Consider the following 107626-nt stretch of genomic DNA (forward strand, 5'->3'; position numbering starts at 1 on the left):
AGCTGATCGACATCCGTATGGTCACGCGTGACGGCACGCTGCGCTACGTCCCCGATCGTGGCCAGACGAACCGGACCAATGTCGCAGACCGCGACTACTTCCAGGCCCAGTTCAACGAGAAGACCCGCGGCCTCTACGTGGCCCAACCCGTGATCAGCCGCGTCACCGGCAAGCTGGGCATTCCCATCTCCATCCCGGTGACCCAAGCCGGTGGCGATATCGCTGTCCTCTTCGCCGCCATCGAACTCGACCGCATCGCCGGCACCTTCGAGGCCGAGCGCATCCAGCCCCAGGGCACCATCGCCATCATCCGGAACGACGGCCTCTTTCTCTTCCGCAGCCCCATGGACGACAAGATCATCGGCTCCAACGTCGCGCAGTCCCCCATGTGGCAGCGGAACATGGGCGTGCTGCACCGGGGTTACTACGAGTCCGACCGCAGCCCGATTGATGGCCGGTCCCGCGCGGTGGCCTTTACCCGCGTGCAGGACTACCCCCTGGTGGTGGCCGTCACCGCCTCGCTCGACGACCTGCTGCGCGCCTGGCGCATGCACACCCTGATCCTGGTGTCGATCGCGCTCCTCATCTCGATCGCCTGCGTGCTGCTCGCCACCACCCTGCTGCGCAGCATGCGCGGCGAGGCGGCCGTGCGCCGCACGCTGGAACACCTGATGCTGACCGACCCGCTGACCGGGGTCGGCAATCGCCGCATGCTGGATCTGCGACTGGACGAAGAAATCCTGCGGGCCCAGCGCTACCGCCGCACCCTCACGGCCGTCTACTTCGATCTGGACCATTTCAAGCTGGTCAACGACAACTACGGTCACGACGTCGGTGATACGGTGCTGCGCCAGGTGGCCGACAGCCTGGTGGCCAATGTGCGCCAGAGCGACCACGTCGCGCGCCTGGGCGGCGAGGAATTCGTGGTGCTGCTGACCGAAACCGACATCAACGCTGCCGTGACGCTGGTGGAGCGCATGCGCGCGGCCGTGGCGGCTCTGCATACCCCGGGACTGCCCAGACACATCACCATCAGCGCGGGCCTGGCCCAATGGCGCGAGGGCGAGAACGCCGAATCGCTGCTGCGCCGGGCCGACCGGGCCCTCTACCGCGCCAAGGCATCGGGCCGCAACAGCGCCTTCACCGACCTGGAAGACTGAGTCCGCGCCCGATAATGCGGCATCCACCCGTCGGAGACCGCATGAACCGCTACCCCCATCCCGAACTCAAGGACCTGCCCGAGGACATCCGTGCGCGGATCCTGGAGGTGCAGGAGAAATCCGGCTTCATCCCCAACGTCTTCCTGGCACTGGCGCGCCGCCCGGCCGAATGGCGCGCCTTCTTCGCCTACCACGACGCGCTCATGCTCAAGGAGGACTCGGGCCTGAGCAAGGGCGAGCGCGAGATGATCGTCACCACCACCAGCGCGGCCAACCAGTGCCTGTACTGCGTGGTGGCGCACGGTGCGATTTTGCGCATCTACGAGAAAAAGCCCCTGGTGGCCGACCAGGTGGCGGTCAACTACCGCAAGGCCGACATCACGCCGCGCCAGCGCGCCATGCTGGACTTCGCCATGAAGGTCTGCCTGCGCTCGGATGAAATCGGCGAGGACGACTTCGCCGCCCTGCAAGCGCACGGCTTCAGCGACGAAGACGCCTGGGACATCGCCGCCATCACGGCCTTCTTCGGCCTCTCCAACCGCATGGCCTCGTTCAGCAACATGATGCCCAACCCCGAGTTCTATCTGCTGGGCCGTGTCCCGAGGGAAAAGAAGTAGGCCCCGCCACGGGTGGGACCGTCCGACGGGCCGCCTGAACGGCCCCCTCAGAAGCGCAGTGCGCCGTCGAGCGACACCACGCCCGTGTTCACGTAGACAGAACCATCACGACTCTTGGGTGAGAAGTTGATTTCGTAACCGCCCAGGTCGAGCTTGCGGATGTCTTCGAGCACATCCACCAGTTTTTCGGGGGTCAGGTTGTTGCCGGCACGGCGCAAGCCCTCGACCAGCACCTTGGCCGACACATGGGCCTCCAGCGTGGTGTAGTTGGGTGTGGCCTCGGGTGCGTACTCCTTGAGCAACTGGTAATGCTCCTTGACCAGCTTGAACTGCGTGCGGCTCGGGTTCGGCAGCACCTCGCTGAGGATCAGGCCTGGCGCCTTGTCCTTGAGTTCCTCGATCACCTTGATGCCGGCAAACGAACTGGTGACGAACTGCCCGCCATAGCCTTTGGCACGCAGGCCCTGGATGATCTTCACCAGCGGCACGCTGTTGGTGATGAACACCACGACCGCGGGATTGGCCTTGTGCAGCTTGTCGATGGCGGCATTGAAATCCAAGGCATTCCGGTTCACGGGCGTCTCGATCAGGGCGCTCAGGTTGTGGAGCTTGAGCGCATCGTGCATCGCCTTCGCATTGCCTGGCCCCACGTCATCCAGATACACCAGGCCAAAGCTCCTGAGCCCCATCGTGGCCATGTTGCCGATGACCTTTTTCATCTCGGCGTCATAGCCCGCACGGGTATGGAAGAGGTTCCTGTGCAGGCTGGCCCGGATGCCCATATTGCCCGTCATGGGCGACAGCATGGGCACCTTGATCTTGTCGAGATAGTCGAGTGACTCCTCCACGCCAGCGCCGCTGGTGTAGCCGATCAACGCCAGCACACGATCGGTCTCGACCAGTTTCTTCGTATTGGCCAGCACATTGGATTTTTTGCCGCCGTCATCCTCGACGAGCAGCTTGATCGGCCGGCCATTGATGCCGCCGTTCTTGTTGACATGGCTGAAATAGGCTTCCAGCCCTTTGCGCACATCCGCGCTGTAGGCCGACTGGCCGCCGCTCAGGCCCGCGCTCTGGCCGATCAGGATCGGTTCGCCCCCCTTTTGCGCCAGGGCGGGCACCCCGGTGGCCGACAACAGCAGGCCCAAAGCCGCATTCAAAAAAATCCGCATGAAAACTCCCATCTCTTTTTGGTTTGAGGATGGGCGCAAGGTTATGGAACCGTCGTCGGATTGACCAGAACTTCAGGGCCAATTAATAGGTCGACATATGAATTTGTGCACATAAGCCGGGTTGTTACATATACCCATACCCGTAGCAGCTTGCTCAGACTTGTCGTCCCGCGGACAAGTCTGAGCGAACAGGGTCCAGCCAGCACAGGCATCTGCTGGAAATACCCGGTCCAATGGCGCGCAGCACGGCAGGCGCGTCACGTCACCTGGGCCATCTGGAACGGATGAAAGCTACTTGAGCGTGCGCGGCCGCCGCTCGGGTTTCGCGCCGGCGGCCTGGGTGGCCTTGCGGTAGTCCTGCAGCGTCTTCTGGGCGCGGCCCAGCACCGTGTCGGCCGGGTAGCCGGCGGGGCCGAGTTCGCCAAAGCGCTGGCCGCAGAGCAGTTCCATGCCCTCGCCGGCGCTGTCGGCCGTCCAGATCTGGAAGCGCCCCTGCGCCACCGCCTCCACCACACGGTGCTCCAGCATGAGGTGGCGGCGGTTGCGCCGCGGGATCAGCACGCCCTGGCGGCCCGTGAGGCCCATCAGCTCGCAGCTGCGGAAATAGCCTTCGATCTTCTCGTTGATGCCGCCCACCGGCAGCATCTCGCCGTGCTGGTTCACCGCGCCCGTCACGGCAATGCCCTGGCGTAGCGGCAGGCCTGAGAGCGAGGACAGCAAGGCGTAGAACTCGGCACAGGAGGCCGAGTCACCCTCCACCCCGCTGTACTCCTGCTCGAACACCACCGCGGCATTGAGTGCCAGCGGTGCGATGTGCGCGAACAGCGCGGCCAGGTAGCTGTTGAGGATGAGCACGCCCTTGTCGTGGATGGGGCCCGAGAGCTCCACCTCGCGCTCGATGTTGAGCAGCCCCTCGTCGCCCGCGTGCGTGCGCGCCGTGACGCGCACGGGGAAACCGAAGCGGTAGTCGCCCAGGTCCACCACCGTCAGGCCGTTGACCTGCGCCACCTTCTCGCCGTCCACGTCCAGCAGGCGCTCGCCATCGGTGATGGTCTCCTGCAGGCGCTGCTCGGGGTAGTCGTGGCGGTGGATGCGCGCCTGCCGTGCGGCCAGCACGTCGATGGCCTCCACCAGCGCCGCGCCGCGTGCGCGCGCCATGGCTGCGGCCTCCATCACCAGCGCCTCGCTGTGCGCGAAGATGGCGCTCTGGCGCGCCTGGTCCTCGGCCTCGCGGTGGGCCTCCTCCAGCAGCGCGGCCACGGCCGGCGCGCTGAAGTGCGGCAGGCCCAGCTTGCGGCAGGTATGGGCCACGAAGATGGCGGTGGCCTGGCGGGTCTGGGCACTGGCCGTGAAGCTCTCGGCAAAGTCCACCTTGCAGCGAAAACGCCGCGCAAACTCCGGGTCACCTTCCTGCACGGCGTAGTACTCCTCCACCGAAGCCACCAGGATGATCTTCACGTCCACGTCCACCGGCTCGGGTTGCAGGGAGACCGCGGCGATGGGCGCATAGAGCATGCCCGGCTCCTCGATCTGCAGGCGACCGCTGCGCAGGAAACGGCGCAGTTTCTCCCACACCGGCTCGTCGGCCAGCAGGTCGCGCAGGTGCAGCATGATGAAGCCGCCGTGCGCGCGCAGCAGGCTGCCGGCGCGGATGCGTGAGTAGTCCGTCACCAGCACGTCGTTCTCGTTCTGGTACTCGACGCTGCCGAACAGGGTGCGGAACAGGGGGTTGTCCTCGACGATCACCGGCGCGCCGGCGTGGCCCTGGTTGTCCACCACCAGGTTCACGCTGTAGCGCGTCAGCACGCTGGCCAGCGCTTCGGCGCGCACGCCATCCTCGTCGCCGTCGCCGGGCTGGAACAGCTCCAGGTTCTCCAGCACGTCGTGCGCCACCTGGTCCAGGTAACCGCCCAGCTTGACGGTGTCCTTGATCTGCTTGCGCAGCTCGTTGCGGATCTCCTGCAACTCGTGCTCCAGCAGGGGCTTGATGACCTGGCGGCGCAGCGCGGCCAGGCCCTCGTTCATCACACGCTCCAGGGCCCGCGACTTCTCCAGGTAGCGTGTGATCTCGCCGCGCAACTCTTCCTCCAGCCGGTCGGTCTCGGTACGTTTTTCCTTCGGCAGCGCCAGCAGCTTGCCCTCGGTCATGGGCTCGCCCTTCTCGTCGCGCAGGGTCAGCACCAGGTGGCCCTCGTCGCGGATCAGGGCGAAATGGCGCGCCTCGGCATAGGCGTCCAGTTCGGCGTAGACGCGCTGGTCCTCGGCCTTGTAGGCCTTCAGCAGATGGGCGCTCTCGGCCCGGAAGTCCTCGCCGTCCAGGCGCTTGGCGATTTCGGCCTGCAGGGTCTTGACCAGCTGCTGCATCAGGCTGCGCAGCTGGCGGCCCTGGCCGGGCGGCATGCGCAAGGCGCGCGGGCGTTCGGGCGCGTCGAAGTTGTGCAGGTAGCACAGGTCGGGCGGCACCGGCCGCGTGGCCGCCACCTCGCGCATCATCTGCGCCAGCAGCGTGGTGCGGCCACTGCCCACCTCGCCCAGCACAAAGAGGTTGTAGTCCGGCGCATCCATCTGCAGGCCGAAACGCGCCGCCTGCTCGGCCCGCTCCTGGCCGATCCAGGGCAGCGGCTGACCCAGCAGCTCGGAGGTGTCGGCAAAACCCAGCGTCCTGGCGTCGACGGCCAGGCGCAACTCGGCGGGCGGGACTTGGGCGATGGGCATGCGACTATTGTGCGCCGCCGAGCGGGGCCTGGCTTGACGAGGATCAAGAAACGCCGGGCCGCGCCCTGGCCGTCAGCCCGGCCGCCTGGCCCAGGGCTGCTGCGCCTGCCACTGGCTGAGCCAGCGTGGCACGTCCGCCGCCGGCATGGGACGCGCGATGCCATAACCCTGGCCCAGCAAGCACCCCAGGGAGAGCAGCATGCGGCCGTGCTCCACGGTTTCCACGCCCTCGGCGATCACCTTGCGGTTGAAAGCCTTGGACAGGCCGATCACGCCCTCGACGATGGCCAGGTCGTCCCGGTCTTCCAGCATGTCGCGCACGAAGCTCTGGTCGATCTTCAGCAATTGGGCGGGCAGCTTCTTCAGGTAGGTCAGGGACGAGTAGCCGGTGCCGAAGTCGTCCAGCGCAAAGCGCACGCCCAGCCCGGCGCAGGCATGCATGAGGCTGGAGACCTGGGGGATGTCCTGCAGCGCGCTGGTCTCGACGATCTCCAGCTCCAGCCGCTCGGGCGCGACGGAAGGGTGAGCCGCCAGCAGCGCCTGCAGCTTCTGCACGAAATCCTCCTGCTGCAGCTGCCGGGAGAACACGTTCACGCTCACGGGCAGATGCAGGCCCATGCCCTGCCACTGTTCCATCTGCACCAGTGCCATGTCCAGCACCATCTCGCCGATGGCGATGGCCACCTCCTGGTCCTCGATCACCGGCAGGAAAATGCCCGGCCCCAGCAGGCCGCGCTGCGGATGCAACCAGCGTATCAGCGCCTCCATGCCGACCACCTCGCCGGATTGCATGTTGACCTGCGGCTGGTAGAACAGCACGAACTCCCGCCGCCGGTAGGCGGCCTTGATCTGCTCCAGGCTCTCGCGCTTGGTCCGGATGGCGGCATCGTTCACCACGTCGAAGACGTGGTAGCGGTTCTTGCCGGCCTGCTTGGCCAGGTACATGGCCTGGTCGGCATGCCGCACCAGCTGCTCGGAGCTTGAGCTGTCCGTCGGGTAGAGGGTGACGCCGATGCTGGCCGACACCTGGAGCGGGTGGCCGTCGATCTGCACCGGCTCGGCCGCCACCTGCAGCAGCCGGCGCAGCAGGGGCTCGCAGTCCTGCTCGTTCGCCAGGTCCGTCATGACGGCGACGAACTCGTCGCCCCCGATGCGGGCCAGCGTGTCGCCGTCGCGCAGCACGGACTTGAGCCGCCTGGCTATGGCCACCAGGAAGTCGTCACCCGTCGCATGCCCGTGCCGGTCGTTGATGTCCTTGAAGCCGTCCAGGTCCAGGAAGGCGATGCCCACGGACTTGTCCCGCCGCGCGGATTGCGCCATGGCCTGCTGCAGGCGGTCCGACAGCAGCACCCGGTTGGGCAGATGGGTCAGCATGTCGAAGTGGGCGACTTCGGCCAGCTGCTCGTTGACGCGGCGCATTTCGGTATTGGCGGCTTCCAGCTCGGCCTGGCTGCGCAGGCGCTCGGTCATGTCGCGCAGGATCATGCTGCTGTACTGGCCGCCCTGGCTGTCCTGGTAGAGGCTGGAGCTGATCTCCACCGTGAACCGGCTGCCGTCGCCGCGGATCATCGTCAGCAGGCCGCCCGCCCGTCCCGTCGCCGATCGCTTCGCCAGCAGTTCATGGAGCCGGGGATCGGCGGCGTCCGTCAGGCCGGCCCGCCCCTTCGCGATGAGCTGCGCCTCGCTCAGCCCGAAGAGCTGGCACGCCGCGCGGTTGGCGGCCAGCACCCGGCCATCGGGCACGGTCAGCAGCACGGCGTCCATGCTGTTCTCGAACAGGGCCTTGAACTTCAACTCGCGGTCCTGCAGTTCCGAGGTCAGCTGGCGCCGCATGGTGATGTCGACAAAGGTCACGACGATCTGGTCCAGCTGACCGGCTGCGCTTATCCAGGGATCGGCACGGCACAGCACCCAGCTGATGTCGGCGCCCTCCGATTTCACGATGCCGGCCACGAGGTCCTTGACGGGCTGCCGGGTCGTCAGCACGCGCGAGGCCGGGTAGTCGGTCACCGCCATGGTGCTGCCGTCCTCGTTCAGGAAACGCCAGGCCGGGTCGATCAGATGCTTGCCCGTCATCTGCTCGAAGCTCAGGCCCAGGAGTTTGCTGGCCTCGTTATTGCAGCGCAGGACGGCGCCTGCCGCGTCATGGACGACGACGCCCGTCATCAGGTTGTCGATCAGGAAACGCTGCTCCGCCTCGCTCGCGCGCAGTGCCGCATCGGCGGCCATTCTTTCGGCTTCGCTCCTGCGTGCCTGCTCGACCAGTTTCCAGGAAACCAGCCTGATCGACACCAGCAGCAGGATCAGCATGACCAGCGGGGTCCCGATGCCCGCAAACCACAGGTAGACGATCTGGTGCTCGGGCTGGGCGACGAAGGCCGTCACCGGGAAGCTCTCCAGCCGGTAGAAGACGTTCACGTAGTCATCCCCGCCGGAGAGCGAGGTGGGGCCCGTCACCCGCCCGTACCAGGGGAAGTCATGCTGCTTCAGATAGCTGTAGAGCGCCCCCGTGCGGGGGGTGCCGAACACATCTTCCTTGCGGACCGTCGGGGGCAGGGGGTAGCGCGACAGCAGGTAGCCGTCGTCCCGCATGATGCCCACCAGGAGCCGTTCGACCATGGGCGCCTCTTTCCACACCGACACCATGAAATCCGTGGGAAAGACATCCGTCAGCACGGCAATGCCCTTGCCCGTGCGATCACGCAGCACATAACGCAGCGAGAAAGACCATTGCCCCGTCAGCATCCCCACCTGGGGCCGCCCCAGGTAGACGCCACGCGTGTTGTCGTACTCGGACTGGAAGACCTTGAAGGAGGGCTGGTCGCCGATGCTCGGGAGCTGGCGCAGCTCCCGCGTATGGGACGAGGCCAGAAACTGCCCGCGCATGTCCGTGACGAAAGCCAGGCTGATGTCCTGCCGGTGCTTCTTGTAATCCTCCAGCAGGTGCTGCATCCCGGCCCGGTTGCCCGGGCCGCCGGGCAGCTTGTCGATCGCCTCGGCCAGGGTCAGCATGCCGGCCTGCTTGGAGAGGAAATAGGTGTCCAGCGTCCTGGCCATGAGCACCAGGATGGACTCCATGTGCTGGTCTTCCCGGGCCTTGACCTTCCGCCAGGAATCGAGGGCGTAGAAAACAAACAGCAGCAGAACCAGGGCGATGACCACATTGGTCACCCGGTTCAGGGTATGCGAGGCGTCACCGCCCTGTCGTGGCTGGCTCATGCGAGCGATACGCGGGGCCTCAGACCGCGAAGCCGTCGTCGGCCTGGATCACCGCGCCATTGATGAAATGGCTCTCGTTGGAACACAGCATCACCAGCACTGCGTCCAGGTCGGCCGGCTGGCCCACGCGCTTGCGCGGCAGCATGGCGATGAGCTTCTGGCCCTGCTCGGTCTGCCAGTGGTGGTGGTTGATCTCGGTGTCGATGTAACCCGGGCACAGCGCGTTGACGTTGATGCCGAACTTGCCCCACTCCATGGCCATGGCCCGCGTCATGTGCACCACGGCGGCCTTGCTCATGCAGTACACGCCGATCTGCGGCAGCACCTTGAGCCCGGCCATGGACGCGATGTTCACGATACGCCCGCCAGTGAACGTGCCCGGCGCCGCCCCCTTGGCGCGCGCCAGCATGCGCTTGCCCACTTCCTGCGCCACGAAGAAGGCGCCCTTGGTGTTGGTGTCCAGCACGAAGTCGTAGTCTTCCTCCGTCACGTCCACGATGCGCTGGGTCGTGGAGACGCCCGAATTGTTGATGAGGATGTCGATGGAACCCACCTCGGTCTCGGCGTGCGCCACGGCCGACTTGATGGAGCCGATGTCCGTCACGTCGAGCTCCACCACGTGGGCGTCGCCACCCTCGCCCTCGATCTGCGCGCGCAGCTCCTTGAGCTTCTCGATGCGCCGCGCCGCCAGCACCACGGCCGCGCCGGCACGCGACAGGGTGCGCGCAAACTGGGCACCCAGGCCGCCCGAGGCGCCGGTGATGAAGGCCACGCGGCCGGAAAGATCGATGCTGTAAGCCATGACAGGCCCTTTCTGAGTCAGACCAAACAAAATAGAACGACCGTTCTATTTTTATCTTAAACCGGCATAAAATCAGTCGCAAATCCGACAGGCCGGGTGAGCGTTTACCCCTAACATCCGACCCCACGACAGCCCCATTATCAAGCGACTTCATACGAAAGCAGCCGCCATGACGAACGAAGAAATCCTTGCCCAGTTCGGCCCCCGCGAGGCCATGGAATACGACGTGGTCGTCGTCGGCGGCGGCCCCGGCGGCCTGTCCACGGCCATCCGCCTCAAGCAGCTGGCCGCTGAAAAAGGCCAGGACGTCTCGGTCGTCGTGCTGGAAAAAGGCGGCGAACCCGGCGCCCACATCCTCTCCGGCGCGGTGATGGACCCCATCGCCCTCAACGAACTCTTCCCCAACTGGAAAGAGATGGGCGCCCCCCTGCACCAAGCCGTGACCGGCGACGACGTGCTCTTCCTCAGCGAAACCGGGGCCAAGCGCACCCCCAACTTCCTGGTGCCCGACTGCTTCCACAACGACGGCAACTACGTCATCAGCCTGGGTGTGCTCACCAAATGGCTGGGCGAGCAGGCCGAAGCCCTGGGTGTGGAAATCTTCCCCGGCTTCACCGCCGCCGAGGTGCTCTACAACGAGGACGGCTCCGTCAAGGGCGTGGCCACCGGCAACCTGGGCATCGGCAAGGACGGCCAGCCGCATGACGGCTTCCAGCTCGGCATGGAACTGCACGCCAAGTACACCGTGTTCGCCGAAGGCGCGCGCGGCCACCTGGGCAAGCAGATCATCGCCAGGTTCAAGCTCGACGAAGGACGGGACCCGCAGAGCTACGCCCTGGGCATCAAGGAACTGTGGGAAGTGCCGGCCGCCCAGGCTCAGCCCGGCCGCGTGGTGCACACCGCCGGCTGGCCCATGGACAACAGCACCTATGGCGGCGGCTTCCTCTACCACCTGGAAGGCAACAAGGTCACCCTGGGTTTCGTCACCGGCCTGGACTACCAGAACCCCTGGCTCAGCCCCTTCGAGGAAATGCAGCGCTGGAAGACCCACCCCGCCATCCGCAAGCACATCGAAGGCGGCAAGCGCATCGGCTACGGCGCGCGCGCCATCACCGCCGGCGGCCTGCTGAGCCTGCCCAAGGTGGTCTTCCCCGGCGGCGCCCTGGTGGGCTGCGACGCGGGTTACCTCAACGCCAGCCGCATCAAGGGCAGCCACGCCGCCATCAAGAGCGGCATGCTGGCCGCCGAGGCGCTGTACGGTGCGCTGACCAGCGGCCGCCAGCATGACGAAGTGACCGCCTACCCGGTCAACTTCGCGCAGAGCTGGCTCTACGACGAACTGCACAAGTCGCGCAACTTCAAGCAGTGGTTCAAGAAGGGCAACCTCATCGGCGCCATCATGACCGGCATCGAAAACTGGTTCCTGCCCAAAATCGGCATCAAGAGCCCGCCCTGGACCATTCACCGCGAGGAAGCCGACCACACCCGCCTCAAGCCCGCGGCCGAGTGCGCGCAGATCGCGTATCCGAAGCCGGACGGTAAGCTCACCTTCGACCGCCTGAGCAGCGTCTTCATCAGCAACACCAACCACGCCGAAGACCAGCCCGCGCACCTGACGCTGAAAGACGCCAGCGTGCCCGTGAGCATCAACCTGGCCAGGTACGCCGGCCCCGAAAGCCGCTACTGCCCGGCTGGCGTCTACGAGTTCGTGAAGAACGCCGACAACAGCGACCGCCTGCAGATCAACGCGCAGAACTGCGTGCACTGCAAGACCTGCGACATCAAGGACCCCACGCAGAACATCGTGTGGGTCACGCCGGAAGGCGGCGGGGGGCCGAATTACAGCGGGATGTGATGTTCATGAGGCATCAAAGAGAGCGGGGCCGAAAGGCCCCGTTCTCTTTGATACCCGCTTCCGACCCGTCACGGCCAGTCGGCAAGATCAAGTTAATGACGGCATTGCAGCGATTGCTGCCGGTTGCTACGGAATCCTGAGAGGCTTGTTGCGGCTACATAGCGGTCGCATAGCGCCCGAAAGATCAGACCCTCAACGTGGAAGTGACCGGTGACCAAGGAACTCGTAGCGCCGAAGGCGCGGACTTCCTTGGGCGTCTGTGTTGACTGCCTTGTTAGACCGCGACGGACCAAACGCGCCTGAAGTCATCTTTCATTTTCCGAAGGACAGGTATGAACAGGTTAGGCTCGAAAGCGTACAAACCTTTCCAGTCTTTCCCGGTCTTCTTGTCTACAGGATAGCGGAAAAGGATACTGTGGTGAGCGTCTCGCATCTTCTGGAATTCAGCCTTCTGCGCTGGTGTGATTCCTGCAGAATATACCGTCTTGAACGGGATATCCCACTGATACTCCGGCTCAGGAAAGCTCAGGCAGTACCCCTCCCACGCGCTTTCAAGGTCGTGCCCCAGATCCCAAACAAGTTCTTCTGGGACGCGTTTAAGCAACATTGCCTTCAGAAAGAGCTCTGTGGCATGCGAGGACATCATCAAGACCACAGCTCCGTCAGGCCACGAATACGCAGATGACTGCGCAAGCTCATCGCAGAGTGCGAGCGCACCCCGCGCGTACGACGTCGCATAAGCGAACATCTTTTCGGGCACCGGGAGGTTCCGAATCTCTGTATCCGTAACCAGTCGCCATGCCATTGCGGTCTAACGTGGAGATAACCGGCCTGCGCGGCTCTTCGCGCAGGTCCGGTGGAATGATGGGTTAGCCCTATGGATAGAGGCGCTTGAGATAGGAAACAATTTGACTCTCCCTAGCTTGGCGCCGCGAGGCGTCTGTTGTTTGGCTGGCATCAGCATCAACTACGAAGAACTGGACATTTGCGACGGGCGACAAGTAGTTGCGGATATCCTGAATTCTGAGTTCGGCGTGGAAATCCCATTTGTATTTCAGTAACAGGAGGTGGATTTCGTCGAAGCCTGAGAATGGCTTGCCTTGGAGAATGCGCCGCGAATCGTTGTCGTCCTCTCGGGTCGGGCAGAACGCACAAAAGATATCTTTCTCCACCGGTGGCGATTGAGCGATTCGATCCTTCACGGCCTCGACGAAACGGTCTTCACCGAAATCGTCGTTCGAGTGCGACTCTACGGTGAATTGTCCGTTCACTCCTGGGATGGAATAGGTGCTCCCCATGTAAAAGCGAGAGCGCCCGAACATGCTGTAGATGTGAGTTGTCTTGCCCCAGTTGTTGAAGCCAGTGATCAGGATTGCTCTCTTCATGGTGGTGAATGCTCCTCTTGATAGGGCTAACGTGATGTAGATCGCAAAACTTGCGAAATAAAACGGAGCCTGCGTGATAAACCGTCCATTGGATCCACCCTAAAGGCTTGTCACTATTGAAGAAATCTCAATTCTTGTGGCTGTTTGTACAGGTATAAATGAAACCGTCAAACCACGCAGCGTTCTGGACAGATTCTAGGAAGCCGATGCACAGGGCGATATCCCCCAAAAGGGTCATAGAGCGACAGTTTCTGGCCCCAATCTTGGTCGACCGCTATCGGCACTAGCGGTCATCAGTCCGCGAAATTTGACCGGCAGCAACCAGCCTAGACCGGACCTACACTCGCCCGAGCCAAGCGCTTGCTCTTGGCCGCAACAAGTCCTCGACGACGGCACACCAAGGCCGGAACCACACGCATCCATGAACAACGGGGCCCACGGCCCCGTTGCAATTCCAGCACAGAGCGATCGCCCTGCAGTCGCCCGCTCAGCGGTACTTCCTCAGATACATGCCTTCGAACCAGCGTTTGGCCCAGTGGAACAGGCGGCTGGGTGGCAGGATGATGTTGCGCGTGGGGGTGCGCCACACCAGCGTGCCTTGGCTCAGGGCATCGATGATGCACATCAGTTCCACCTTGAAGGTGGCCGTGGGTGTCTGGCCGCGCAGGCCGGCCAGCAGGTTCTGCGCGGCGGCGGCGGCTTGCAGGTCGGCCATGTGCGCCTGCTTGGGCATCCAGTCGGGGCCGGGGAAGCTGCCCGAGTCGCCCACCACGTAGACCTGCTCGGCGCCTTGTACGCGGCACTGCGCGTCAGCCTGCAGCAGGCCGCCGGGGGAGCGCGCCAGCGCCGTCTGGTCGAACCAAGCATTGCCCGTCATGCCGGGCATGAAGAGGATGAGGTCGGCTTTGAGTTCGCCGCCTTCGGTGACGACCTTGTCCGCCTCGAAGCGCAGCATCTTGTGGCCCAGGTGGGTGCGGATCTTGCGCCGCGCCATCTCGTCCAGCAGATGCTGCACAGCCTTGGGGCCCAGGCGATTGCCGGGCTCCTTGCTCGGGTTGAAGAAAACCAGCTCGAACTGGTCACGCCGGCCCTCGCGCTTGAGCTGTTCGTCGATGCCGAAGAGGAACTCGAACATGGGCCCGCCGCGCACCGCGCTGGGCTCGTTCGGATTGCCGGCGAAACCCACGGCAATGGTGCCGCCTTTCATCGCGCTCAGGCGGTCGCGGATCTGCTCGGCCGCAGCGATGCCCTCGCAGGGCGTGATGGCGTGTTCGATGCCCGGCAGCTTCTTGATGAAGCGCCCGCCGCTGGCGATCACCAGCGCATCGTTGTGCACCTCGCCGGCCGTGGTGTCCACCAGGCGGCCGCCTTCGCGCAGGCCGGTCACCTCGGCGGCGACGTGCGTCACCTGCATGCGGGCGAAGAAATTGGCCAGCGGCAGCACCAGCTGCTCGCGCGTGCGCAGGCCGCTGGGGATCCAGATGATGCCGGGCAGGTAGTGCAGCTCGGCGCGCGGCGAGACCAGCGTGATCTGCACGGCCGGGTCGCGCCGCCGGATCTCGCGCACGCTGGACAGGGCGCCGAAGCCGGCGCCAATGACGGTGATACGGTGGGGTGTGCTCATGCGGGTCTTCTTCTTTCCTGTGGAATGCTGGGGCTTGGTCCGGGAGTGTAATCACCTCTGCACACCGCACGACAGCGGGGTGCCAGGCGCCGGATCGTCGGTACAGGCGGGCCCGGCTGCCAAAATCCGCGCAGTGCCACCCCGTCGCTGCTACCATTCGCCGCCTATCACTCGTCTTGGGTCATCACATGTTCTTTGGAATCAGCCATCTGGTCGTGCCGGTCAAGGATCTGGAACGCGCCGCCCGCTTGTGGCGCGATGTCATGGGTTTTGCCGAGTCGCGCCGCGGCGAGGGCTACCTGGACATCGACACCGGCAACGTGGCCATCCGCCTGCTGCAGGTGCCCGCCATCGAGTCCAGGGTCTCGCTGCGCCTGACGGTCGGCAATGTGCAGGAGGCCTATCAGGCCCTGCTGGCCGCCGGCGCCGCGGCCCGCTACGAGCCCATGCGCACGCCGGAGCTGGAGGAGATGGCCTGCGTCAGCGACGCCGACGGCCACTCCATCGTGCTGTGGCGCGCGCTGACCGAAGACGAGTGGGGCTTCGTGCCCGAGCTGCCCAAGCAGGGCCAGTGGTATCCCGACGCCGAGCAGCTGCTGCAGCGCCTGCTGGCCCATGTGCCGGCCCTGTTCCGCATGCTGGCGCGACGCAAGACCACCCGCGTCATCGAACTGCTGGCCAGCGAAATGCACAGCCCGGTGACGCGCGAGATCGTCATCAAGGGCTACATCACCGCCTCCGCCAAGGTCACGCGTTATCGCCTGGTGGAGCCGCTGCGCGCGGAGGGGATCAATCCCGATGATTACCGCGAGGATTTTGACTACGAGTGAGCTGGAGCGCGAGCGCCAAGGAGAACGGGGCCGAAAGGCCCCGTTTTGTTCTGAATGTCTCTTGCCAACCCGTTGCGGACGGTTGCAATCAGTGAAGCAGTCGCTCTACGTTCGAGCCAAGCGAACCGCGCTGGCATGGCGCCTGAGCCGCGAGGCGGATGATGACACTGGCCGCCTGCGCCACCGAAACGCCGCGCCCGGTGACCAATCAGGGATTGCCCAGATAGTCCCGCTTGCCGATCTCCACGCCGTTGTGCCGCAGGATGGCGTAGGTGGTGGTGACGTGGAAGTAGAAGTTGGGCACGGCGTGGCCCAGCATGAACTGCATGCCGGTGTAGCGGGTTTCCTTGTCGCCGCGCTTGATGACGATTTCCTTGTCTTCCGTGCCGTCGATCTGCGCGGGCTTGAAGCTCTGCAGGTAGGCGATGGTCTTGGCGATGCGGGCCTGCAGTTCGGCCATGGTCTTCTCCGTGTCTTCGTAGACCGGGATCTCCACGCCGGCCAGGCGCGCGGCCAGGCCCTTGGCGGTGTCGGTGACGATCATGACCTGGCGGGCCATGGGCAGCATGTCGGGGTAGAGGCGAAAACCGGTGAGCGCGGTCTCGTCCAGCTTCTTCGCCAGCACATGGGCCTGCGCCTTGTCCAGGATGGCGCTGAGGTTGCCGAGGATGTTGATGAAACGCGGCACGCTGGCCTGGTACATGGAAATGCTCATGGAAGTCTCCGGGGTGATGGCAATGAAACAGCGCGCATTGTGGTGCCGCCGGCCAGCACCTGCTGGCGCAAGGGCTTTGCCGCGGGGCGTTTCAGGGCCGGGCGGCGCGCAGGGCCAGGTTGAGCTGGTCGGTCACTTCGGCCCAGTCGGCATCGTCCACCAGCTGCTCGCGCAGCAGCGCAGCCTGGGCCGGCGTCCAGAAGGGCGCGTCTTCCAGCCGGGTGGCGGGGGGCAGCGGCGAATGGCTCTGGATGAAGGCGGCGATGCTGGGCACATCGGCGGGCAGGCCCAGCTGGGCGAACAGTTCACAGAACCGGTGGTAGTGGGGCGACATGACAGGTTTCCTTTCTGGCCGTGCCCGGCAGTGCCGGGGGCACAGGCTGTATTGAACCCGCATCTGGCGCGGCGCACAATGGTGGCGGTGGAATGACCCACCGCAGCACGGGAGCATCACCATGTCCCTCAGCACCCCCCCTCCCCCCGCGCCCACACGCACCGAGCACGACAGCTTCGGCCCCATCGAGGTACCCACCGGGCGGCTCTGGGGCGCGCAGACGCAGCGCTCGCTGGCCTGCTTCGACATCTCCACCGAGCGCATGCCGGTGGAGATCGTCCAGGCGCTGGCCATGGTCAAGCTGGCCAGCGCCCGCGTGAACCTGGAGCTGGCCCTGCTGGCGCCCGACAAGGCCATGGCCATCGCCAGCGCGGCGGAAGAAGTGCTGGACGGCGAGCACTACGCCGAGTTCCCGCTCTCGGTCTGGCAGACCGGCTCGGGCACGCAGAGCCACATGAACATGAACGAGGTGCTGGCCAACCGGGCTTCCGAGCTGCTGGGCGGCCCGCGCGGCGCCGCCCGGCTGGTGCACCCGAATGACGACGTGAACCTGGGCCAGTCGTCCAACGACGTGTTCCCCACGGCCATGCACCTGGCGGCGGCGCACAGCATCTCCGTGTCGCTGCTGCCGGCGCTGGCCCGGCTGCGTAAGACGCTGACGGCCAAGGCGGCGGACTTCGGCGACATCGTGAAGATCGGCCGCACCCACCTGCAGGACGCGACGCCGCTGACGCTGGGCGACGAATTCTCGGGGTATGCGGCGCAGCTGGAGCATGCGCAAACGCTGATCCACGCCACGCTGGCCTCGCTCTACCCGCTGGCCATCGGCGGCACGGCGGTGGGCACGGGCCTGAACACGCACCCCGAGTTCGGCACGCGGGTCGCGGCCGAACTGGCGCGCGGCGCGCAGCTGCCCTTCACCAGCGCGCCCAACAAGTTCGCCGCACTGGCCGCGCACGACGGCGCGGTGGCCGTGCACGGCGCGCTCAAGACGCTGGCGGTGGCGCTGATGAAGATCGCCAACGACGTGCGCTGGCTGGCCTCGGGCCCGCGCTCGGGCCTGGGCGAGATCACCATCCCCGAGAACGAGCCGGGCAGTTCCATCATGCCGGGCAAGGTGAACCCCACGCAGTGCGAAGCGCTCACCATGCTCTGCTGCCAGGTCATGGGCAATGATGTGGCCATCACCCTGGGCGGGGCCTCGGGGAATTTCGAGCTCAACGTCTACAAGCCGCTGATCGCCCACAACCTGCTGCAGAGCATCCGCCTGCTGGCCGACGGCATGGCCAGCTTCGACGCGTTTTGCGCGCAAGGCATCGAACCCCGGCGCGAGCGCATCCAGGAACTGCTGGACCGCTCGCTGATGCTGGTGACGGCGCTGACCCCGCACATCGGCTACGACCGCGCCGCCGAGATCGCCAAGCGCGCGCACCACGATGGTTGCACCCTGCGCGAGGCGGCGCTGGCGCTGGGCCATGTGAGCGCGGCGGACTTCGACCGCTGGGTGAACCCGGCCCACATGGTGCGGCCTGCGACACCCCCCGGGCCGGCCTGAAGGCCCACGATTTCCCTGCGCGCTCCAGGGGCATCCGCCCCAAATGGCTGAAGCTTGCGCCAGATCAACTTGAAGATATGCACAAAGTATTTCTTCAAATTCATAATGGCTGCACCTCATACAGACATGGAGTATTGTGATGAACGCCCGACTGGAAACCACCGCCCCCGACACCCTGAGCGCCGACCAGGCCATCGGCCAGATCGCCGTGCAGCTGCCCGGTGCCACCGCCGTGTTCCGCCGCCTGAAGCTGGACTTCTGCTGCGGCGGCCAGGTCAGCCTGCGCGACGCCGCGGCCGACAAGGGCCTGGACCTCCCCGCCCTGATGGAAGAGCTGGGCGCCCTGCAGCGCCCCAGCACGATGCCGGCCGCCAGCGAGCCTGGCGCGCTGATCGACCACATCCTGGCCCGTTACCACGAGGTGCACCGCGCGCAGCTGCCCGAGCTGATCCGCATGGCGCGCCGGGTGGAGGCCGTGCACCGCGATAACCCGGACGTGCCCGCCGGGCTGGCCGACTTCCTGGAGCACATGGAGCAGGAGCTGCTCTCGCACATGATGAAGGAGGAGCAGATCCTGTTCCCCATGCTCAAGGCCGGCGGCAACGCCTTCGTGGTGCAGCCCATCGGCATGATGCGGCACGAGCACGTGGACCACGGCGAGGCCCTGGAACGCCTGGCCGCCCTCACCCACGACGCCACGCCGCCCCAAGGCGCCTGCAACACCTGGCGCGCGCTGTACGCCGGCATCGCCCAGCTCAACGAGGATCTGATCAACCACATCCACCTGGAGAACAACGTGCTGTTCCCGCAGTTCGAGACGCCGCAGCCGGCGCAGGGCTGCGGCTCGGGTTCGGCTTGCGGTTGCGGCTGAAGCGGCACGAGCGCCCGGTCGGCCTGCGGGCCGGCCGGGCTTTTTTTTGCCCGGCTCAGCGCGGCACCAGGAAGGTGGACTTCACCCGCGTGGTCTTCTCCTCGCCCTCCTGCACCGTGGTGACCGTGAACACGATGGGCCTGGCCTGGCCCGGGTGGGCCTGGGCGGTTTCAGGCGGCAAGGTCAGGCGCAGCGGCAGGGTGCCGATGTCCAGCGCGTCGACCGCCAGTTCGGTGGGCGTGACGATGGCCAGCCCCTCCAGCCCGGCCACGCCGATGCGGTAGTGCTGCGGGTGTTCGCTGCCATTGGTGATCTGCATGCGGTAGACGTTCTCCACCACGCCCTGCCCCACCACACGCGCCATGGCGCCGCGGTCCTTGATGACGTCGACCACGAAACCCTGGCGCAGCGAGAGGCTGACCACGAAGGCCAGGCTCATGGCCAGAAGCAAGGCGCCATAGATCAGCACCCGCGGGCGCCAGACACGGCGCAGCATCTGCGCGGGCGACCAGGACTTGACGATGGCGTTGCCCGATGAATAGCGGATCAAGCCCTGGGCGTAGCCCATCTTGTCCATGACGTCGTCGCAGACGTCGATGCAGGCGGCGCAGGCGATGCATTCGTTCTGCAGGCCCTGGCGGATGTCGATGCCCGTGGGGCAGACCTGAACGCACAGGGTGCAGTCGATGCAGTCACCCAGGCCCAGGGCCTTGGGATCGGCCTGGCGCGAACGCGAGCCGCGCGCCTCGCCACGCTGGCTGTCGTAGGCGATGACCAGCGAATCCATGTCGATCAGCGCGCTCTGGAAACGGGCGTAGGGGCACATGTACTTGCAGACCTGCTCGCGCAGGTAGCCGGCGTTGCCGTAGGTGGCCAAACCGTAGAACAGCACCCAGAACCATTCCCAGGGCGAGAAGGACAGCGCGGCCGCCTCTGCCGCCAGGGTGTGGATGGGCGTGAAATAACCGACGAAGGTGAAGCCGGTGTACAGGCCGATGGCCAGCCACATGATCTGCTTGCTGCCCTTGCGGGCGATCTTCTGCGCGCTCCAGGGAGCGGCGTCCAGGCGCATGCGCGCGCTGCGGTCGCCTTCGGTGTGGCGCTCTACCCAGAGGAACATCTCGGTGTAGACCGTCTGCGGGCAGGCGTAGCCGCACCACAGGCGCCCGGCCACCGCCGTGAAGAAGAACAGGGCCATGGCCGAGATCACCAGCAGCGCCGCGAGGTAGATGAAGTCCTGCGGGTGCAGCACCAGGCCCAGCACGTAGAAGCGTCGTTCGTTCAGGTCGAACAGCACGGCCTGGCGTTCGTTCCACTGCAGCCAGGGCAGGCCGTAGAACACGAGCTGGGTGAGCCAGACCATGGTCCAGCGCCAGCGGGCGAACCAGCCGCTGACGGCGCGGGGGTAGATCTTCTTCTGCTTCTCGTAGAGCGAGACCATGAGCTCCGGGTCCGGAGCCTGGGGCTGGATGGGGATGATGCGGGCGGGGGTGGGGTCGGTCATGGGCGGCAAGGCGCAGGCCCTATAGATGTATCTGTTGTGAATCTTATAGGGTTTGCCTTGATGCGGGTCATATACACCTGCCCCACGCAGGGTTTAGCCGGGCGGGTTGCCCGCATCGGTCCTGTCAGCCGGATGCGTTAACCTTGAGACCAGTCAAGACATTCCATGTCCACCCAGTTCCTGATCATCGGCCAGCACCTGGCGCGCAGCACGCGCGGGCGGCCCTGCGCGCCGCCTTGGCGCCGCTGTTGACACAACAACGGCGGGGCCTGCGTGCCCGCGCATTGATCATTTTTTCTGGAGACCTCTCATGGCTGATCTGTTCGACAATCCCATGGGCCTGTGCGGCTTCGAGTTCGTTGAATTCGCCTCGCCCGCGCCCAACACCCTGGAGCCCCTGTTCGAGAAGATGGGCTTCTCCCTGGTAGCACGCCACCGCAGCAAGGACGTGCTGCTCTACCGCCAGGGCCACATCAACTTCATCGTCAACCGCGAACCGCGCAGCCTGGCCGGCTACTTTGCCGCCGAGCATGGCCCCAGCGCCTGCGCCATGGCCTTTCGTGTGCGCGATTCACACCAGGCCTATGCCCGTGCGCTGGAGCTGGGCGCGCAGCCGGTGGACGTTCCCACCGGGCCCATGGAGCTGCGCCTGCCGGCGATCAAGGGCATCGGCGGCGCGTCGCTCTATCTGATCGACCGCTTCGAGGACGGCAAGAGCATCTACGACATCGACTTCGAATTCATCGAGGGCGTGGACCGCCACCCGCGCGGCCATGGCTTCCAGGTGATCGACCATCTGACGCACAACGTCTACCGCGGCCGCATGGCCTTCTGGGGCGCCTTCTACGAACGCATCTTCAACTTCCGCGAGATCCGCTACTTCGACATCAAAGGCGAGTACACCGGCTTGACCAGCCGCGCCATGATGGCGCCCGACGGGCTGATCCGCATCCCGCTGAATGAGGAATCGGGCCGCGGCACGGGCCAGATCGAGGAGTACCTGATGAAGTTCAGCGGCGAGGGCATCCAGCACATCGCCCTGCTGACGGACAACCTGATCGAGAGCGTGGATGCACTGCAGCTTGCCGGCATTCCGCTGATGACAGCGCCCAACGACATCTATTACGACATGCTGGCCGAGCGCCTGCCCGGCCACGGCGAGCCCGTGCCCGAACTGCAGGCGCGCGGCATTTTGCTCGACGGCTCCACCAAGGACGGACGGCCACGCCTGCTGCTGCAGATCTTCTCCGAGACGCTGCTGGGCCCGGTGTTCTTCGAGTTCATCCAGCGCAAGGCCGACGAGGGTTTTGGCGAGGGCAACTTCAAGGCCCTGTTCGAAAGCCTGGAGCGCGACCAGATCCGCCGCGGCGCGCTGAAAGTGGGCAACTGAGGCGCCCGGCGCGTCAGCCGACTTCCGTCAGTGCGCGAGCACGAAGTCGATGAAGCCGCGCTCCACCGAGGTGGAAACCAGCTTCACGCGCAGCGCCTGCCCCACCCGCAGTTCGGGTAGATCGCCCGTGAGGCGGCCCTCGGCCGGCGGCTCGAAGATGCGCACCCAGGTGCCGCTGGGGCTGATGCCGGTGACCAGGGCGTCAAAACGCTGGCCAATGCGGTCATGCAGCAGGAGTGCCGCCTCGGACTTGCGTACCTGCCGCTCCACCTTCTGCGCGGCGTCTTCCTGCGCGGTGCAGTGCGCCGCCAGCTCGGCCAGCTCCTCGTTGGAGTATGGCGGCCGCTCGCCGGCCAGTGCCGCCTTGAGCAGGCGCTGGGTGATGAGGTCCGGGTAACGGCGGTTGGGCGCCGTGGAGTGCATGTAGTCCTGCACGGCCAGGCCGAAATGGCCGATGGGCGGGCCCTGCGGGCGCTCCACCACGTATTCACCCGAACCCATGAGCTTGACGATGACGAGTGACAGGTCCGGAAAGCGCAGCGGGTCCAGCCGGTGCTGCCGGGCCAGGAAGGCCTCCAGCGCCCTGGCGTCGGGCTCGTGCGGCAGCGCCGTGCCGTAGCCCTGCGCCACTTCGACGATGCGCAACCAGCGCTCGGGCGAGCGCACCACACGCCGCAGCGAGGCCGCGCCCTGCGCCGCCAGGTAGCGTGCGGTGCAGCCGTTGGTGGCGATCATGAATTCCTCGATCAGCTGGCGCGCACGGTTCTGCGGCTGCAGGCGGATGTCGGTGATGCGCTCGCCGTCGAACAGCGCGCGCGGCTGGAAGGTCTCGAATTCCAGCGAGCCTTCGGCGCGGCGCAGCACGCGCAGCTTCTGCGCCAGCGCGTCCTGCAGATGCAGCTGCGCGTCCAGGCCGGCGATGCGACGGGCGACGGCGGGCAGCTCGCCCTGGTCCTCCAGCCAGTCGGACACGGTGTCGTAGGCCAGCTGCGCCTGGTTGCGCACGCGGGCACGGTAGATGACGGAGGCGGTCATGATGCCGTCGTCGCTGAACTCCATTTCGCAGACCACGGCCAGGCGATCTTCATCGGGGTTGAGCGAGGTGAGGTCGTGGCTCAGGCGCTCGGGCAGCATGGGAAAAACGCGCGCCGAGGTGTAGACCGAGGTGGTGTTGATGCGCGCATGCTCGTCGACGGGAGAGCCTTTTTTCACCAGCGCGTCCACGTCGGCCACGGCGACGAAGAGACGCATGCGGCCGTGCGGCAGCACCTCGCCCGCGGTGAGCTGGTCCAGATCGCGCGAGTCATCGTTGTCGATGGAGCACCAGGGCAGCGCGCTGAGGTCGCGGATGCGGCTGTCCTGCTCCTGCGCCGGGCCCTTGAGCCGGGCCAGTTGCTGCTGCACCGCCGGCGGGAACTCGGGCTGCAGGCCGCGGCTGAACATGGCCCAGCTGGCAATCGTCGACAGATCGGTGCGGTGATGGATCAAGGCGTGGCGCATCAGAACCCCTGGGCTGGTAGGCGGCCTGATTGTGCGCCCTTGCCGGGGCCTGCCCCGCGATGAAACGTCGCGGTCGTCGACGCGGCGCTCTTCAGTAGTACGGCACCTGGCGGCCCGGGCGTTCGGCCTGCGCGCACAGGGCCTGCCACTGGCGCAGGCCCCAGGCGGCCAGGGCACGGCCGGCCTGGCGCAAGGGAGCCATCAGGGAAACGGGCTGGCTGGCAAGGGCGGGAATGTGGTGCATGGCGATCTCCGGTGGTGATGGCCTCATTGCACCGCCACCGGGCTGATCTGCACAGATGACGGGCGTCCCGGCGCCGACCCGGGACACCCGTCCCGCCACGCGCAGCTTCAGCGCGGCAGGGCTTTGAGGCCGTAGCCCGCCATGCGCGCCTTGACGATGGCCTGGGCGCGGGTTTCCACCTGCAGCTTGTCGAAGACGGCACTGACCTTGTTGCGCACGGTCTTCTCGGCCAGGCCCAGGTGGGCGGCGATCTGCAGGTTGTCCAGGCCATGGGCCAGCAGCTCCAGCAGTTCGTGTTCGCGCGGCGTCAGGTCCAGCCGGGGCGCCGCCTGGTCCTGGCCGTGGCGCGCCATGAAATCGCGGATCTGCTCCATGCATTGCGCGAAGGCCGGCTCGTCTTGCAGCAGCACGTGGTTGCGGCCTTCCAGCGGCACGAACTGCGCGCCGGGTATGGCGCCGGCCACCCGCCGGCCCTCCTCGAAAGGCACGCGGGCATCGCCGCGCGCGTGCAGGACCAGCGTGGGGCACTGCACCTGGCGCGCCTGATCGCTCACGTCCAGATCGCTGAGCGCGCGCAGCGTGCGCAGGGCATTGGCCGGGGTGGTCGAGCGGCGTTCGAGCTCGTTGAACCATTCCATCTGCTCCAGCGTGCCGCCCGGGATGAAGAGCGATGTATAGACCTGCCGGAAAGCCGGGTTCTCGCGGCCCCAGCCCAGCTCCACCAGATCGAGCATGAGCCTGGCCTCGCGCAACTGCTCGGGCGCCAGCTCGCGCCGTGCGATCCCGCGCAGATAACCGCCGAACAGCACGAGCGCGCTGACACGCTCCGGGTGGCGTACGGCGTAGGCGATGGAAATGGCGCAACCCTGCGAACAGCCCAGCAGGGTGAAGCGCTCCAGCCCGGCCGCATCCACCACGGCCTCCAGGTCGGCCACCCAGTCGTCCAGCGTGGGCTCGGTGGCGCTGCTGTCGGACAGGCCGCAATTGCGGCCGTCGTAGCGCACCAGCTGGTGGCCACGGTTGAGCTCCTGCAGCCAGGGGCGCCAGACCGGGGTTTCGATGTCGAATTCGAGGTGGGTCAGGAAGTGCGCGGCCCGCACCAGCGGCAGACCCTGGCCTTCGACGGCATAGGCCAGGCGCACGCCGTCGCGCGCCTGGCAGAAACGGATGGTTTGAGAAGGCATGGCCCATGGTCGCCCGGCGGGCCCCCGGGTGTCAAGGCATGGCGCGCAGGCGGTCGGGACAAAGTGCCCGACAGCACCCCGCCTGGCGCCTCAGCCCTGCTGCGCCAGCCAATCCTGCAGCGGCAGCGGCCGCGCGTAAAGGTAACCCTGCAGGCTGGGACAGCCACTTTTGCGCAGGTAGTCGGCCTGGGCCTGGGTCTCCACGCCCTCGGCCACCACGTGCAGCGAGAAGTTGCGCGCAATGGACAGCACGGTTTCCACGATGCCGCGCGCATGCAGGTCATCGGGCAGGCCCTGCACGAAGCTGCGGTCGATCTTGAGTTCGTACAGCGGCATGCGATTCAGGTAGGCCAGGCTGGAGTAGCCGGTGCCGAAGTCGTCGATGGAAAAGCGGATGCCCAGGGCCGCCAGTTCATGCATGCGCGCCAGGATCTTGTCCACGTCTTCCACAAGGTGGCCCTCGGTCACCTCGAAGATGAGCCGGTCCGCCGGGGCGCCAGTGTCGGCCAGCACGCGACGCACCTGCGCCACGAAATCGTGCTCGCGCAGCTGGCGCGGGCTGATGTTGATGGACAGGGGCATCGTGTATCCGGCCTGCGCCAGCGTGACCAGCATCTGGCAGCCCTGCGCCAGCACCCAGTGACCCAGCTCCAGGATGAGGCCGGTGGATTCGGCCAGGGGGATGAACTGCGCCGGCGACACGAAACCGCGCACGGGGTGCTTCCAGCGCAGCAGCAGTTCGGCGCCGCAGGGCCGCCCGGCCGCATCGACCTGGGTCTGCAGGTGCATGGCAAGCTGCTCCAGGGCGATGGCGTGCTTGAGGTCGAATTCCAGCGCCAGCCGCTGCTGCACCTCGGCGTGCATGGCCGGCTCGTAGAAGGCGATGGCATTGCGGCCCGAGGCCTTGGCGCGGTACATGGCGGTATCGGCCTCGCGCAGCAGGTCGTCCACCGAACGGCTTTGCGGCGTGAGCAGGGTCACGCCGATGCTGCAGCCCGAGGCATAGACCTGGTGCTCCAGCTCCACCGGCTGCTGCAGCGCCTTGCGGATCTTCTCGGCCACGCCCAGCGCGACCAGGCTGGCCTCGTGCTTGTCGCTGCCCACCTGGGGCAGCAGGATGACGAACTCGTCGCCGCCGATGCGCGCCACCGTGTCCTGCTCGCGCAGCAGGCTGCGCAGGCGTTCGGCCACCCGCTGCAGCAGGGCATCGCCCACGGCATGGCCGCTGGCGTCGTTGACGTTCTTGAAGTGGTCCAGGTCCAGGAACAGCACGGCGGTGCAGTCGTCCGAGCGCTGCGCGGTGTGCAGGGCCACGGCCAGCCGGTCCATCAGCAGGCGTCGGTTGGGCAGGTCCGTCATGGGGTCGTAGAAGGCCAGGCGATGGATGCGCGCCTCGTTCTCGCGCCGCTCGGTGATGTCGACGAAGCTCACGCGCAGCTGCCGGTGCTGATGCGTAGGCATCTGCAGCAGGTTCATCTCGCACAGCACGTCACGACCTTCAGCAACAGGACGCACCCGGCACTCCTGCACCACGTGCTGCCCGGGCGGCAGGCTGGCCAGCGTCTGGTCGAGGAAACGCCCGATCGACAGCCCGGCAGGCTGGGCCGGGTCCGGTGCAAAAAAACGCCGCAGGTCGGAGCGCATGATCTCCTCGCGCGGGCAGGCGAAGAGCCGTTCCGCGTTGCGGTTGGCCTCCACGCACCGCTGCGTCTGCAAGTCGTAGACGACGATGGCTTCGGGTGCATGCTCCACCAGCATCTTGACGCTGGCCTCGCTCATCCGCGCCTCGCGTTCGGCAACGAGACGCCGCCGGTTCTGCAGGGTCAGCGCCACCACCATGCCCGACAGCACGAACAGCGCCGCGCCGGTGGTCAGCACCACATTGCGGTGCTCCTCGTACAGGCTGGGCGGGCGATGGATGATGACGCTGTCAGGTGGCAGGACCGAGGTGTCGGCGCCCCAGCGCTGCAGCTGGGCCCAGTCGAACATGGGCACGCTGCGGCTGGGCAGCGGGGTGACCGCCTCCTGAAGCTGCAGCCGGCCCAACACGATGTCATGGCCCAGACGCGCGGCGCGCTCGCCCTCGGCGCCGATCGCATACATCATGCCGCCCACGCTGGACTCGACACCGAACCGGGTGTCGAACATATAGAAGGTGGGCACGCTGGTGACGCGCGAGAACTCCACGCCGACATCGGCCGAGCTGAAGGTCTTGCCGGCGGCGTCCCGGTTGAAGGTGGTGCGCAGAACGATGGTGCCGGCCTGCAGCCGGGCCAGGCGCTGCAGGATCTGCTCGTGGCTGAGCTCGTTGGTGTAATCGAACTGCAGCCGCCCCTGCCAGCGCGGCGCCAGGGCTTCGAGCTCGCGCCGCGCTGCCAGGTCCGGCACGCCGGTGCCACCCAGCACCAGCACCTTGCGGGTGGCGGGAAAGAGCTTGAGGGCGATGTCCAGGGTGCCGGCATAGTCGAAGCTGACGTCCTGGCGCAGGAAGCGCCGCCCGCTCCGGCTGGACTGTTCGGCACTGATGGACGCGTTGGAGGCGATCACCGGCGCCGTCGGGCTCAGGGTCGGCAGTTCTTCGAGCAGGAAATTGAGCGGCGTCTGCTGGAAGGTGACGATCAGGTCCAGCGAGCGGTTCGCGTATTTGTGCAGCAGCAGTTCGCGGCTGAGCTTGCGGTAGGCCGGGTCCGGGTTGCGCGCCAGGTCCAGGTACTCCACGTAGACCTTCTCGACCGGCATGCCCAGCTGCCGCCAGGTGGCCACGAAGCTTGCGACGTAGGCATCCACGCCGGGCCGGCCATAACCGGGCTGCAGCAACAGGAGCACCTGCTTGCCCGCGTCCGGCGTGGCCGTGACGGCCGGGGTCGTGCGCCCCGAAAGTGTCTGGGCCGGCACGAGACCACTGGCAAGCACCAGCCCCCAGACCAGCAGCAGACAACTGCGCACGGCAGAACGGGCAAACCAGCGGACGGGAAAGGTGCAACCCATGCCGGCAATGGTACATGGGGCTATCGCGCACGGTCCCCTCGGAGACGACACCGGCTGGCAGCGACCGGGCCGTGGTCTCAGGCCGCTGTCATGACGCGGTTGCGCCCCTGGTGCTTGGCGAGGTAGAGGGCCACGTCGGACTCTTTGAGCAGGGCCTCGGCCTGTTCGGCGCGCTGCACGCGCACCGAGGCCACCCCGATGCTGATGGTGACGACGCCGGCCACCGGCGAATGTTCGTGCGGCATGGCCCGGCCCTCCACGGCGGCGCGGATGCGCTCGGCCACGTTGCGGGCCTCGGCCGCGGTGGCGCCGGGCAGCACGAGCACGAACTCCTCGCCGCCGTAGCGCGCCACCAGCTCGCCGGAACGGCGCGCCTCGGCCGCCAGGAGCGACGCCACCTGGCGCAGGCAGGCATCGCCGGCCTGGTGGCCGTAGTGGTCGTTGTAGGCCTTGAAGTAGTCCACGTCGATCAGGGCCAGGGCCAGCGGCAGGCCCATGCGCGCGGCGCGCTGCCATTCGGACTCCCACACTTCGTCAAAACGACGCCGGTTGGCCAGGCCGGTCAGCGCATCGGTGCTGCTGAGCGCGGCGAGCTGGTGGTTGGCGGCCTCCAGCTCGGCCGTGCGCTCGCGCACGCTTTGCTCCAGCTGCTCGTTGGCCGTGACGATCTCCTGCTGCAGCCGCGCCTGCTCGGCCACTTCGCTGCGCAGGCGGCGCGAGAACATCCAGCCCACCCAGACCAGCAGGCCCAGTGCCGCCAGGCGCAGGCCGTAGGCCAGCTGGCGCATCTGCTCCAGCTGGCGGGCGCGCTCGGCCAGCTCGTCGCTCAGCGCGCTGATGACGGATTCGGTGGTGATCTCGTAGATCTTCTTGGCCAGCACGTAGTCGTCCTCGAAGAGCACGGCGCGCGCCCGGCCCCAGTTGCCCGCGCGCATGTGGCGCAGGGAGCGCGCCTCGGTGACGCGCAGGCCTTTCTGCAGATCGAGCAGCACGGAGATATCACCCGAGAGTTCCAGCTCGCGGCTGAGTTCGGCCACGGTACCGACCGTGGCGGTGAGGTGTTCGTCGACGCTGTCGTAGCGGCTCACGCGCAGCAGCTTTTCCTCGAGCACGGCGCCGCTGAGCAGGCTGGTGAGCTCCTGCTCCAGACGCACGATGCGCTCCAGGCGCGTGCTGATGCCCAGATGGCGCACGTGCATGTCCTCGTTGCGCACGTCCACATAGAGCCCCAGCACAAAGGTCAGGACCAGGATGGCCACGGCGATGTAAGTACTGCCCAGGTATCTCATGTTCGAGTTGTTGGCGAGCCCAGGGGGCCTCCCGAAAGGCGGAATGGCCATTTTGCCGACCCTCCAGGCGGCCACAAAAGATTTATAGGCACAATTCCACAATACCGCGTACAATCGCCACGTTGCTGCAACTTGCTTACCTTTGCAGCAGCTGTTGTCTGACTTGGTTCGCGGCACCTACAAGCCGCCCGCCTCACCATCTGGCCGTTCTCACCGGCCCCCGGTCGTCAAACTCCCCTTCTCTGCGGCGAGCCCTATCCCCGGTCTGTATTTCCTTCCCTGGACCGAAACCCAAAGCGGCTTGTGCCGCAACGTCCAGCCCCAGGGCTGACGGTTTTTCCTGTTTCTTGCGACGCGTACTGATACGCGCGCCTTTAGTTTTGATGATTACCACCCTAGAAAATGCATTCTCGGTGGGCAAGTACCTTGTCTCACCCCTCACCCGAACGACCGATTCGGGCCAGTACACGGCTTCCGTGTCCATCCGTAGCGGCAGCGGCCGCGGCACGTCTGACCGTGTTTACCGCTTCGTGCCCGAATTCGCCACCCGCGAAGGCGCCCTGCAGTACGCGGTGGCCGAAGGCCACAGCTGGCTGCAACAGCGCCAATGCGCGGCCTGAGCGCCCTTACACTGTCACACCCCACGAGGAATATCCCATGGCCAAGGAAGAATTGATCGAGATGGAAGGCAAGGTCGAGGAAGTGCTCCCCGATTCCCGCTTTCGCGTGACACTGGACAACGGGCACAGCCTGATCGCCTATACCGGCGGCAAGATGCGCAAGCATCACATCCGCATCCTGGCTGGCGACAAGGTGTCGCTCGAGCTCTCGCCCTATGACCTGGGCAAGGGCCGCATCACCTTCCGCCACCTCCCTCCCCGCACCGGCGGCGCACCCGCGCCGGCCCGGCGCACGTTCCGTTGACCGTCCAGCCGGACGGTCATTCCCCCTGCGTCACAAGTTGCATTGCGACCCACGGCGCTTTTTTTGAAAGGCTCACTCATGAGCAGCAAACTTTATGTCGGTAACCTCTCCTACTCGGTGCGGGACGACGATCTGCAACAGAAATTCGGCGAATTCGGCTCCGTCCAGTCCGCCAAGGTCATGATGGACCGCGACAGCGGCCGTTCCAAGGGCTTCGGCTTCGTGGAAATGTCCAGCCCGGCGGAAGCCGAAGCTGCGATCCGCGGCATGAACGGCCAGAACGTTGACGGCCGCGACATGGTCGTGAACGTCGCCCGTCCGATGGAACCCCGCACCGGTGGTGGCGGCGGCGGCTTCGGCGGCGGCGGCGGTGGCCGTCGTGAAGGCGGTGGCGGCGGTTACGGTGGTGGCGCCGGCGGCGGCCGTCCCCGTTACTGAAGTCTCGGCTTCCTCTGAAAAACCGGCCCTTGGGCCGGTTTTTTTATGCCAGCGCCCGATGCAGGCCAGGCAGGTAAGATCACGCTCCTTTATAGCGGAGTATTGGCAATGATCAGGTTCAGCGACGAACACGTGTGGGTGCGGGTGGAAGGCGATACGGGCGTGGTGGGCATCACCGTGCACGCGCAGGACACGCTGGGCGACATCGTGTTCGTGGAACTGCCGGCCGTGGGCAAGACCCTGGCCGCCAAGGACGTGGCCGGCGTGGTGGAGTCCGTCAAGGCTGCGGCCGACGTCTACGCCCCGGTCAGCGGCACGGTCACCGAAGTCAACGAGGCGCTGCGTGCCGACCCCGCCCTGGCCAACAGCGAACCGCTGGGCGCGGGCTGGTTCTACAAGCTCAAGCTGTCCCAGCCCGCCGAGCTCGACGCGCTGATGGACGAAACGGCCTACGCCAAGTTCAGCGCCTGAGCCGGGCACCGCCCCGGCGACGTGCTGTTCTGCCACGGCACTGTCTTCATACTGTCACGGTCACGCCTTAAAAACACGGGGGTGCCGGTCACACGACCGGTAAACACAACCCTCATCAAGGCAGGATCATGGCCAAAGACTACGCTTCCATGGAGGACAGCAACCGCTCCTCCAACCCCAGCATCCACGACATTTCCGACCCGACCCGGCGCACGCTGCTGCGCGGCGGCCTGGGCGCCACGCTCAGCGGCCTGCTCGCGCCGCTGGGTGGCGCAGCCGCCCTGACGGCCTGCGCCAGCACCGGCAGCGCAGGCAGCCCCCTGCTGGGTTTCAAGAGCGTGCCCATCTCGACCACCGACACCATCGTGGTGCCCGAGGGTTACACGGCGCAGGTGATCGCCCCCTGGGGCGACCCGGTGGGTCTGTCCGGCGAGAACCACGCCTTCAAGGAAGATGGCAGCAACAGTGCTGCCCAGCAGGAGACGCAGCTGGGCATGCACCATGACGGCATTCACTACTACGCGCTCAACGGCGCACAAAGCGGCATGCTCGTGATGAACCATGAGTACACCGACGAGGGCCTGCTCTTCTCCGACGGCATGAAGACCTGGACGCCCGAGAAGGTGCGCAAGGCGCAGGCCGCGCACGGCGTGAGCATCATCGAGGTGGAGCAGCGCAACGGCCAGTGGGCACTGGTGAACCCCTCGCCCTGGGCCCGCCGTATCACGGCCAGCACGCCCATGACGGTGGGCGGCCCGGCCGCCGGCCATGCCTTGATGCAGACCGCCGCCGACCCGGGCGGGCGTCGGGTGCTGGGCACCATCAACAACTGCGGCAGCGGCATCACGCCCTGGGGCACCTACCTCACCTGCGAGGAAAACTTCATCAACTACTTCAGCGGCGGCGACACGCCCAGCGAACATGAGAAACGCTGGGGCCTGAAGAAGGGCGGCGCCGGCGGCTACCGCTGGCACGAGCACGACGCGCGCTTCGACGCCACGAAGAACCCCAACGAACCCAACCGCTTCGGCTGGGTGGTGGAGATCGACCCGTCCAACCCCAGCTCCACACCCGTCAAGCGCACGGCCCTGGGCCGCGCCGCGCACGAAGGCGCCACGGTGGCCGTCACCCAGGACGGCCGCGCCGTGGTCTACATGGGAGAGGACGCGCGTTTCGAGTACATCTACAAGTTCGTCAGCCGCGACCGCATCCAGCCGGGTGGCGCACGCGCCAACGCCACGCTGCTGGACCACGGCACGCTCTACGTGGCGAAGTTCAACGCCGACGGCAGCGGCCAGTGGCTGCCGCTCACGCATGGCCAGGGCCCGCTGACCGCGGCCAACGGCTTTGCCGACCAGGGCGAGGTGCTGATCAAGAGCCGCCAGGCCAGCGACCAGCTGGGTGCCACCAAGATGGACCGCCCCGAGTGGATCGACGTGGACAAGAACGGCTGGGTCTACTGCACACTGACCAACAACAGCAACCGCGCCGTGGGCAAGAACCCGGGCCTGGACGCGACCAACCCGCGCGCCAACAACAGCATGGGCAACATCATCCGCTGGAAGGATGAGGGCGACTTCCATGGCACCACGCTGAAGTGGAACCACTTCGTGCTGGCCGGCGACCCGGCCAACACCCGTGCCGAAGCGCGCGGCAATGTGAAGGGCGATATGTTCGCCTGCCCGGACGGCCTGTGGACCGATGCGCGCGGCGTGCTCTGGATCCAGACCGACATGTCGACCTCGGCCATGGGCAAGGGTGACCTGGCGCGCCTGGGCAACAACATGATGCTGGCGGCCGACCCGGCCACGGGCGAGATCCGCCGTTTCCTGACCGGGCCGCGCGGCTGCGAGATCACTGGTGCCACGGGCACGCCCGATGGCCGCACGATGTTCATCAACATCCAGCACCCGGGTGAGAGCCCCTCGGAGCGCAGCGACCCGGCCGAGCCCGGCAAGCTCTCCAACTGGCCTTCGGGCAAGGCCGGCAGCCGTCCGCGCTCGGCCACGGTGGTGATCCGCAAGCGCGACGGTGGTCTGATCGGGACCTGAGACAGCTAGCCCGCGCCGGCTATTTCCAATAGCCCGGCGCGGGCAGCTCGTTGAAGACCTTGCGCAGCTGCTCGCCCCAGCGTTCGCGCAGCGAGGCGAAGTACGGGTCCTTGCTGTCGATCAGGGTGCGGCGCTGCACCTTGAGCGCGTCCCGCTCGTAGCACAGCAGGTCCAGCGGCAGGCCGACCGAGAGGTTGGACTTCATGGTCGAGTCCATGGAGATCAGACAGCACTTGGCCACTTCGTCCAGCGAGAGCTGGCCGCCGACGACACGGTCCAGGATGGGCTTGCCGTACTTGGACTCGCCGATCTGGAAATACGGCGTCTCGGGCGTGGCCTCGATGAAGTTGCCGGCGGAGTAGATGTTGAAGAGGCGCGGCTCCTCGCCCTTGACCTGCCCGCCGAAGATCAGGCTGACGTTGAACTCGATGCCGAAGGCCTTGAGAGATTCGGCGTCACGCGCATGCACCTTGCGCACGGCGTCGCCCACCAGCTTGGCGGCGGAGAACATATTGGGCGCCGAGGCCAGGCTCTTCTCGCCGTGGTTTTCCATCTGCACCCTCAGGCCGCTGGCCACCGACTGGCTGACGGACAGGTTGCCCGCAGTCAGCAGCACCATGACCCGTTCGCCCGGCACCTCGTAGACGTGCATCTTGCGAAAGGTGTTGATCTGGTCCACGCCGGCGTTGGTACGCGAGTCGGACAGGAAGACCAGGCCCGCATCATTGCGGACGGCGACACAGTAGGTCATGAAGGTTCACTCGTGGGATAGGGGCAGCCGCCATCTTAGCGGCCGCCCAGGCAGTCAGGCACCGGCCTCAGGCGATTTCGGGCATCAGGAAATCCCGGCTGATACGCAAGCCGATGTCGTTCACGCGGTCCAGGAACTGGGTCAGGAAGGCATGCAGGCCGGTCGCCAGGATTTCGTCGATGCGGCCGTATTGCAGCTCGGCGCGCAGCTTGCCGGCATGGCGCAGGGTTTCGCTGCCGCTGTCACTTCCCACCAGGTGCAGGTTGCTCACCACCTCGTTCATGCTGGCGTGCAGGGAACGCGGCATGTCGGGGCGCAGGATCAGCAGCTCGGCCACGCGCTCGGGGCGGATCACGTCGCGGTAGACCTTGCGGTAGATCTCGAAGCCGCTCACGCTGCGCAGGATGGCGCTCCAGTGGTAGAAGTCGTACTCCTGGTCCTTCTGCTTGCCGTTGCCGAAGAAGTCGCGCTGGGCGGCGTGGAACTTCACGTCCACCAGGCGTGCGGTATTGTCGGCGCGCTCGAGGAAGGTGCCCAGACGCATGAAGTGCAGTGACTCGTCCATCAGCATGGTGCCCACGGCGACACCGCGCGAGAGGTGGGAACGGAACTTGACCCATTCGAAGAACTGGCCAGGGTCGCGCTCGAATTCGCCGCTCTTGAGCATGCGGTTGACCGACAGCCAGGTCTGGTTCTGGGTCTCCCAGACTTCGGTGGTCAGCGTGCCGCGCACGGCGCGCGCATTCTCGCGCGCAGCACGCAGGCAGGAGATGATGGACGAAGGGTTGTCCTCGTCGCTGACCATGAACTCCATGACCCCCTTGGCCGTGACCTCGCCGTACAGCGCGGTGTAGGACGGCAGCAGTTCGCTGATGGACAGCAGGCCCTGCCAGCCGACCTGGGCCACGGCCGCCGACTGCGGCAGAAGCGAGGTCTCGTAGTTCACGTTGAGCATGCGCGCGGTATTCTCTGCACGCTCGGTGTAGCGGTTCATCCAGTAGAGGTGATCGGCGGTGCGGCTCAGCATGATGGTCTCCTCTTCAGTGCTTCAGATTTCCAGGATCCAGGTGTCCTTGGTGCCCCCGCCCTGCGAGGAGTTGACCACCAGGGACCCTTCCTTGAGCGCCACGCGCGTCAGGCCGCCCGGCACCATCTGCACCTCCTTGCCCGACAGCACAAAGGGCCGCAGGTCGATGTGGCGCGGGGCAATGCCCTGCTCGACGTAGGTGGGGCAGGTGGACAGGCTCAGCGTGGGCTGGGCGATGTAGTTGCTCGGGTTGGCTAGCACGGCCTTGCCGAAGTCCTCGATCTCGGCCTTGGTGGAGGCCGGCCCCACCAGCATGCCGTAGCCCCCGGCGCCATGCACTTCCTTGACCACCAGGTCCTTGAGGTTGGCCATCACGTACTTCAGGTCCTCGGAATTGCGGCACATATAGGTGGGCACGTTGTTGAGGATAGGCTTCTCGCCCAGGTAGAACTCGATCATCTTGGGCACATAGGGGTAGATGGACTTGTCGTCCGCCACGCCCGTGCCCACGGCATTGCAGATGGCCACGTGACCGGCGCGGTAGGCGTCCATCAGGCCCGGGCAGCCCAGGGTGGAGCTGGGCCGGAAGACCTTGGGGTCGAGGAAGTCGTCATCGACGCGGCGGTAGATCACATCCACCCGGCGCGGGCCGCGCGTGGTGCGCATGTAGACGAAGTTGTCCTTGACGAACAGGTCCTGCCCCTCGACCAGTTCCACGCCCATCTGCTGGGCCAGGAAGGCGTGCTCGAAGTAGGCGCTGTTGTACATGCCGGGCGTGAGCACCACCACCGTGGGTTCGGCCGAGGTGCCGGGGCTGGAGGCGCGCAGGGTCTCCAGCAGCAGGTCGGGGTAGTGCGCCACCGGCGCCACGCGGTGGGCGCTGAACAGCTCGGGGAACAGCCGCATCATCATCTTGCGGTCTTCGAGCATGTAGCTCACACCGCTGGGCACACGCAGGTTGTCTTCCAGCACGTAGTACTCGCCCTCGCCCTGCGCATTGGGCGCGCGCACGATGTCGACCCCGCTGATGTGCGAGTAGACCTGGTTGGGCACGTCCACGCCCATCATCTCCGGGCGGAACTGCGCGTTGTTCAGGATCTGCTCGGCCGGAACGATCCCCGCCTTGATGATCTCCTGCCCGTGGTAGACGTCGTGGATGAAACGGTTGAGCGCATTGACGCGCTGGATCAGGCCCTTTTCCATGCTGGCCCATTCACGCGCAGGGATGATGCGCGGGATCAGGTCGAAGGGGATCAGGCGCTCGGTGCCGGCGCCATCCTCGTCCTTGGCACCGTAGACCGCGAAGGTGATGCCCACGCGGCGGAAGATCATCTCGGCTTCCTCGCGCCGGGCCTTCATGAGTTCGGCGCTCTGGCGCGCCAGCCACTGGCCATAGGTACGGTAGTGCTCCCGCACCCCGGCCGCCGAGGGCAGTCCCTGTGATTGCGATTGCGAGGGGCCCTGCCCGGCGCCCTGGCTCTGGCTTTGCCCGGCGGCGGCCGGCGTGGTGTACATCTCGTCGAATTTCTGCATGGCACCTTCTCCTGTGGGAGATACAGCAATTTCCGGGCCTGGCGCGGTTCTTGCGGTCTGGAAACCAGGGCCTGCGCTGCCGCGGCGGCCCCCACCCGACCGAGCCCTCGCCATGTCCATCCACGCTGCCCTGAACCACGTCACCCATTACAAGTACGACCGCCTGGTGAACCTCGGGCCCCAGGTCATCCGCCTGCGCCCGGCCCCGCACTGCCGCAGCAAGGTGATCTCGTACTCGCTGAAGATCGAGCCGACCACCCATTTCATCAACTGGCAGCAGGACCCCTTTGCCAACTACCAGGCCCGTCTGGTCTTCCCGGACAAGACCCGCGAATTCAAGGTCACGGTCGACCTGGTGGTGGAGATGGCGGTCTACAACCCCTTCGACTTCTTCCTGGAGCCCGAGGCCGAAGAGTTCCCCTTCAGCTACAGCGCACTCACCCGCGAGGAACTGGCGCCCTACCTGGCCGCCGGGCCGCTCACGCCGCACCTGAAGGTCTACATGGCCCGGATCGACCGCACGAAGATGCGCACGATCGACTTCCTGGTCAAGCTCAACCAGCAGCTGCAGAACGACATCAAGTACCTGATCCGCATGGAACCCGGCGTGCAGACGCCCGAGCAGACCCTGGGGCTGGGCAGCGGCTCCTGCCGCGACTCGGGCTGGCTCATGGTGCAGTTGCTGCGCCATTGCGGTCTGGCCGCGCGTTTTGTCTCGGGTTACCTGATCCAGCTCAAGCCCGATGTGAAATCGCTCGACGGCCCCAGCGGCACCGAGGTCGACTTCACCGACCTGCACGCCTGGTGCGAGGTCTACCTGCCCGGCGCCGGCTGGGTCGGCCTGGACCCGACCTCGGGCCTGATGGCTGGCGAAGGCCACATCCCGCTGGCCTGCACGCCCCAGCCCTCGGGCGCGGCCCCGGTGGAAGGCGGCGTGGACGAAAGCGAGGTGGAGTTCGCCCACCGCATGCAGGTCACGCGCATCTACGAATCACCGCGGGTCACGAAACCCTATACCGACGCGCAATGGAACCAGGTCATGCAACTGGGCGAGGCCGTGGAAAGCCGACTGCAGGCCGGTGACGTGCGCCTGACCATGGGCGGCGAGCCCACCTATGTGGCCGCCAGCGACCGCGACGCACCGGAATGGAACACCGACGCCCTGGGCCCGACCAAACGGGCTTATGCCACCGAATTGGTGCACAAACTGCGCACCGAATACGGGCATGGCGGCTTCCTGCACTTCGGCCAGGGCAAGTGGTACCCGGGCGAGCAGCTGCCGCGCTGGGCCCTGTCGATCTACTGGCGCCAGGATGGCCAGCCCATCTGGAGCAAACCCGAACTGTTTGCCGACGAGCGCGTGCCCGCCGCCTACACCAGCGAGGATGCGCGCCGTTTCACCCACACCCTGGCGAAGAAGCTGGGCATGACGGACCAGCACATCCAGCCGGGCTACGAGGACGTCTTCTATTACCTATGGCGCGAGCGCAAGCTGCCGGTCAACGTGGACCCGTTTGATTCGAAGCTCGACGACGAGATGGAACGCATCCGCCTGCGCCGTGTGTTCGGGCAGAAGCTCGACGCGGTGGTGGGTTATGTGCTGCCCTTGCAGGCCAAGGACCCGGCCCTGGCCGGCCCGGCCTGGTCGACCGGCCCCTGGTTCTTCCGCGACGATCGCATGTACCTGCTGCCCGGTGACTCCCCCATGGGCTACCGCCTGCCGCTGGAATCCCTGCCCTGGGTCAGGCAAGGTGACTACCCCTACCTGATCGAGCAGGACCCCTACGCGCCGCGTTCACCGCTGCCGCAGGCTGCACAGCTGCGCACGCAGTACGCCGCACACCAACGCACCAGCGCAACGGCCCAGGGCGGCACGGCCGGCGCAACCGGCACGGGACAGACAGCTGGCGCAGGCCCCGCGGGTGCGACGCAGACCCAGGAGCCGAAGCGCTTCGAATCCGCCCACTGGATCACACGCACCGCCCTGTGCGTGGAAGCACGCGACCCCATGCGCGCCAACGGCCCCAAGGCCGAAGGCGCGCACGGCGGCAAGTCCAGCCTGCTCTACGTCTTCATGCCGCCGCTCTCAAGGCTGGAGGACTACCTGAGCCTGCTCGCTGCGGTGGAAGCCACGGCCGACGAACTGGGCATGAAGATCGTGCTGGAAGGCTACCCGCCGCCACGCGATGCGCGCCTCAAGCTGCTGCAGGTCACGCCCGACCCCGGTGTGATCGAGGTCAACATCCACCCCGCGCACAACTGGGGCGAGCTGGTGCAGCACACCGAGTTCCTCTACGACGCGGCCTTCCAGTGCCGGCTCTCGGCCGAGAAGTTCATGACCGACGGCCGCCACACCGGCACCGGCGGGGGAAACCACATGGTGCTGGGCGGCGCCACACCGGCCGACAGCCCCTTCCTGCGCCGGCCCGAGCTGCTGGCCAGCCTGCTGCTGTACTGGCACAACCACCCGTCGCTGAGTTACCTCTTCAGCGGCATGTTCATCGGCCCGACCAGCCAGGCCCCGCGCGTAGACGAGGCGCGCAACGACCAGCTGTACGAACTGGAAATCGCGCTGCGCGAGATCCAGAGCAACCGGGAAAAGTACGGGGCCGACATGCCTCCGTGGTTGGTCGATCGCACCTTGCGCAACATCCTGGTCGACATCACGGGCAACACACACCGCAGCGAGTTCTGCATCGACAAGCTCTACTCGCCCGACAGCGCCACCGGCCGCCTGGGCCTGCTGGAGCTGCGCGCCTTCGAGATGCCGCCGCACGCCCGCATGAGCGTGGTGCAACAGCTGCTGCTGCGCGCCCTGGTCGCACGCTTCTGGGATACGCCCTACCTGGCACCCGCCACGCGCTGGGGCACCGAACTCCACGACCGTTTCCTGCTGCCCACCTTCGTGCGCATGGACTTCGCCGACGTGATGAGCGAGATGCGGCAGGCCGGTTTTGCCTTCGACGATGCCTGGTTCGCCCCGCACTTCGAGTTCCGTTTCCCGCTGGTGGGCGAGGTGCAGAGCATGGGCATCGCGCTGACCCTGCGCAATGCGCTGGAGCCCTGGCACGTGATGGGCGAGGAAGGCACGTCCGGCGGCACGGCACGTTACGTCGACTCCTCGCTGGAACGCATCGAGGTGCGCGTGAACGGCCTGAACCCCAGCCGTTACACCGTCACCGTCAACGGCCGCGCCCTGCCCCTGCAGCCCACGGGCACCGTGGGCGAGTTCGTGGCCGGCGTGCGCTACAAGGCCTGGAACCCGCCGTCCTCGCTGCACCCTTCCATCGGCGTACATGCACCGCTGACCTTCGACATCGTGGACACCTGGATGAAACGTTCGATGGGCGGCTGCCAGTACCACGTAACGCATCCGGGTGGGCGCAACTACGACACCTTCCCGGTCAATTCCTACGAGGCCGAGAGCCGGCGCCTGGCGCGTTTCTTCCGCATGGGGCACAGCGATGGTGCACTCGACGTGCCGCCTGCCAACAGCGAGTTGCCTGGAAGCCGCGAATTCCCGTTCACGCTGGATTTGCGTCACTGAAAGTGCCGATATCAGGCGGGAGTGATGTAACAATACCTTCACAGTGGACCACCCCAGCACCGACCTCTTCGACACCGCCGCCCCACCCTCGCCAGCCCAGCGGGCGGCGGCCTTGGCGTCACCGGCCAGCAGCGGCCACTACGATGAATTGCGCGGCGGCCTGACGGGCCAGAAAACCGCTCCGGCCTGGACGAGTTTCTTCGAACACCTGGGCAACGAGGGCTACGCCGACCTGAACCACCGCGCCCACAGCCTGGCGCGCCAGATCCGCGACAACGGCGTGAGCTACAACGTGTACAGCGACGCCAGCGGCCCGCAGCGCCCCTGGTCGCTCGACCTGTTTCCGCTGATCGTCACACCCGAGAGCTGGTCGCAGATCGAAGCCGGCGTGCTGCAGCGCGTGCGCGTGCTGGAACATGTGATGGCCGATGTCTACGGCCCGCAGCAACTGCTCAAGGCTGGCCTGCTGCCACCCGCCCTGGTGCAGGGCCACCCGGGTTATCTGCGCCCCATGCATGGCGTGGCGCCCGTGGGCGGCACGCACCTGCACATTGCCGCCTTCGACCTGGCGCGCGGACCCGACGGCAACTGGTGGGTGATCTCGCAGCGCACGCAGGCGCCTTCGGGCCTGGGTTATCTGCTGGAGAACCGCATCTCGATCTCGCGCCAGTTCGCACCGGCCTTCGAGGGCATGCACATCCAGCGCCTGGCCGCCACCTACCGCGCGCTGATCGACGCGCTCAAGCAGATGAGCCCGGCCGGTGCCGATTCGCACATTGCGCTGCTCACGCCCGGCCCCTACAACGAAACCTATTTCGAGCACGCCTACCTCGCGCGTTACCTGGGCCTCACGCTCGTCGAGGGCAGCGACCTGACGGTGCGCGACCAGAAGCTCTACCTCAAGACCCTGCGCGGCCTGGAGCCGGTGCACGGCCTGCTCAAGCGCCTGGACGACGAGTTCCTCGATCCGCTGGAGTTGCGCCCCGACTCCACGCTGGGCGTGCCCGGCCTGCTGCAGGCCATCCGCGCCGGCAACGTGCTGGTGGCCAATGCGCCGGGCTCGGCCTTTCTCGAATCGAGCGCGCTGCTGGGTTTCCTGCCGGCCCTGGCCAGCCACTTGCTGGGGGAAGAACTGTCCCTGCCGGCCCTGCCCACCTGGTGGTGCGGCGAACGCGCGGGCATGGAGGACGTGCTGCCGCGCCTGGGCGAATGCGTGATCAAGCCGACCTACCCCGGTGCGGCCCACAGCTTCGAGGCCGTGCTCGGCCGCAACCTGAACCGCAGCGGCCTGGACGAATGGGCCGGCCGCATCCTGCGTGAAGGCGACCAGCACACGGTGCAGAGCTACCTGCCGCCCTCGCAGATGCCGACCTGGCAGGACAACACGATCGCGCCGCGTTCGGTCATGCTGCGCGTGTTTGCCGTGGCCGACGGCCCGCAGTCCTGGCGCGTGCTGCCCGGCGGCCTGGCCCGATTGGTGAATGCCAGCGCGGGCATGGCCTCCATGCAGCGCGGCGGCAGCAGCGCCGACACCTGGGTCATGACCCACGGCGAGGTGGACCGCACCACGCTGCTGGCCACCCATCACGCAACGCCCATCCTCACGCAGCGCAAGCGCCTGGTCACCAGCCGCGCCGCCGAGAACCTCTACTGGCTGGGCCGCTACACCGAGCGCACCGAAAACAATATCCGGCTGGCCCGCCTCACGCTCGACAGCCTGAACGGGCAGGACCCCTGCTCACCCGCCCTGCTGCGCTGGCTCAGCGAGCTGGCGGTGCGCAACACCCTGGTGCTGCCCGACGTTCCTACGGCCCAACAGGCGCGCCGGGTGTTCGAACGCTCGCTGATCGCCAGCCTGGGCAGCCACGACATGGCCACCAGCGTGGGCTACACCCTGCGCGCGCTCAAGCTGGCCGCTGCCGCCGTGCGCGAGCGGCTCTCGCAGGAGCAATGGAACATCATCACCCGCGCCGAAGCCGAGATGACCTCATGCTGCGCCGAGCAGGCGGCCCAGGGTGACTACTCTGCCGCGGAAGCCCTGCGTGTGCTGGAGTCGGCCAGCAGCCACCTGGCCGCCATCACCGGCGCCCAGACCGACCGCATGACACGCGACGACGGCTGGCGCCTGCTGTCCATCGGCCGCCAGATCGAACGCCTGTGTTTTCTGGCGCCGGCCTTGGCCAGCAGCTTCGAAAGTGGCGCAGTCCATGACGACGGCGGCTTCGAGGCGCTGATCGCCCTCTTCGACAGCACCATCACCTTCCACGCCCAGTACCAGCAAAGCCGCGAAGTGCCCGCCCTGCTGGACCTGCTGGTGCTGGACCGCGACAACCCGCGCTCGCTCGGCTGGGTGGTGCAGACCCTGCGTGGCCGCCTGGCCAAGCTGGCCGGTTGCCCGGCCGGCGAGATGGATGCCCTGGCCCTGCTGGTGCCCGACCCCGAGCGCTGGGACCTGCAGGCCTTGTGCCAGACGCGCGAAGACGGCATCCTGCCCCAGCTGGCCGAACTGCTGACGCAATGCAACGAGGCCGCCTGGCGTGTCTCCGACGAGATCAGCCTGCGCTACTTCACGCACACGGGCGAATCCGGGCAAAGCCTGGGGGCCTGAGCCCAAGCACTGGCCCCGGCCTGGACCAGACCATGCACCTGCGCATCACGCACGAGACCCTGTACGACTACACGCCGGCCGTCGAGACGGCGCAGCACGTGGCCTATCTGCAGCCCGTGGACACGCCGTACCAGGCCCTGCTGAGCCACCGGCTGGACGTGTCGCCGGCACCCGCTCAGTTGACGCAGACCGACGACACCTACGGCAACCGGCGCGTCTTCTTTTCACTGCAGACCCCGCACACCCAGTTGCGCGTGGTGGCGATCAGCGAAGTTCGCACGCGCGTGCCCGAAGCCGTCGACAGCCACATCAGCTGGGAAGCGCTGCGCGAACAATTTCGTTACCACGCGGACGCGGCCTGGAGCGCGGCCGCTGAATTCAGCTTTGCCTCAGCACGCGCGCCGCGGCACGAAGACTTCGCGGCTTACGCACGCCCGAGCTTCGGCCCCGGCGTATCGGCCCTGGCGGGCGCACGCGACCTGATGCGACGCATCCATACGGACTTCACGTATGAGACGGCCAGCACCGAGGTCAACACCCCGCCGCTGGAGGCGCTGGCCCAGCGCAAAGGCGTCTGCCAGGATTTCGCGCACATCATGCTGGGCTGCCTGCGCAGCATGGGCCTGGCGGCGCGTTATGTCAGCGGTTATCTGCTGACCCAGCCCGCGCCCGGCCAGCCGCGGCTGGTGGGCAGTGACGCCTCGCATGCCTGGGTGTCGATCTTCCTGCCGGATCTGCCCCGCGCCCAGGCGGGCCAGGGCTGGTACGACCTGGACCCGACCAATGACCGGCACGGCTGGGGCACACCGGGCGAAGACTACGTGACGGTGGCCACGGGCCGCGACTACGCGGACGTTTCGCCGATCCGTGGGGTCATCCACGGCGGCGGGCAGCACACCCTGGCCGTGGCCGTGACGGTGGAACCCATCGCAGAGGAACTCTAGGCCGCACCGCGCCAGCGGTGGTTGATGTAGCGCGTGGTCACGGCCTGCAGGCGCCGGCCCCCGGCCATGGCGGCCTCCAGCAGCAGCAGCATGACCAACGCCACGACGCCGCCGGCGATCAGTGCGTCCTGCGTCAGCGGCACGGTGGCGTTGTACTGGATCAGGGTCTGCTCGCGCAGGTCGGGGTCGGCGCGGAAGGCCACATGCCAGAGGCGGCCCGGCATGTGGGTCTTCAGCGCCTTGGCCTCCCCTTCGAAACGCAGCTTGCGCTGGTACATGCGCTCGATGGCGTCGCCCTCGGCCTTGAAGGCGGCCACATTGCTCTGCCGGTGCATGGCGATCAGCGCCTCGACATTGCCGCCGGTGTGCTGGTTGGCAATGATCAGAAAAGGCTGGAAGTTGATGGTGACTTCGCGCAGCGTGGCGTCCACCCGTTTGGCGTACTGGTCGGCCAGGTGGGGCAGTTGCATGCCCGCCAGCAGGCAGATGCAGGCAACGATGATCATCACATAACGCAGCAGGACCGACATGGTTTTCCTCCGGGGGCTTGTCCGGAGATTAAACCAGAGCCACCCGGCCCCAGGGCGGCGGAAACAAACGCTTGCAGTTTGGTCGGTGCTCTTCAGTTCGCCTGGGCAATCTCGCTGGCGATGCGGCGCAGCGCGTCCTCGTAAGCTGCCACGGGCTGCCCGCCCGAGATCAGGTACTGGCGATTCACGATGACGGCGGGCACCGAGCTGATGCCGGCCTGCTGCCATTGCAGCTCGTTCTCGCGCACGGCCAGGGCGTATTCGTCACTGCCCAGGATCTCGCGGGCCCGCGCCTCGTCCAGGCCGACCGTGCGGCAGGCGCGCACCAGCACCTCGGCATCGGACACGTTCTCGGCGCGGCCGTGGTAGGCGGTGAGCAGCTCCTTCTTCAGGGCGTACTGCTTGTCGAGGCCCAATTCGCCGGCCCAGTGCAGCAGGCGGTGCGCATCGAAGGTGTTCCAGATGCGCCCGCGTCCCTCGGGCTTGAAGCTGAAGCCGACCTCGGCGCCGCGCGCGCGGATGGTCTCGCGGATCTGTGCCTGCTGCTCGGGCGTGGAGCCGTACTTCTGCGTCAGGTGCTCGGTCATGTCCTGGCCCTCGGGGCCCATGGCGGGGTTGAGCTCGAAAGGCTGGAAGCTGATGTGCGCATCGACCTGGCCCAGCAGGTTCTCGAGCGCCTGTTCCAGGCCACCCAGGCCGACGGCGCACCAGGGGCAGGCAATGTCGGAGACAAAGTCGATTTTGAGGGAAGTGGTCATACCGTAATGCTAGAGCATCCGGATTATCCCTGCATCGATTTAGCCTGGCAGCTCATTGCCCATTGAGCTGCCAGCTACGTTGCCCCCCACGACAGGTGCCGTGGGCTGTCCGCATTTGCGGAACGGAGTCATGCCCGTCGCGCAGTGCTACCGCTTGTCTTGCCCGTCGTAGGGGGTGGAGCATCTGCCGTCGCCCAACTGGTTCTTGGGGCAGATATACGATCTGCGCGCCACGACCAGTCCATAACGCTTGGCAACGTCATAGTCCCCCGCCCCGAGCGTATGTCCACAGCGATAGGCTTCCCACTGCTGGCCTTTCAAATTGGGCCCCCCAGCCGCCCAGGTGCCTCCTTTGCAGTGCTGTCTTGCCAAGGCGCTTTCCAGCGTCGGTTCGTCCACAATGATCTGGTTGTCCAGGGCGCCATTGCATTCCCACTTTTTGCTTTTCGGACTCTGGCGACAGATCGCAATCGCCTCCAGCTGAACGGGGCCCCACTCAATGGGTTTCTTCTTGGGAGTGGACGAGGACGGATCGGCCAAATTGCCCTTGGTCGTGTTCGGCACCAACTTGTCATCGGTGAGCGACTGCCGTGGCGCAGTGCCACCAGCGGCGCTTCCACCGCCAGCAGCAGACGTGGCCTGTGGGTCCTTGATGCAGTAGGCCCCGCCGCCGCCCGCGGTCATCGGCGTCCCGTTGGGGTGCCGCGCCCGGCTGGATCCAGGAGGGCACGTCTCGGACCATGTTGGAATGGTGACCTGCTGTGGCTGGTACCTGGGTGTACCGGCGGCATTGGCAACACTCGGCGTATTCACCGGGTTGGCTGCTGGCCGCGGGCTGCCGGAGCTGGACCCGGTTTGTCCGTTGGGACCGGCATATCTGCGATCAGCATAGCCACCCTGGCTGTCAGTCCTTGCGCCAGCGCTTGGGGGGGCTTGCACTGAGGGCCGGGTATCGCGACTTGCAGGCAGGCTGCCCTGAGTGCCAATCCCTCGATTGTTGCGGTCGGGAATCGAACCATTGTGTATGGGTTCTCCGGCAGGTCGCACACGTTCGGGTGGGCGGATGGCGGCCGACTTCCTCTGCTCTGCTGCCTTGGTCTCCGCATCTCGACGACGTTGCTCCGCGAGCCTCTCTTCCCTCTGTTTCTGCTCTGCGGCACCTGCCTTGCTTCTTTGCTCTTCGCGCCGCTGCTCCTGGCGTCGCTGCTGCTCCTGCTGGCGCTGCTGTTCCTGACGTTGCTGCTCCTGGCGGCGCTGCTCTTGCTGACGCTGCTCCTGCTGGCGCTGCTGTTCCTGACGTTGCTGCTCCTGACGGCGCTGCTCTTGCTGACGCTGCTCCTGCTGGCGCTGCTGTTCCTGACGTTGCTGCTCCTGGCGGCGCTGCTCCTGCTGGCGCTGCTGCTCCTGACGTTGCTGTTCCTGGCGGCGCTGCTCCTGCTGGCGCTGCTGCTCCTGGCGGCGCTGCTCTTGCTGACGCTGCTCCTGCTGACGCTGTTGCTCCTGCCGTGCGCGGTCCTGGGAATATTGAGCTAGAAGAATGCGGCCATCAAACGGATCTGCCCCGCCCGATAAGGTCTGGGCGGATGCACCACCCCAGTTGAGCGTTGCACCGCCCAAAAGAAGAACCCAAACACCGGCAATTTTTTTTGAATTACGCATTCTCGTGATGTCTCCGCTTGTTGATTTCGTTATGGGCCTTGCTGTTTCACTTCCGTCTCTGAGTGAACGTCAGGCTGGGTCGAAGCATCCTAGCGAAACACCCCATCAACAACTACCCTCCCAAGGGGGTGTATCCCCCTACCCATGTGGGTTACATCAACCAGGGAAAGCGTTGTTCATCCTCCACAGTTGAGTGGGCCTCACCAAGGGCAGGCGATCTCAGAGTCGAAATCAATGCGAGTCCGAACCGTTGCGCACGCGCCCCCGCTGCGCCTTGGTCTCGGAGCGCTGGCTCTTGCCTTCGAGCCGCCGCTGTATCAACGGCGACCCTGGGTCTTGGTCGCCGAGAAATTCAGTGCCACAGGCAAGATGCAGCGGCAGTCGGGGGCCGGCCATGAAGGCATGCGTTCGATGTGATCAGCCACACAGGCCGAATACGGGGTGCGGGGGTGCACCGCCACTTGCGACAGGCGACCGTCCACCTTCATCGCGCCCACCAGCTTGAACTGGACGCCGAGGTCGGCATCTCCAACCGGACACTGTGCCTCAATCCGCGGAAATTCCTGCGCCAGGATCGGCATCATCTTGCGACTCATATAGTCCGCGGTGGACCTCTGGATATGCTCCGGGGACAGCTGGGCGACGGGATCAGCTGCTCGTGCGGGCGCGCGCAGAACCCACACCACTCCCGTGGAGACCACGGCGGCCAACAGAGCCACGAAGAAACTGGCTCCCAGCGAAATCCCCAGGCTGAACGTGAAGCCCAGAACATAAGCCAGCAGGAACACCCCCAGCAGCAGCACGAGGCCCAGGCCACCAAAGTGACGTATCCCTGTGACGCTGGAGAACTTGAACACCAGGACGCCGGCCAGCAGCACGAACAGAAAAGACAAACACACGGCCCGCAGAGCATCCCCCCAACTGGCCGGCGCCCCTGATACCTCGCGCGCTGTCAGGCGCACGGTGATCACGACCAGCAAAAAAGAAGCAGCCAGGCCAATGGTGGTCTGGAGTGGGGCAATGAAAGCAAAGAAGAGAAACGAAAAAATGAAGAGCAGGAGAACCATGGAGATGTGGTTGGAAGGTGACAGCAAGGCGCATTATTGGCGAGCCCGTCAGCTTGCACCATCCCCCAAAAGGGGCATGCAGATGAGCACGTCCGGCTGGGAGCAGTCGCTGCGTGCGCTCAATGCGCGTCCGAATTGCCCCTAACCCGACCCCGCTGCGCCTTGGTCTCGGAGCGCTGGCTCTTGCCTTCGAGTCGCCGCTGGCGCGAGCCGTAGGTCGGCTTGGTGGCGCGGCGCGTCTTGGGGGCGTGCGCCACGCTGTTGACCAGCTCGTGCAGGCGGGAAAAGGCGTCGAGCCGGTTCAGGTCCTGGCTGCGGTGCTGCTGGGCCTTGAGGACCAGCACACCTTCCTGCGTGATGCGGCTGTCGCGCAGGGCCAGCAGGCGCTCCTTCACATCGTCGGGCAATGACGAGGCGGGGATGTCGAAGCGCAGGTGGATCGCGCTGGAGACCTTGTTGACGTTCTGGCCGCCGGCCCCCTGGGCGCGGATCGCGCTGATCTGCACCTCGGACTCGTCGACCTGCAGCAGCGCGGGCTGGGACATGGCGGGCGCCGCCTCAGACGACGGCTGTCTCCGGCACGCCAGCGTTCAGGTTCACGTACCGCGCCACAAAGGCGCCGACGGCGCTCGCGGGCAGCGGCAGCCAGACGGTATGGCCGTCACCGGGGGCCACGTCCACGGGCTGACCTTCGGCGTTTTCCATGCGGCTGATGTCGTAGTCGACATTGCCGGCGGGCTGGATCAGTTCGAGCCGGTCGCCGACAGAAAACTTGTTGCGCACACGCACCTGCGCCAGGCCGCGCGCGGCATCAAAGGCAAGGACATCGCCCACGTACTGGCTGCGGCCCGATTCGGAATAGCCCTTGAGGTAGTTCTGTGTTTCCTGCGGCGTGTGGCGCTGGTAGAAGCCCGAGGTGTAACCGCGGTTGGCCAGGCCTTCGAGCTGACCCAGCAGGGCCGGGTCCAGGCCACGGCCGGCGGCGGCATCATCGATGGCCTGGCGGTAACTCTGCACGGTGCGCGCCACGTAATAGGGGCTCTTGGTGCGGCCCTCGATCTTGAGCGAATCGACGCCGATGGCCACCAGGCGCTGGATGTGCTCGATGGCGCGCAGGTCCTTGGAGTTCATCACATAGGTGCCGTGCTCGTCTTCCTCGATGGGCATGAACTCGCCGGGGCGCTTGCTTTCCTCCAGCAGATAGGAAATCGATTCACGCGCCTCGCTGGGCAGCGTCTCGCCCTGGCCGCAGCTGTGGCCGGCAGCACGCGGGGGCGGGAGCACGTCGCCGCTGGCGTCCACCTGGGCGGTATGGGTCTTGTAGTCCCAGCGGCAGGCATTGGTGCAGCTGCCCTGGTTGGCGTCGCGGTGGTTGAAATAACCCGAGAGCAGGCAACGGCCCGAATAGGCGATGCACAGCGCGCCGTGCACGAAGACTTCGAGCTCGCTGTCGGGGCAGTCCTGGCGGATCTGCTCGACCTGGTCGAGCGACAACTCGCGCGACAGGATGATGCGCTTGACGCCCACCTTGTCCCAGAACTTCACCGCCGCCGAGTTGACCGTATTGGCCTGCACCGAGAGGTGGATCTCCATCTCGGGCCAGGTCTCGCGCACCAGCATGATGAGGCCCGGGTCGGACATGATCATGGCGTCGGGCTTCAGGGCGATCACCGGCGCCATGTTGCTCACGTAATGCTTGACCTTGTTGCCGTGCGGGAAGATGTTGGACACCAGGAAGAACTTGCGGCCGAGTTCGTGTGCGCGGTCGATGCCGGTTTTCAGCACCTCGATGTCGCCGAAATCGTTGTTGCGCACGCGCAGCGAATAACGCGGCTGGCCGGCGTAGATGGCATCCGCCCCGAAGGCGAAGGCCGTCTCCAGCATGGCCAGTGAACCGGCCGGGGCCAGCAGCTCGGGCGCCTTGCGTGCCATCATTTCTTCTCGGTCAGCTGCACCAGGCCGGCGATGGCCAGGGCATAGCCGTTGATGCCGAAACCGGCCATCACGGCCTTGGCCACCGGCGAGATCCAGGACTTGTGGCGGAACTCCTCGCGCGCGTGCACATTGCTGATATGCAGCTCGATCAGCGTCACGCCCGCGCCCTTGATGGCGTCGTGCAAGGCGATGCTGGTATGGGTGTAGGCGCCGGCGTTGAGGATGACGCCCAGCAGCTTGCCGGCAGCCTGCTGGCGGCCGGCCTCGTGGATCCAGTCGATCAGCTCGCCTTCGTGGTTGCTCTGGCGGAAATCCAGCTTGAGGCCGTTGGCGGCGCAGGCGCGTTCGCAGAGTTCCTGTACATCAGCCAGGGTCTGCGAGCCATAAACGGCCGGCTCGCGCGTGCCGAGCAGGTTGAGGTTGGGGCCGTTGAGGACGAGTGCGGTTTTCATGGAAATCTTTCCCGGTCTTGGATCGCTGAATTGTGCCATTGGGCTACCATTCGGCGACAAGAATCACGAGGAAGACCGCATGACCACCCCCAAGCTGCACGAACTCGGCGCCGCCCAGGCCGCCACCCTGCTGGCGCGGCGCGAACTCAAGGCCGAAGACCTGGTGCGCGCCTGCCTCGAACGCGTGGCCGCGCGCAACGACGACATCCACGCCTTCGTGCACCTGGACGCCGTCTCGGCCCTGGCCCAGGCCCGCGCGCTCGATGCCGGCCCTGTGCGCGGCCCGCTGCACGGCCTGCCCATCGGCGTGAAGGACATCTTCGACACCAGCGACCTGCCCACGGGCTATGGCTCGGCGGTCTATGCGCACCATCGCCCGGCGGCCGATGCCGCCAGTGTGGCGCTGTGCCGCGAGGCCGGTGCCGTGGTGCTGGGCAAGACCGTCACCACCGAGTTCGCCTATTTCGCCCCCGGCGCCACCGTCAACCCGCACAACGCCCTGCACACACCGGGCGGCTCCTCCAGCGGCTCGGCCGCCGCCGTGGCCGACCACATGGTGCCGCTGGCCCTGGGCACGCAGACGGCCGGCTCCATCATCCGCCCGGCCGCCTACTGCGGCGTGGTGGGCTACAAGCCCAGCCTGGGCCGCGTGGTCGGTGCCGGGGTGAAGAGCCTCTCGCCCACGATGGATGTGATCGGCGGCTTCGGCCGGGACGTGCGCGACGTGGCCCTGCTGGGCGCCGTGCTCACCGGCGACCTGCGCCTGCTCGAAGGCCACGAGCACGGCACCCTGCGCATCGGCCTGTTCCCCTCGCCGTCCTGGCCGCAGGCCGATGCCGACACACAGAAGGCCTGGGAACAGGCCACGCAGGCCCTGGCCCGCAACAGCGACAGCTGCCAGGACGTGGCCATGCCGCAGGACTTCGACGAGCTGATCCAGTTGCAGAAGGACGTGATGACCTTCGAGATGGCACGTTCGCTGAGCTTCGAGCGCCTGCGCCACCGCGAGGCCCTGAGCCCCCAGCTGGTGGCCCTGCTGGATACCGGCATCAGCATCGACGGCGCCACGCATGCGGCCCGGCTGCAGCGCACGGCCGAATGGCGCCTGCGCATCGACGCCCTGTTCGAGCGGCACGACGTGCTGCTCACGCCCAGCACCATGGGCGCGGCACCGGCCGGCCTGGCCGCCACCGGCGACCCGCTGTTCTGCCGCAGCTGGTCCCTGCTGGGCCTGCCGGCCGTGCACCTGCCCTTTGCCCGCAACGCCAAGGGGCTGCCCGTGGGCCTGCAGCTGGTGGGCCGCATGGGTGAAGACCACAAGCTGCTGGCCGCGGCGCAGCGCATCCACGACCGCCTGAGGTACTGAACCGCATGAACGATCGCCTGCAACCCACCCTGCCCCCGGCCCTGGCCGCCCTGCTGAGCCGGCACTCGCTGGGCCCGCGCTGGATGGTGGCGCCCGGGCCCGACGCGCAGCAACTGGCGCTGGCAGCGCAGGCCGCACTGCGCGCACCAAACCACGGCCGCCTTCAGCCCTGGCGCCTGGTCACGATCGCCGAGGCCCAGCGCCCGGCCCTGGCCGCGCTGTTCGAGCAGTTCGCGCGCGATGCCGGCAAGAGCGAGGAAGAGGTGGCCACCGAACGCGAACGCGCCTGGAACGGCCCGGTGCTGGTAGCCTGGGTGGCGCGCATCGATGAGAGCGTGGCCAAGGTTCCGCCGCACGAACAGTGGATCTGCGTGGGCGCCGCCATGGGCAACTTCATGAACGCGGTGCACAGCATGGGCTTCGGGGCCAAGATCCTGAGCGGCCGCAAATGCCTGCACCCGGCATTAGTGCAGGCCTTCTGCGAAGAGGGCGAGCAGCTGGTGGGCTTCACCTGCATCGGCACGCCCACACGCGGGCTGGAGCCGCGCGAGCGCGACGAGGCCGACAAACGCATCGGCCCCTGGCGTAGCGCCTAGGGTCTGGAGCACCACACCCACGTTGCTGCTGGACAAACCGGACGGGTCGCCGCGCCCCACTCGAACCAGAGAGGAAGTTCCCACAAACCACACCTTGAATGCACGAGCTTGTCGCTTGTTATGATTTGATAGCAACTGCATAGACAGTCTGCACAGAAAAACGCTTCTATGGGGAGGAATTAAATGCAGTCGAGGCGCACCGCTTTTTTGGCAGGGCTACTTGTCGTCTTGTCCTTGGGTTTTACGGCCAAGGTCGCTTGGGATAATCATCTGGCGCAATTGCTGTTCCCGCATCCAGAGTCAAAGCCACTGCCTGGTGAAAACAGTATCTCCAGTATTGAGGTCAGCCAAAACGACCGCGGGCAGTGGTTTGCCAGCTTCGATTATTTTTTCACCGGAGACCCGGCCAGCCTGTCGGTCACTGTAGAGACGCTGGGCGGTAGCGATCCGCTGAAGCCCAAAGTACTTCCGCAGAACAATCCATATGTGCCAGCGCAACGCGGCAAGCAGCGCATTACACAAGAACTGAAGAGGCCGTCGGTCACCGAAGCCGTCTCAGCAACGCAGGTTCGAATCCGGCTTGTTCAATGGTACCCACAAGTCAAAGACATCGTCACGCGTAACGCCCCTGTCCAAATCAATTGGCCAGACTATGCGACAGCATTGATTCATGACGAACTGCGCACCAAATCAGCTGACGATTTTTTGCGCGCAACGATCGATCTGATCGATGCGGAAGAGGCGCCCGGCCTGCTTTCAGCACGCCAACGGCTCGAATTTTTCCTGGAAAAATATCCTCAACGCCATCAAGCCTATCTCGAGTTGGCTCGGGTAGCGATGAAAACCAATAGGGGTCCGGAAGGACTGCGCCAATCTGAGACATATGTTGATGCGGCCCGAAAAATTGCACCAGAAGATCCGAACGTATGGATCTTTCAGGCTTATGTCTACACCCACCAAGGGCGGTACAAAGAAGCGGAACCTCTCCTTGTTGCCGCCAGCAAGACCAACACACCCAATCTTTGGCTCTGGGCTGACTGGGGCGAATTTCATCTGCTGCAAGGCAGGACTCAACAAGCCATAGAGATGTTTCAGCGGACGGTCGAACAACCACCTCCCGGCAACGCATATGACCGCGCACGCAAACACGCTTACTGGCAGCTTTTAAAGATACTGGACAAGAAGAGCCAGCTGGATCTGGCGGAGTCGCTTTACGAGAAGCGCTACGCGGATTACGGCTCCGTTGCCTGCTATGGCGCCGAGTTCGCACAATTCATGTTGATGAGACGAGGTAACGTCGCTCGCGCTGCCGAACTCGCCGGCCAGACAGCTCCAGGGACCTGCGAGGAGCCGAATCCCAGAGAGATCCTGGGCCTTGCCCATTACGTGAGCTGGGCCGAGGCACCTGCGACGGAACAGACGGAACTGCTGAATCGCGCCCGAGTGGTCTTTCCCTCAGGCATCAGGCTGATCTACCAGCTTGCAAGCAGCGATCACACCGTGAAAGCCCTGAAGGCGTTGCAAGGCGTAGGTGAGCCGATTGATCAGATGGACAACCGCAAGATGACGGCCCTGGCCTATGCCCTATCCAACAAAGACCACGACACCGCCAGAAGGTTGTTGCGGCTGCAAGCGCGATCCAACCTTGTGATCGGGCCATCGGAAATCCCCCTGTCCTTGATTCCGGTGCTAGCCGAAGACTATCCGGGAATTAGGCTGCTACGCCAATCCGGCGTCGACTACACAAAAATCAAGTACCAGGATATGACGGCCATTGATCACGCAAAAAGTATCGGCAATCGAAAATTGCTCGAAGCCTTGGGCGGCCATCAGGGGCAGCGCCTCTGACCGAGTCAATTGCGTCGGCCTGATATCCGGGCCACCGGGCCATGCAAATGGCGCCAGACCTGCCAGGCACTGAACGTGGCCAGCGCAGCGCACACCAGCCCGGCCCAGAACACACTGGCCAGGCCCAGGTGGCTGGTCAGCAGGCCACCGGCCAGGCCGCCCAGCACGCCGGGCACGCCATAGGCCAGCACGGTGTACAGCGCCTGGCCGCGCCCGCGCAGGCTGCCCGGGAAATGGTGTGACAGCAGCGCGATGCAGACCGCGTGGTGCGCGGCAAAGGTGAAGGCGTGCAGGCACTGCGCCAGCAGCAGCACCGGCCACAGCGCCGCCCCACCGGCTGTCATGCCCATGCGCAGCACCGTGAGCGCGGCGCACAGCAGCAGCCAGCCGCTCAGGCTGATCAGCGGCAGCCAGCGGCTCTGGGTGTAGAACCAGACGATCTCCACCACCACCGAGATGCCCCACATCAGACCGATCACGGTCTTGCTGTAGCCCAGCGCATCGAGGTGCAGCGAGAAGTAGATGTAGACACCCATGTGCGCCAGCACATGGAAAAAGGCCGAGGCGAAGAACCACTGCACCGGCCGCTGGCGCAGGATGGGCAGCAGCGGGCGCTTCTGCTCATGCGGGTGCAGCTCTTCCTTGAGGTCGGGCAGCCACCAGACGCAGCCCACCACCAGGGCCATGGAAACCACGGTCCAGGCCGGGAAATGGCCCATGCCGTAGTGCTCGAACCAGGCGCCGGCCGTGAACACGGTGACCAGGAAACCCAGCGAACCCCACAGGCGCACCCGGCCGTAACGCTTGGCATCGAAAGCACCGCCGGCACTCACCAGATGCGCCATGGCCGCCTCGCTCATGGGCATCATGGCGCTGGTGTGCAGGAACATCAGGAAAAGCACCCCGGCCAGCCAGGCTACCCCCGCCTCGACCCACAGGCCCAGCGATACGATCAGCGCGGTGGTGGCCGCATAACGCAGCAGCTTGACGCGTTCACCCGTGTGGTCGCTCAGGGCACCCCAGGCATAGGGCCCGACCAGGCGGGTGACCGCGGGCACCGCCGTCAACAGGCTGATGACCAGCAGGCTGTAACCCCGGTCCTTGAGCCAGAGCGGCAGGTAGGGGTTGAAGAAACCGATGTGCGCGAAATAACTCGCCGACAGGGCCGAGAAAGGCAGCAGGTGGCGGCGCACGCTCGGCACGAGGAGCGCCCCTTATTTCTTCTGCTCGCTCCAGAGCACACCACCGGTGGCCCAGTCGGACTTCTTGATGTCGGTGAGGATCACGTCCACGGCTTCGGGCGAGGTGCCCAGGGCCTTGACGGTGGCCTCGGTCAGGGCCTTGACGAATTCACGCTTCTGCTCGGGCGTACGGCCTTCGAACATGTCGACGCGGATGGTGGGCATGGTTTTCTCCTCTTCAGTTGCGGTAGGTGGGATCGATCTTGTCGAGCTTGCGCAGCAGCGCCGGCCATTCAGCATCGCCGTCGCGTTCGCTGCCGTCGCCGGTCCACTGGGCATACGTCCTGGCGGCCACCTCGTCACTGGCGACAAGCACGCGGCCTGCGGTAGCGGCCATGGCACGCAATTGGGCGCGCGCGGCGCGCTCCAGGTGGTGCATGAGCATATAGGCCTCGGCCACGGTGCGGCCCACGGTCAGGGTGCCATGGTTTTCCAGGATCAGGCCATCGAGTTCACCGAGGTTCTGCACCAGGCGTTGCCCCTCGGGCTTACTCAGGGCCAGGCCCTCGTAGGTGTGGTGGCCCAGGCGCTGAAACAGGCGCATGGCGTGCTGGGTGGTGGGCAGCAGGCCGCCGGGCAGCATGGCCAGGGCCAGGCCCCATTCGGTATGCAGGTGCAGCACGCAGCGTGCGCTGGCACGCGCCGCATGGATGGCGCCGTGGATCGCAAAACCCGTGGGGTTCACGCTGTAGGGCGAATCGTCGAGCTTCTCGCCGCGGGTATTGACCTTGACCAGATTGGACGCACAGACCTCCTCGAACAGCAGGCCGTAGGGATTGATCAGGTAGGCGCCCTGCTCGTCCGGAACGGCCGCGGAGATGTGGGTGTAGATGGTGTCGTCCCAGCCGTTGAGCGCGGCCAGGCGGTAGGCCGCGGCCAGATCGATGCGCGTGGCGCGTTCGGCCTCGGTCATCCTGGCGGCCATGGTTTAAACGGAGCCGGGGATGGGGTCGATCGGCAGCTGCACGTCACCGCACTGGGCGCGGTGCCGCAGCGCATGGTCCATCACCACCAGGGCCAGCATGGCCTCGGCAATCGGCGTGGCGCGGATGCCCACACAGGGGTCGTGGCGGCCCTTGGTAATGACCTCGGTGCTGTGCCCTGCCGTGTCGATGGACTCGCGCGGCTGCAGGATGGAACTCGTGGGCTTGACGGCGATGGAGACTTCCAGGTCCTGCCCGGTGCTGATGCCGCCCAGCACGCCGCCGGCCTTGTTGCCCTTGAAACCGTTGGGTGTGAGCGCATCGCCGTGCGTGCTGCCCTTGTCGGCCACGCTGGCAAAACCGTAGCCGATCTCCACACCCTTGACAGCGTTGATACCCATCATGGCGTAGGCAATGTCGGCGTCGAGCTTGTCGAACAGCGGCTCGCCCAGGCCCACAGGCATGTTCGTGGCGGTCACACGCAGGCGTGCGCCGCAGGAGTCGCCCGACTTGCGCAGCGCTTCCATATAACTCTCCAGCGCGGACACGTCGGCGGCCGGGGCAAAGAAGGGGTTGTTCGGCACGTGCGACCAGGACTCGAAGGGAATGACCTGCTCGCCGATCTGCGTCATGCAGCCGCGGAACTCGGTGCCGAACTTTTCCTTCAGCCATTTCTTGGCCACGGCGCCGGCAGCCACCATGGGCGCGGTCAGACGGGCCGAGGAACGGCCACCGCCGCGCGGGTCGCGGATGCCGTACTTGCGCCAGTAGCTGTAGTCGGCGTGGCCAGGGCGGAAGGTCTGCAGGATCTGGCCGTAGTCCTTGCTGCGCTGGTCGGTGTTCCTGATGAGCAGGCAGATCGGCGTGCCCGTGGTCTTGCCCTCATACACGCCGGAGATGATCTCCACCGCGTCGGGCTCGTTGCGCTGGGTCACGAACTTGGAGGTACCGGGGCGGCGGCGGTCCAGGTCGGGCTGGATGTCGGCCTCGCTGAGTGACATGCCGGGCGGGCAGCCGTCGATCACGCAGCCGATGGCCGGGCCGTGGGATTCACCGAAGTTGGTGACGGTGAAGAGGTGTCCGAAGGTATTGCCGCTCATGGGATGGGATTATCCCAGAGCGGGAGATGCCAGGTGGCGTTCAGAATTTCGAATCCGGCACGTCGTCCTCCGGCCAGTCGCGGATGTAGGCCTTGAGCATCTTGTTCTCGAAATTCTGGCTGTCGACCACGGCCTTGGCCACGTCGTAGAAGCTGATCACGCCCATGAGCATCTTCTTGTCCATCACGGGCATGTAACGCGCGTGGCGGTCCAGCATCATGCGGCGCACCTCGTCGAGCTCGGTTTCCATGGTGCAGGTCAGGGGCGCGTCGTCCATGGCGGTGCGCACCAGCGTCGTGCCCACGCTGCCCCTGTTCTTCACCACCTGCTGGATGACTTCGCGGAAGGTCAGCATGCCCACCAGGTCGCCGTGCTCCATGACCACCAGCGAGCCGATGTCTTTCTCGGCCATGGCATCCAGCGCCTTGCCCAGCGGCTCCTCGGGGGTCACGGTGTACAGGGTGCTGCCCTTGACGCGCAGGATGTCGCTGACTTTCATGATGTGCTCCTCGTGACGCCAATGTGGCTCGGTTTGCGATGAATATAGCCCACAATGTCACCATTCAAACGCTAATGCCCGCGCAGGTCAACCGGTAGCAGACACCGGTTTACCCTGATGAAGAGGCTCTAACCTGCGGAGACACCCATGCCCGGCTATTCCGACCCCGGCTTCGACACCCTGGCGCTGCACGCCGGTGCCGCACCCGACCCGACCACGGGCGCCCGCGCGGTGCCCATCCACCTCACGACCTCCTTTGTCTTCGAGTCCAGTGACCACGCTGCGGCGCTGTTCAACCTGGAACGCGCCGGCCACGTCTACAGCCGCATCAGCAACCCGACCAACGCGGTTTTCGAGCAACGCATGGCGGCCCTGGAAGGTGGCATCGGCGCCATCGCCGTGGCCAGCGGCCAGGCCGCGCTGCACCTGAGCGTGGCCACGCTGATGGGCGCGGGCTCGCACATCGTGGCCAGCACGGCCCTGTACGGCGGCTCGCAGAACCTGCTGCACTACACCCTGCGGCGTTTCGGCATCGACACCACCTTCGTGAAACCGGGTGACCTGGACGGCTGGCGCGCCGCCGTGCGCCCGAACACCAAACTCTTCTTTGGCGAGACCGTGGGCAACCCGGGCCTCGACGTGCTGGACATCCCCGCGGTGAGTGCCATCGCCCACGAGGCCGGCGTGCCGCTGCTGGTGGATTCCACCCTCACCTCGCCCTGGCTGATCAAACCCTTCGAGCACGGCGCCGATCTGGTCTACCACTCGGCCACCAAATTCCTCAGCGGCCACGGCACGGTGATCGGCGGCGTGGTGGTGGACGGTGGCAGCTTCGACTGGGACCGGTCGGGGAAATTTGCCGAGCTGAGCCAGGCCTACGACGGTTTCCACAACATGGTCTTCACCGAAGAGTCGACCATCGGCGCCTTCCTGCTGCGCGCGCGGCGCGAGGGCCTGCGCGACTTCGGCGCCTGCATGAGCCCGCACACGGCCTGGCTGATCCTGCAGGGCATCGAGACGCTGCCGCTGCGCATGGCGCGCCACATGAGCAACACGGAGAAGGTGGTGGCGTTCCTGGCCAGCCAGCCTTTTGTGTCGCGTGTGGGTCACCCGCTGCTGGAGAGCCACCCCAGCCATGCGCTGGCCCAAAAGCTGCTGCCGCGCGGCGCCGGTTCGGTGTTCAGCTTCGACCTCAAGGGCAACCGGGAGCAGGGCAAGGCCTTCATCGAATCCCTCAAGCTCTTCAGCCACCTGGCCAATGTGGGCGACTGCCGCAGCCTGGTGATCCACCCGGCCAGCACCACCCACTTCCGCATGAGCGACGAGGCCCTGGCCGGCGCCGGCATCACGCAGGGCACGATCCGCCTGTCCATCGGCCTGGAAGACCCGGATGACCTGATCGAAGACCTCAAGCGCGCGCTCAAGGCGGCTGAAAAGGCAGGTGCATGATGAAACTCACCGTCAACGGCGCACCCAGCTACTGCTACACCGGTGGCAAGACGTTCGACCCGGCCAAGCCCACGGTCGTGATGATCCACGGCGTGGTGAACGACCACAGCGTCTGGGGCCTGCAGAGCCGTTACCTGGCCAACCACGGCTGGAACGTGCTGGCCGTGGACTTGCCGGGCCACTGCCGCAGCGCGGGCGAGGCCCCGGCCTCGGTGGAAGAGGCGGCGGGTTTCATCGCCGCCCTGCTCGACGCCGCCGGCCTGCAGTGTGCCGCCCTGGTGGGTCATAGCTGGGGCTCGCTGATCGCACTTGAAGCCGCCGCGCGACTGAAGGAGCGCATCAGCCACCTGGTGCTGGTGGGCACGGCCTACCCCATGAAGGTCTCGCAGGCCCTGCTGGACGCCTCGCTGAACGAGCCTGAAAAGGCCCTGAAGATGATCAACGTCTTCTCACGCAGCACCCTGGCCGCGCCCCCCTCCTCGCTGGGGCCGGGCACCTGGATCTACGGCAGCAGCCTCGCCCTGGGCCGGCGCGTGCTGGCCAGCAACCCCGCCGTCAACGTCTTCCACCGCGGCTTCCAGGCCTGTGACCGTTATGCAAATGGCGAACAGGCCGTGGCGCAAATCAGCTGCCCGGTGCTCTTCCTGCTGGGCAGCATGGACCAGATGACGAGCCCGAAGGCGGCACAGGGCCTGATCGCCAAGGCCCGAGAGAGCGGGAAAAAGGTGGAGGTGGTCAGCCTGCCCGTGGGCCACCACCAGATGACGGAAACGCCGGACGAGACACTGGCCGCGATCCGGGACTTCCTGCGGCGCTGAAGGCCGCGGCGCTTATTTGCCGGCCATCAGACGCGCCATGATCTGGTCGGCGTCGGCCTTGAGCGGGCTGTTGGGGTAGGTCTTGGTGAACTCGGCAAAAGCGGCCTGGGCCTGGGCCTTCTGCTCGGCCTCGACCAGGGCCATGGCCTTCTGGAACGCGCTGAGCTCGTCGGCATCGATCGACTGGGGCTTGGCCTCGCCCTTCCAGTAGACGTCGGTGGCCTCGACGGCCGCGCCACGCACCCCGCCCACGGCGGTGGTGCTGCCCAGCTTTTTCTGCGGCGTCATCTGCTCGATCTTCATGCGCAGCCGCTCCCAGAAACCGGTCCAGGAGTCCCCCTGGCCGCCGCTCTGGGCATGGGCGCCAAGCAGGCTCAGGGCCAGCAGGGCAGTGATCAACTTCTTCATGACCTCACTCCTTCGTGCCACTGCGGCACCCGTGGCATGACACCTGAACGGCGTCGATACCCACCACGCTTACAAAGTATGGGCGCAAGCGCCCTGAATTCAAGCCGGCTGTGCGCATGACTTGCGCAATAGTGCCGGCTTTCATGTCCGCCTGGCAGCTTATTTTTTCTCACGCGCCGCTGCCGCCGGCCTGGCCCTGGAAGAGGACATGGCGTTCAGCAGCTCCAGGCCCAGCGCCTTGTACTTGTTGGCCATGGCCGGGTCCACCTTCTGCGCCTGCGTGAAAGCCTCCTTGGCCTTGTCCACGTTCTTGCCGGCCTTGTAGGCCTGGGCCAGGTTGACCAGGATCTCCGGGTCTTTCGGGTCGGCCTTGGCCGCATCGGCGTAATACTTCTGCGCGTCGGCGTACTGGCTGTCCAGCATGTGCAGATTGCCCAGGTTGTTGAGCGCGGCGGCATTGCGCGGCTGGTTGTCGACCACCTTGCGGAAGTACTTGCGCGCCTCGGCGCGGTCGCCCTGGCGCGCCAGGATGATGCCGGTCTGCAGGTGCGCGTCCATGTCGGCCGGGTTTTTCTGGATGGCCTGCAGGTAGCGGCGCGTCATGGTCTGCGAACTGATCTTGAGCACCGACAGCAGGTCGCCGGGGAAGTTGCGCTCGATCACATCGCGCCCCACCACCGGCGCGCGCCAGGGGTCCTCAGGCAGGCCGGCGGGCTTGAACTTCTCCCAGGCCTCGTGCACGTCGAAGATGGCAAAGCCCTCCTTGCCCTTCTCGCGGTAATAGGTGGCGGCACCGGTTTCCCAGGCCTTGATGAAGGACTTGCCCACCAGCGTGGCCTCGACCGGGATCCACAACATGCCCTCGTGGACCACGTACATGTCGTTCATGGTGTAGCCGTCGGAGCTGGCTTCCACGCCGGTGGCAAACATCATGAGCATGTGGCCGGGCACCAGCAGCACGCGCGTGGGGATGCCCAGGCTCTCCAGGGCGGCCGAGTACAAGGCCACCAGGTCGTCACAGTCGCCCGAGCGGCGCTGGATGGTCTCGCGCGGGTACTGGATGTAGTCCACGTAGTCGACCTTGTTGGACGTCACCTGGTAGGGGTTGATCGGGTCCTGCACATAGGTCACGCCCAGGGCACCCAGGGTGTTGAAGAGCGCCGCGGCCAGCTGGGTGGGCTCCTTGTTGGCGCCGAACTCGGAGGCCACCGAGCGCGAGAAGTTGATCAGCAGCGGGTCCTTGGGCGTGACGAAGGCGGCATACCGGCCGCGCTCGTCCCAGCCCATGCGGTGCTTGTCGTAGATGTTGATGGTCTTGATCTGGCTGTAGACCCGGGGCTGGCCGTTCTCGAAGTAGCTGGCCTCCAGCTTGGCCTGCACGGGGGTGTCTTCGGTCAGCGTGAGGATGTTGTTGTTGAACACGGCCTTGAGCACGACCTCGCGGCTGGCGCCCGGCGCCAGCTCCGCAATGCGCTGCTCGGTCGGGAAGTCCATGAAGTTGTTGAGCACGAAGCTGACCTTGATGTCATTCATGGTCGAGCGTGTGTTGTTGACCAGCTTGATGGCGCCCACACCGTCCTTCTCGTAGAGCTTGTAGCTGTTGGAGAAGACGTTGTGCAGCTGGCCGGCGTCGATCTCCAGCGGCGCGCGGTTGTCGGCCTGGGTGCTGGCCGCCACGGCCTGCTTCTCGGACTCCACGCCGTCCACGCTGCGTGCCGCCAGCCAGAAGGTGTAGGCCGTGCCGGGGTTGAGGTTGTCGCGCTGGAACTCGGGCGTGGTCGTCTCGGCCAGCTTGTTGAATTTCTCGCCCTCCTTCTGGTAGACCACATAGCCGGTGACCAGCCTGGCGTCCAGCGCCTTCCAGCTGATGCGCACGCGCGCCGTGGTGGCCTCTGCCTTGACCTCCTGCAGGGGTGGCGGGGTGTACTTGAGCGCCGCGCCGGCCACGACCGGGCCGGCCAAGCCTTCCTGGCCACTGGCCGTGGTGGCCGCCACGCGGTAGTGGAAGGTCTGGTCGGGCTTGAGCTGGGCGTCGCTGTACTGCGCGTTCGGGCTGCTGCCGATGCGCACAAAGGGCCCGGCCTCGCTGGCCGCGCGGTAGACGTGGTACTGGCTCACATAGGCCAGCGGGGAAGTGGCCCAGCGCAACTCCACGGCATGCACCGCCGGCTGCGCCACCAGCTGCTGCGGCGCGCGCGGTTTGTACTGCGTGCTGAACAGCTGCACCCGCGGGCTGCCGCGCTCGGCGATGTAGAAGCTGCTGGCATCGCGCAGGGCCATGGCTTCGGCCTCGGAGAGTTCGCCGTTCTCCTTGCCGGGGGCGGCGAAGCTGCGCAACTGGCGCCCCTCGAAGCTGTAGACGCGCACGCGATCGCTGTCCAGCACGAACAGCTCTTCCTGCGTGGCCAGCAGGGCCACGGGGCGGCTGAGCTTCTCGGCCTCGCGCGCGGGGTCGTTGCCGAACTCGCGCAGCGGCTCGCCCGCGGCGGAATAGACCGTGATGGCGTTGCGGCTGGTGTCGAGCACGTAGAGCTGGTCCTGCGCATCGATGGCCAGCGCCGCCGGGCGGCGCAACTCCTCGCTCACCCCCTTGTTGATCAGCTTGAAGAACACGCCGTCGGCACTGAAACCCTGGATGCGGCCATTGCCGCTGTCGGCCACGTACAGGCTGCCGTCGCTGGCGATGACGAAATCGCCCGGCTCGTCGAGCTGGCCGTTGCGGCTGCCGCTGCTGCCCACCGTCAGCGCCGGGTTGCCGGCGGTGTCGAGCTTGTGCAGGCGCGCGCGGTTGCGCTCCAGCACCCACAGGGCGCCGCTCTTGTCGAAGGCCAGGGCCGTGGGATTCACGTCCTTGAGCGGCATCTCCTGCACGGCGCCGTCCTTCAGGCGCAGCAGGGCCGGCTTGTCACGCGCCACCGCAAACAGCGTGTCCTTGCCGTCCCAGGCCATGCGGCCGGCGGCCACGTTCAGGCTCTGCTGCCAGCGCACATAGGGCACGGCGGTCTGCCGCGGCGTGAGCGCGCTGGCGGGTGCCGCGCCGGTACGGAAGTGGTGCACCAGGCCGCGCTCGCGGTCGCCCACGTAGACGTCGCTGCCGGCCAGCGCCAGGCCGCTCAGGCTCTGGAACTGGGCGCGCCCGTCGCCACGCGAGCCGAAGTAGCTGACCATACGTCCGCTGGCGTCGTATTTCTGGACGGCATAGCCTTCGGCATCGGCGACGAAGACGCCGTCATGCGCCATCTGCAGGGCCACCGGCTTGCCGTTCTTGGGCAGCAGGCGCAGATGGCTGCCGTCCTGCGCGTAAACCTTGACCTGGGAGCGGTCGCTGAACAGGCCGCCGGCGGCATCGAGCACGTAGATCTGGCCCTGCGGGTCCACCGCCACGGCCACCGGCTTGTCCAGCTTGTAGGGCACCTTGCTGTCGTCCAGGCCCCTGTTGGCGGGAGCGCTCGCGATGGGCAGGGTGCCGAGGAAGACGCCGTTGTCCCCGTACATCTGGATGCGGCTGTTGCCGGTGTCGGCCACGTAGACGATGCCGCCGGCCACGAAGATGCCCTGCGCGGAGGACAGGCCGCCCTCGCTGCCGCGGCCGCCGAAGCGGCCCTTGTACTTGCCGTCCAGCCCGTACATGACCACACGGCTCTCACCACCATCGACCACGTAGACGGTGTCCTCGGACACCGCGACCGCTTCGGGCTGTTCCAGCAAGGCGCGGCCTGCGGCATCCCTGGCCTGCAGGCTGAGCAGGACCTGGCCGTTCTGGCCGGCATCGAGTACATCGACCTGGCCGCTCTTGCGGACCACGTAGAGGCGGTTGCCGCCCATGCCCAGCAGCTTGCGGGTCTCCGTGGCCTGCAGGAAACGCACATATTCGACCCGGCTGGGCGCAGCGTTCTGCGCCAGGACGGTGCCCTGCAGCAGCAGGGCCAGGGCGGCGATGGTGAAAAGACGCATGGTGTCTGTCCTCTGGTGGTTCGCGCCTGGCCATCGTGGGCCAGGTCTTCTTTTTTCGCTACGGTTCTACTTGTCCTGCCGGTTGAACACGCCATCCCAGTCGGTGGAGACGGGCACCGCCTTGAACTGCAGGCAGCGCTCCAAATATAGCCGGCTCGGGATGTCATTGGGGTACTCGGCCAGGATGGCCAGGAAGGCCTGCTCGGCCACCTCCCAATGCTTCTGACGGAACTGCACCAGGGCGGCGGCAAACAGGGTCTCCAGGCGGTCCTCGGCGGCCTGCGCGGCGCCACGCAGTTCGTGGATGGCCACCGGGATGTCCTTGCCCGCCACGCGCACACGGTCCAGGCGCCGGAAACGGAAGCTGTCGCAGGTCTTGAGGTAGGTGGCGTCGCCCACCACGAAGTCCACACCGAAGTACTTGGCCATGCCCTCCAGGCGCGAGGCCTGGTTGACGGTGTCACCGATCACCGTGTATTCCATCTTCTGGCCGCGCGAGCCGATGTTGCCCGCCACCACGTCGCCGGTCTGGATGCCGCCCCGGATCACGAAGGGCTCCACGCCCTGCTGCTGCCATTTGGCCGTGAGCTCGATCATGAGCTGCTTCATGGCCAGGGCACAGGCCACGGCGCGTTTGGCGTGGTCGGGCTGGGCCAGCGGGGCGCCCCAGTAGGCCAGGATGCCGTCGCCCATGAACTTGTCGACCGTGCCGTCGTGCGCGTAGATCAGCTGCACCATGGCGCCCAGGTATTCGTTGAGGCGCGCCACCACCACCTGCGGCTTGTGGCGCTCGCTGAAGGCGGTGAAGCCCTTGATGTCGGTGAACATCACCGTCACCTCGCGGTTGTCGCCGCCGATGCGCGCCGCGCCCGGGTTTTTCTCAAGCTGGCTGACCAGCTTGCTGGAGAGATAGCTGGAGAACATGGCCCGCATCTCGCGCGCGTTGCGCTCCAGCACCATGTAGCGAAAGCCACCACCCACCAGCAGGGCCACCGTGGCCGCCAGCGGCGGGTAGACCATGCTGACCCATTGCCCCTGCAGGAAGAGCCAGTAGCTCAGGCCCACGTAGGCTGCCCCCAGCAGCAGCACGGCAGGAATGGCGCGGTGCAGGCGCATGCGCGCCGTCAGGTAGTAGCTCAAGCCGCCGACCAGCACGATCATGACCAGGTCGAACAGGGATTGCAGGCCGGTGCGGTGGATGTAGCGCTGGCTCAGGATGTCGTCGGCCACGGCGGCGTGCACCTCGACCCCGGGTGAATTGGCATGGAAGGGCGTGACGCGCATGTCGTAGATGCCCAGCGCCGTGGCCCCCAGGAACACGGTCTTGCCGCGCAGCGGCGCCAGATCGACCCGGCCGTTGACGATGTCGGCAAAGGCGTAACGCGGGTAGTTGCCGGGCGCACCGGTGTAGTTGATCCACAGGGCGCCGTCGCGCCCCACGGGAATGCTGCGCTCGCCCAGCTGCACCCGGAAGGATTCGGCGCTGAACTGTTTCTCGCCCAGGCTCAGCATGGCCGCCATCAGGCCCAGCGAGGGCACGGCCTTGCCATCACGCTCGATCTGCAGCAGGTTGCGGCGGTTGACGCCGTCCTCCTCGGGGATCAGGTTGATGTGGCCGATGCCGGCCGCCGCCCGCTCCAGCTGGGGCAGACTGCCGGTGCTGCCGCTGACGCGGAACTGGCGGTCGAATTCGAAGGTGGTGGCCAGCACCACGTTGCCGGCGCGCCGGATCGCCTCGGCCAGGGCCTGGTCGGTCTCGGCGTTCTCGACCTCGGGGAAAAAGACGTCGAACAGGATGGCGCGGGGCTTGGCCGTCTCCAGGCGCTCCAGCAGGCGCACGTACTGCTGGCGGCTCCAGGGAAAACGCCCGAGCTCGGCAATGCTCCTGTCATCGATGGTGATGATGGCGATGTCAGGGTGCGGCGTGATCGGGCCGCGCAGGCTCTTGAAGCGCAGGTCGTAGGTGCGCGCCTCGAAACCCTCGAGGAAGGCGTTCTGCTTGTAGTAGAGCAGCGTGACCAGCAGCACCGACACGATGGCCAGCAGGATGGATGCCGCGCGCGAACTGCGCCCTTGCAGTGCCTGACCCAGATCCATGCTGTCTCCTCGATAAAGTACGGTCTAGGTTACCAGCTTGCCCAGCGTCTGTGTATCAGTTCGGCGCCACGGCGCGCCGGTGCCAGTCCACCCAGTAGGCCCAGAGCACCAGCAGCCACTGCAGCTGGCCGATCCAGGCGATGGCCTCGACGCTGGGCGGCGGGCTGCCCAGCACATTGCCGGCGTAGACCACGAAGAGGAAGAGCACCAGGCCCACCAGGCCCCAGCGCCCGGCGCCGTCCAGCGCGCGTGTGCTGCGGCTGTAAAGCCACACGCCCAGCATGAAGAGCGGCACCTCCAGCGCCAGCGTGAGCAGCAGAGAAGACCACAGGCGCAGGCCGAGCACGGAGCCGCCCCAGGGCCACAGGGGCAGGTCCGGCCGGTGCACCAGCAGGTCCAGCAGCCAATGGCTCAGGACCAGCCCGGCCAGGATCAGGGCGCTGCGGCGGTCGCGCCGCAGCAGGAAATGCAGGCCGGCCAGCAAGGCGGCCCAGCCCAACACGGCCAGCAGGCTGTGCGACCAGGGGTAGTGCTCGAAGACCAGGGGCGTGACCGCCGTGGCACCGGGTTCGATGCGCACCCGCTCCAGCCCCATGAGCAGGAAGGTGGGCCACAACAGGTCGATGAACTGGGCCGCCAGGAACAGCGTACCCAGCGACACCCGGGGCGCTGCGGTCTTGGCGGCAAAGCCGATGGCGAAGTGGCCGATGAACATGGGTGTCAGCTCCTGCGGCGTTTCGTGATCGCGGCACTATAACCGGGAGCGCTTGCCGCGACCGGGCCCCGCGCCCTACACTGCGGCATCGAACACCCCAAGAGGAGACCTGACATGAGCAGCCCCGCCGCCACCGATCCGCGCAGCTTCACGCGCTTTGCCGACTTCTACCCCTTCTACCTGGGCGAGCACAGCAACCGCACCTGCCGCCGCCTGCATTTCATCGGCAGCACGCTGAGCCTGGCCTGCCTGGCCATGCTGGTGGTCACGGCCCAGCCGCAGTACTTCCTCTACGCCCTGCTGTTGGGCTACGGCTTCGCCTGGCTGGGCCACTTCGGCTTCGAGAAGAACAAACCCGCCAGCTTCAAGCGCCCGCTCTACAGTTTCATGGGCGACTGGGTCATGTACAAGGACATCTGGACGGGCAAGATTCCGTTCTGACCCGGATTGCTACTGTTTCAATAGCGCATCGGCCAGCTTGAGGTCATCCAGCCGAGCGCTGCCCCAGAAGCCGTCGGTGCTCGCTTCGCGCGGCAGCAGCATGGTCTGCATGAGCGGCGCCAGCGGTGTGCGTGCCGGTTCGGCCAGCAGCACGAGGCGCGGCAGGCCGTCCTGCCCGTCGTCCACCAGCCGCCCCACCCAGTCCAGCGTCACCAGGGTCTCGATCAGCGGTTCGAGCTGCAGTGGATCGACGTGCAGTTGCTCGGCCAGCTGCATCAGCGTGAGCCCGCGGCGCGCACTCACCAGCGCCTGCAGCAGCTCCAGTGACAGCCGGAAACGCCAGCCTGGCACCACGGCCCGCCGCGACACGCCCGCCAGCAGGCTGGGCAGATAGGCCGCGATCACCGCCCCCAGCAGCACGATGGCCCAGGCCACGTAGATCCAGATCAGCAGGATGGGCAGTGTGGCGAAGGCGCCGTAGACCGCCGAGTAGGTGGGCACCATGCCGATATAGAGCGTCAGCAGCTTCTTGGCCACCTCGATGGCGGCGGCGGCAAAGATGCCGCCGGTCCAGGCATGGCCCCATTTGACAGCCGTGTTGGGCACGTAGTGGTAGGTGGCCGCCAGGCCGCCGGCGATCATGAGGAACTCGATGCCGTCGAGCAGCAGGCGCAGGCCGCCGGGCAGGCCGCCCACCATGCCGCGCGAGGCCGAGACGATGTAGGAGGTGATGGTCAGGCTGCCCGCCAGCAGCAGCGGCCCCAGGGTGATGGCCACCCAGTAGACCAGCACGCGCTGCCCCAGTGACCGCGGCCGGCGCACGCGCCAGATGGCATTGAGCGTGCGGTCGATGGTGAAGACCAGGCTCAGCGCCGTGAAAAACAATACCGTGAGACCGGCCCAGCCCAGGCGACCGGCCCGGCCGGCAAACTGCGTCAGATACCCCAGCACCTGGCGCGCAATGTTGTCGGGCACCAGGCTTTCCACCAGCCACTTCTGCAGCACGTCCTGGAACTTGGCGAACATGGGGAAGGCCGTGAACAGGGCCAGCGCCACCGTGAACAGCGGCACCAGGGCGATGGTGGTGGTGAAGGTCAGGCTGCTGGCGGACAGGCCCAGCCGGTCCTCGCGAAAGCGCTCGCGCAGGGTCAGGGCCGTGGTTTTCCAGGGGAAGCGCGAGAGGTCGGTCAGCAACTCTTGCAGGCGGAGGGACAAGCTCATCCCGCTATGATGCCACCTCCATGCAAGCCACCGACACATCCATCCCCTCCCACGTCCGGCTCAGCCGCCAACTGGCCGTGGCCAGCCTGCTGGGCCTCATCGTGCTGGGCCTGGCCTGGGAACTCTGGCTGGCACCGCTGCGCCCGGGTGGCTCCTGGCTGGCGCTCAAGGTGCTGCCGCTGTGCCTGCCCCTGGCCGGCCTGCTGAAGAACCGCATGTACACCTACCGCTGGCTCAGCCTGCTGCTCTGGTTTTACTTCACCGAAGGCGTGGTGCGCGCCACCAGCGAGCCGGCCCCGGGCGCCTGGCTGGCCGCGCTGGAAGTGCTGCTGAGCCTGGCCCTGTTTGCCGCCTGCGTGCTGCACATCCGCCTGCGCCAGAAGGCAGCCAAGGCCCAACCCCTATCCGAGACCGTGACACCATGAGTACCCATACCGAATTGCTCACCCAGCTGCGCCAGATCGTCGGCGCCCCCAACGTCCTCACCGAAGGCGACCTCAGCGCCTGGGAACTCGACTGGCGCAAACGCGAGCGCGGCCGCGCCCTGGCGGTGGTGCGCCCTGCCTCCACCACCGAAGTGGCGGCCGTCGTCAAGGCCTGTGCCGCCGCGCGTGTGGCCATGGTGCCGCAGGGCGGCAACACCGGCATGGTGGTGGGCTCCACGCCCGACGCAAGCGGCACCCAGGTGGTGCTCAGCCTGACCCGTATGAACAAGGTGCGCCAGCTCGACGCGGGCAACCTGACCATCACGGTGGACGCCGGCTGCGTGCTGCAAAGCCTGCAGGAAGAATGCGAAAAAGCCGGTTTCCTGTTCCCGCTGAGCCTGGCCTCGGAAGGCAGCTGCACCATCGGCGGCAACCTCGGCACGAACGCCGGTGGCACGCAGGTGGTGCGCTACGGCAACACGCGCGAGCTCTGCCTGGGCCTGGAAGTGGTGACGGCCCAGGGCGAGATCTGGGACGGACTGACCGGCCTGCGCAAGGACAACACCGGTTACGACCTGCGCCACCTTTTCATCGGCTCCGAAGGCACGCTGGGCGTGATCACCGGCGCCACCATGAAGCTCTACCCCATGCCCAAAGCCCAGCTCACGGCCTACGCCGCCGTGCCCTCGCTGGAAGACGCGGTCAAGCTGCTGGGCCTGGCGCACGAACACCTGAGCGCCGGCCTGACCGGTTTCGAGGTCATGGGCCAGTTCGCGCTGAGCCTGGTGGTCAAGCACTTCCCGCAGCAGCGCGTGCCCTTCTGGCAGGAGTCGCCCTGGTGCGTGGTGCTGGAAAACTCGGACAACGAATCGGAGACCCATGCGCGCGAGCAGTTCGAGCGCCTGCTCGAAGCCGCCATGGAACAGGGTTGCGTGACGGACGCCGTGGTGGCCGAAAGCATGGCGCAGGCCAAGGCGCTGTGGCACATCCGCGAGAGCATCCCGCTGGCCCAGGCCCAGGAAGGCCTGAACATCAAGCACGACATTTCCATCAACGTTTCGCGCATCCCCGAGTTCGTGCGCGAAACCAATGCCCTGCTGCTGCAGAAGTTCCCGGGCGCACGCCTGGTGACCTATGGGCATCTGGGCGACGGCAACCTGCACTACAACGTGCAGGCACCTGAAGGTGCGGACCAGGCGCGTTTCCTCAACGAGGAGGAGGCCCCCATGAATGCCGTGGTGTACGAGGTGGTAGACCGCTACCGCGGCTCGATCTCGGCCGAACACGGCATCGGCAGCCTCAAGGTGGATAAGCTGCCCGACCACAAGTCACCGGTGGCCCTGGGCCTGATGCGCAGCATCAAGCAGGCGCTGGACCCGCACAACCTGATGAATCCTGGGCGCATGATTCGCGGTTAAGGTATTTGGCTATCGTGGCTTTGCCGGGTCTCGCCCCGGCGGGCGAGGTACTTTTCTTTGCTTCGCCAAAGCAAAGTACCCAAAAGAAAGGCGAGCCGGGTGCGTCGTCCCTGCGCTACGCTCCGGGCACGCTGCGTTGCTCGAACCGGGCGGGGTGCGCGCAAACTCGCTGCGCTCAAACATGCGCGCCCCATTCTCCGCCCGCTCCTGCGCTACTCGCCTCCGCACACGGCAGTGGGAACCGGATACCTGAACCCCGCAGTCCACGCTGACGCGTGGGACTACGGGGTTCACGGTTTGTCATGAACGACATGCGACGCTATAGTCAGTTAAATTCTTGAAACAAAACTAGCACTTAGCTTGCAGCAAGGGAGGCGCCAGGATGAACGTTCGTCCATGTTATTCCGCACTTTTGCGGTCCATATCACGTTGGGCGTCACAGGAGTGCTCGTGAACCAAGTGTTGTTCGTTTATGCGTAGGGAGGCCTGAGTGAGCATCACGAACTTCCTGCTTGCCGTCATCCTTTTCATCCTCGTCAAGCAGTTCTATCCAAGTGCTATCGATACGCTCGGCCCGGTTTTTCTAGGTGCCGCAGTTATCTATGGCTGCTATTGGTTGGTCGCAAAGCTGCCAGGAAAGAGGAAGCAAAGGAACGCAACGAAGCGACAAGAGGAAGAAGATGAGAAGGCCTTCTGGGAACACCAAGGAAGGCACAAAGCCATTCGATCCAAGTACGACCCCAAGCACGAGTGGAATGAGGCAACATCTGTTCCAAGTGAATACTTGCGTGAAGTTCAGCAGTTGAATCTGGAGTACAGAGAAATGCTCCAGCGTCGCAACGGATGGACTGCCGGAGACTTTCAGTAGTGGGCGAAGCAGTGACGCCCAACTCAAACGTTAGACACCAATGGTTCCGATCGGATACATGTACAAGCAGGTCGCTCGTCGGCCAGATTGGATTAAAGCCCCCAACGTGGGAGATATCTATTCGCTGAGTGGATGTGTGTCTAAAGACTTCGCTGATTACATTAATTTCTGGCGGCACAATGGTTATTGGCTCTTCGATTCCCCACGGATCATCGAAGAGATCGCCTTAGCCAACTCAATCCCCCTTGATGGTTTATCACTGTTCTACTACGAAGCCCATGAAGAACAGTATGACGCGGACGATTGTGTGTGGACACCGTTTGCCCCTGAGCAATCGTTTGAAACAAACATAGAAATCCCACAATCAAAAACCCTTCAGGGCTTTGATGTGACCACCTTTCTCGTTCAAACTTCACCCGAGTGTTCACCCCTCTCATGTAACTCTCTGGCTGAAGGAGTTGCTACAAATGAACACTGTCTTCTTGCGACGTTTGACGAGGCGCAAGAGCTGGTGGAAAAAGGTGTGTTCACCGACGCTGAGCCGGGGCCTTACCGGATCATCGCTGTTTACACCGTGGAGCGTAATAGTGTCTAACCTCTCACTTCACACGACAAGGGCACGCGATAGCGTGCCCTTGTCTTTTGTGCCTTCGGTTTTCGGTATCCCCCACCCTTGTGTCTGTGCCGAGAAGCGGAGCGGCAGGGGGGTCAAGAGACGCGCATGTCTGAGGCGTTAGCCGAGTTTGCGCGGCTCCCGCCTGGCGTGAGCATCGCAGGTTGCCCCGGCGCAGCCGGGGTCACAGACACCAGGGTCGCCTTCTCTTTGCTTACTTTCTCTTGGCGAAGCAAGAGAAAGTGAGTCGCCCGCCGGGGCGAGACCCGGCTAGCCACGTCAACCAACTCGTCACCCGCCAGCAGATATCAATCCAGCTTGACCCCCGCGTCCTTCACCAACTTCACCCAGAACTTCTCATCCTGAACCAGAAAAGCCGCATAGTCCGCCGGCGACTTGGACAAGGAAACCTCGGTCCCCTCACGCGCCAGCGCCGCCTTGACCGAGTCCTGCTGCATGGCCGTGCGTGTGGCCTCGAAGATCTTCTGCACGATGGCCGGGGGCGTGCCAGCCGGCACGAAGAAGCCGTACCAGAAGTCCAGGTTGTACTCCGGCAGGCCGGCGTCCTTCATGCCCGGCAGATCCGGGAACAGGGCACTGCGCTCCGTCGCGCTGATCCCCAGGCCACGCACGCGGCCGGACTGGATGTGCGGCAAGGTGGACGGCGGTGTGCCGAAGTAGATATGCGTATCACCCGCAATCAGCGACTGCATGGCCGGCCCGCCCCCGCGGTAGGGAATCTCGGTGAACTTGACCCCGGCCACCTGGGCGAACTGCGCGGCGCCCAGATGGGTGGCCGAGCCGTTGCCGGCGGTGGCCACGTTCAGGGCGCCCGGGGTGGCCTTGGCCTTGGCGATCAGCTCTTTCACCGAGTTGATGCCGGCGTTCGGGTTGACCGCGATCACCAGCGGCGAAGCCGTGAGCTTGGTCACGGGTTGCAGATCACTGGGCTTGTAGTTCAGCTTGGGATTGAGCGCGGGGTTGACCGAGATGCTGCTCGGGCTGGCGATCAGCAGGGTGTAGCCATCGGGGGCCGACTTGGCCACCAGATCCGCGGCAATGCTGGAGCCGGCACCGGCCTTGTTCTCGATCACGATGGGCTGGCCCAGGGCGCGGCCCAGGGCCTCACCCACGGAACGCGCCACATAGTCGGCGGCCCCTCCCGGGGCAAAACCGACCACCAGCTTGATGGGTTTGTTCGGATAGGCCGGCGCCTGCGCTGCAGCAGACGAAACTCCCCCCAGGGCCAGCAGCCCCGCGAGCACGATAGACCCCTGTCGCATGTGATGTCTCCTCGGTTTTTTGGAGTCAGCTGGCCCCGTTCAAGCGGATGAACCCCCGGCACATCCGAGCTTGGGCGGGCAGCAGGTCAATTCAGGGTGACGCCGGCATCCTTGACCAGCTTCACCCAGAACATCTCGTCCTTGGCCAGGAAGGCCGCAAAGTCTGCGGGCGACCTGGAGATGGAGATGTCGGTGCCTTCGCGGGCCAGTGCCGCCTTCACGGACGGTTGCTGCAAGGCCTGCTGGGTGGCATCAAAGAGCTTCTGCACAATCGCCGGCGGCGTGCCTGCGGGGACGAAAAAGCCGTACCAGAAGTCGATGGCGTAGTCCGGCAGGCCGGCTTCCTTCATGCCCGGCAGCTCCGGGAACAAGGGGGTGCGCTCCAGCGTGCTGACCGCCAAGCCGCGCAGGCGACCAGCCTGGATCATGGGCAGCACCGAGGGCGGCGTGCCGAAGGTGAGCTGCGTGTCGCCGGCCACCACCGACTGGATGGCCGGGGCGCCACCGCGAAACGGGATGTGCTGCATCTGCACGCCGGCCACCTGGCTGAAATGGGCCGCACCCAGGTGTGGCGCCGAGCCGTTGCCCGAGGTGGCGTAGTTCAAGGTGCCGGGGGCCGCCTTGGCCTTGGCGATCAGTTCCTTGACCGAGGTGATGCCTGTGGCCGGATTGGCCGCAATCACCAGGGGCGAAGCCGTCAGCTTGGTGACGGGTAACAGGTCGCTGGCCTTGTAACCCAGCTTGGGGTTGAGCGCGGGGTTGACCGAAATGCTGCTCGGGCTGGCGATCAGCAGGGTGTAGCCATCGGGCGCGGACTTGGCCACGGCCTCGGCCGCGATGCTGGAGCCGGCACCCGCCTTGTTCTCGATGACGATGGGCTGACCCAGGGCTCGGCTCAAGGACTCGCCGATCGCACGGGCGACAAAATCGGCAGCGCCGCCCGGCGCGAAACCCACCACCAGTTTCACGGGCTTGGCCGGGTAGGCCGGCGCCTGGGCCAGCGCGACGTGGGAACAGCTGCCCAGAACCAGGGCAGCCAGCAGCAGTTTGCGTTTGTGCATCTCGTATCTCCTCGTTATGAATGGTTGGCTGACGTCGTGACGGAATACAGGCTCAGGGCAGACCGGCCAGCACGATCTTGCCCATGTGCTGGGCGGCTTCCATGGCCGCCTTGGCTTCGGCCAGCTGTTCGAAGGGGAGCACCCGATCGACCAGCGGCACGATGCGGCCGTCGGCCAGCATCGGCAGGATCTGGGCCTTGAAGGGCGGCACGCCCGCGGCCTTCATGTCGGCGTTGCGCAGCTTGTTGGACACGCCGAAGAGCGTGAGGCGCTTGGCATGCAGGGCATCCAGGTCGATCTCGGCATGCAGCACACCATCGACATACCCCACCACGGCCAGACGGCCCTGGAAACCCAGGCAGCGCAGGCTCTCGGCGAACATCGTGCCGCCCACGGCATTGACCACCAGGTTCACGCCCTTGCCGCCGGTGGCCTGCATGACGGTCTCATGAAAATCAGGCTGGCGCGTACACAGCCCCAAGTCCAGGCCCAGGGTCTTGAGGTGGTCGAGCTTGGCCTGCGAGCCCGAGGTGCCGATCACCTTGGCGCCCAGGGCCTTGGCCATGGTCAGCGCCGTCACGCCCAGGCCGGAAGACACCCCCGGGATCAGCAGCCACTGGCCCGCCTGCAGTTGCCCCTGCAGCACCAGCATGTCATGCACGACCAGACCGGTCAGGGGCACGGCCGCGGCCTGTTCCCAGCTCAAACGCTCGGGCTTGGACATGGCCTCGCGCGCATCCATCAGCACGACTTCCGCAAAACCGCCACTGCAGCGGCCCATCACCGGGTCGCCGGTCTTGAAGCCCGTGACGCCCGCACCGCAGGCCACCACCTCGCCCGCCGCTTCCATGCCCGCGGCCTTGGCGCTGCCTTCGGCCTGCAGGCTGTGGCCGATGATGAACTCACCGCGGTTCAGGCCAGCGGCGCGCACGCGCACCAGCAGCTGGCCCGGCCCGGCTTCGGGGCGGGGAATGTCGCGCAGCTCCACCTCGATCTTGCCGCCGGTGATCTTGGCCCAGTAGGATTTCATCTTGTTGTCCTTCGTTGCTTCACTTGCCGCGGAACACGGGTTTGCGTTTTTCCATGAAGGCCTTGCGGCCCTCGGCATAGTCCTCGCTCTGGAAACAGCCCTGGATCAGCGCGCGGCACTTGTCAAAGTCCACCTCGGGCGAGGGCTTGAGGATCTCGGCCACGATGGCCTTGCCGGCGCGCACCGTCAGCGGCGCATTGGCGGCCAGCGCCTGGGTGTACTCGGCCAGCAGGGCGGGCAGCTGGTCCGGCGCGCAGACACGCGAGATCAGGCCCACCTCCTTGGCCTCCACCGCGCTGATACGGCGCGCGGTGAAGAACAGGTCCTTGGCCACACCGGGGCCGACCAGGTCCACCAGGTTCTTCATGGCCGAATAACGGTAGCCCAGTCCCAGGCGCGCGGCGGGTATGGAGAACACGGCGTCGCTGCTGGCGATGCGGATGTCGCAGCTCATGGCCACGTTGACCCCGCCACCGATGCAATAACCGCGGATGCAGGCCAGCGTGGGCTTGCTGAAGTTGTAGATGCCCATGAGCGCCTGCTCGGCCATGAGCTCGTAGCGGGCCACGGCCTCGCGCGCGGCGCGCATGTCCTCGAACTGCGAGATGTCGGCACCGGAGACAAAAGCCTTCTCGCCCGCGCCGCTGAACACCACCAGGCGCACGCGCTCGTCGGTTTCGGCCTGGGCCAACAGCACCGGCACGGCCTCCCACATGTCCACCGAGAGCGCGTTGTGGCGCTCGGGGTTGTTGAAGCGGATGTGCAGCGTGCTGCCATCCTCGTCCATCCAGCTCTGCACCCGCTCGGTGGGGGAGGTGTAAGTGATCTCGGCCATCTCAATAGACTCCTTGTGCCTTCAGGCGCTTCATTTCATCATCGGCCAGGCCGAGTTCGTGCAGGATCTCGGCGCTGTGCTCGCCGCGCTTGGGCGCCGCGCGGGCAATGGTGCTCGGCGTGCGCTCCAGCTGCACCGGCTGGCCCACCAGGCGCTGCGCTCCGTGGTGCGCCGAGACCACCTCCTTGACCATGCCCAGGTGCTGGATCTGCGGCTCCTCGAACACTTCCTGCACATTGTTGATCAGGCCGCAGGCCACGCCGCCTTCGTTGAAACGTTCGACCCAGTAGGCGCGGTCCTGCCCGGCCAGGCGGCGGTTGATCTCTTCGTTGAGCGTATCGCGGTTCACCGAGCGCCCCATCTTGTCGTGGTAACGCGCATCCGTCACCCACTCGGGTGCGCCCAGGATGTCGCAGAAACGTTCCCAGATCTTGGAGCCGAAGACGGCGATGTTCATCCAGCCGTCACGCGCCTTGTAGACGCCCGTGGGGATGCTGGTCGGGTGGTAGTTGCCGGCTTGCGTGGGCACCTCGCCGTCGATCAACACGCGCGCGGTCTGGAAGTCCATCATGTAGACCATGGACTCCAGCAGCGAGGTGTGCAGGAACTGGCCCTTGCCAGACGCTTCACGTTCAAGCAGCGCCACCAGGATGCCCTGGGCCGCGAAGATGCCGGCGCAAAGATCGGCAATCGGGATGCCCACGCGCATGGGGCCGTCGCCCGGCTTGCCGGTGACCGACATCAGGCCGCTCATGCCCTGGGCGATCTGGTCGAAACCCGGACGCTGGGCCAGGGGACCCGTCTGGCCGAAGCCCGAGATGCTGGCGTAGACCAGACGCGGGTGATCTTTCGCAAGCGTCTCGTAGTCGATGCCCAGGCGGAACTTCACGTCGGGGCGGAAGTTCTCGACCACCACGTCGGCCGTGGCGATCAGGCGCTTGAGCACCGCGATGCCTTCGGCCTCTTTCAGATTGAGCGTGATGGAGCGCTTGTTGCGGTGGGTGTACTGGTAATCGGAGCCGTCCTGGCCACCCAGGGTGTCGTCACCGCGCATGTGCTCGGGCATCTGGACCTGGATGACATCGGCGCCCCAGTCGGCGAGTTGGCGGCAGCAGGTCGGGCCGGCACGCACCTGGGTCAGGTCGATCACGCGAAAACGCGCCAGGGCGGAGGAAGCAGGGGTATGGGGCATGGTGGGCAGGTAGCAGCAAGTCAAACTGGGAGGCAGTGTCCTGCTCATGACCAAAAGTGTCAACACTTTTTAATGAATAGATGACACTTTTAATGGTTTTCCCCAATCCATCCCCAACGGCGGGTGCTACCATCCAGCCACCTTCGAAGCCGTATCGCCCGACCTGCCCCATGGACTCCGTCAAAGAAAAAACCGAGCAAGGTCTCTCACCCGCCATCGCGGAAGAACTCAAGCGCCTCATCTACAGCGGCGAAATCCAGCCCGGCGACCGGCTGAACGAGGCGGCCCTGGCCCTGCGCATGGGCACCAGCCGCGGCCCCATCCGTGAAGCCATCCGCATGCTGGCCGGCCTGGGCCTGGTCACGGCCGTGCCCAACCGCGGCGTTTTCGTGCGCCAGATCTCGGTGCGCGAGATGCTGGAGATCTACGAACTGCGCGCGCTGATCTTCGGTTTCGCCGCCGAACGCGCCTGCGAACACCTGGACGATGCGCACCGCGCCGAGATGGAGCAATTGCTCGGGCAGATGGACGCTGCCTGCGAGGCCGGCGAAAGCACGGCCTATTACGAACACAACCTGCGCTTTCACGCGCTGATCCTGCAACTCTCGGGCAACCAGCGTGCCCACCAGGCCTACGACGACCACGTCAAGGAACTGCATCTGTTCCGGCGCCGTTATTTCAACGCCCCCGGCAATATGCGCCGCTCCAATGCCGAGCACCGCGCCATCTTCGAAGCCATCGCCAAGGGCGCAGCCAGCCGGGCGCGGACCCTGGCAGAGCGCCATGTGCTTTCGGGGCGTGACCGGCTGCTGACCCTGCTGGACCGGCCGGCCTGAAGTCCGGACGGTCGCGCGGCACCGAGGGAGTCCCGGAGGTCGCCGATGGAGCCAAGCTTGTGCGCAACCTCAAGCACGCTCGACTCGCTGAACCTGACAAACCCGAACCGGGCGATGCGGGACTGGCGCCCAGCTCGTGTCGGGCGCTGTACGCTATTTGTAGCTTTGAACGCGCTCGACCTGCTTGCCGGCCATGGTGTCGTCGAAACGGGCCAGCAGCACATCGACCGCCTTGGTACCGATCTCGACCGCCGAGGGGTGGAATTTCTCGAAGTCCGCACCACTGAAAGCACTGGTGTCGATGACGATGACGGCCTTGGAATCACCCGGTTCGGCTTCCTTGACGGTCGAGTCCTTCCAGATCACCTCGCCCTTCTGGTTGTAGGCGACGGCGCCGATGGTGGCGGTGGCGCTGTAGCTCTTCTTGCCGAAGCTCAGGCCATTGATGTTGAAGCGGCCGCCGCCCGTGGAAATGCCAAAGGTCACCGTGACCCCGATCACGCCGTCTACCCCCAGGTCCTTGGCCAGCTGGGCGTACTTCTGCGGGTCCGAGTAGAACTTGTAGTTGCCGGCCACGTTCATGTCGGCGGAAATGAAGAGCACCTTCACGGCCCGCTCGTCTTCAGCCAGCGCCCGATAGGCCCGGTGATTGAGCACCCGAGACTCCGGCACCAGCGTGAACTGGCGCGATTTGCCCAGTGCCGAGATGATCTTGGGCTGCAGCTGGTTGATCAGCGGCTGGGTGTTGGCACCGGCGACCGCGTCGGCGCTCTTGAATGTGTCGGCCATGGACCGTTCGCCATGGAAGGTCTTGAGCGCGGCGATCGACACCACGGCAAAGCGCTTCTTGGCGCCAAAGGCCGTCTTGTCGACATCCGGCGCACCGGTGATCGCCATGGGCGAACAGCCCGCCAGCAGCCAGCCCAGCAACGTGGCGATCAGCAGTTTTCCACCTGTCTTGCCTGTGAACATGTTTTCTCCTTTGCTTTGTTGTAAGTTTGCCGGCGCGGGCGGGAACGGGGGCCGGCCGGAGACGTGCTGGCCTGGCAACAGTGCCCAGACAGCCACCAGGACCATAGCACCGCTTGCCACCCCATGTAACCGGCCGGTTACACCCCGGGAGGGGGTGGCTGACTTGTAGGAAAATCGCTGCATGAGCACCCGCCCCGTCCGTTCCCAGTACGAAGACTTCATGCGCCACGTGTACACCACGGGCGTACCCAAGACCGACCGCACCGGCACCGGCACACGTAGCGTGTTCGGCCACCAGATGCGCTTCGACCTCAAGGAAGGTTTCCCGCTGGTCACTACCAAGAAGGTGCACCTGCGCTCCATCATCCAGGAGTTGCTGTGGTTCCTCACGGGCTCGAGCAACAACAACTGGCTAAAGGAACGCGGTGTCTCGATCTGGGACGAATGGGCCCGGCCTGACGGCGACCTGGGCCCCGTCTACGGCGTGCAGTGGCGCAGTTGGCCCACACCCGACGGCGGCCACATCGACCAGATTGCCGAGGTCATCAAGACGCTCAAGAGCAACCCCGATTCGCGCCGCATCATCGTGAGTGCCTGGAACGTGGCCGAACTCAGCAAGATGGCACTCATGCCCTGCCACGCCTTTTTCCAGTTCTACGTGGCCGAGGGCAAGCTGAGCTGCCAGCTCTACCAGCGCAGCGCCGACATCTTCCTGGGCGTGCCCTTCAACATCGCCAGCTACGCGCTGCTCACACACATGCTGGCGCAGCAGTGCGATCTGGACGTGGGCGACTTCATCTGGACCGGCGGCGACTGCCACATCTACAGCAACCACCACGAGCAGGTGGAGTTGCAGCTGGGCCGCGCGCCCTACCCCTACCCCACGCTGAACATCAAGCGCCGGCCGGATTCGATCTTCGATTACCAGTTCGAGGACTTCGAGGTGCTGGACTACCAGTGTCACCCCGCCATCAAGGCACCGGTGGCCGTGTGATCACCCGTAAACAGCTCATCACCTTGATCGTCCTCACGCTGATGTGGGGCATCAACTGGCCGATGATGAAGTTCTCGCTGCGCGAGCTCTCGCCCATGTACTTCCGCGCGCTCACCATGACGGTCGGCGCGATTTTTCTCTACACCTGGTACCGGGCCCAGGGCCTGCGCATGCTGCCGCGCGGCGCCGAGTGGCGTTCCGTGCTCGCCATCGGCGCGCCCAATATGCTGGGCTGGCACACGATGTCCATCCTGGGCGTGAAGGAGCTGGCCTCGGGGCGCGCCGCCATCCTGGGGTTCACCATGCCGATCTGGACCGTGCTGATCAGCGTGCTCTTCCTGGGCGAGAAACTCACGCGCCGTGTGGCCGTCGCCGCGGTAGCCGTGGCCATCGCCATCGCCCTGCTGACCTCCAGCGAGTTCACGGCGCTCAGCGGCCGGCCCCTGGGCATCGTCTGGATGGAGATTGCCGCCGTCTGCTGGGCCATCGGCACGCTGCTGATGCGACGCGCCACCCTGACCCTGCCGGTGGAGACGCTCACGATCTGGACCATGATCCTGGCCAGCGCCTGCCTCTGGCTCATCGCCCTGGCCAGCGAGCCCTGGCCGAGCTGGCAATTCACCGGCCCCATGTGGGCCAGCCTGGCCTACGGCGCCTTCATCAACTACGGTTTTGCCCAGACCTTGTGGGCCGGCCTGGCGCGGCACCTGCCGCCATCCACCAGCGCCATGAGCATCATGGCCATCCCGCTGATCGGCGCCCTGAGCGCCACCGTCATCGTCGGTGAATGGCCTCATTGGCAGGATTACGTGGCCATCGTCTTCGTGATGCTGGCCATTGCCGCCGTGCTGCTGCCGCCGCGTTCCCGGAAAATACCCGCATGAAACTGCACCTCATCTTCGCCCGCGCCGCCAATGGCACCATCGGCAAGGACGGCGTGATGCCGTGGCACCTGCCCGAGGACCTGGCCCACTTCAAGCGCACCACCCTGGGCTGCCCCGTCATCATGGGCCGCAAGACCTGGGAATCGATCCCGGCGCGCTTTCGCCCCCTGCCCGGCCGCAGCAATGTGGTGGTAACGCGCCAGCCAGGCTGGTCGGCCGAGGGAGCGCGTGTAGCGCACTCGCTGCCCGAGGCCCTGGCCCAGTGCGGCGAGGTGACCGACGCCTGGATCATCGGCGGGGCCGAGATCTACAAGCAGGCCCTGCCCCTGGCCAGCAGCGCCGTGGTGACGGAGATCGACGCCACGTTCGACGGGGATGCTTTTGCGCCACAATTCGGACCCGAGTGGAAGGAAACGCAGCGCGAACGCCATGTTTCCTCCACCGGCCTGAATTTCAGTTTTGTCACTTACACGAATACACGAGGAGTCTGATATGTCCGGAGGCGGTTTTCACGTGCACGGCCCGCACGACCACGAACTCGAACACGCGCAACAGGGCGGCGGCCACGGCGACCATGGCGGCGGCATGACCAACCAGATCGCCATGTTCACGGCCATCATCGCCACGGTGGGCGCCATCTTCGCCTACATGGGCGGCGCCACCCAGGCCAATGCCGGCCTGTACAAGAACAACGCGGCGATCAAGAAGACCGAAGCTTCCAACCAGTGGAACTACTTCCAGTCCAAGAGCACCAAGCAGTCCCTGGCCGAGGTCTCGCGCGACCTGACCCCCAAGGAAAGCGAAAAAGCCAAGTACCAGGCCAAGATCGACCGCTACGAGAAGGAAAAGGGTGAGATCAAGGTCGATGCCGAGAAGCTCGAAGCCGACGCCACCGCCTGGGACAAGAAGAGCGATGAGCAGATGCACCTGCACCATCGCTGGGCCCAGGCCACCACGGTGCTGCAGGTCTGTATCGCGCTGGCCGCCATCGCCCTGCTGACGCGCAAGAAGTGGCTCGAGTACGCCATGTTTGCCGCTGGGGCGCTAGGCCTGGTCGTGGGCGGGCTGGCGGTGCTGCACATCTGATCGCAAGCCGTCGATGAGACTTGCCACCTGGAATGTCAATTCGCTCAACGTGCGGCTGCCGCAGGTGCTGGACTGGCTGACGGTCAACCCCGTCGACGTTCTGGCGCTCCAGGAGCTCAAGCTGACCGACGACAAGTTTCCCTTTGACGCTTTCACGGCGGCGGGCTATCAGGCCGAGAGTTTTGGCCAGAAGACTTACAACGGCGTGGCCCTGCTCACACGCACCCCGATGACAGCCGTGGTGCGCAACATCCCGGGCTTCGAGGACGAGATGGCGCGCGTGATCAGCGCCACGGTGAACGGCGTGCGTGTCATCGGCGCCTATTTTCCCAATGGCCAGGAGCCAGGTTCGGACAAGTTCGCCTACAAGATGCGCTGGCTCACGGCCCTGCACGACTGGCTGCGTTCCGAACTGGCCGCGTTTCCGAAACTGGTGCTCATGGGCGACTACAACATCACCTTCGACGACGCCGACGTCTGGGACCCGGTGGGCCTGAAGGACACCATCCACTGCACGTTGGAGGAACGTACGCATCTGCGCGCGCTGATCGACCTGGGTCTGACGGATTCGGTGCGTCTGTTCCCGCAGCCCGAGAAGAACTACTCCTGGTGGGACTACCGCCACATGGCCTTCCGCCGCAAGCAGGGCCTGCGCATCGATCACATCCTGATCAGCGAGGCGCTCAAGCCCCTGGCCACGGCCTGCGCCGTGGACCCCGCGCCGCGCAAGAACGAACGCCCCAGCGACCACGCCCCGGTGGTGTTGGAACTACAGGGACTGTGAAGCCGGCCGGGCGTACCGCATGTCCACGCTGGCCTACGCCCTCTTCCCCACTCCGCTGGGTCATTGCGGCGTCGCCTGGAACGAGCGTGCACTGACCTGTGTCAACCTGCCTGAGCAGGACGAGGCCGCTACACGTGCGCGCATGGCGCGTCGCTTCCCGGATTGCGATGAGGGTAGACCACCGCCTTTTGTGCAGGACGCCATCGCCGCCGTCACGGCCCTGCTCGAAGGCCATCCCGGCGAACCACGCGACCTCACGCACCTGCCGCTGGACATGGCCGGCGTGCCGCCCTTTCACCAGCGCGTCTACGAACTCGCACGACGCATCCCGCCGGGTGAGACCCTGACCTATGGTGAAGTGGCGCAGCGCCTGGGCGAACCGGGCGCGGCCCGCGCCGTAGGCCAGGCCCTGGGGGCCAACCCCTTTGCCCCCGTGGTGCCCTGCCACCGCGTGCTGGGCGCCCAGACGGGCACGGGTGGCTTCTCGGCCCATGGCGGGCTGTTGACCAAGCTGAAGATGCTGGAGATCGAGGGCGCCCGCTTCGGCGGCCCCGGGCTCTTCGACTGAGACCCAGCAGACAGCCCCGTGGTATTTATCGAGGGACGCCGTGGAACGGGCTTTGCCCGGCCACTGGCGTCGTCCCCCTTCGCGCAGCAGAAGGGGGAAGCGGCGCAGCCGCTCAGGGGGTTGGTCCCTATTCCTCCAGCCCCAACTCCTGGATCTTGCGGGTGATGGTGTTGCGGCCGATGCCCAGCTTGTGGGCAGCCTCGATGCGCCGGCCACGCGTGTTGTCCAGCGCCGTCAGGATGAGCTTGCGCTCGAAACGCTTCGTCAGTTCATCCCAGACATCCAGGCGCCCGCTGAGCAGCAGGGTCATGGCCTCGGCCTGCAGGCCGCTCTCCCAGTCGCCGGAAGAGGGCATGCCTGCTGCCGGCGAGGCCAGGGCCACGGGCTCCGGCGCACCTGTTGCCGCAGCAGATGGTGCGGCAACGGCAACGGCCTCACCAGGCCCCTGGCTGATCTCCGGGGGCAAGTCCTTGGGCTCGATCACCTGGGCCGGTGCCATGACGGTCAGCCAATGGCAGATGTTCTCCAGCTGGCGCACGTTGCCGGGGAAGCCGAAGCGCCCCAGCCGCTCCAGCGCCGCATCCGCAATGCGCTTGGGTTCGACGCCAAGCTGGCGCGCGCTCTGTTGCAGGAAATGGCGCGTGAGCATGGGCACGTCTTCGCGCCGCTCGCGCAGTGCCGGCAGGCGCAGGCGAATGACGTTGAGGCGGTGGAACAGGTCTTCGCGAAACACGCCTTCCTTGACGCGCTGCTCCAGGTCCTGGTGCGTCGCGGCGATCACACGCACATTGGCCTTGACCGCGCTGTGGCCACCGACACGGTAGAAGTGCCCGTCCGACAGCACGCGCAGCAACCGCGTCTGCAAATCAAAAGGCATGTCGCCGATCTCGTCGAGGAAGAGCGTGCCGCCATCGGCCTGCTCGAAACGGCCACGGCGCATGGTCTGGGCGCCCGTGAAGGCACCGCGTTCATGGCCGAACAATTCGCTCTCCAGCAGGTCCTTGGGGATCGCCGCCGTGTTGATGGCCACGAAGGGTCCGTTGGCCCGCGGTGAGTGCTTGTGCAGGGCACGCGCCACCAGCTCCTTGCCCGAACCCGATTCACCGGTGATCAGCACGGTGACATTGCTCTGCGAGAGTCGCCCGATGGCGCGGAACACGTCCTGCATGGCCGGGGCCTGACCCAGCATCTCGGGGGCTTCGTCGATGGTCTCCTGCGCCACCTCTTCGCGCTGGCTTTCCTCGACGGCGCGGCGGATCAGCTCGACCGCCTTGGGCAGGTCGAACGGCTTGGGCAGGTATTCGAAGGCCCCTCCCTGGAAGGCCGAAACGGCGCTGTCCAGATCTGAGAAGGCCGTCATGATGATCACGGGCAGGCCCGGATGGCGGGCCTTGACCTTCTCCAGCAGTTCCAGGCCGGAGCCGCCCGGCATGCGGATGTCGCTCACCAGCACCTGCGGGCCTTCGCCCTCCTCGTCCAGGGCGGCGAGCACCTCACGCGGGTTGGTGAAGCTGCGGGTGGGCATCTGCTCGCGTTGCAGCGCCTTCTCCAGAACGAAGCGTATGGACTGGTCATCGTCGGCGATCCAAATCGGCTTCATGTCGGCTACACCCTTAGGTCATGCTGCCTTTCTAGGGCAGCGGTATCAATATTTTGAAATCGGTCCGGCCCGGCTCGCTGTCGCACTCGATCAGGCCATGATGCTGCTGTACGAAGGTCTGTGCCAGCGTCAACCCCAGGCCGGAGCCGCCTTCCCGTCCCGACACCAGCGGGAAAAAGATGCGGTCCTTGATCGAGTCCGGCACGCCGGGCCCGTTATCGATGACATGCAATTCCAGTGCCAGCTTGTAGCGCTGCTTGCCGAAAGTGATCTGGCGGGCGATCCGGGTACGGAAGGTCAGGCGCGCATCACCGGCAGCGATGCGATCGGCCAACGCCTGGCAGGCGTTGTGCGCGATGTTGAGCACGGCCTGGATCAGCTGCTCACGGTCACCGCGGAACTCGGGAATGGAGGTGTCGTAGTCGCGCACCACACGCAGGCCCTTGGGGAATTCGGCCAGGATCAAGGAGCGCACCCGCTCGCAGACCTCGTGCATGTTCACGTCCCCCACGACATGCGGGCGCCGGTGCGGCGCCAACAGGCGGTCCACCAGGGTCTGCAGGCGGTCGGCCTCGTGGATGATCACACGCGTGTACTCGGTCAGCTGGCTGTCGATCTCCATCTCCAGCAGCTGGGCGGCGCCACGGATGCCGCCCAGGGGGTTCTTGATCTCGTGCGCCAGGTTGCGGATCAGCTCCTTGTTGGCCTGGGCCTGGTCCAGCAGGCGCTCTTCGCGCTCCTGGCGGGCCTGCTGCTCCAGCGGCAGCATCTCGATCAGGATGTCGCCCGGCTGGTCGGTCTGGGTCAGGATCACGTGCACCGGCAAGGGGTCGCGCCCGGAACGTTTCAGCCAGGCGTCGTAACGCAGGGCCGCAAACTCGTTGTCACGCAAACCGCCAAGGGCGGCAGCCAGGATCGCGGGCTCGGTGTAGTGCTCGGCCAGATCCGAACCTTCGATGCTGCGCCGGGACATGCCCAGCGCATCCTCGAGGGCGGCATTGGCATAAACCACTGCCGCGTCCCCGTGCACGACGGCGACGAGCGTGGCCAGAAGGTCAAAGGGCTGGAAGCGGCTGACGGAGGGGATGGCGGTCGGTTTCAAGCCGCCTATTTTGACTCAGGAAGGCGGTCGAGTTCGCGGCGCAGGCCGGCCTGGTCGCTTTCATTGCGCTCGATGCTGGCCTTGAGCTCGCTCACCCGATCCAGGTACTTCTGGTGGTTACGAAACTCGGGACCTGCTTTTTCCGGCTCGCCGTTGTTGTATTCCTGGAGCAGTTCGGCCTGGCGAGCCTCGGCCTTGCGCAATTCGGCTTCCAGGATCTGGCGGGCACCGACATCCCGCTGGCGCTGCTGCACGCCATCGACGCGCGAGCCATCCTGGTTGGCCGAAGCCACGCGGACCGACTCCGTCGTCATGCGCGGGCGTTGCACCACGGTGACGTTGCCGCCTTCGAGCAGCTTGCAGCCCTTCTGGCCGGGTTGCACGGTGTTGGTGTACTCATTGCCGCAACGGTAGATGCGGCCCTGGGCCTGGGCCAGATCGGCCACGGCCAGGCCTGCTACGAAAAACGTAGCTGTCAATGACATCAGTAAAGGCTTCTTCATAGGGTTCTCCGCGCATCGGAAATGCAGGGGCGGTCTGAGAGTATCGGCTATTCCTTTGATAAATCAAACCCCGAAAGTTCACGGAAAACAAAAAGGACGGCCGAAGCCGTCCTTTTTTTGCGACAGGCTGTAACGAATCACAGCCAGCGGTCGCCCCATTACAGGGAGTAGTACATGTCGTACTCGACCGGGTGTGGCGCCATGCGGAAGCGCGTGACTTCGCCCATTTTCAGCTCGATGTAGGCATCCAGCATGGAATCGGTGAACACGCCGCCCTTGGTCAGGAAGGAGCGATCCTTGTCCAGATAGTCCAGGGCCTGGTCCAGGCTGTGGCAGACGGTCGGCACCAGCTTGTCCTCTTCCGGGGGCAGGTGGTACAGGTCCTTGGTGGCGGCTTCGCCCGGATGGATCTTGTTTTCCACGCCGTCCAGACCGGCCATCATCAGGGCCGAGAAGCACAGGTAGGGGTTGGCAGACGGGTCCGGGAAACGTGCCTCGATGCGGCGACCCTTGGGGTTGGCCACGAAGGGGATGCGGATCGATGCGGAACGGTTGCGCGAGCTGTAGGCCAGCTTCACCGGGGCTTCGAAGCCGGGCACCAGGCGCTTGTAGCTGTTGGTGCCGGGGTTGGTGATGGCGTTCAGGGCACGGGCGTGCTTGATGATGCCGCCGATGTAGTACAGGGCGAAATCGCTCAGGCCGGCGTAGCCGTCACCGGCGAACAGGTTCTTGCCGTCTTTCCAGATGGACTGGTGCACGTGCATGCCGGAGCCGTTGTCGCCAGCGTAGGGCTTGGGCATGAAGGTGGCGGTCTTGCCGTAGGCGTTGGCCACGTTCCAGACCACGTACTTCAGGACCTGGGTCCAGTCGGCGCGCTGCACCAGCGTGCTGAACCGGGTACCGATTTCGTTCTGGCCGGCGCCGGCCACTTCGTGGTGGAACACTTCGACCGGGATGCCCAGGGATTCGAGAATCAGGGACATCTCGGCGCGCATGTCCTGCGTGCTGTCGACCGGGGGCACCGGGAAGTAGCCGCCCTTGGTGGTGGGACGGTGGCCGCGGTTGCCGCCTTCGAGCTGCTTGCCGCTGTTCCAGGGGGCTTCGTACTCGTCGATGGCGAACATCACGTTGCCGGGTTCGTTGGACCAGCGCACGCCGTCGAAGATGAAGAATTCGGGCTCGGGACCGAAATAGGCGGTGTCGCCGATGCCGGAAGCCTTCAAATAGGCCTCGGCGCGCTTGGCGATGGAGCGCGGATCGCGGTCGTAAGACTTGCCGTCGCTGGGCTCGACCACGTCGCACTGCAGGAACATCGTGGTCTCTTCGAAGAAGGGGTCGATGTTGGCGGTGTTGGGGTCGGGCATGAGCTGCATGTCCGAAGCCTCGATGCCCTTCCAGCCGGCGATGGACGAACCGTCGAAGGCGTGGCCCGAGCTGAATTTGTCTTCATCGAAGTGGGAAACCGGCACGGTCACGTGCTGTTCCTTGCCACGGGTGTCGGTGAAGCGGAAGTCAACGAACTTGACCTCGTTTTCCTTCACCATCTTCATCACGTCTGCGACGGTCTTGGCCATCTGGTACTCCTGGTAGGAAGGTTGATTAAAAGTTACGCAGGCACATGAATGCAGTTTCTGTGCCAATCCCGCTCGCGCCGGCTTGCGTCAAAGTCGGTATTTTGCCCTGAGTTTCAGGGCCTTCCAGATATCAGATGCGCACCAGAGCAGAAACTTTTCTCCGGACGACCTAATTTGGTGCAATAAAAATGCACCAAATTAGGTCATCAGCCATTGCGCACCAATTCAGGGCCAAGCTTGGCGCCCAGCTGGCCCAGGCCTTCAAGCAGCGCCGCATAAGCAGGCGGCGTCAGATCGGGGCCGCCCTTGACCCCCAGTTCAATGTGCCGGCCATGCTGCGGATGATCGACGCTGGGCAGGCTGAAGACCTTGACGCCGGCATGCCGCGCCTCGATAGCCTCCATCAGCGGCGTCAGCGTGGCCTCCATGGCCCCGTAGACGATGACGGACTGTTCGCACCAGGCGTTGCGGCGGAACAGCCCGGCGTAATGCGTGTCCAGCACCCACTCGATCATCGGCCAGGCCATCACCGGAAAGCCCGGCACGAAATGCACGGCACCCCGTCCGCCCGGGGACGCACAGCTGAACCCCGGAATCTTGTTGTACGGGTTGGGAATGATCTGCGCCCCAACAGGAAAGACACCCATGTTGAGGCGGTGCATGTTGTCCGGACGGTCCGGCACATAGGGCACGCCCTGTTCGCGCGCGACGTCCTGCATGCGTTCGCGGATCAGCAGCTCCGCCTGGGGATGCAGCGCGAGGTCCACGCCCAGGGCACGCGCCGCACATAGTCGCGTGTGGTCATCCGGTGTGGCACCGATGCCGCCACAGGAAAACACCACCCCGCCCGAGGCGAAGGCACGTGCCAGTGTGGCCGTGATGCGCTGCGGGTCGTCGCCCACGTAGTCGGCATGCGCGAGCTGCAGGCCGCGTGCCTGCAGCAACTCGATCACCTTGGGCAGGTGCTTGTCCGCACGTTTGCCCGAGAGGATCTCGTCACCGATGATGATCAGGCCGAAGGAGACGGATGCGTCAGACATGGGATCCGGTCGAAGTGTGGGCGTCCTGCAGGCCCGGTGGCTGGGTGGCTGTCGCCAAGGGCTCGGCGCGCAGGGCTGCCAGCGCCGCCAGGCTGTAGTGTGTGAACCAGAGCGAGGCAAAGATGAAGACGAAGGTGTAGATCCAGATCGCCAGGGGCACCAGCAGGGGAGCAAGCACCACCGCCATGGCCCCGACCGCCCAGATCAGCCCCGGCGCCGCCCCCATGTAGCCGCTGAACATGCCGATGGCCAGCAGCCAATAGCGATGACGGCGCATCAGTTCCACGCGTTCCTCCTCGCTGGCATGCTGTGCCAGCGCGTCGTAGACCATCACGCGCGACGTCAACCATCCCCAGACCAGGGGCGGCACGACGATCACCAGCGGAGGAATCAGCCACAGCGGCAGGGTCAGGACCAGGGCCAACAGCGCCAGCAGCGCCGAACCCAGGCCCTGCAGCAGGCTGCCCGCGAAGCTGCCACCGTGCCTTTGCGTCAGTGCGGCAAAGCGACGCTCGGCCACCAGCCTGACGATGGCCGGCATGGCCAGCCAGGCCACCACCAGCAGGGACAGCACGACCACCAGCGGCAGGACCAGCAGGATGAGCAGCAGTGGCGCCAGCACCGTGCGCAAATGGCCCATGGCCACGCTGTCGAGCCAGCGGAACAGGCTTTCCATCAGCGCCCAGTCAGACAGCCAGGCCTGCAGGCCCAGCACGGCCGGGTCCCAGAACAGCCAGAACAGGCCCACGCTCAGGACCGCGAGCAACAGCAAGGGCAGGAAGGACAAGGCGATCACGCGCGGCTGCAGGCAATAGGCCAGTGCGCGCCAGAAGGAGTCCAGGAAAAGCGTCATGTTCCAAGCATACCTTGGCGCATGTTTCAAACCTGTTTCAGGCCCGCCCCACCAGTCGCTTGAAGCCCAGCCATTGCTGCGCCCAGAAGCCGCGCCCGTAATCGCGTCCCTGTTCCACCTGGTCGCGGATGCCGGTCGGGTCGTAACGCAGTTCGAAGTTGGCCGTCCTGAACAGCATGTCCCACCAGGGCAGCAGCACGCCGAAGTTGTGCCCGCCGAGGACCTTGCCCGGCGATTCATGTCCGATGCCGATGCTGTGATGCACCCGGTGAAAGCGCGGGCTGATCCACAGGCGCTCGCCCCAGCGTCCGAAGGACAGGCGCAGGTTGGCGTGCTGGAAGCTTTCGCTGAGCTGGGTGAAAGCGACGATGGCCACGAACTGCCCCGGCGCCACGCCGATGAGCTGTGCCAGCGTGACCAGCAGCACGTCGCGGAGCAGGTCGTCGAGCAGGTGGTTGCGGTTGTCGCTCCACATCGTCATCTGGCGCTGCGAGTGATGCAGCGCATGCAGGCGCCACCACCATTCAAAATGATGCTGGCCACGGTGCAGCCAGTAGTCGAAGAAATCCATCACGACCAGATAGATCAGCAGGCTGACCAAAGGAAGATCTGTCACACCGGGCCACAGGTCGTCCAGGTGGAACGTCGGCAGGCCGGCTGCGCGCAAGATGCCGAAGAGGTCGTCCATCAGCGGCGTGAGCGTGAAGAACAGCACCAGCCGGAACAGGCCCAGGCGGTGAATCAGCGTGTAGAGCACGTCGGTGCGGATGGCCGCCCGATCGGCCACCGGCTCGACCGGGCGCCAGCGCTGCAGCGGCGCCATGACCGCCAGCATGACCACCAGTTGCAGCAGACCGACGAGCAGCCAGCCCGTGCCGCTGTAGGCGTCCTCCAGCCGGTTGCCCAGGCCGATGGCAAACACCACGGGTTGCACCAGCAACTCGAACAGCCACTGCTGCAGGGCGTCAAAGGCGTTCACCAGATGCTCCATGCCTTGCTCACTTCCCACGGGCTTCGCGCTGTGCGATCCAGCCCCGATAGTCCGGATGCTCGCGCAGGGTACGGAAACAGAAGCCCTGCTGCTTCAGCCCCGCAATCAGCGGCTCCAGCACCGCCGGGGCCCAGGGGTCCTGGCGCGACCAGATGCCCAGGTGCGCCACCAGCACGTCGCCGGGGCGGATGTCTCGCAGCGCCCTCTTGAGCAACATGTCGTTGGGGTATTTGTCGCTGGGCAGCTCATCCCCCAGGAAACCGGCGGGCGCCCAGCCCACGTGCCGATAGCCGCACTGGCGTGCGGCTACCAGCAGCGCCGGCGAGGTCTTGCCGCCGGGGGCGCGGAACAGCGGCAACGGCGCCTGGCCCGTGTGCTGCTGCAGGCGGGCGGACGCGGCGTCCAGCGCAGCGCAGTATTGCGCGGCCGTCCAGACCTGGTCCTGCCCCAGCTGCGGGCCGGCCGAGGCGCGCACGCGGAACTTCACGCTGCCATCGGCCTGCGGCAGATCGGCACGCCAATAGCTGTGGTCCAGGGTGTGGGAGGCGAAGGCGTGGCCTTCGGCGGCGCGTGCGCGCCACCAGGCAGCCCAGTGCGTGCCCAGACTGCCATCGCCCACCTGGGTGCGCTCATCGGCTGCGAAGAAGGTGACGCGCACCTGCTGACGTTGCAATACCTCCGCAATCCGGTCGGCTACGCCCATGTGGCCGGTATCGAAGGTCAGGTAGACCGGTTTGCTGCAAGGGGCGGTCGCAGGGCCGTTGGCCGAGGCCGGCAGTGCCAGCAGCGCCAGCACGAGGAAAACGATGCGGCTACTGGCGCGGCGCATGGTCCAGGGTCCAGACCCCGTGGGGCGATTTGCCGACCCGGATCTGGCGCACCACCTGGCGCGTGCCGGTGTCGATGACACTGAGCTTGCCGGCCCAGCGCGAAGCCAGCAGGATGTACTTGCCATCGGCCGTCAGGTCCATGCAATCGGGCCCGCTCGGGCCGGGGTACTCCTCGACCACGGTCATGGTCTTGTAATCGATCTTGCTGATGGTGTTGGCCACACGGTTGCTCACCAGCACGTGGCGCCGGTCGCCCACGGCGCGAAAGGCGTGTGCCCCCTTGCCGGTCGGGATCAGCTGCACGGCGGCCGGCACGGGCATGGCTAGGTCGTAGACCTCCACGCCCTCGCCCCCCGTCAGGCCGACGAGCAGGAAACGGTCATCCGGCGTGCCGAACACGTCGGCCGGCAGCGGGCCGGTCTTGATCCGCCACTTGAGCACCTGCTGCGGCAGGTCGATGGCCACCAGCTCGTCGCTGTCCTGCATGGTCACGTAGGCCGTGGTGCTCTTGCTGTCGATCCAGATATGGCTGGGCGTCTTGCCGGTGGGAATGCGCTTGGCCAGTGCCAGATCGCGACCATCCCAGCGGTAGATGTCGACGTGGTTGAGCCGGTTGGCCGCCGTCACGAACCACTGCATGTCGGGGGAGAAACGCAACTGGTAGGGGTCGAGAATGCCGCGCACGGTGCGTTGCACCTCGGCCGTACGCGGATCGACAAAGGTCAGCGAGTCACTGAAGGCATTGGCGATGATCAGCGACTTCTCGTCGGGTGTCAGATAGAGGTGGTGCGGTTCCTTGCCGGTGGCAAAGCGCTTGATGACCTTCCAGCTCACCGGGTCGATCACGCTGACATCGGCGTCCTTGGAGTTGAGCACAAAAATGGGTGCCGGCAGCGGCTGCGCCACGGACCAGCCGGCCGTCAGGGCCAGCCAGAGGACGAGGACACGGGGGAGAAACTTCGGCATGGAACACTCGCGACTATGGAGCTGCAAGTGTAGCGGCCGCGGTCCGGCCGCCCGTGGCCAGGGTTTGAGCCACATCAAGCCCCGGGCAGGGCCGGCCTCAGGACTGGATCAGCGCCAGGTCCGCCGCTTCGAGCCAGCGCCACTGGCCCGGGGCCAGGTCCGCCGGCAACTTGAGGCCGCCGATCTGCGAACGGTGCAAGGCCTCGACCCGGTTGCCCACGGCAGCCACCATACGCTTGACCTGATGGTACTTGCCGCCCGTCAGCGTCAGCCGCAGATACTGCGGGTCCGTGAGTTCGCAGGCGGCCGCGCGCACCGGACGGGGATCGTCGTCCAGCACCACCCCCGCCAACAGCTGCTGCAGCTCACGCTCGCCCGCCGGGTGCTTGAGCGTGACCTCGTAGACCTTGGGCACCGCATGGCGCGGCGAGGCCAGGCGGTGAATGAGCTGGCCGTCATCAGTCAGCAGCAGCAGGCCTGTGGTGTCCTGGTCCAGCCGGCCGATGGCCTGCACCCCCTGCACTGCGCTCTTGTTGGGGCGCTGGCGCAGCGGCGCGGGCAGCAAGGTATAGACGCTGGGCCATGCCGAAGGCTTTTGCGAGCATTCGATGCCGGCCGGCTTGTTCAGCATGATGCAGGCGCGCCGGTGGCAGACCCATTCCAGCCCCTGCACGCGCAAGCGCAGGCCTTCGTCATCGAACTCGGCCGTGGCATCGAGGCACACGGTCTCATGAACGGCCACATGCCCCTGCTGGATCAGACCGGCACAAACCCGGCGCGTGCCAAAACCCTGGGCGTAAAGAATGTCCTGCAACTGCATGAAAAGGTCTCAAGGGCACGGCTGGCACGGCCGTGGAATTCAAAAACTGTAGCGAATCAGCACGCTGACTCTGCAATCAGGGCCCGATTTCGTGCAAAAGTGCAGCCCAAAGCCCCTCTAACTTGCTCCAACTTCGCTTATCCGGTTCAGGATAGCGACCGTAGACCTTACACTTTTAGCAAACAACGATACCTTCGCATATGAACGGGTACACAGGGTGGATGATAGTCGCAGGACTGATGGCCGTGAGCGGCGCACTGGGTGCGTACGCCTATGCCATTCGCCTGAAAAAGCAGGAGCAGTCCAAGCGACGCATCCCGCGCAAATGGCCTCTGGTCGTGCGAGCCATGGTGAACAGCCGGGAGCGGCTCGTCTGGCGCTGGATGCTGCGCGCCTTCCAGGACCATCACGTCATGGTCAAGCTGCCGGTCACGCGCTTCACCATGCCGCAGGTCCGCGAAGAAGGCCAGCACTGGTTCCAGATCCTCGGTGGCGTCTATTGCACCTTCACCGTCTGCAACAACGATGGCCAGGTGGTCGGCTGTGTCGATGTACCGGGTCCGCAGGGCCTGTCGCTGAGCAACCAGACCCTCAAGCACACCCTGCTCTCCCAATGCAACGTTCGCTACTGGGTGGTCGATCCCGAGCACCTGCCCAGCGTCAGCACGATCCGCGCCGCCTTCCTCGGCGAACAAGCCGTGATGAAAGAGGAATTGGAGCGCGTACGTACCGAGACCGAGTTCAACCAGACACGCGCCAACCTCAAGGCGGCGCTGATCCGGCAGCGCAACAACCAGCCGACGGCCAGCGACTTCGCGCGGCTGGAAGCCCTGATGTCCGCCGACCCGCACAGCCACGACGCCTACGATAGCCAGCTCTCCACCACCTGGAAGCACGACTCCTTCGTCGCCCCGCTGGACAGCCGGTCCGGCGAACTCACGGAAGGCCGCTGAACACCCCCGGCCCGGCCGGGCATGAAAAAACCCCGACCGTCACCGGCCGGGGTTTTGTGTTTGGTGGGCTGGGGTCTACTGAATCATCGTCGTAGTTCTTTGTTTTAAAAAGACTTTCCAAGTTCAAGAAAATCTTTACACCCCCATTTGTACCCCCACAATGGTTCTACAACCCCAAGCTCCCACGTAAACGGGGCATGGCGTCACATCTCAACAGTGTCTGCGCAGCATCGCGGCCAGACTTTGAGCCGCATAGTGGCGATGCCTTAACGGGAAGTCTTCATCACCAGCTCTGGCAGCATCGTTATTGATCATCGAAAGATAGTCGCGACAGCACCAATAAACTCGGTCGTGTTGAGTTGCAAATTCATGGCCCCGGCGTACGAGCCAGCTTTGGTAATAGGCAACCATCACATCGACCAGTATCCCGTCTACATGCTCCTTGCACGAGGTCTTAGCTGCCTCGATCACAGCCAGTTCATCTCGTCGTCTCTTTAGCCCGTCGGCGACCAAACTCCACGACTTGCTCTGCAGTTCGGCTATCAGCGCATCTGCACTACTGACCGACTTGATCAAGCTGGCCAATACCCCGGCAAGCTGAGCGGCAGAAATCACGACTGGAAATGTATTGAACCGTGAACCCGGTCGCTCAAATACATCCTCGGCATGACGCAAGAACCAGAAATCGGAAAACCGGAGTTTGTCCACTTCAGGCCATGCATCCAGCGATGAGTGCTTGAGAGTATTCATTTCCGTTCGCATTTAGGTCAGTGGTGACCGCCCTTCACACAGGCAAGCCAAATCTCCTGCACAGCTTTCGATCTCTGCCCCACTTGATCCGGTCGGCCGCGGTGTAACGGCCGATTCACTTTTCTGTAACGGATCAGTCGTTACATCCAGGTCGAGGGCACACGCAATGCGACCAGAAGCCCCAAGCTAGGACTTGTCTGGCACCAGCTTGGTATGGCAATGCTTGCAAAGCCTGGCGTCAGCCCGCACGAGTTCCCGGCACTCTGGACAACGAACGTGCGTTTCAGGTGTCGGCTGATCCTCTGCTACAACGGCCCTGGGAGGGGCTTTCAAGAGCTTGACAGCCCACCAAGCCAGAAGTCCCGGTATAGCAAATGCTCCTATGTAGCTCCCGATAGACGGCGCGACAGTCTTCTGCAAAACGGAAAACGCCAGCAGCATAGCTGCTCCACTCAGAGCCAGCAGTACATAGCCAAGAACTCTCATATGAACTCCTTACAAGGATGTGTTTTTCTAGTCGAACACGCCTCAACGGCAATGCTCTCGCTTCACGTCGATTGATGTCAGTCGGCCGCCTGCCGAGCTATAGAGGCCGTAACGAATAACGGCGCCCGCTTCAAGCAAGGAGCGCGCCCTGGTACTTCCGCATAGAGACCGAACGGCGTCTGTACGCCCTTGCGAGTTGATATGCGTAAGCATCTCCTGGCTTACTGGGTGCAGCACCGTATAGTTCATAACGAGCACGCCACCCGGTCTAGCGAGAACCTTTTCCTGCCGCAGCCCCTCTCCCTGCATCCGGGGCAAGACTTTATTGACCTCGGCAACATATGGCTCCATGTATCGGGACAGCTGATCCGGCGTCATGGGCGCACTCTCAGCAAAGACTTGCACAGCGAATGCTGCGCCAAGAGCTGCGAAGATGGCAACTCTTGCCAGTTCGCTCTTGCTTGCAGATAACGTTTTCATATTCATCCCTCTGTGTAATAGAACTATTCGTGTGCACTCTTGGCTCGCTCAGCCAAGGTCGCGTGCAGATAGCACTGCCACAGCATCTCAATATGCGACCCCCGATAGGACTTTCCAGCTGGAGGCCTTTCTTGCTGTGCGAAGCCCTGCCCCAGCAGCCATTCATGGAACTGCTGGCGCAGTGGCTGCTCGTCGTCGATTGCTGTGATGCTCATGCGTTTCTCTCCTTGAAGAACTTATCTCGGATGCCGTCGGATGCGTTGGCCTCGCCCATGGTGGCGCAGTGCAGCTGCAGCACAGGGTCGTCGAAGATGGTGTCGCCCTGGGTGGGCTGGTAGCCGCCGGCCAGGTTCCACACCAATGGGGCGCGCACCTTGCGCATGACCTCGCGGTCACGCTGGCGCATCTCGGCGGTGGTGAGCAGGCCGCCCAGCGGGTCGTCGATATGCATGTCAGCCCCGGCCTGGTAGATCACCACGTCGCAGCCTTGCTCGTTCAGATCGTCGATGGCCTCGCCCAGCCAGTGGAAGAACTCGATGGCCTGCCCTTCGGGGCAAAAGTATTGGCCGGCGGTGTGGTGCACCACGTGCGCGGCCAGCGCCTTGTTGTGCGCCAGGATGTCGGTGGTGCCGTTGCCGTAGTGGAAGTCGCAGTCCAGGATGCCGACGGTGGCGCCGGGGTTGGCCTGGATGAACTTGGCAGCGGCCACGGCCAGGCCGTTGAAGGTGCAGTAGCCCTCGCTAAAAGCATAGCCAGCGTGGTGGAAGCCCGAGGTGGGCGAGCACACGGCCTGCGGGTGCAGAGGCGCGGCCAGGGTGGCAGCCACGAGCGAGCCTACGGTCCACAGGCAAGCATCGGCCACGCGCGGGTCGTTGTTGCCGAAGCCGTTGGGCGTGCGGCCGTCGAATACGGCATCTACGTGGGCCGGGTCGTGTGCGAGGCACAGGTCGTCGCGGGTGACGGGCTTGAAGGGCTCGACGCCCAGCGGACGGTAATGGTGCAGCATCAACTCCATGAAGCGCGCTGGCTTGCCGGCAGACTTCGAGAAAGAGTCGACGCTCGGCACAGACTGCCTGGAGTCGTAGAAGATGGGGCCGATCATGCGTGCCCCTTCACTGCTTGATTGCAGAAGCAATCAGATCGGCCATCGCATTCAGCCCGCTCTTATCGCAGGTGAACTGCACCAGCCGCCGTCGCTCATTCGGGTTCCTGGCGGTGAGCACCTGGCTGAGCAGCTCGACGCTGTAGTGGCCGGCGGGCACCTCGGTGGGGGTGATTTCAGCGTGCAGCACGTAGCTGTCGGTGCTGATGATCTTTGCCATGACTTTCTCCTTGATGGGTTGCAGAACGTTTCCCGGCATCCCCAGCCACGGCGAAGCTCGCACAGTTGCATGTAGACGCAGTTGTGCCAGCCCCGCCGCATATGCAGGGTGATGTCAAATAAAGTTGTGGGAAGCCGCTCAGGTCTGTCGGCTGTTTCGCGTTCGCAAACTCATCAAAGTCTCTCCAAAGGTCACTATCGAAAGTGGCTTCCGACAGTTCGGAGAGCCGCCTCTTTAGCCAGCATTTATGAGTCGCCCCGGCAATTTGTCGATCAAATCCGGCGACGGCCTGTTACCAGGCCAGAAAACAAAAAACCCACTTGCGCAGCAGCTCAAGTGGGTAGTTCACTTTAGCTGCATGTTTAACGTGCCCGCAAGCTGAATAAATCAAATCGGCACAAGAAAACTATAACCGCATGGTTCTGCACCGTCAATAGGCGGCGCTGCAGGTCGTTGCGCTTAGACCGCCGGGCGACCCGGACCCGATTACCAAAGAGTCATAGAAGCAAGGTGTTATCTACCGCAAGGCCATTGCTGGACTGGGAACAATCCCCACTGGTTCGCTCGAAGGCGCATCCAAACCCAAATCGCAGAGGCGACCCGCGTAGGACGGACTACGCGCAGGCAGATAACGCTCGAATAATATGACGCTGCGTCATAGACGTCAAATTCGAGTCTGACACGCGAGCGGCAATCTGGAGCAGGTCAGAGTGAACCCCTGGCCGTTTATGACGCTTAGAAAGCGTCTTTGAAGCCGGCAGCAGCCCAGAGCCATCTCTATTGAACTGCGCAAGCCAAGGTTCAGACATGCCTCTCCACTGCATCACGCATTCCTGCAGCTTCGCCCACCACTACATCCCAAGCCCAGGTTCCAAAGCCGCCATGCGCGTTGACGGCTTTGACCCAAAGGTCAAGCGCAGCCCGCTTGGCCTGATCCTGTGGCGAGTCCACGCCCTTGATCTCCAGCACCAGGTTCTTGCCGGAGGAGTAGCGGATGAGGAAGTCCGGGATGTACTTGCGCTTCGAGCCGTTCCACAGGTAGAAGATGTTGAAGCCGAGGTGGTCGTTCTTCACCCAAGCAGCCACCTTGGGGTGAGCTTCCACAATGTTGGCTGCGTACTTTTCCCAACTGCTGTCCACCACGATGTGGCTGATCTGGCAGTGCTGAGTCGGCTCCGTCACCTTGGTCGTGTACCAGGTCCGCATGTCGCGCGTCGAACCGATGGGGCGCTCGCCGTCAAACACCGGCTCAAGCCGGGCAGTGTTCTGCTCGATCACGTACTGCATGAGGTGCTGCGTGATCTGGTCGATGTGCAGCGAGAGCAGGATACGCTTGCGTAGCGGCTCTTGATGGAACAGCGAGGGGATGACGATCTTGTCTGAGGTCAGGAATTGCTCGACGAGCTTGACCAACTGAAACAGCAGGTACTCGCGCTGGCCCTTGAACTGGTCTTGGAGCCGCTCATAGGCCCGCTGCGCAGCCTTGAACACCATGCGCTGCATCCGGAACTCTTCGGGCAGCTTCTCCAGGTCGATGTTGCGCACCTGGCTCCAGTCAGCCGCACCACCCAGGGCAGGCGCGATGTCGGCATTCAGGGCAATGGTGGCCGGGTCGATGGTCAAGGGCTGGACCTTGCTCCACTCCACCACAAGCTGCGGCCGAACCACCTGGTCCACGCGCAGGATGTTGGGCCACTTGATCTCGTAGACGTTTCGGGCGGAGAGCGATTCGATCTGGGTGCTCGGCTTGGGTGGCGGAGGGCTGGTGCCACCTTCTCCGGGCTGCAAAGCAATCGACAGTGGTACTCCGAACACGTTGACGAACTCGGGCAGGTATAAGCCGTTCGCGTCCATGTCGTAGGACACGCGGCGCAGGCCCCGGCCGATGACCTGCTCGCACAGCAACTGGCTGGTGAAGGCACGCAAGCCCATGATATGCGTCACGTTCTTGGCGTCCCAACCTTCGGAGAGCATCGCCACGGAGATGACGTTCTGCAACTCCTGGCCCGGCTGGCCGCGCTTGCCCACCGTGTCAACCAGCTCGCGCAGTAGTTCTTCTTTCTTCAGGCCGTCCAGGCGCTCCTTGCGTTCGGCAGGAATGCTGGCGGCCTCCACAATGCTGCGCAGGCGCTGGTCATAGTCCTTGTCGGAGGCTGCTGTCTCGCCGATCTCAGCCTTCTCCAGCACCCTGGAATCCACGCGGAGAGTCCTGGCCGGGTTATGCAGCTCGGGCCAATGCGCTTTGCCGGTGGTGAAGTAATGCTCCACGCGGGCGGCCGTCTCTGTGCGGTTGCACACGGTCAGCAGAACGGGCGGTGATGCGTGCCCCGCATCGCGCCACTCCCTAGCCGTCTCACGCCAGTCGGCACCGAGCAACGTGTAAGCCTGTTGCACCAGGGCTGGCAGGGGTTCGTGAGGCTCCGCGCCACGGCGGTTCAGGTCTTCGGCCACCTCCACCTCGCGGTAGATGTGATAAAGCTTGGGGCGCAGGGTCTGCGCGTTCGGCAGCGCATCGTCCCGCACCACCACGCGCGGTGTCTTCACCAAGCCCGCCTCGATGGCGTCGTTTAGACCAAAGTCGGAAACCACCCAGTTGAACAGTCCGGCCTCGGTGTTCGTGCGTCCGGTCGGGGCGAAGGGGGTTGCAGAAAGGTCGTAGCAGCGGGTAATGCGCCGGGTCTTGTGCAGACGGTCCAGCCCCTCCACCCAACGTGTGGCCTCGTCCAGGTCTAGGCCAAGGGCGTCAGCTTCAGCCTTGCTGATCTTCACGTCTGCCGGCGTACGGTAGGCGTGGTGCGCCTCGTCGTTGATGACGACGATGTCTTTATAGGTGGCCAGCTTGCCCAGCACGCGGCGGGTGAAGGCTTCGTCGCCCTCCGCACCCTTCTTCACCACGGAGCGGGCTTGCTGCTTCAGCGGCATCAAGGTGTGCCAGTTCTCGATCAGGATGTCTGCCTGGTTGAGCTTCTGGCGCAGGCTCTCCGAAGGGCAAAGCACAAAGCTATCGTAGTAATTGGCCGGGTCGCCCGGTTGCAGCACGCGCAGGCGGTCTTTCACCGTCAGGCCAGGGGCCACCAAGAAGACGGCTGAAGAGTATTTGCGTGGCGACTTCGGGTAGGTCAGCGCATTCAGCACCTGCCAGGTGATGATCATGGCCATCACCGTGGTCTTGCCCGAGCCGGTGGCCATCTTGTTGCACAGCCGCTCGAACGGGCCGCCGTCACCCTGTACGCCGATGCCCTGACGGTACTCAGGCTGGGCCTCGGTGTACCAGATCAGCGTCTCAATGGCTTCGAGCTGGCAGAAGTAAAACGGGTACTGCCGGCCAGAGACACGGTCAAGGTCCCACCAGTAGTTCAGCAGCTCTATGGTGATAGCCGTCGCGCCAGGCCAGCCCGCACTTCGCCAATCGGCAACGCGCTGGCGTATGTCGTCCACCAAGGGTATGGGCACCTGGCGACGGGTGTTCTCCCGCGTGTCGATGATCTCGTAGCCAGCCGGGCGACGCTTCGCCTCGATGCGCAGGGTTCGGTCAGTGTTCTCCGCCCAGAACTGTTGCGGCTCAACAAACGGCGAGTTGATGATGAGTGAGGAAGGCGCGCTCATTTGCGTCCTCCTCAGGCTGCGTCGCCGGAAGCGGCCAGCTTCATCACCTTGAGCGACTCAATCCCCCGGTCGTCCACGATCTTCACTGCCACGGTGCGGTTCTCACCAGCCTCGAAGGGCAAGGAGACCGTGCCAGTAAAGTGCTTGAGCAGACTTTCATCCAGCTCGGCGCGGATGTCCTTCTTCAGCTTCATCCACCCGTCGTCCTTGCCCGCCATGGGGAAGAAGAACTGGTGCGGGAACAAGCTGCGGCCGTCATAGTCCGTGTCCAGCGACCAAGCGGCAATCTTGCCCTTGCCGCCGGAAACCAGCTCGCCCTTAACCGTGTCGAAGTAATCGAAGCCGTTGACCTCCACCAGCCACTTGCCGTCCTTGGTCGGGTGCAAGTCCACGTCCGGTTGACCCATGAGCCAGAAACTCTGGTTGCTGGAGCGGGCCTTCTTCAGGTCTTCCGTCAGCAGGTCAGTGTTCATCTGCGCCTTGAGGGCGGTGATGCCCTTGACGGCGTCAATATCCTTGGCCGCCTCAGGATCAAAGGTGAAGGCGCAGAAAACGATCATCTTGGGCCGGGGGAACAGCTCTTCTGCTTCGCGGAACGCGTGCTCCACCTGCCGCTGCTCTAGTGCTCCGTGCTCAGGGCCAAAGCTCACCACCACGCGTTCTCCGCTATCCAAGTGCCCGCTCGCATGTAGGCAGACCGCTCCTGGCAGCACCTCCAATTCGGAAAACTTAAGCTGCTGGCCTCCCTTGCCCCTGATGCCAGTCTTCAGCAGTTCGTCGCGCCAAGTGTGCTGACGGCTGGTAGCACCGCTGCGGGCCACAGCAGCATCGGCCTCCATCTGCGTGCCCTGAGCGTTTTGATCGTCAAGCGAGAGCACCGTTGGGAAGGGCACGGCCTCCACGGTAAACGGGCCAGTGATGCGCAGCTTGTTCTTGCTAATCTCGGGCTTGTCGTACAGAGTCTCGTTGTCGGCATTGTTTGCGATGCTGCGGTCAATCTCAACTTGCATCCTCTGGCGAACCGTGAAGAATTCGTCATAGGTCTTACGCGCCGAGGCAGGCCAAGACTCGGGGAAATCGAACGGGACTTCCCACTCAGACAGCACCACGCTTTTCTTGCCAACTGACAACTCCTGTCCCTTGCGCGCTCCATCTAAAACTGTGAACGCTTTGCTCGGAGGTTCTTTCATCAAGGCCGTATTCAGAGCGACGAGAGCAGACTCGATGGCCGGATGCATGCGATCGTAGATGGTGTCGATCTCTGAGTTATTAGCAATCGACTTGAGAGTCACATGCGGCACAGTTTTGTAGATGAAACCACCTTTCAAGCCTTCGTGGGGATAGCGAAGCTCAAAGTAATCGAAACTTGCTGTCATCAAACGCTGTTTCGCCAAAGTGATGGCTACGCGAGATGTGTCGCAGGTGATCCAGCGACGCCCCCACTTTTCTGCAACAAATGCGGTAGTTCCACTGCCGCATGTTGGGTCAAGTACAAGATCGCCTGGGTCTGTTGTCATCAACATGCACCTCTCGACAACCTTTGGAAGAGTCTCAACAACATACTTCTTATCCAGCCCTGAGCCAGAAGTCGTGGTGTCAGTCCAAAGCGAGTTGTATGAGGCGGCCAGAAAGTCACTCAGTCGGCGGACGTATCCAAGGCTATCCTGAGCGGCCTGCAATCTTGAAGCCCTCGAAAGTCGCCGCATGCCGTCTTCATTTGTTTTCCAGCGAACTTTTTCAGAAGGACGTATGACCTTTCCAGAAATCTCCACCGGAAACCAGCTAGCAGCACCTTCGCCTTTTTCTCTACCTGAGGACTGAGAGGTAATGTTGTCGAAACGGATTACCTCCGCTCCATTGGGCAGCCCATCAGGGTCTCCGCTGAACCGCGTGATCTGCCCGTTAGGATGCCAAACTTTGTCATACGCTTGAAACGCATCGCCACCAAGTTTCTTTTCGTAAAAAGGCTCGTGAAACTTCATCTTTGAGAGGTCTTTGGCGTACCAGACCAAGTAATCCACAACCTGCCCTAGGTAGTCGGCTGTACTGCTCGTGGTCTTTTGAAAGCAAATTACGTTTGCAAGATTCTCTCTACCAAAAATCTCATCCATTACGCCGCGCACAAGGTCAACGTTCTCACCACCAATTTGTACAAACACGCTCCCTGACTCAGATAGCAGCGAATGAGAAAGCTGCAAGCGATCTCGGAGGTAAGTGAGATACGAATGAATACCTAGTTCCCACGTATCGCGGAATGCTTTGATCATCTCCGGCTCTTGGGTCAGGTCAGCATCCGAACGATCCTTCACATCTCGCTTGTTCGTGAACGGCTGGAAGTTACTGCCGTACTTGATGCCATAGGGTGGGTCGATGTAGATCATCTGCACCTGCCCAGCCATGCCCTCCTTTTTCAGCAGGCTGTTCATCACCAGCAGACTGTCACCCGCCACCAGGCGGTTGGCCCAGCCCCGGTCGTGCTTGTAGAAGTCCAGCGCAGTGCGCAGGGGGACGCTCTCGAACGGAGCATCAAACAGGCTGGGTTGGATGCCTGCGGAGGAAGCCTTCTCGCCCTTTTTTCCCTGGCGCTTGCTGACGGCGGAGAGGATGCTCATGGCGTCGATGCGCTCATGCACGTGCAGGCTGACAGTGTCCACCTCGAAGGTAGTGCGCTCGGCCTTGCCGGTCCATTGCAGGTAAGGGCTGCTCATGCGGCGCAGCTCTTCCAGGGCGTGACGCATGGCAACGGGGTCGTCTCCAGCCAGGGCGTTCTCGATCAGCTTCTCGGCCTGCGCGCGGGCAGAGTCGAACTGCAAGGCCGGGTCCAGGTGCGGGTCGTAGGACCAAGCGGTCTTGGGTTGCTCCGGGTCGCTGGCCTCGTTGACTAGGCCAACCTCCGGGTTGTTCTTGCGCCTTGCGTCATGGCGGTAGCTGAGTACCTGCGGTTCCCCCGGCACGGCCGGGCCGCTGGTCTTGGCCTGGCGCGGCTTCGCTGCGGCTTTCTTGGCAGCTTCGCCGAGCAGCATGTCGGGCGCGACGGACTCAGCCTTGAGTTCAAACTCCGGCGTCTGGCTGGCCGCGCGGGCGGTCGATCCACCACGGCCTTTGCCTTTAATGGCCTGACCGGCTTCGACCAGAGCTTCGCGGGCTGCGGAGAAGTCATCCTCCGAGACGGTCTTCTCCCCCCGCTTCCGGGCTGCTGCCTGAAATTCGGTCCAGAGAGCCTGGTTGCCAACGGCGGAATGATCGGTGGGGAGTAGTTGCAGAAGGATGGTCTGCAAACGCTGCTGTCGATTTGTCGCCACTGGCGCCTCCTTGTTCGTGTTCTACCCATGAGATTACACGAACTTGAACGCCTCTCTTGAAGCCATGATCGCACTGACCTTCGTTGGCATTGGCAGCTCGATGCTACCCATCAGATGGAGTTTGGATTAGGGAAGCTTCCCTGAAGCGATTTCGGGAATCATGTGGCCGCATGATGAAACACAAGTTTTGGTTTACAGCGGCGGGCCGAGCCCCTATCATTTATTGAAGTAGTGGACGCATGCCTAGCATTGATGCAGTTAGGCGCGCCTTATAAAAATCGGGGAGTATAAAAGTTGATGAAAAAAACCGAACGAGTCGTCTTGTATTACGACTTGAAAATCACAGCCAGTTCACGAACGTTTGATGGGCCTGCGCCGATTTCTGTGAAGAAAGCCATCTCACTGATGGAACTGGTTCCCAAGGAGCATCGTGCAATGCGAAGGGCTCGCGGGTCTCAGACGATTTACATTTCGGACTGGCAACGCCATGGAAACACGGTCAAGATTCTTATCAACAAATCAGATAAGTCCTTGGCAGATCCCGTGTTCTCGGTTCCAACCAAAAGTAGCCGCCGCGTTGCCAGAAAGAGATCTGATGAAGGGCAAGATTTCTCCAGCCACGTGGTTATCAAATTCCCTCAGGACACTGCCAGTCCCGCGTTGATGCTTGTAGAGCAGTGTCCAGGGTTGAATGCCATCGTTATTGCGGACCTATTCCGACGGGTTCTTCGATTGGCGAAGGATATTTCCCCGAAAGATTTCCAGCAAATTCATCCTGACGGAAGTCTCGACTCAGATGGTTTGCCTCTGAAGTATTCCGTTTTTTATGGAGCCGAGTTGGATGGACACCTATCTCCGACTTTTGTTGAAGATCTCAATCGCGGTGAAATGAGGACAGTGGAGCTGATAACAAACAAAAAAACACGTAACGATTTCGACACCACCGGCTATCTTGTAGAAGATAAAGCCAGCATCGTATTGAAGGTTAGTCCCACCGCTCTTCGACCAGCTGACGTTGCAACGCATGTGTTGAACTTTGTCAAAGGAAAGAGTAAAGACTTCAGTCTGGCCAAAATTCGGTTCAAAGAACCGGATAGCTCGAATGAGCGAACTGTAACTATTGACCCTGATGTTGGTGTCGCCGAGAACTACGTTAAGCGGGACTTGCTGACAAACTTTGAGCAGCTCCTAGAGTCGTCTTATGCATCTCTTCATGATGAAATCATCAAGAAGATGCTTTACTTGGCTCGCTAGCAATATGCTGCAGCACTTACTCAGGCCATTCGCCTACCTAAGGATCGAGCATCACGCAAAGTGGCAAGTGGACTGGCTCATTCCGCTTTTAGTTGCGACAATTTCGACGGGCGCTATCGCTTGGATGAATCACCATGGGACCGTGCCAATTCTGGGTGACAGTGGAATCGTGGCGAAAATTCTTGGCTTTGTACAAAATTTGCCAGGCTTTTACATCGCGGCCTTGGCAGCAATTGCCACGTTTAACCGAACTGACATTGACCGGCATATGCCTGAGCCTACGCCTAGCATTGACGTCGTTATTCAAGGGAAAACGATACTGATCAAGCTGACGCGAAGACGTTTTTTGTGCACGATGTTCGCATTCTTGACGGCGGAGAGCATCTTGCTAACCGTGATTGCGATACTTGGTCTTGTCACAGCTGAAGCCGCGAAAAGTCTTATCCCCTACGAATTTCACTCGCATGCCAAATATGCTTTTCTCTTCGCGTACTTGACGATCTTCTGGCAAATGATTGCCGCGAGCTTCTGGGGTCTCTACTACTTAGGCGAGAAGCTGCATCAGCCAGACCAGCGCTAGATTGAAACCACCTTCACATCTGGCTCAAGAATATTTGAACGCCAAGACTCGTATCGGGCCGGCTCTGCAGCAGGCGTACCTGGAGACCGACTACCAGGTGCACGACCACCGCCCCTTCGTTCTGAAGATTGGCGTAGCCAGCCCCCAGCTGGCCCAGTTGTACCGCCAACATGGCAGCACCTGCGCCACTTTTCTCACCGCCTGCAACCCCCACAGCGAGGCCGTGGACGATGTCGAAAATCTTGCGTTTCAGCACAAACTCGCACGCGAACTAACCAGGCTAGGCCTGACCTTCATCCCGGGCATCGGCCAGGACAGCCAGGGCCAGTGCCCGGGCGAACCCAGCTACCTGATCCTGGGGCGGGCGCTGGATGAGGCCAAGGTGATGGGCACGCAGTACCGGCAGAACGCGTTAGTGTGGTGCGGAGAGGATGCCGTGCCCCACTTGATACTGCTGCGTTGATTGACGCGCCGTCGTCGATCAAGACGGCTGAAAACCCCTTCATCCCTGCGTACCCATGCTGCGTACCGCTTGAGCGGTCGCGCTCAAAAAACGTGGATTATGTGGAAACCAGGTTGGTAACCTGGATACCTGCCTCACGTATAAACACGATGAGGATTGAGCGTGCGGAACGGCAAAGGCTACACAGGATAGCCTTCGGGTCCATGTGGCATGCAATCCTTCATTCAAAGGCTATAGCCTTTAATTTAGGACTCCCCAATTCACGCTGTGGCCCCCGACCTGTGCTGGTGAATATCTGGACCATCGTACGTGCCCGCTTGCCGATCTGTGTCGGCAGGTCTATTTCTAGCCCCAGGGCTGTCGCATACGGGGCTGGATTTGCCTCGACAGAGTCGCGGATGGCCTGCCATGCAGGGCTCCGCGTGCAAGGATCTCTGTCAGCGTTCAACCTAGCCAGCACCGCGTCTGCAGTCGCGCGGCGCTGAGCCGCCGTCATGCGCTCCTGGCCCCGACTCAATCCGAAGACCTCTGCTACTTCCCCAAAGAAAGACGCCCGAAGCTCCGCCATGGCAGGCGCTCGCTTTAGCTCACCCCCGGCCATCCGCCCCCCCTTCAGTGGTAGCACCAGTACATGGCAGTGCGGTGCTGACTCGTCACGGTGAATGACTGCGCTCAGGAGGTTAGCCTCACCGAAGCGCAGGGCTGACCAGTCCCTGCATGCAAGGAAGTAGGGCGCGTCGTCTAGCCGGGTACAGGCCGGCAGACTGAACATCAACTCGATGGCCTGCACATGGTCACGCCGTAACTTGGTGGCATCCACACCCGCCTGCGCCATGCGCTCACGTGCCAGCACCACGACGCCCTGAGCGTCGGCTGGCCCAGCAATGACTACGTTCAGGTCAGTCCGGCTCAGGTCGATATGCGACCTGCCGCCACGCTCCTCCTGCTCCTCGCGGAGGTTGTGTCGGGGGGGGGGCC

At 64.8% G+C, this 107626-nt stretch carries 96 protein-coding genes and 1 riboswitch (1 of these 97 cut by a window edge); of the genes, 37 read left to right on the forward strand and 59 right to left on the reverse strand.

Features of this window, described 5'->3' with window-relative positions:
• Together AO057_RS14215 and AO057_RS14220 are read left to right on the forward strand one after the other, a co-directional pair.
• Positions 1–1160, forward strand: partial view of a sensor domain-containing diguanylate cyclase gene (locus tag AO057_RS14215; RefSeq protein WP_057676567.1) — the 3' portion only. 328 nt of this gene lie to the left of the window's left edge; the window shows 1160 of its 1488 coding nt (coding positions 329–1488); the start codon falls outside the window, past its left edge; it ends in the stop codon at positions 1158–1160.
• Between the two features lie 41 nt (positions 1161–1201).
• Positions 1202–1777, forward strand: a complete 576-nt coding sequence (locus AO057_RS14220) for a peroxidase-related enzyme (RefSeq protein ID WP_057676568.1) — start codon at positions 1202–1204, stop codon at positions 1775–1777.
• Between the two features lie 47 nt (positions 1778–1824).
• Here AO057_RS14220 and AO057_RS14225 read toward each other — a convergent pair whose 3' ends face one another.
• The 4 genes from AO057_RS14225 to AO057_RS14240 form a co-directional block, all read right to left on the reverse strand.
• Complete coding sequence (locus AO057_RS14225) at positions 1825–2949, reverse strand: ABC transporter substrate-binding protein (RefSeq protein ID WP_168163376.1); 1125 nt, start codon at positions 2947–2949, stop codon at positions 1825–1827.
• Positions 2950–3240: 291 nt separating this feature from the next.
• A complete protein-coding gene (locus AO057_RS14230; RefSeq protein WP_057676570.1) occupies positions 3241–5664 on the reverse strand; it encodes a Lon protease family protein in 2424 nt (807 codons plus the stop codon).
• A 72-nt stretch (positions 5665–5736) separates the two neighbouring features.
• Positions 5737–8883: an EAL domain-containing protein gene (locus tag AO057_RS14235; RefSeq protein ID WP_057676571.1), complete on the reverse strand. Its 3147-nt coding sequence runs from the start codon at positions 8881–8883 to the stop codon at positions 5737–5739.
• 19 nt (positions 8884–8902) lie between these two features.
• Positions 8903–9685 carry an SDR family oxidoreductase gene (locus tag AO057_RS14240; RefSeq protein WP_057676572.1) on the reverse strand — a complete coding sequence of 261 codons (783 nt, stop codon included), beginning with the start codon at positions 9683–9685 and terminating at the stop codon, positions 8903–8905.
• A gap of 169 nt (positions 9686–9854) precedes the next feature.
• Between AO057_RS14240 and AO057_RS14245 the strand changes: the two genes are divergently transcribed.
• Entirely contained in the window at positions 9855–11540 is a 1686-nt protein-coding gene (locus tag AO057_RS14245; protein ID WP_057676573.1) for an electron transfer flavoprotein-ubiquinone oxidoreductase, read from the forward strand.
• Between the two features lie 274 nt (positions 11541–11814).
• Here the strand turns inward: AO057_RS14245 and AO057_RS14250 are convergent, their stop codons facing one another.
• The 3 genes from AO057_RS14250 to AO057_RS14260 all read right to left on the reverse strand — a co-directional run bounded on the left by AO057_RS14250 (position 11815) and on the right by AO057_RS14260 (position 14549).
• A complete protein-coding gene (locus AO057_RS14250; protein WP_168163377.1) occupies positions 11815–12189 on the reverse strand; it encodes a hypothetical protein in 375 nt (124 codons plus the stop codon).
• Between the two features lie 226 nt (positions 12190–12415).
• Positions 12416–12925: a hypothetical protein gene (locus tag AO057_RS14255; RefSeq protein WP_057676575.1), complete on the reverse strand. Its 510-nt coding sequence runs from the start codon at positions 12923–12925 to the stop codon at positions 12416–12418.
• Positions 12926–13412: 487 nt separating this feature from the next.
• Positions 13413–14549 carry an NAD(P)/FAD-dependent oxidoreductase gene (locus AO057_RS14260; RefSeq protein WP_057676576.1) on the reverse strand — a complete coding sequence of 379 codons (1137 nt, stop codon included), beginning with the start codon at positions 14547–14549 and terminating at the stop codon, positions 13413–13415.
• A 188-nt stretch (positions 14550–14737) separates the two neighbouring features.
• Here AO057_RS14260 and AO057_RS14265 point away from each other — a divergent pair, with 188 nt between their 5' ends.
• Positions 14738–15379: a VOC family protein gene (locus AO057_RS14265; RefSeq protein ID WP_057676577.1), complete on the forward strand. Its 642-nt coding sequence runs from the start codon at positions 14738–14740 to the stop codon at positions 15377–15379.
• A 208-nt stretch (positions 15380–15587) separates the two neighbouring features.
• Here the strand turns inward: AO057_RS14265 and AO057_RS14270 are convergent, their stop codons facing one another.
• Both AO057_RS14270 and AO057_RS14275 read right to left on the reverse strand, forming a co-directional pair.
• Positions 15588–16094, reverse strand: coding sequence for a DUF1993 domain-containing protein (locus AO057_RS14270; protein WP_057676578.1), 507 nt, complete (start codon positions 16092–16094; stop codon positions 15588–15590).
• Positions 16095–16185: 91 nt separating this feature from the next.
• The gene (locus AO057_RS14275; protein WP_057676579.1) at positions 16186–16428 is read right to left on the reverse strand and encodes a DUF2789 domain-containing protein; all 243 of its coding nucleotides are present in this window, start codon (positions 16426–16428) and stop codon (positions 16186–16188) included.
• A 121-nt stretch (positions 16429–16549) separates the two neighbouring features.
• Between AO057_RS14275 and fumC the strand changes: the two genes are divergently transcribed.
• On the forward strand, positions 16550–17983 hold the full coding sequence (gene fumC, locus AO057_RS14280; RefSeq protein ID WP_057676580.1) for a class II fumarate hydratase: 1434 nt from the start codon (positions 16550–16552) through the stop codon (positions 17981–17983).
• Between the two features lie 139 nt (positions 17984–18122).
• Positions 18123–18854: an iron-sulfur cluster repair protein YtfE gene (gene ytfE, locus AO057_RS14285; protein WP_057676581.1), complete on the forward strand. Its 732-nt coding sequence runs from the start codon at positions 18123–18125 to the stop codon at positions 18852–18854.
• 55 nt (positions 18855–18909) lie between these two features.
• On the opposite strand, the gene ccoG is transcribed toward ytfE, so the two are convergent.
• Positions 18910–20358: a cytochrome c oxidase accessory protein CcoG gene (ccoG, locus tag AO057_RS14290; RefSeq protein ID WP_057677311.1), complete on the reverse strand. Its 1449-nt coding sequence runs from the start codon at positions 20356–20358 to the stop codon at positions 18910–18912.
• 310 nt (positions 20359–20668) lie between these two features.
• Between ccoG and hppD the strand changes: the two genes are divergently transcribed.
• Positions 20669–21748 (forward strand): 4-hydroxyphenylpyruvate dioxygenase, encoded by a 1080-nt coding sequence (gene hppD, locus AO057_RS14295; RefSeq protein ID WP_057676582.1) that lies wholly within the window; start codon positions 20669–20671, stop codon positions 21746–21748.
• Between the two features lie 27 nt (positions 21749–21775).
• On the opposite strand, the gene AO057_RS14300 is transcribed toward hppD, so the two are convergent.
• The 5 genes from AO057_RS14300 to AO057_RS14315 all read right to left on the reverse strand — a co-directional run bounded on the left by AO057_RS14300 (position 21776) and on the right by AO057_RS14315 (position 28953).
• Positions 21776–23248: an RNB domain-containing ribonuclease gene (locus tag AO057_RS14300; protein WP_057676583.1), complete on the reverse strand. Its 1473-nt coding sequence runs from the start codon at positions 23246–23248 to the stop codon at positions 21776–21778.
• Positions 23249–23339: 91 nt separating this feature from the next.
• Positions 23340–23492, reverse strand: coding sequence for a hypothetical protein (locus AO057_RS17850; RefSeq protein WP_156404559.1), 153 nt, complete (start codon positions 23490–23492; stop codon positions 23340–23342).
• A gap of 107 nt (positions 23493–23599) precedes the next feature.
• Complete coding sequence (locus AO057_RS14305; protein ID WP_057676584.1) at positions 23600–24676, reverse strand: alpha/beta fold hydrolase; 1077 nt, start codon at positions 24674–24676, stop codon at positions 23600–23602.
• 90 nt (positions 24677–24766) lie between these two features.
• Positions 24767–27664 carry a bifunctional diguanylate cyclase/phosphodiesterase gene (locus tag AO057_RS17855; protein WP_057676585.1) on the reverse strand — a complete coding sequence of 966 codons (2898 nt, stop codon included), beginning with the start codon at positions 27662–27664 and terminating at the stop codon, positions 24767–24769.
• 77 nt (positions 27665–27741) lie between these two features.
• Complete coding sequence (locus AO057_RS14315; protein ID WP_156404560.1) at positions 27742–28953, reverse strand: GGDEF domain-containing protein; 1212 nt, start codon at positions 28951–28953, stop codon at positions 27742–27744.
• A 383-nt stretch (positions 28954–29336) separates the two neighbouring features.
• On the opposite strand from AO057_RS14315, the gene AO057_RS14320 reads away from it, so the two are divergent.
• The 5 genes from AO057_RS14320 to AO057_RS14340 all read left to right on the forward strand — a co-directional run bounded on the left by AO057_RS14320 (position 29337) and on the right by AO057_RS14340 (position 32837).
• Entirely contained in the window at positions 29337–29573 is a 237-nt protein-coding gene (locus tag AO057_RS14320; protein ID WP_057676587.1) for a hypothetical protein, read from the forward strand.
• A gap of 37 nt (positions 29574–29610) precedes the next feature.
• On the forward strand, positions 29611–29877 hold the full coding sequence (gene infA / locus AO057_RS14325; protein ID WP_057676588.1) for a translation initiation factor IF-1: 267 nt from the start codon (positions 29611–29613) through the stop codon (positions 29875–29877).
• A 78-nt stretch (positions 29878–29955) separates the two neighbouring features.
• Positions 29956–30315, forward strand: a complete 360-nt coding sequence (locus tag AO057_RS18435) for an RNA recognition motif domain-containing protein (RefSeq protein WP_057676589.1) — start codon at positions 29956–29958, stop codon at positions 30313–30315.
• Positions 30316–30423: 108 nt separating this feature from the next.
• Complete coding sequence (gcvH, locus tag AO057_RS14335; RefSeq protein ID WP_057676590.1) at positions 30424–30786, forward strand: glycine cleavage system protein GcvH; 363 nt, start codon at positions 30424–30426, stop codon at positions 30784–30786.
• A gap of 128 nt (positions 30787–30914) precedes the next feature.
• Positions 30915–32837, forward strand: coding sequence for a PhoX family protein (locus AO057_RS14340; RefSeq protein WP_057676591.1), 1923 nt, complete (start codon positions 30915–30917; stop codon positions 32835–32837).
• Positions 32838–32856: 19 nt separating this feature from the next.
• Here the strand turns inward: AO057_RS14340 and AO057_RS14345 are convergent, their stop codons facing one another.
• From AO057_RS14345 to AO057_RS14355, 3 genes are all read right to left on the reverse strand, one after another.
• Complete coding sequence (locus AO057_RS14345; protein ID WP_057676592.1) at positions 32857–33588, reverse strand: proteasome-type protease; 732 nt, start codon at positions 33586–33588, stop codon at positions 32857–32859.
• Positions 33589–33655: 67 nt separating this feature from the next.
• Positions 33656–34615: an alpha-E domain-containing protein gene (locus AO057_RS14350; RefSeq protein ID WP_057676593.1), complete on the reverse strand. Its 960-nt coding sequence runs from the start codon at positions 34613–34615 to the stop codon at positions 33656–33658.
• Positions 34616–34636: 21 nt separating this feature from the next.
• Positions 34637–36148 carry a circularly permuted type 2 ATP-grasp protein gene (locus tag AO057_RS14355; RefSeq protein WP_205630033.1) on the reverse strand — a complete coding sequence of 504 codons (1512 nt, stop codon included), beginning with the start codon at positions 36146–36148 and terminating at the stop codon, positions 34637–34639.
• A 112-nt stretch (positions 36149–36260) separates the two neighbouring features.
• Here AO057_RS14355 and AO057_RS14360 point away from each other — a divergent pair, with 112 nt between their 5' ends.
• From AO057_RS14360 to AO057_RS14370, 3 genes are read left to right on the forward strand one after another with little or no spacing between them, the layout of a single operon-like run.
• Positions 36261–39695 carry a transglutaminase family protein gene (locus AO057_RS14360; RefSeq protein ID WP_057676594.1) on the forward strand — a complete coding sequence of 1145 codons (3435 nt, stop codon included), beginning with the start codon at positions 36261–36263 and terminating at the stop codon, positions 39693–39695.
• A gap of 43 nt (positions 39696–39738) precedes the next feature.
• On the forward strand, positions 39739–42303 hold the full coding sequence (locus tag AO057_RS14365; protein ID WP_057676595.1) for a circularly permuted type 2 ATP-grasp protein: 2565 nt from the start codon (positions 39739–39741) through the stop codon (positions 42301–42303).
• A gap of 32 nt (positions 42304–42335) precedes the next feature.
• Positions 42336–43247: a transglutaminase family protein gene (locus AO057_RS14370; protein ID WP_057676596.1), complete on the forward strand. Its 912-nt coding sequence runs from the start codon at positions 42336–42338 to the stop codon at positions 43245–43247.
• Here the strand turns inward: AO057_RS14370 and AO057_RS14375 are convergent.
• The 3 genes from AO057_RS14375 to AO057_RS14385 all read right to left on the reverse strand — a co-directional run bounded on the left by AO057_RS14375 (position 43244) and on the right by AO057_RS14385 (position 45219).
• Positions 43244–43777: a DUF2937 family protein gene (locus AO057_RS14375; RefSeq protein ID WP_057676597.1), complete on the reverse strand. Its 534-nt coding sequence runs from the start codon at positions 43775–43777 to the stop codon at positions 43244–43246. The two genes, AO057_RS14370 and AO057_RS14375, sit on opposite strands and share 4 nt — an antisense overlap.
• Before the next feature lie 92 nt (positions 43778–43869).
• Complete coding sequence (locus AO057_RS14380; protein ID WP_057676598.1) at positions 43870–44535, reverse strand: DsbA family oxidoreductase; 666 nt, start codon at positions 44533–44535, stop codon at positions 43870–43872.
• A gap of 147 nt (positions 44536–44682) precedes the next feature.
• Positions 44683–45219: a hypothetical protein gene (locus AO057_RS14385; RefSeq protein WP_057676599.1), complete on the reverse strand. Its 537-nt coding sequence runs from the start codon at positions 45217–45219 to the stop codon at positions 44683–44685.
• A 489-nt stretch (positions 45220–45708) separates the two neighbouring features.
• Here AO057_RS14385 and AO057_RS14390 point away from each other — a divergent pair, with 489 nt between their 5' ends.
• Positions 45709–46068, forward strand: a complete 360-nt coding sequence (locus tag AO057_RS14390) for a hypothetical protein (RefSeq protein WP_205630034.1) — start codon at positions 45709–45711, stop codon at positions 46066–46068.
• A gap of 443 nt (positions 46069–46511) precedes the next feature.
• On the opposite strand, the gene AO057_RS14395 is transcribed toward AO057_RS14390, so the two are convergent.
• From AO057_RS14395 to aroQ, 4 genes are all read right to left on the reverse strand, one after another.
• Positions 46512–47261 (reverse strand): hypothetical protein, encoded by a 750-nt coding sequence (locus tag AO057_RS14395; RefSeq protein ID WP_057676600.1) that lies wholly within the window; start codon positions 47259–47261, stop codon positions 46512–46514.
• Positions 47262–47380: 119 nt separating this feature from the next.
• On the reverse strand, positions 47381–47806 hold the full coding sequence (arfB, locus tag AO057_RS14400) for an alternative ribosome rescue aminoacyl-tRNA hydrolase ArfB (protein ID WP_057676601.1): 426 nt from the start codon (positions 47804–47806) through the stop codon (positions 47381–47383).
• A 13-nt stretch (positions 47807–47819) separates the two neighbouring features.
• A complete protein-coding gene (gene yegQ, locus AO057_RS14405; protein ID WP_057676602.1) occupies positions 47820–49193 on the reverse strand; it encodes a prephenate-dependent tRNA uridine(34) hydroxylase TrhP in 1374 nt (457 codons plus the stop codon).
• On the reverse strand, positions 49193–49648 hold the full coding sequence (gene aroQ, locus AO057_RS14410; RefSeq protein ID WP_205630035.1) for a type II 3-dehydroquinate dehydratase: 456 nt from the start codon (positions 49646–49648) through the stop codon (positions 49193–49195). The genes yegQ and aroQ overlap by 1 nt, the downstream gene beginning before the upstream one ends.
• Positions 49649–49727: 79 nt before the next feature.
• Here aroQ and AO057_RS14415 point away from each other — a divergent pair, with 79 nt between their 5' ends.
• The 3 genes from AO057_RS14415 (at position 49728) to AO057_RS14425 (ending at position 53458) form a co-directional block, all read left to right on the forward strand.
• Positions 49728–51014 carry an amidase gene (locus AO057_RS14415; RefSeq protein WP_057676603.1) on the forward strand — a complete coding sequence of 429 codons (1287 nt, stop codon included), beginning with the start codon at positions 49728–49730 and terminating at the stop codon, positions 51012–51014.
• Between the two features lie 5 nt (positions 51015–51019).
• Entirely contained in the window at positions 51020–51610 is a 591-nt protein-coding gene (locus tag AO057_RS14420; protein ID WP_082605574.1) for a nitroreductase family protein, read from the forward strand.
• A gap of 183 nt (positions 51611–51793) precedes the next feature.
• Positions 51794–53458 carry a tetratricopeptide repeat protein gene (locus tag AO057_RS14425; RefSeq protein ID WP_057676604.1) on the forward strand — a complete coding sequence of 555 codons (1665 nt, stop codon included), beginning with the start codon at positions 51794–51796 and terminating at the stop codon, positions 53456–53458.
• A gap of 5 nt (positions 53459–53463) precedes the next feature.
• On the opposite strand, the gene AO057_RS14430 is transcribed toward AO057_RS14425, so the two are convergent.
• The 5 genes from AO057_RS14430 to AO057_RS14450 are packed head-to-tail and all read right to left on the reverse strand — an operon-like array spanning position 53464 to position 57221.
• On the reverse strand, positions 53464–54660 hold the full coding sequence (locus tag AO057_RS14430) for an MFS transporter (RefSeq protein ID WP_057676605.1): 1197 nt from the start codon (positions 54658–54660) through the stop codon (positions 53464–53466).
• 12 nt (positions 54661–54672) lie between these two features.
• Positions 54673–54978 (reverse strand): 4-oxalocrotonate tautomerase, encoded by a 306-nt coding sequence (locus tag AO057_RS18515; protein WP_371258276.1) that lies wholly within the window; start codon positions 54976–54978, stop codon positions 54673–54675.
• Positions 54878–55624, reverse strand: a complete 747-nt coding sequence (locus AO057_RS14440) for a class II aldolase/adducin family protein (protein ID WP_057676607.1) — start codon at positions 55622–55624, stop codon at positions 54878–54880. Before AO057_RS14440 ends, AO057_RS18515 begins: the two co-directional genes overlap by 101 nt.
• A 3-nt stretch (positions 55625–55627) precedes the next feature.
• Positions 55628–56722 (reverse strand): chorismate synthase, encoded by a 1095-nt coding sequence (aroC, locus tag AO057_RS14445; protein ID WP_057676608.1) that lies wholly within the window; start codon positions 56720–56722, stop codon positions 55628–55630.
• 40 nt (positions 56723–56762) lie between these two features.
• The gene (locus AO057_RS14450; protein ID WP_057676609.1) at positions 56763–57221 is read right to left on the reverse strand and encodes a CBS domain-containing protein; all 459 of its coding nucleotides are present in this window, start codon (positions 57219–57221) and stop codon (positions 56763–56765) included.
• Positions 57222–57368: 147 nt separating this feature from the next.
• On the opposite strand from AO057_RS14450, the gene AO057_RS14455 reads away from it, so the two are divergent.
• Both AO057_RS14455 and AO057_RS14460 read left to right on the forward strand, forming a co-directional pair.
• Positions 57369–58670, forward strand: a complete 1302-nt coding sequence (locus AO057_RS14455; RefSeq protein WP_057676610.1) for an O-acetylhomoserine aminocarboxypropyltransferase — start codon at positions 57369–57371, stop codon at positions 58668–58670.
• Positions 58670–59488, forward strand: a complete 819-nt coding sequence (locus AO057_RS14460; protein ID WP_057676611.1) for an alpha/beta fold hydrolase — start codon at positions 58670–58672, stop codon at positions 59486–59488. The genes AO057_RS14455 and AO057_RS14460 overlap by 1 nt, the downstream gene beginning before the upstream one ends.
• A gap of 12 nt (positions 59489–59500) precedes the next feature.
• Here the strand turns inward: AO057_RS14460 and AO057_RS14465 are convergent, their stop codons facing one another.
• From AO057_RS14465 to AO057_RS14480, 4 genes are all read right to left on the reverse strand, one after another.
• The gene (locus tag AO057_RS14465; protein WP_057676612.1) at positions 59501–59896 is read right to left on the reverse strand and encodes a hypothetical protein; all 396 of its coding nucleotides are present in this window, start codon (positions 59894–59896) and stop codon (positions 59501–59503) included.
• A gap of 159 nt (positions 59897–60055) precedes the next feature.
• Positions 60056–63850: a tetratricopeptide repeat protein gene (locus AO057_RS14470; protein WP_057676613.1), complete on the reverse strand. Its 3795-nt coding sequence runs from the start codon at positions 63848–63850 to the stop codon at positions 60056–60058.
• Between the two features lie 66 nt (positions 63851–63916).
• On the reverse strand, positions 63917–65947 hold the full coding sequence (locus AO057_RS14475) for a CHASE2 domain-containing protein (RefSeq protein ID WP_057676614.1): 2031 nt from the start codon (positions 65945–65947) through the stop codon (positions 63917–63919).
• 55 nt (positions 65948–66002) lie between these two features.
• On the reverse strand, positions 66003–66662 hold the full coding sequence (locus AO057_RS14480; protein ID WP_057676615.1) for a metal-dependent hydrolase: 660 nt from the start codon (positions 66660–66662) through the stop codon (positions 66003–66005).
• Positions 66663–66776: 114 nt separating this feature from the next.
• On the opposite strand from AO057_RS14480, the gene AO057_RS14485 reads away from it, so the two are divergent.
• Positions 66777–67103 carry an Mpo1-like protein gene (locus AO057_RS14485; RefSeq protein ID WP_057676616.1) on the forward strand — a complete coding sequence of 109 codons (327 nt, stop codon included), beginning with the start codon at positions 66777–66779 and terminating at the stop codon, positions 67101–67103.
• Positions 67104–67112: 9 nt separating this feature from the next.
• Here AO057_RS14485 and AO057_RS14490 read toward each other — a convergent pair whose 3' ends face one another.
• A complete protein-coding gene (locus tag AO057_RS14490) occupies positions 67113–68324 on the reverse strand; it encodes a YihY family inner membrane protein (protein WP_057676617.1) in 1212 nt (403 codons plus the stop codon).
• A 20-nt stretch (positions 68325–68344) separates the two neighbouring features.
• Between AO057_RS14490 and AO057_RS14495 the strand changes: the two genes are divergently transcribed.
• The 4 genes from AO057_RS14495 (at position 68345) to AO057_RS17580 (ending at position 71630) form a co-directional block, all read left to right on the forward strand.
• Positions 68345–68749: a DUF2069 domain-containing protein gene (locus AO057_RS14495; protein ID WP_057676618.1), complete on the forward strand. Its 405-nt coding sequence runs from the start codon at positions 68345–68347 to the stop codon at positions 68747–68749.
• Positions 68746–70167, forward strand: coding sequence for an FAD-binding oxidoreductase (locus AO057_RS14500; RefSeq protein ID WP_057676619.1), 1422 nt, complete (start codon positions 68746–68748; stop codon positions 70165–70167). Before AO057_RS14495 ends, AO057_RS14500 begins: the two co-directional genes overlap by 4 nt.
• 490 nt (positions 70168–70657) lie before the next feature.
• A complete protein-coding gene (locus AO057_RS14505; RefSeq protein WP_057676620.1) occupies positions 70658–71035 on the forward strand; it encodes a hypothetical protein in 378 nt (125 codons plus the stop codon).
• Positions 71036–71093: 58 nt separating this feature from the next.
• On the forward strand, positions 71094–71630 hold the full coding sequence (locus AO057_RS17580; RefSeq protein ID WP_205630036.1) for a hypothetical protein: 537 nt from the start codon (positions 71094–71096) through the stop codon (positions 71628–71630).
• A 326-nt stretch (positions 71631–71956) separates the two neighbouring features.
• Here AO057_RS17580 and AO057_RS14510 read toward each other — a convergent pair whose 3' ends face one another.
• From AO057_RS14510 to AO057_RS14530, 5 genes are all read right to left on the reverse strand, one after another.
• Positions 71957–72931: a Bug family tripartite tricarboxylate transporter substrate binding protein gene (locus tag AO057_RS14510; protein ID WP_057676621.1), complete on the reverse strand. Its 975-nt coding sequence runs from the start codon at positions 72929–72931 to the stop codon at positions 71957–71959.
• Between the two features lie 86 nt (positions 72932–73017).
• Positions 73018–73992 (reverse strand): Bug family tripartite tricarboxylate transporter substrate binding protein, encoded by a 975-nt coding sequence (locus AO057_RS14515; protein WP_057676622.1) that lies wholly within the window; start codon positions 73990–73992, stop codon positions 73018–73020.
• A gap of 52 nt (positions 73993–74044) precedes the next feature.
• The gene (locus AO057_RS14520; RefSeq protein ID WP_057676623.1) at positions 74045–75022 is read right to left on the reverse strand and encodes a zinc-binding dehydrogenase; all 978 of its coding nucleotides are present in this window, start codon (positions 75020–75022) and stop codon (positions 74045–74047) included.
• Between the two features lie 19 nt (positions 75023–75041).
• Entirely contained in the window at positions 75042–75857 is an 816-nt protein-coding gene (locus AO057_RS14525) for an enoyl-CoA hydratase (RefSeq protein WP_057676624.1), read from the reverse strand.
• Position 75858: 1 nt separating this feature from the next.
• Positions 75859–77049, reverse strand: coding sequence for a CaiB/BaiF CoA transferase family protein (locus AO057_RS14530; RefSeq protein ID WP_057677315.1), 1191 nt, complete (start codon positions 77047–77049; stop codon positions 75859–75861).
• A 170-nt stretch (positions 77050–77219) separates the two neighbouring features.
• On the opposite strand from AO057_RS14530, the gene AO057_RS14535 reads away from it, so the two are divergent.
• Positions 77220–77885, forward strand: a complete 666-nt coding sequence (locus tag AO057_RS14535; RefSeq protein ID WP_057676625.1) for a GntR family transcriptional regulator — start codon at positions 77220–77222, stop codon at positions 77883–77885.
• Positions 77886–78038: 153 nt separating this feature from the next.
• Here the strand turns inward: AO057_RS14535 and AO057_RS14540 are convergent, their stop codons facing one another.
• Entirely contained in the window at positions 78039–78857 is an 819-nt protein-coding gene (locus AO057_RS14540) for a hypothetical protein (RefSeq protein WP_057676626.1), read from the reverse strand.
• A gap of 181 nt (positions 78858–79038) precedes the next feature.
• On the opposite strand from AO057_RS14540, the gene AO057_RS14545 reads away from it, so the two are divergent.
• Genes AO057_RS14545 through AO057_RS14570 form a run of 6 tightly spaced genes read left to right on the forward strand, consistent with a single transcriptional unit; the run spans position 79039 to position 83173 of the window.
• On the forward strand, positions 79039–79851 hold the full coding sequence (locus AO057_RS14545) for a thymidylate synthase (RefSeq protein ID WP_057676627.1): 813 nt from the start codon (positions 79039–79041) through the stop codon (positions 79849–79851).
• Entirely contained in the window at positions 79848–80735 is an 888-nt protein-coding gene (locus AO057_RS14550; RefSeq protein ID WP_082605576.1) for a DMT family transporter, read from the forward strand. Before AO057_RS14545 ends, AO057_RS14550 begins: the two co-directional genes overlap by 4 nt.
• Positions 80732–81226 (forward strand): dihydrofolate reductase, encoded by a 495-nt coding sequence (locus AO057_RS14555; RefSeq protein ID WP_057676628.1) that lies wholly within the window; start codon positions 80732–80734, stop codon positions 81224–81226. Before AO057_RS14550 ends, AO057_RS14555 begins: the two co-directional genes overlap by 4 nt.
• A 1-nt stretch (position 81227) precedes the next feature.
• Positions 81228–81821 (forward strand): DUF4337 domain-containing protein, encoded by a 594-nt coding sequence (locus AO057_RS14560; RefSeq protein WP_057676629.1) that lies wholly within the window; start codon positions 81228–81230, stop codon positions 81819–81821.
• Between the two features lie 13 nt (positions 81822–81834).
• Positions 81835–82605 (forward strand): exodeoxyribonuclease III, encoded by a 771-nt coding sequence (locus tag AO057_RS14565; RefSeq protein ID WP_057676630.1) that lies wholly within the window; start codon positions 81835–81837, stop codon positions 82603–82605.
• Between the two features lie 19 nt (positions 82606–82624).
• Complete coding sequence (locus tag AO057_RS14570; protein WP_057676631.1) at positions 82625–83173, forward strand: methylated-DNA--[protein]-cysteine S-methyltransferase; 549 nt, start codon at positions 82625–82627, stop codon at positions 83171–83173.
• A gap of 127 nt (positions 83174–83300) precedes the next feature.
• Here the strand turns inward: AO057_RS14570 and ntrC are convergent, their stop codons facing one another.
• The 10 genes from ntrC to AO057_RS14620 form a co-directional block, all read right to left on the reverse strand.
• Positions 83301–84773: a nitrogen regulation protein NR(I) gene (gene ntrC / locus AO057_RS14575; RefSeq protein ID WP_057676632.1), complete on the reverse strand. Its 1473-nt coding sequence runs from the start codon at positions 84771–84773 to the stop codon at positions 83301–83303.
• Between the two features lie 31 nt (positions 84774–84804).
• Positions 84805–85875 carry a nitrogen regulation protein NR(II) gene (gene glnL, locus AO057_RS14580; protein ID WP_057676633.1) on the reverse strand — a complete coding sequence of 357 codons (1071 nt, stop codon included), beginning with the start codon at positions 85873–85875 and terminating at the stop codon, positions 84805–84807.
• 5 nt (positions 85876–85880) lie between these two features.
• The gene (locus AO057_RS14585) at positions 85881–86360 is read right to left on the reverse strand and encodes a hypothetical protein (protein ID WP_057677317.1); all 480 of its coding nucleotides are present in this window, start codon (positions 86358–86360) and stop codon (positions 85881–85883) included.
• 176 nt (positions 86361–86536) lie between these two features.
• Positions 86537–87952 (reverse strand): type I glutamate--ammonia ligase, encoded by a 1416-nt coding sequence (glnA, locus tag AO057_RS14590; protein ID WP_057676634.1) that lies wholly within the window; start codon positions 87950–87952, stop codon positions 86537–86539.
• A gap of 206 nt (positions 87953–88158) precedes the next feature.
• Positions 88159–88992, reverse strand: coding sequence for a competence/damage-inducible protein A (locus AO057_RS14595; protein ID WP_057676635.1), 834 nt, complete (start codon positions 88990–88992; stop codon positions 88159–88161).
• On the reverse strand, positions 88985–89845 hold the full coding sequence (locus AO057_RS14600; RefSeq protein WP_057676636.1) for an EI24 domain-containing protein: 861 nt from the start codon (positions 89843–89845) through the stop codon (positions 88985–88987). Before AO057_RS14600 ends, AO057_RS14595 begins: the two co-directional genes overlap by 8 nt.
• Before the next feature lie 37 nt (positions 89846–89882).
• Positions 89883–90836 carry a sterol desaturase family protein gene (locus AO057_RS14605; protein ID WP_057676637.1) on the reverse strand — a complete coding sequence of 318 codons (954 nt, stop codon included), beginning with the start codon at positions 90834–90836 and terminating at the stop codon, positions 89883–89885.
• A gap of 7 nt (positions 90837–90843) precedes the next feature.
• Positions 90844–91665 (reverse strand): polysaccharide deacetylase family protein, encoded by an 822-nt coding sequence (locus AO057_RS14610; RefSeq protein WP_057676638.1) that lies wholly within the window; start codon positions 91663–91665, stop codon positions 90844–90846.
• Entirely contained in the window at positions 91649–92632 is a 984-nt protein-coding gene (locus AO057_RS14615; protein ID WP_057676639.1) for a YVTN family beta-propeller repeat protein, read from the reverse strand. The genes AO057_RS14610 and AO057_RS14615 overlap by 17 nt, the downstream gene beginning before the upstream one ends.
• 97 nt (positions 92633–92729) lie before the next feature.
• A complete protein-coding gene (locus tag AO057_RS14620; protein ID WP_057676640.1) occupies positions 92730–93452 on the reverse strand; it encodes a 16S rRNA pseudouridine(516) synthase in 723 nt (240 codons plus the stop codon).
• Positions 93453–93673: 221 nt separating this feature from the next.
• Between AO057_RS14620 and AO057_RS14625 the strand changes: the two genes are divergently transcribed.
• Positions 93674–94405 carry a hypothetical protein gene (locus AO057_RS14625; protein WP_156404561.1) on the forward strand — a complete coding sequence of 244 codons (732 nt, stop codon included), beginning with the start codon at positions 93674–93676 and terminating at the stop codon, positions 94403–94405.
• Positions 94406–94615: 210 nt separating this feature from the next.
• Here AO057_RS14625 and AO057_RS17860 read toward each other — a convergent pair whose 3' ends face one another.
• The 7 genes from AO057_RS17860 to AO057_RS14650 all read right to left on the reverse strand — a co-directional run bounded on the left by AO057_RS17860 (position 94616) and on the right by AO057_RS14650 (position 104327).
• Positions 94616–95155 carry a hypothetical protein gene (locus AO057_RS17860; RefSeq protein ID WP_156404562.1) on the reverse strand — a complete coding sequence of 180 codons (540 nt, stop codon included), beginning with the start codon at positions 95153–95155 and terminating at the stop codon, positions 94616–94618.
• A gap of 528 nt (positions 95156–95683) precedes the next feature.
• The gene (locus AO057_RS17865) at positions 95684–96121 is read right to left on the reverse strand and encodes a hypothetical protein (RefSeq protein WP_156404563.1); all 438 of its coding nucleotides are present in this window, start codon (positions 96119–96121) and stop codon (positions 95684–95686) included.
• Between the two features lie 23 nt (positions 96122–96144).
• Complete coding sequence (locus AO057_RS14630; protein ID WP_057676642.1) at positions 96145–96336, reverse strand: hypothetical protein; 192 nt, start codon at positions 96334–96336, stop codon at positions 96145–96147.
• Entirely contained in the window at positions 96333–97223 is an 891-nt protein-coding gene (locus AO057_RS14635; protein WP_057676643.1) for an arginase family protein, read from the reverse strand. Before AO057_RS14635 ends, AO057_RS14630 begins: the two co-directional genes overlap by 4 nt.
• A 10-nt stretch (positions 97224–97233) precedes the next feature.
• Positions 97234–97443 carry a hypothetical protein gene (locus AO057_RS14640; protein ID WP_057676644.1) on the reverse strand — a complete coding sequence of 70 codons (210 nt, stop codon included), beginning with the start codon at positions 97441–97443 and terminating at the stop codon, positions 97234–97236.
• Between the two features lie 329 nt (positions 97444–97772).
• A riboswitch (SAM riboswitch) is annotated at positions 97773–97852 on the reverse strand.
• A 392-nt stretch (positions 97853–98244) separates the two neighbouring features.
• Positions 98245–101049 carry a BPTD_3080 family restriction endonuclease gene (locus tag AO057_RS14645; protein ID WP_057676645.1) on the reverse strand — a complete coding sequence of 935 codons (2805 nt, stop codon included), beginning with the start codon at positions 101047–101049 and terminating at the stop codon, positions 98245–98247.
• A gap of 11 nt (positions 101050–101060) precedes the next feature.
• On the reverse strand, positions 101061–104327 hold the full coding sequence (locus tag AO057_RS14650; protein WP_057676646.1) for a site-specific DNA-methyltransferase: 3267 nt from the start codon (positions 104325–104327) through the stop codon (positions 101061–101063).
• Between the two features lie 321 nt (positions 104328–104648).
• Here AO057_RS14650 and AO057_RS17870 point away from each other — a divergent pair, with 321 nt between their 5' ends.
• From AO057_RS17870 to AO057_RS14665, 3 genes are all read left to right on the forward strand, one after another.
• A complete protein-coding gene (locus AO057_RS17870) occupies positions 104649–105605 on the forward strand; it encodes a hypothetical protein (RefSeq protein ID WP_156404564.1) in 957 nt (318 codons plus the stop codon).
• A gap of 67 nt (positions 105606–105672) precedes the next feature.
• Positions 105673–106185: a hypothetical protein gene (locus AO057_RS14660; RefSeq protein WP_156404565.1), complete on the forward strand. Its 513-nt coding sequence runs from the start codon at positions 105673–105675 to the stop codon at positions 106183–106185.
• A gap of 34 nt (positions 106186–106219) precedes the next feature.
• Positions 106220–106648: a DUF3293 domain-containing protein gene (locus AO057_RS14665; RefSeq protein WP_057676649.1), complete on the forward strand. Its 429-nt coding sequence runs from the start codon at positions 106220–106222 to the stop codon at positions 106646–106648.
• 220 nt (positions 106649–106868) lie between these two features.
• Here the strand turns inward: AO057_RS14665 and AO057_RS18520 are convergent.
• Positions 106869–107626 (reverse strand): plasmid recombination protein (locus AO057_RS18520; protein WP_205630038.1); only part of this gene is annotated, 758 nt, incomplete at its 5' end.

Origin of the sequence: Curvibacter sp. PAE-UM, from assembly GCF_001432305.1 — a bacterium.
Lineage (GTDB): Bacteria > Pseudomonadota > Gammaproteobacteria > Burkholderiales > Burkholderiaceae_C > Hylemonella.

Bases quoted from the DNA above. Each gene is read 5' to 3' on its own strand.
- AO057_RS14220 (WP_057676568.1), top strand. From the start codon at position 1,202: ATGAACCGCTACCCCCATCCCGAACTCAAGGACCTGCCCGAGGACATC.
- AO057_RS14225 (WP_168163376.1), bottom strand. From the start codon at position 2,949: ATGCGGATTTTTTTGAATGCGGCTTTGGGCCTGCTGTTGTCGGCCACC.
- AO057_RS14230 (WP_057676570.1), bottom strand. From the start codon at position 5,664: ATGCCCATCGCCCAAGTCCCGCCCGCCGAGTTGCGCCTGGCCGTCGAC.
- AO057_RS14235 (WP_057676571.1), bottom strand. From the start codon at position 8,883: ATGAGCCAGCCACGACAGGGCGGTGACGCCTCGCATACCCTGAACCGG.
- AO057_RS14240 (WP_057676572.1), bottom strand. From the start codon at position 9,685: ATGGCTTACAGCATCGATCTTTCCGGCCGCGTGGCCTTCATCACCGGC.
- AO057_RS14245 (WP_057676573.1), top strand. From the start codon at position 9,855: ATGACGAACGAAGAAATCCTTGCCCAGTTCGGCCCCCGCGAGGCCATG.
- AO057_RS14255 (WP_057676575.1), bottom strand. From the start codon at position 12,925: ATGAAGAGAGCAATCCTGATCACTGGCTTCAACAACTGGGGCAAGACA.
- AO057_RS14260 (WP_057676576.1), bottom strand. From the start codon at position 14,549: ATGAGCACACCCCACCGTATCACCGTCATTGGCGCCGGCTTCGGCGCC.
- AO057_RS14265 (WP_057676577.1), top strand. From the start codon at position 14,738: ATGTTCTTTGGAATCAGCCATCTGGTCGTGCCGGTCAAGGATCTGGAA.
- AO057_RS14270 (WP_057676578.1), bottom strand. From the start codon at position 16,094: ATGAGCATTTCCATGTACCAGGCCAGCGTGCCGCGTTTCATCAACATC.
- AO057_RS14275 (WP_057676579.1), bottom strand. From the start codon at position 16,428: ATGTCGCCCCACTACCACCGGTTCTGTGAACTGTTCGCCCAGCTGGGC.
- fumC (WP_057676580.1), top strand. From the start codon at position 16,550: ATGTCCCTCAGCACCCCCCCTCCCCCCGCGCCCACACGCACCGAGCAC.
- ytfE (WP_057676581.1), top strand. From the start codon at position 18,123: ATGAACGCCCGACTGGAAACCACCGCCCCCGACACCCTGAGCGCCGAC.
- ccoG (WP_057677311.1), bottom strand. From the start codon at position 20,358: ATGACCGACCCCACCCCCGCCCGCATCATCCCCATCCAGCCCCAGGCT.
- hppD (WP_057676582.1), top strand. From the start codon at position 20,669: ATGGCTGATCTGTTCGACAATCCCATGGGCCTGTGCGGCTTCGAGTTC.
- AO057_RS14300 (WP_057676583.1), bottom strand. From the start codon at position 23,248: ATGCGCCACGCCTTGATCCATCACCGCACCGATCTGTCGACGATTGCC.
- AO057_RS17850 (WP_156404559.1), bottom strand. From the start codon at position 23,492: ATGCACCACATTCCCGCCCTTGCCAGCCAGCCCGTTTCCCTGATGGCT.
- AO057_RS14305 (WP_057676584.1), bottom strand. From the start codon at position 24,676: ATGCCTTCTCAAACCATCCGTTTCTGCCAGGCGCGCGACGGCGTGCGC.
- AO057_RS17855 (WP_057676585.1), bottom strand. From the start codon at position 27,664: ATGGGTTGCACCTTTCCCGTCCGCTGGTTTGCCCGTTCTGCCGTGCGC.
- AO057_RS14315 (WP_156404560.1), bottom strand. From the start codon at position 28,953: ATGAGATACCTGGGCAGTACTTACATCGCCGTGGCCATCCTGGTCCTG.
- AO057_RS14320 (WP_057676587.1), top strand. From the start codon at position 29,337: ATGATTACCACCCTAGAAAATGCATTCTCGGTGGGCAAGTACCTTGTC.
- infA (WP_057676588.1), top strand. From the start codon at position 29,611: ATGGCCAAGGAAGAATTGATCGAGATGGAAGGCAAGGTCGAGGAAGTG.
- AO057_RS18435 (WP_057676589.1), top strand. From the start codon at position 29,956: ATGAGCAGCAAACTTTATGTCGGTAACCTCTCCTACTCGGTGCGGGAC.
- gcvH (WP_057676590.1), top strand. From the start codon at position 30,424: ATGATCAGGTTCAGCGACGAACACGTGTGGGTGCGGGTGGAAGGCGAT.
- AO057_RS14340 (WP_057676591.1), top strand. From the start codon at position 30,915: ATGGCCAAAGACTACGCTTCCATGGAGGACAGCAACCGCTCCTCCAAC.
- AO057_RS14345 (WP_057676592.1), bottom strand. From the start codon at position 33,588: ATGACCTACTGTGTCGCCGTCCGCAATGATGCGGGCCTGGTCTTCCTG.
- AO057_RS14350 (WP_057676593.1), bottom strand. From the start codon at position 34,615: ATGCTGAGCCGCACCGCCGATCACCTCTACTGGATGAACCGCTACACC.
- AO057_RS14355 (WP_205630033.1), bottom strand. From the start codon at position 36,148: ATGCAGAAATTCGACGAGATGTACACCACGCCGGCCGCCGCCGGGCAA.
- AO057_RS14360 (WP_057676594.1), top strand. From the start codon at position 36,261: ATGTCCATCCACGCTGCCCTGAACCACGTCACCCATTACAAGTACGAC.
- AO057_RS14370 (WP_057676596.1), top strand. From the start codon at position 42,336: ATGCACCTGCGCATCACGCACGAGACCCTGTACGACTACACGCCGGCC.
- AO057_RS14375 (WP_057676597.1), bottom strand. From the start codon at position 43,777: ATGTCGGTCCTGCTGCGTTATGTGATGATCATCGTTGCCTGCATCTGC.
- AO057_RS14380 (WP_057676598.1), bottom strand. From the start codon at position 44,535: ATGACCACTTCCCTCAAAATCGACTTTGTCTCCGACATTGCCTGCCCC.
- AO057_RS14385 (WP_057676599.1), bottom strand. From the start codon at position 45,219: ATGACCGCGGGCGGCGGCGGGGCCTACTGCATCAAGGACCCACAGGCC.
- AO057_RS14395 (WP_057676600.1), bottom strand. From the start codon at position 47,261: ATGGTTCTCCTGCTCTTCATTTTTTCGTTTCTCTTCTTTGCTTTCATT.
- arfB (WP_057676601.1), bottom strand. From the start codon at position 47,806: ATGTCCCAGCCCGCGCTGCTGCAGGTCGACGAGTCCGAGGTGCAGATC.
- yegQ (WP_057676602.1), bottom strand. From the start codon at position 49,193: ATGGCACGCAAGGCGCCCGAGCTGCTGGCCCCGGCCGGTTCACTGGCC.
- aroQ (WP_205630035.1), bottom strand. From the start codon at position 49,648: ATGAAAACCGCACTCGTCCTCAACGGCCCCAACCTCAACCTGCTCGGC.
- AO057_RS14415 (WP_057676603.1), top strand. From the start codon at position 49,728: ATGACCACCCCCAAGCTGCACGAACTCGGCGCCGCCCAGGCCGCCACC.
- AO057_RS14420 (WP_082605574.1), top strand. From the start codon at position 51,020: ATGAACGATCGCCTGCAACCCACCCTGCCCCCGGCCCTGGCCGCCCTG.
- AO057_RS14425 (WP_057676604.1), top strand. From the start codon at position 51,794: ATGCAGTCGAGGCGCACCGCTTTTTTGGCAGGGCTACTTGTCGTCTTG.
- AO057_RS18515 (WP_371258276.1), bottom strand. From the start codon at position 54,978: ATGCCCAGTGGACCGGCGACGGCAGCGAACGCGACGGCGATGCTGAAT.
- AO057_RS14440 (WP_057676607.1), bottom strand. From the start codon at position 55,624: ATGGCCGCCAGGATGACCGAGGCCGAACGCGCCACGCGCATCGATCTG.
- aroC (WP_057676608.1), bottom strand. From the start codon at position 56,722: ATGAGCGGCAATACCTTCGGACACCTCTTCACCGTCACCAACTTCGGT.
- AO057_RS14450 (WP_057676609.1), bottom strand. From the start codon at position 57,221: ATGAAAGTCAGCGACATCCTGCGCGTCAAGGGCAGCACCCTGTACACC.
- AO057_RS14455 (WP_057676610.1), top strand. From the start codon at position 57,369: ATGCCCGGCTATTCCGACCCCGGCTTCGACACCCTGGCGCTGCACGCC.
- AO057_RS14460 (WP_057676611.1), top strand. From the start codon at position 58,670: ATGAAACTCACCGTCAACGGCGCACCCAGCTACTGCTACACCGGTGGC.
- AO057_RS14465 (WP_057676612.1), bottom strand. From the start codon at position 59,896: ATGAAGAAGTTGATCACTGCCCTGCTGGCCCTGAGCCTGCTTGGCGCC.
- AO057_RS14470 (WP_057676613.1), bottom strand. From the start codon at position 63,850: ATGCGTCTTTTCACCATCGCCGCCCTGGCCCTGCTGCTGCAGGGCACC.
- AO057_RS14475 (WP_057676614.1), bottom strand. From the start codon at position 65,947: ATGGATCTGGGTCAGGCACTGCAAGGGCGCAGTTCGCGCGCGGCATCC.
- AO057_RS14480 (WP_057676615.1), bottom strand. From the start codon at position 66,662: ATGTTCATCGGCCACTTCGCCATCGGCTTTGCCGCCAAGACCGCAGCG.
- AO057_RS14485 (WP_057676616.1), top strand. From the start codon at position 66,777: ATGAGCAGCCCCGCCGCCACCGATCCGCGCAGCTTCACGCGCTTTGCC.
- AO057_RS14490 (WP_057676617.1), bottom strand. From the start codon at position 68,324: ATGAGCTTGTCCCTCCGCCTGCAAGAGTTGCTGACCGACCTCTCGCGC.
- AO057_RS14495 (WP_057676618.1), top strand. From the start codon at position 68,345: ATGCAAGCCACCGACACATCCATCCCCTCCCACGTCCGGCTCAGCCGC.
- AO057_RS14500 (WP_057676619.1), top strand. From the start codon at position 68,746: ATGAGTACCCATACCGAATTGCTCACCCAGCTGCGCCAGATCGTCGGC.
- AO057_RS17580 (WP_205630036.1), top strand. From the start codon at position 71,094: ATGTACAAGCAGGTCGCTCGTCGGCCAGATTGGATTAAAGCCCCCAAC.
- AO057_RS14510 (WP_057676621.1), bottom strand. From the start codon at position 72,931: ATGCGACAGGGGTCTATCGTGCTCGCGGGGCTGCTGGCCCTGGGGGGA.
- AO057_RS14515 (WP_057676622.1), bottom strand. From the start codon at position 73,992: ATGCACAAACGCAAACTGCTGCTGGCTGCCCTGGTTCTGGGCAGCTGT.
- AO057_RS14520 (WP_057676623.1), bottom strand. From the start codon at position 75,022: ATGAAATCCTACTGGGCCAAGATCACCGGCGGCAAGATCGAGGTGGAG.
- AO057_RS14525 (WP_057676624.1), bottom strand. From the start codon at position 75,857: ATGGCCGAGATCACTTACACCTCCCCCACCGAGCGGGTGCAGAGCTGG.
- AO057_RS14530 (WP_057677315.1), bottom strand. From the start codon at position 77,049: ATGCCCCATACCCCTGCTTCCTCCGCCCTGGCGCGTTTTCGCGTGATC.
- AO057_RS14535 (WP_057676625.1), top strand. From the start codon at position 77,220: ATGGACTCCGTCAAAGAAAAAACCGAGCAAGGTCTCTCACCCGCCATC.
- AO057_RS14540 (WP_057676626.1), bottom strand. From the start codon at position 78,857: ATGTTCACAGGCAAGACAGGTGGAAAACTGCTGATCGCCACGTTGCTG.
- AO057_RS14545 (WP_057676627.1), top strand. From the start codon at position 79,039: ATGAGCACCCGCCCCGTCCGTTCCCAGTACGAAGACTTCATGCGCCAC.
- AO057_RS14555 (WP_057676628.1), top strand. From the start codon at position 80,732: ATGAAACTGCACCTCATCTTCGCCCGCGCCGCCAATGGCACCATCGGC.
- AO057_RS14560 (WP_057676629.1), top strand. From the start codon at position 81,228: ATGTCCGGAGGCGGTTTTCACGTGCACGGCCCGCACGACCACGAACTC.
- AO057_RS14565 (WP_057676630.1), top strand. From the start codon at position 81,835: ATGAGACTTGCCACCTGGAATGTCAATTCGCTCAACGTGCGGCTGCCG.
- AO057_RS14570 (WP_057676631.1), top strand. From the start codon at position 82,625: ATGTCCACGCTGGCCTACGCCCTCTTCCCCACTCCGCTGGGTCATTGC.
- ntrC (WP_057676632.1), bottom strand. From the start codon at position 84,773: ATGAAGCCGATTTGGATCGCCGACGATGACCAGTCCATACGCTTCGTT.
- AO057_RS14585 (WP_057677317.1), bottom strand. From the start codon at position 86,360: ATGTCATTGACAGCTACGTTTTTCGTAGCAGGCCTGGCCGTGGCCGAT.
- glnA (WP_057676634.1), bottom strand. From the start codon at position 87,952: ATGGCCAAGACCGTCGCAGACGTGATGAAGATGGTGAAGGAAAACGAG.
- AO057_RS14595 (WP_057676635.1), bottom strand. From the start codon at position 88,992: ATGTCTGACGCATCCGTCTCCTTCGGCCTGATCATCATCGGTGACGAG.
- AO057_RS14600 (WP_057676636.1), bottom strand. From the start codon at position 89,845: ATGACGCTTTTCCTGGACTCCTTCTGGCGCGCACTGGCCTATTGCCTG.
- AO057_RS14605 (WP_057676637.1), bottom strand. From the start codon at position 90,836: ATGGAGCATCTGGTGAACGCCTTTGACGCCCTGCAGCAGTGGCTGTTC.
- AO057_RS14610 (WP_057676638.1), bottom strand. From the start codon at position 91,665: ATGCGCCGCGCCAGTAGCCGCATCGTTTTCCTCGTGCTGGCGCTGCTG.
- AO057_RS14615 (WP_057676639.1), bottom strand. From the start codon at position 92,632: ATGCCGAAGTTTCTCCCCCGTGTCCTCGTCCTCTGGCTGGCCCTGACG.
- AO057_RS14620 (WP_057676640.1), bottom strand. From the start codon at position 93,452: ATGCAGTTGCAGGACATTCTTTACGCCCAGGGTTTTGGCACGCGCCGG.
- AO057_RS14625 (WP_156404561.1), top strand. From the start codon at position 93,674: ATGATAGTCGCAGGACTGATGGCCGTGAGCGGCGCACTGGGTGCGTAC.
- AO057_RS17860 (WP_156404562.1), bottom strand. From the start codon at position 95,155: ATGAATACTCTCAAGCACTCATCGCTGGATGCATGGCCTGAAGTGGAC.
- AO057_RS17865 (WP_156404563.1), bottom strand. From the start codon at position 96,121: ATGAAAACGTTATCTGCAAGCAAGAGCGAACTGGCAAGAGTTGCCATC.
- AO057_RS14630 (WP_057676642.1), bottom strand. From the start codon at position 96,336: ATGAGCATCACAGCAATCGACGACGAGCAGCCACTGCGCCAGCAGTTC.
- AO057_RS14635 (WP_057676643.1), bottom strand. From the start codon at position 97,223: ATGATCGGCCCCATCTTCTACGACTCCAGGCAGTCTGTGCCGAGCGTC.
- AO057_RS14640 (WP_057676644.1), bottom strand. From the start codon at position 97,443: ATGGCAAAGATCATCAGCACCGACAGCTACGTGCTGCACGCTGAAATC.
- AO057_RS14645 (WP_057676645.1), bottom strand. From the start codon at position 101,049: ATGAGCGCGCCTTCCTCACTCATCATCAACTCGCCGTTTGTTGAGCCG.
- AO057_RS17870 (WP_156404564.1), top strand. From the start codon at position 104,649: ATGAAAAAAACCGAACGAGTCGTCTTGTATTACGACTTGAAAATCACA.